Raw genomic sequence first — 115,343 nt, forward strand, 5'->3', positions numbered from 1 at the left:
GCTTTTTCATCAAACAGGATGCTGAAGCCTTCTTTATCCAGATCATCAAACTGTTTGTTGCGAACAGCCCAGAAAAACACCGCCAGACCAATTAGGACAAACAGAATAGCAATTGGGATCAGTACATAAATAACACTCATTATTTGAGCAGCCTTAACGAATTTGATACCACCAGCAACGAGCTGAACGACATACCAATAACAGCGATATAAGGTGAAACAAAACCGGCAACCGCCAGCGGAATAATAATCAGGTTATAACCAACCGACCAGGCCAGATTTTGCCTGATCCCGCGCTGTGCAGCCTTGCTACCCTGCAGTAAGGTGGCTATCAGGCCGATATTATGTTGCAACAATACCACATCGGCCTGATTTTTTGATAAATCTGTCCCCGATTGCATAGCTACAGAAACATGCGCAGCATGAAAGCTCGGGCTGTCGTTTATACCATCACCGAGCATCAGAACTTTATGCCCGGCGCTGACCAGTGCCGTTATTTCTGCCACTTTTTGCTCAGGCGAGCAGCCTTTAATCATCTGATCAAATCCAAGCTGCTGTTGCAGTTTGTCGGCCTGATCGGAACTGTCGCCGGTAAGCATCAGCAGTTTGTATCCTTGTTGTTGCAACTGGCGCACAAGTGCCGGTACCTCAGGGCGCAGGGCATCATGCAAGCTGACTGCAGCAATAAGCTGGTTATCGGCACTAAGGTATACCATTGCTTTCGCTTGCGGTTTTACTGCGCAAAAAGCCGCGCTACCTACTTTAATTTGCATGCCGTTAAACCGTGCACTAATACCACTACCGACAACAATATTTACCTGTTCAAGTGCCAGTTTACCGGTAAGGCTGGAACTAAACGCCCGGCCAATAGGGTGCTCGGAATACGCTTCCAGATTGGCTATCAGGTTTAGTGCCTGAGTTTCGCTGTAATCGCTGTTAAACAGTGTAACGTCCGATATTGAAAACCGTCCTTCGGTAAGGGTGCCGGTTTTGTCAAAAACAATATGCGTCAGCTCGGGCAGCACATCCAGCACCTGAGCATTTTTGATCAGAATACCGTTGCGGTTAAGCCGGGCCAGTGCGCAGGTAATTGCCGTGGGGGTAGCCAGGCTGAGTGCACAGGGGCAGGTTGCTACCAATACTGACAGCGTTACCCAAAACGCACGGTCGGCGTCCAGCCAAAAGTACCAAAGGGCAAAAGTGGCGGCAGCTATAATAAGCAAACGCTCAACAAAGTACTTTGCCAGGCGGTCTGTGCGCTGCAATACCGCAGGTTTCTGGCTTAATGTGCGTTGTTGTAGTGCAATAATCTGCCCCAGCCGGGACGATGCCAGCGGCTGGCTGACATTAACCTGCAACAGGCCATCATGGTTGATACTGCCAGCCATAACCAGATCGCCGGTACTTTTACTTACCGGCGTATATTCACCGGTTAGCATTGACTCATCGGCAGAGCTGTTGCCGCTGATAATCTGGCCGTCTGCGGCGATGGTTTCGCCCGGCTTTACCAAAATGCAGTCACCGCTTTGTAATCGTCTGGCCGATACGGCCTGTTGTTCGCCGTCTTTTAGCAGGGTAGCGGTTACCGGCATAATTTTCAGCAAGTTGCTGGTAGCATCGCGTGCGCGGGAGCGGGCACGGTATTCAAAAAACTTACCCAGCTGCAGCAAAAAGGTAAACATACACACCGACTCAAAATACACCTCACCGGTGCTAAACACGGTGGCATAGGCTGAAGCTAAGAAGGTGTAGTAAATGGCCAGGCTAACCGGTACGTCCATATTCATTTGCCGGGCTTTCACACTACGCCAGGCACTGCTGACAAAGGGCAGGGCAGCATAAAGCACTACCGGCAGCGTTAGTAACAGGCTTATCCAGCGTAAATACCCCTGATGTGATGCATCTATGCCGGTGTATTCACCAAAATACAGTGCCACGGCTAACATCATTACCTGCATGGTCATAATGCCGGAAACGGCCAAACGTTTCAGATAGCGGCTAAGTTCAAGTTTAAATACCTGCTCTTCCTGATCGGCAATAAATGGGCTGGCCTGGTAACCAATACTGGCCAGGCTTTTCAGAATGCCGCTAAGAGGGGTGGTATCTGCGCGCCACAGCAGATGGCAGCGTTGGGTAGTAGAATTAACATTAACCTGATGCACAGCGGGTAACTGGCGCAGTTGTTTTTCAATTAACCAGGCACAGGCGGCACAGCTCATACCGCTGATAGACAGCTCCAGTTCTGTCAACCCGCCTTGTTTGTTGCTGATATCTTCCAGTACCTGTGGTGCGTCAAAGCTGCTAAGTTCAGCTTCAAGTTCTTTGGGTATAGCGTTAGCACGGTTGGCAGGTTCGGTACGAAAGCGGTAGTAGTCTGCCAGATCACTGCTGATGATGGTATCGGCTACCGCCAGACAACCGGCGCAACAGAACTGGCGCTGTTTGGCATCAAACTCAAGCTGAAATGAGGTGCCTGATGGCACAGGCTCATGGCAATGAAAGCAATATACTGCACTCACTTATGCGCCCTGTCAGTAACCAAGCTTAATTTCAGTTTCAACAGGCAGTTCAAGTGTGGCACGCAGTTTCCAGTCTTTGGAGGCGTCAGATACAACTAACTGCCACTTGCCTGTTGGTGTAATAGGTAATTTTGCAACATAAAGCAGCTCACCGCTGCGCTCTGCATCCAGCGCAAAATCACGCTCGGCCAGGGTGGTATGATAAAAATCCAGATGTATGGCACCTTCCAGCACGGTATTTTCAGCAAAGCGTATTATGGCACTGTCGCCGGCAATTAGTATTCTGGCGTCAAGGTTACGCAGTGCTGCTTCACGGTATTTGGCCAGCCGCATATTAATTGCACGGCCTTCTTTGTAGTAGTCGTCTACCACCAGATCAGGAGTATGTTGCTGCATTATATAAACGGAATGCACGGCTTTTAATGCGGTAGCAACAGGAATGGCAATTAAAATCCAGGGCCACAGCTGTTTATACCAGGGTTTAGTGTCTTGCTGCATAGAGATCCTTAACGCTAATAACAATAAGCCCCGAAACGGGGCTTATAAGTACAGAGTAACGAAGTGACTTATTGCTGCTCTGCAGGTTTTTCCGGATTAGCTAAACGGTAGACATAGGCAGTAAGAATATGCACCTTATCTTCGCCTAACGTTTGCTTAAACGCCGGCATAACACCATTACGGCCTTTAGTAAGCGTTTCTTCCACTGCACGGGCTGAACCGCCATACAACCAGATATTATCTGTCAGGTTAGGAGCGCCAAATGGCAGGTTGTGCGCCAGGCTACCTTTACCATCCGGGCCGTGGCAGGCGGCACATAAAGCAAATTTAGCTTTACCTGCTTCAGCATCACGCTCATTTACCGAGCGGCCTGACAGGCTTAACACGTAAGCTGTCATTTCTTTAATGCCTTGCTCACCGAGTGCATCAAGCCAGCCTGGCATTACAGCTTTGCGGCCGTGTAGCAGGGTTTCTTTGATTTTATCCGGAGTACCGCCGTATAACCAGTCGTTGTCAGTCAGGTTAGGAAAGCCATGCTGGCCACGGGCATCAGAGCCGTGACACAGTGAGCAGTTTTGTAAAAATAACCGCTGCCCGATTTTAATTGCATCATCATCATAAGCCAGATCTAACACGTCGCGTTTGGCAAACTGTTGGAATACCGGGCCATATACTTGGTCTGCCCGCACCATCTCGCGATCAAACTCAACATTACGGCCTTCTTCTACCGCTTTTGTTACGGCCAGTTGTGACTCTTCCAGCGACTTGACTCCCTGGTTTGAACTTGTCCAGCCTAAAAAGCCTTTCCAGTTACCCAGGCCAGGGTAGGCCGCCAGATAAAAAACCGACCATACCAGCGTTAAAATGAACATATAAGTCCACCAACGCGGTAACGGGTTGTTTATCTCTTCAATACCGTCAACAACGTGGCCGGTGGTTTCGTCTTCGGGTACGCCGACATAATTTTTCAGGTTCCAGGTCAGCAGTATTGCACAGCCGATCAACACCGGAAGGGTTAACACTATGATCCAAGCACTCCAAAAGCTACTCATGATCTGACTCCTGTTTGTTTTTTTGTTGTGCTTTTTGTTCGTCTTCAAATACCAGATTAGCAGCCTGATCGAAATCAGTTTTGCGTTTCTTGCTGTATGCCCAGATCACGAAGGCAATAAAGGCCACGAACAAAATGACGGTAAAAATACTGTGTATCGTTGCGTATTCCATGGGCATTACTTCAGATGTGTGCCAAGCGACTGCAGATAAGCTATCAGCGCTTGCATTTCAGTTTTACCTTCCACAGCCGCAGCGGCACCTTCAATATCTTCGTCAGTGTATGGCAAGCCAAAGCTACGTAATACCTGCATTTTTTTTGCGGTGTATTTACCGTCCAGCACGTTTTTATCCAGCCATGGAAAAGCTGGCATATTAGATTGTGGTACCACTGAACGTGGGTCCATTAAGTGGGCGTGATGCCAGTCGTCGCTGTAGCGCTCGCCCACACGGGCCAGATCAGGGCCTGTACGCTTAGAGCCCCACAGGAACGGATGATCCCATACACTTTCACCGGCAACAGAGTAGTGGCCATAGCGTTCTACTTCCGCCCTGAACGGGCGGATCATCTGGCTATGGCAACCGACACAACCTTCGCGGATGTATATATCACGGCCTTCTAACTGCAAAGCTGTGTAAGGTGTCATACCGTCTACCGGCTGCGTGGTTTCATCCAGAAAAAATAGCGGCGTAATCAGTACCAGGGTGCCAAAACTGATGGCAACAATGGTTAAGATTGCTAGCAGGCCAACACTTCTTTCAATTTTGTCATGATGATTCTTGTTCGACATGATTTACCTCTTACGCTACTGCTGGCACAGGTTGTAGTGATTCATCTTTAGCGCGCACTGTTTTATAAACGTTGTACGCCATCAGTAACATACCGCTTACTACAAACACACCACCTATAAAACGCATCAGGTAAAATGGCATAGACGCTTCCAGGCTTTGAACAAAGCTGTAAGTCAGGGTGCCGTCAGTGTTTACCGCACGCCACATCATGCCCTGGGTAATACCGGATATCCACATTGCCACTATATACAGCACCACACCGATTGTATGCAGCCAGAAGTGGGTGTTAATCAGAGAAATACTATACATACGGCCCTGGTTATACAGCACCGGGATCAGGTGATAAATTGCACCGATAGAAATCATTGCAACCCAGCCTAAGGCACCGGAGTGTACGTGGCCGATGGTCCAGTCAGTGTAATGCGACAGCGCATTTACTGATTTGATTGCCATCATCGGGCCTTCGAAAGTAGACATACCGTAGAACGACAAAGAAACAATTAAGAAACGCAAAATAGGGTCGGTTTTCAGCTTATGCCAGGCACCTGACAGCGTCATAATACCGTTAATCATGCCGCCCCAGCTTGGTACAAACAACACAACCGACATCACCATACCTAAAGACTGAGTCCAGTCTGGCAGGGCAGTGTAGTGCAAATGGTGCGGGCCGGCCCAGATATACAGCGCAATCAGCGCCCAGAAGTGCACAATAGATAAACGGTAAGAATATACCGGACGACCAGCCTGCTTAGGTACAAAGTAGTACATCATGCCCAGGAAGCCCGCAGTTAACAGGAAACCAACCGCATTGTGACCATACCACCACTGGATCATGGCATCTACTGCACCGGCATATATTGAGTAAGATTTAAACGCGCTTACTGGCATAGCCATGCTGTTTACAATATGCAGCGCAGCAACGGTAAGAATAAAGCCGCCTAAGAACCAGTTTGCGACATAAATGTGGCTGGTTTTACGCTTAACCAAAGTGCCAAAGAACACGATAGCGTAAGACACCCACACCAGGGTGATCAGGATATCAATTGGCCATTCCAGCTCGGCGTACTCTTTGCTGCTGGTTAAGCCCATTGGCAGGGTAATTACCGCCGAAACAATAACGGCTTGCCAGCCCCAAAAGGTAAACATAGCCAGTTTTTCGGCAAACAAACGCACCTGGCAGGTACGCTGCACTATGTAATAACTGGTAGCGAACAGGGCGCTGGTACCAAAAGCGAAAATTACCGCATTGGTGTGTAAAGGACGAAGACGACTATAGGTCAACCAAGGAGTGTCAAAGTTTAATGCCGGCCAATATAATTGGGCCGCGATTAACACGCCCACCGCCATGCCGATAATCCCCCAAAAAACGGTGGTTAGGGCAAAGAGGCGGACAACGCGATAGTTGTAGTCAACATTTAACGATTTGGTCTGGCTCATGTTGAGTTCCGCTGCAGTTAGTGCTGGTTACTGATACAGGCTGTTTGCGCAGCCATTCTTGTTATAGGCAGGGTTAACATCCGGTATTTGCAATGTTTAACCCTACCAATTTGGGGCTGCATCTTAAGGGTTTTACCCCAAAAAAGATAGGTAAAGCAGCCCGTTTTATGATTTAGAACAAAGTTGCTGCTCATTAAATGACCAAGTGTAGCTGCTGTTTGGGGCATTTCATTAAAACAGCGTACAATATGGCAACCCTGAGCATTTATCTGGTTAGTTATGCGTGTATTTTATCTTTTTTTGCTGTTGTTGTGCTGCCTTTGGGGTTGCAGGCCGCCTGATAAAGTGCCCGTCTCATCGCTTACCCTGCTGGAAGAGAACACAATACAACTTAAACTAAGCCCGGGCCATGCGCCGGTTGAAACTCCGCTGTTACTGCAACTGACAGCGGCTGATGTACTTGATGTCAGCGGTGAGCTAACCGGCGTATCTATGTATATGGGAAAAGTGCCGCTGCGGTTTAGGCAGCGCGAGGGAATATGGCAGGCCGAGTTTTTACTCGGTGCCTGCAGTGATCCTGATATGTTGTGGCAATTGCAACTGGAGATCCGGTTTACCGATGGCCAAACGCGCAGCCTGACTAAACAATTTCACACCAGTTGGCGCTAATTAACAGTGCTTAACTATTACGTCAGCCTAATTTAGTGCGTCAGCTTAATTTGCTGCGTGAGCTGAAGTGGCGCGGCATCTTGCAGTTGTAAGCGCGCGGTTTCAACGCAGATAAATTGCAGATAACTATCGTCGGCTAAATCTTTGGTGCTACGGCTTTTATCCTGCCACGGGTTCCAGACAATCGTCGCGTCCTGGCCGCTTTGACCAAGCTCAAGGTGCTGTGTTCCGGTATCTAATTGCAGTATTGCCGCAGGTTGTGCATAGATGCGGTCAACTTCGGCATTGACGGTGGCGACCGGCGTATTGCTGTTCTGATTGCTGGCTGTAACTTTGTCCTGATACTGCAGCGGCAAAGGCTGCACCTGTGTTTGCCCGATATTAGCGACACTAAAATAACTATGCAGTGCTGCCTGCTGCGTTATAGCAGCGTTACACGTTAAGCTGATGGTTAAGCTATCGCTTAATGTTAGTTGTAACTGCAGTGTAGTTTCCTCCGGGTAGTAGGGCAGCGCTGCTACCTTAATGGTTAGTGTTACCGACACACCGCTTGCGCTGATATTTTGTCCGGTTAACTGCCAAAGCTGAGTTCTTACCACACCGTGATTGGCTAAAGATTGCTGCTGCGGATTCAGCCGGGTATCAACCGGACCAAACCAGGGCCAGCATACCGGCACGCCGCCGCGAATAGGCATTTGATCATGCCACTGCGCCAGTGGTGATAGCCATAGCACATCTTTACCCGGTTGCGGCTGATAAGACAGTACCTGAGCGCCGTATAAAGACACCACGGCAGAAGCTTCGCCAAATTGTAAGGCAATGCAGGGCAGATCAGTTAAATGGCCAAAACCAGTTTGCGGGTTAATTGCGGTATTTAGCATGGTATCCTCGGGGTTGTTGCCAGTATGTGGTGCAGTAAAAGTAGCTATAAACAAAACAGCCAGCATAAAGCTGGCTGTTTGCGTATGCAGCGCTTTAAACGTGCTTCATAAACTCAACGGTGTTATCCAGCATACGGTTGCTAAAGCCCCATTCATTGTCGTACCAGCTCATTACTTTTACCAGACGGCCATTAACGCGGGTTTCAGTGGCATCAAAAATAGATGATTTCGGGTTGTGGTTAAAATCAACCGATACCAGCGGTAAGTCGTTTACTGCCAGCACTTCAGCCATAGTGCCCGATGCTGCGGCTTTACGGATAATGTCGTTAACTTCGTCAATAGAAGTATTGCGACCAGCAATAAAAGTTAAATCTACCAGTGACACATTAAGCGTAGGCACCCGCACGGCTAAGCCATCAAACTTACCTACCAGCTCTGGCACAACTAAGCCAACAGCAGCAGCGGCACCGGTTTTGGTTGGGATCATCGACATAGCGGCGGCACGGGCGCGGCGCAGATCAGTGTGATACACATCGCTTAAACGCTGATCGTTGGTGTAAGCGTGGATAGTGGTCATCAGGCCGGATTCAATACCCAGTGCATCGTTTAACGGCTTGGCAATCGGCGCCAAACAGTTAGTGGTACAGGATGCATTAGAAATAATGTTCATTTGCGGCGTTAAAATCTGCTGGTTTACGCCGTATACAATGGTGGCATCAACATCTTTAGCCGGCGCTGAAATAATAACTTTCTTTGCACCTGCTTCTAAATGCGCACCAGCACTTTTACGATCAGTAAACAGGCCGGTACACTCCAGCACTACGTCCACATTCAGTTGTTTCCATGGTAAGTTAGCCGGGTTGCGCTCGCTTAGCGTTAGGATCTCGTCCTGATTAACATAAATAGCTTTGTCGTTGTGCTCAACATTGGCAGCAAAAATGCCATGCGCAGTATCATACTTCAGCAGGTGGGCATTAATAGCTGCATCGCCTAAATCATTAATGGCAACCACTTTAATATCGTAATTTTTGCTGCTTTCATACAAAGCACGCAACACATTGCGGCCAATGCGGCCAAAGCCGTTAATCGCGACACGAATAGTCATATTAACCCCGTTAGATAGATGTTCTGAAATGAGACAAACAAGTTGTGTAGTAAAATTACATTATTTAGTGGATTTTTCAAGTTTAAAACAAGGGTAAAGCGTTTTTTCTGTAATTTAATGACATAAATGAACAATGACTTTAACGGCAATGCCGCCTAGAATGAGCGGTAGCTAACTGACCAGACTAAGGATTTCTCATGGACGCCACCTTACAGGCTGAACTGATTGCATTTTGTGGCATTGAAACCGATTTTAACGATGCCTGGGGAAACCCAAGCACGGTAACTGAACAACATCAACTGCAACTGCTGGCCGCACAAGGCTTTGACATTGAAGATGACGAAACTGCCCGCCTGCAATTACTTGAACGGCAACTGGATTTTTGGCAGCAGCCATTGCAGGCTGTGTCAGTGCAGCACGTTGATGAACCGTTACAACTGCTACTGCAGGTCACGCTTGAACAAGCCAATACGGAGCTTGTTTTTACTCTGACAGCAGAAAATGGCGCTAAGCAGGTATTTAACCTGACGCCGGTAGAAGGTGAGCTGGTGCAGGTAGTGGTACTGGATGAGGTGGAATACCATCAGTATCAGCATGTGCTGCCACAGCAGCTGACAGCCGGTTACCATCAGCTTAGCCTGAATGATACTGCTTTTACACAAAAGTTGATCATTACGCCTGGGCAGTGCTTTGTACCGCAAAGTTTTCAAAACCAAAAGCAATGGGGTATCGCGTTACAACTCTATGGCCTGCGCTCAGAGCGCAATTGGGGTATTGGCGACTTTACCGATCTTAGCAATACCGTTAAATACCTGGCTGGCGTTGGTGCCGATTTTATTGGCCTTAATCCTATTCATGCGTTGTATCCGGCAATGCCACAAAGCGCCAGCCCGTATAGTCCTTCGTCACGGCGCTGGCTTAATGTCAGCTATATAGATGTTACGGCAATGCCGGGTTTTAGCCTGTGTGCCAGCACGCAAAGCCTGGTAACTGCACCGGCTTTTGAACAGCAGCTTAGTGCGCAGCGCAGCAAAGATTTTGTTGATTACAGTGGCGTAATGCAGTTAAAGCTGCCGGTAATGAAAAGCCTGTACCAATGGTTCGCCGGGCAAAAAGATAGTAATAACAATGCTATGAGCAACGCTTTTAAGCAATTTAAAGCCGATGGCGGTACCAGCTTACAGCAACTGGCACTGTATGATGCCTTGCATGCGTATTTGTATCAGCAAGACAGCATGCACTGGGGCTGGCCAAACTGGCCGGAAGAATATCGCGATCCACAATCGGATACTGTGCAGGCGTTTGCCGCTAAACATCAGGCTGAGCTGGATTTTTACTGTTATTTGCAGTTTATTGCTCAGCAGCAATTGGCACAGGCACAACAGCTGGCAAAAGACGCTGGTATGTTGTTGGGGCTGTACCGTGATTTGGCGGTAGGTGTCAGCGAGGCCTCAACCGAAATTTGGGGCAACCCGGATTTATACTGCCGCGATGCCAGTGTCGGGGCGCCGCCGGATCCGCTTGGCCCTGCCGGGCAAAACTGGGGCTTGCCGCCGATGTACCCGTATCAGCTGTATAAGCAGGGATACCAGCCATTTATTGATTTGCTGCGTGCCAATATGCAGCATGCCGGTGCATTGCGTATCGACCATGTTATGGCACTGCTGCGCTTATGGTGGGTGCCCAAAACCGCCGAAAACGCCGGTGGTGGCGCTTATGTGTATTACCCGATAATGGATTTGCTCGGTATATTAGCGCTGGAAAGTCAGCGGAACCAGGCGGTGATTATCGGAGAAGATTTAGGTACCGTGCCTGAGGGGATCCGCGACTTGCTGGCGCAGTACAATGTCTACTCTTACCGGGTGTTCTTTTTTGAAACTGCAGCAGATGGCGGCTATATCTCGCCAACGCATTATCCGGTACAGGCCATGGCCACACTGACAACCCATGATTTACCTACTTTAATTGGCTTTTGGCATTGCGAAGATTTACGCCTGGGTAAAGAGTTGGGCCTGTATAAAGATGAAGCTCAGTTGCAGGGCCTGTACGCACAGCGCCATGCCAATAAACAGCGTATTCTGGATTCATTACACGGCCATCACAGTTTACCCGGCGATTACAGCCGCAGTGCCGAGAATCTGGGGATGGATCAAACGTTAAACTACGCTATGCAGCGCCATCTGGCAGCAACATCCAGCCAGCTTTTATGTTTACAACTGGAAGACGCCCTGCAAATGACGCAACCGGTAAATATTCCCGGTACCAGCAACGAATACCCGAACTGGCGGCGTAAGTTGTCTGAGCCGATAGAGCAGTGGAGCCAAAATCAGCATATCAGACAGTTGTTTACCGATATCAGCAGGCAGCGTAAAGCTGCAAACTAAGCAATGGCGTAAAAAGCCATAGCCTTTATGGCTGTGGCTGTTAAGGTTGAGACAGAAAAACTAAAAAGGACAGGCAATGAGTTTAGCGTTATTACAACAGGTTAACTGTGCAGAACCCTTTTCGTTATTAGGCTGGCAACCGCTGAAGGATAACAGTAGCGCCGGGTTGTTACTGCGGGTATATCTGCCACAGGCAACTGCGGTGAGCGCATACTCTGTTAAAAGTGGTAAGTTACTGGGTGAGCTGGCAGCAAACAGTGATTATCCGGGCGTATTCGAGCTGGTACTGAGCAAAAAGCGCAAAACGGAAGCTTATCGTCTGGCCGTCAAACATGGCGAATATCAGTACCCGTTGTTTGATCCTTACCAGTTTACCGATGAAGCCTTTTACGCTGTGCACTATGTTGCCAATGAGCCGGAAAACCTGTACCGCCAGCTTGGTGCCCAGGTAATTACGCTGGATGTAGCCGGTAAAAGTGTTAATGCCACCCGTTTTGCCGTATTCGCACCCGACGCTTCCAGTGTTAGCCTGATTGGCGATATGAACAGCTGGGACGGCCACGTACACCCGATGCAGCGCACGCAATGCGGCCATTGGGTATTGGTGGTGCCTGAAGTGGCCGCCGGGGTGCGTTATAAATTCGAAATTAAAGACCGCAACGGCCATTTGCTGCCACACAAGGCTGATCCTATGGCATTTTATGCCGAGCAGTATCCGTCGCACGCTTCTTTAGTGTACGACCACAGCCGTTACCAGTGGCAGGACGATAGCTGGCGCAGCCGTAAATTAAGTAACCCGCTTAACAGCCCGATGAGTATTTACGAGCTACAGGCCGGTTCATGGCGCCGTGGTGAAGATAACCAGATGCTGAGTTACCGAGAGCTGGCTGCTCAGCTTATTCCTTATATTCAGGATATGGGCTACACCCATATTGAACTGCTGCCAGTGATGGAGCACCCGTTTGATGGCTCCTGGGGCTATCAGCCGCTGGGGTTATTTGCGCCTACGTCACGCTTTGGCACACCGGATGATTTTAAATACTTTGTTGATGCCTGCCATCAGGCCGGTATTGGCGTTATTTTGGACTGGGTACCGGCGCATTTCCCGGAAGACGGCCACGGTTTAGCCCGGTTCGATGGCAGCCACTTATATGAATATGCCGATCCGCGCCGCGGCTGGCACCCGGACTGGAATTCCTGTATTTACGATTACGGCAAAGATTATGTGCGCCAGTTTCTGGTAGCCAGCGCGTTGTACTGGCTGGAGCATTTTCATATCGACGGTCTGCGCGTTGATGCCGTAGCCTCAATGCTGTACTGGGATTACTCGCGTAAAGAAGGCGAGTGGATCCCCAATATTGATGGCGGTAACCACAACTATGAAGCTATCAGCTTTTTCCGCTGGTTTAACAGCGAAGTGTACCGCAAGTTTCCGCATGCTATGACCATTGCAGAAGAATCTACTTCGTTTGCTATGGTGTCGCGGCCCGTTGATATGGGGGGCCTGGGCTTTGGCTTTAAATGGAATATGGGCTGGATGAACGACAGCCTGCGTTATATCAGCAAAGATCCGGCCTACCGGCGTTACCATCACAACGATCTGACGTTTTCTATGGTGTACGCCTATAACGAAAACTTTATTTTGCCGCTGTCGCACGACGAAGTAGTGCACGGTAAGGGCAGTTTGCTAAATAAAATGCCCGGCGATGAGTGGCAACAGGCAGCAAACCTGCGTGCTTATTACGCTTTTATGTTTGCGCATCCGGGCAAAAAGCTGAATTTTATGGGCAATGAGTTTGCTCAGGGCCGCGAGTGGAGCCATACACAAAGCCTGGACTGGCACCTGCTGGGTTACGATAAACACCGCGGTATGCAGCAATTGCTGCGCGACTTAAACCACACATACCGGCGTTGTACACCGCTGTATGAACTGGATTATGCACATCAAGGTTTTCGCTGGCTGGATCATCAGGATGCCGACAACAGCATCCTGAGTTTTTTACGCCGCGCCAGCAATGGCAATGCAGTATATGTGGTGTGCAACTTTACTCCACTGCCACGGAATAACTTTTTACTGGGGGTAGAGCAAGACGGCGAGTACGAGGTTATTCTGAATACCGACAGCAGCTATTACTGGGGCAGTAACTATACGGTAGGGGCGGCGTTACACAGTACAGCAATGCCGTATCATGGTTTGGCGCAACATATTTGTTTGCAATTGCCGCCACTGGCCACACTGTATTTGCGTAAAAAGGGCCACGGCGGTTAGCATAAAACCGGCTGGCATAAAAAATATTAATACCTGAGCAGAGCAACGCGATGAGTAACCATATTCCTTTGTTAAAGCTGTCATTTGGTACCGCATCGCCACTGGGCGCAACTTACACTACTGATAAAGATGGCGCGGGCAGCTGGAACTTTGCTGTATTTGCCCCTGATGCGACCAGTTTAACATTATGTTTGTATCAGCCAGATACTGAAGAGTTGCTGGGCGAGCTGAATTTTAGCGGCCGCACCGGTGACATCTGGCACATAGCAGTAGCCGGTATTGAGCATGGTACTTTATATGCATTAAAAGCGGATGGCCCACAAAATAGCAACTTGGGATTTGTGTTTGATAAAGACCGCCTGTTGCTTGACCCTTACGTAAAGCAGCTAAACCGTACCTTGAGTTTTAACGAGCGCTTATACCAGGCGAAAAGCCATTATATGCTGGCCAAAGGCGTGCTGGCACAGCAGCAGTTTGACTGGCAGAACAGCGTAAAACCGAAAATTCCGCGGGAAAAAACGGTTATTTATGAAGCCCATGTTAAGGGCATGACTATGTTGCACCCTGAGGTGCCGCAAGAGTTACGCGGCACCTACCTGGGTTTATGTCATCCATCTGTTATCAAGCACTTACAAAAGTTGGGTATTACTACCTTACAGTTATTACCGGTGGCGTCATTTTTAAGCGAACCGCGGTTAAACAAGCTGCAGCTTAGTAATTACTGGGGTTATAACCCGGTAAGTTTTTTTGCCCCAGAGCCCCGTTACCAGTATCAGGATGCTGTAACTGAGTTTAAAACTCTGGTGCGTAGTTACCATCAGGCCGGTATCGAAGTTATTTTAGATGTGGTGTTTAATCACACAGCAGAAGCGGGCGAAGACGGCCCGGTGTTAAGCCTTCGCGGCCTGGCTAATAAACATTACTATCTGTTTGAAAGCCATGCCGATATTACCGATTTTAGCCAGCATTGTAATTACACGGGTTGTGGCAATACGTTAAATGTGGCTCACCCGACAACACAAAAGCTGGTGATGGATGCACTGCGTTACTGGGTTGTTGAGATGCAGGTAGACGGTTTTCGCTTTGACTTAGCCACTACGCTGGCGCGTGAGCATAAGCGTTTTAACCCTTATGCCGCGTTTCTGCAGATTATCGCGCAAGATCCGGTACTGTCGCAGGTTAAACTGATTGCCGAGCCGTGGGATGTTGGCCCAGGCGGTTATCAGTTAGGGCAGTTTCCGGCGCACTGGTCTGAATTAAATGATAAATGCCGGGATACTTTCCGTGCTTTCTGGCGTGGCGATACCGGTGTGCTACCTGAATTTACCACCCGTTTGCTCGGCTCACGCGATATCTTTCAAAAACACCATAAACCGGCCTGTTGCAGTGTTAATTATTTAACCTACCATGATGGTTTTACCCTGCATGATGTCGTTAGCTATAAAGATAAGCATAACTGGCTGAATGGTGAAGAAAACCGCGATGGCCATAACCACAATTTAAGTTGTAATCATGGTGTGGAGGGGCCGAGTAAAGATGCATCGGTGCGTGCCAGCCGCTACTTACACAAGCGTAATCTGGTGGCCACGTTATTGCTGAGCCAGGGCATGATCCACTGGCTCGGTGGTGACGAGCTTAGCCACACTCAGCGGGGCAACAACAATGCTTATTGTCAGGATAACGATATCAGCTGGCTTGACTGGCATCTGGACAGCGATGAAGAAGATTTCCTGCATTTTGTCCAGCAAATGCTGGCATTTCGGCGCAAATTCCGTTGTTTACAGCAGTTATCGCTGCTGGACGATAACTATCAGCTACATGGCGATAAACATCAGATCCAGTGGTATTTGCCGGATGGTAATGAGAAACAACAACAAGACTGGCATGATCCACAGCGTTCCGGTTGTATTTTCCGCATCACGAATAAAGCCAATCAAGCCAGCTTATTGTTTGTTTTTAATGCTGAAGCCGAAGTGCAGCCATTAACCCTGCCCGAACACAGCTGGCAGTTGCTGTTTGACACCAGTGTAGACAAAGGTTTGCTGCAAAACGGCAGTACAAAGCTTACAGAGTACCAGCAGAATGCCCACAGTATCTCAGTGTGGCAGTAGGTTTATCGGCATGTTTTCAGTATAATGCGCGCCGTTTACAAGCAACTGCTGGTGTGCCGGCAGCGCGCAAAAATGAAAAATAATGAAGGAATGTCAGATGACAGACACAGCTGCACTTTGTGATATCGGTTTTGTCGGCGCCGGTGTAATGGGTAAAAACCTGATCCTGAACCTGGCAGATAACGGCTACCGCGTAGCGGCCTTTGATCTGGACCACCAGAAACTGGAAGCCGTGCTGGCGCAGGATAAAGCCGAGCGGGGCGACAAACCGGCCCGCGTTATTGCCTGTAGCTCGTACACCGAATTACTGTCGCGTTTATCGGCACCGCACCTGGTGGTGTTATCTGTACCGGCAGGCAAGCCGGTTGATGATGTCTGCCATAAATTAATCGACGCCGGTATTCAGGCCGACGACATTATTGTTGATACCGGCAACAGCTTGTGGACAGATACCGTAGCGCGGGAGAAAGATTTTGAAGGCAAGTTCATCTTCTTCTCTACCGCCGTATCAGGTGGCGAAGTAGGCGCACGTTTTGGCCCGTCGCTAATGCCAAGTGGCGATCCCTACGCCTGGACCCGCATTAAACCACTGTGGGAAGCCATTGCTGCCAAAGTAGACCCTACCAGCGGTAAGCCGGTAGAGCGCTTTGAACCAGGCAACCCGGTTACCGAAGGTGAACCTTGCGCCACCTATATTGGCCCCAGTGGTTCTGGCCACTATGTAAAAATGGTACATAACGGCATTGAATACGCTGATATGCAGCTGATTTGCGAAGCTTATCAGGTTATGCGCGACATTCTGGGCATGCCGGCTGCAGAAATTGCTGACGTATTCAAAGGCTGGAACGAAGGCAAACTGCATAGCTATTTAATTGGCATCAGTGCCGATGTATTAGCCACCAAAGATTCCGAAACCGGCTTGCCGCTGGTTGATGTGATTATGGATAAAGCCGGACAAAAAGGTACCGGTTTATGGACAGCGGTTAGCAGCCTGCAGCTTGGCAGCCCGTCACCCACTATTGCCGAGGCTGTTTATGCCCGTTCTTTATCTGCATTAAAAAGTGAACGGGTCAAAGCCGCTACAGTATTGGCCGGCCCGGCGCAAAATCTGATCTCGCCAGAGCAAAAAGACGAGATTATTCAGGCCCTGCACGATGCGTTGTACTGCGCCAAAATCTGCGTTTATGCTCAGGGCTTCCATTTAATGAAAACGGCAGCTGATGAACATGGCTGGCAGCTTAAGTTTGCCGAAATAGCCAAAATCTGGCGGGCCGGTTGTATTATCCGTGCGGTATTTTTGCAGTCTATTACTGAAGCGTACGAGCGCAACGACGAGCTTGAAAACCTGCTGCTGGACCCGTTTTTCGCTAAGCAAATTTCGGTTTACCAGCAAAACTGGCGTAAAGCCGTAGCCAATGCCACGCTGGCCGGTATTCCGGTGGCGGCACTTAGCTCGGCATTAAGTTACTACGATTCGTACCGCACTGCGGTATTACCGGCAAACCTGTTACAGGGCCAGCGTGACTATTTTGGTGCTCATACTTTTGAGCGTACCGACAAAGCTAAGGGTAAGATGTTCCATGTTGAATGGAGCAACCCGGCACGGCCAATGGTGAAAATAAAATGACCACTCAACATAACATACAACACATAGGTACGCCGGGCACAGCCAGCAGCACTAAAGTACTGTTATTAGGTGCTGGTGAACTGGGCAAAGAGCTGTGTATTGAACTTAAGCGCTATGGTTGTGAGGTGATAGCCGTAGACCGTTACCCTAACGCACCGGCCATGCAGATAGCCGACAAAGCAGTAGTGATGTCGATGCTGGATAACGCCGCACTGCGCCAACTGGTGATCAGTGAAAAACCAGCCTTAATTGTGCCGGAGCTCGAAGCGATAGCTACCTCAGTATTAATTGAGCTGGAAGACTGTGGTTTTAATGTTGTACCCAGTGCCAAAGCCGTTAACCTGACCATGAACCGCGAAGGTATCCGCCGCTTAGCCGCAGAAGAGCTAAAACTGGCAACCTCGCCATTTCAGTTTGCCAGTGACAAAGACAGCTTTACTGCAGCGGTTAATGCCATTGGTTACCCTTGTGTGGTTAAACCGATCATGTCATCCAGTGGTAAAGGCCAGAGTGTACTGCGTTCAGAGGCAGATCTTAACGCCGCCTGGCTTTATGCTCAGGAAGGTGGCCGTGCCGGTAAGGGCCGGGTAATTGTTGAAGGTTTTATCGACTTCGATTACGAAATTACGCTGCTTACGGTAAATTCGGTGTCCGGTATTCAATATTGTGCTCCTATAGGCCACAGGCAGGAAAAAGGCGATTACCGCGAAAGCTGGCAGCCACAAGCCATGAGTGACAACGCTTTTGAAACAGCAAAAAGCTATGCCAAAGCGGTAGTAGAAGCTTTAGGCGGCCGCGGTTTATTTGGTGTAGAACTGTTTATTAAAGGCGATCAGGTGTGGTTTTCTGAAGTATCACCAAGACCACACGATACCGGCATGGTAACGCTGATTTCACAGCAGCTAAGCGAATTTGCGTTGCACGCCCGTGCTATTTTAGGCTTGCCCATTCCGCATATTAAGCAATATGGCGCTGCTGCATCTGCCGTGCTACTTGTGCCCGGCAATAGCGCTGATATTCAGTACCATGGCCTGGCAGAAGCGTTAGCTGAACCGGATACCGAGCTACGTATTTTCGCCAAGCCCGAAGTACAGGGCGAAAGGCGTATGGGCGTGGCACTGGCGTTAAGCGATACGGTTGAAGCTGCCACGCAAAAAGCGCTGAATGTCATCAGTAAGCTTAGTGTTACGCTTAAGTAAGCGGTTAAGACTACTTAGAAAAAACCACCTGCGGGTGGTTTTTTTATGCCTGTATATTAAATAGGTGACATGTACAAAAATGCCATTAACATTTTGATACCAAATACCGCTACTTGCCTGCTTAGTTTATGCTAACGTTTTAGCGGTAAAATAATTTGAGCAGGAGGTTCATTATGGCCATTGATGCCAGTGGGGTAAAAATAGAAGATCGGCCGTTTGATCAGGTACGGCAAGAAGCAATAGATCAGCTGATTATGAATTACAGCCACGGCATTATATCGGCAGAGGCCTTTGAGCGGCGGCTGGATGTGGCAACTGATGCCAAAAGCCATCAGGAACTAATCGACGTAGTAGCCGATTTAACCTTGCTGCCAGATAATCAGTATCAACAGCAGCGCCAACAAAGCTTTTCTCCACGCTATCAATCCGGCAACGACACCCGCAACGAAAAGATGTTATGCGTATTGTCTTCAAACCAACAGCGCGGCCAGTGGCTGGTGCCTGCTGAGATACAAATCACCAATGTTGTCGGTTCAGTAGAGCTGGATTTCTCGGAAGCTATTTTTCAGCACCAGCATATTGTTATCAATGTAAGAAACTGGCTCGGCAGCCTGACTGTTTTAGTACCACCGCAGGTTAATGTGGTGTCAAATATCACGAATGTGGTAAGTAGCTGCGATAACCAGGCAACATCTTTAGGCGATCGTCAGGCACCACAAATTGTAATAGAAGGCTACTCTATTCTGGGCTCGCTTGAAGTAAACCTGAAACGTACCATGAAAGAAAAATTCAATGATTTTGCCAATCAGTGCCGGGAAATGTTTGGTTTTGATAAAAAGTAAGCTGTGGCCGTTTGCAGTTCGTTTTCATAAACGTGCTGTAGCTATATAGGAAAGCAGTGTGCTTAAAGGATTAAACCATATCACCATTGCTGTTAGTGACTTAGAGCGCTCGCTGACGTTTTATACCGAGTCGCTTGGCATGACGGCGCATGTGCGCTGGGATACCGGAGCCTACCTTAGCCTTGGCGGTGTGTGGTTTTGTTTGTCCTGCGGTAAACCTGCACCAAGCCTGGATTATTCTCATATTGCTTTAGATATTGCAGAGCAGAACTTCGCTGAATTTGTAGCCAAACTGCATAAAGCAGATGTACCAGAGTGGAAGCAAAACAGCAGTGAAGGGCTATCTGTTTATTTTCTCGACCCGGACGGCAATAAGTTGGAAGCGCATTGTGGTGATCTGCAAACGCGGTTAGAGGCATTAAAGCATAAGCCGTATTCAGGCTTGGTATGGTTGTAAGTATAATATGAGCTTTAGTCGCCGGTTTGTTACGACCTTCCATGGAGACATAAATGCTGCATAAGATATTAAAACGCAGTCTTGTTTGTATGTTGATTTGCGGCACGGCGTTATTTTTATTACCTGCGTCAAGTACCGAAATTACCGAAGAAATCGTACCTGCCGAGCTGCGGCACTGGCACCAGCAGGCGGTTACTGATGGCTTTGATGGCTTGGTACTGGTGATGCAGGCTGATAAGCCGCTGTTATTGCAAGCTTATGGTATGGCAGATTATGAAGCCAGCAAAGCCTTTACCATTGAAACCGTATTTGATATTGGGTCACTGACTAAACAGTTTACTGCTGCTGCGATATTAAAACTGCAAGAGCAAGGTAAACTGCAGCTTGACAATACATTGGGCCGGTTTTTCCCTGAAGCTGGTGATGACAAAAAAACTATCACGCTACATCAGTTACTTACTCATACCTCCGGGATAGTTAATAATTTATCTGGTGGCGATTATAGTAAAGTCAGCCGTAGTACCTTTATAAAACGCCTGTTTCGCTCAAAACTTGATACTACACCAGGCAGTGCTTTTTCATACTCTAATGCCGGTTACGCTGTGCTGGGTTTAGTTATTGAACGAGCGTCAGGACAAAGTTACGAGCAATATGTACATCAGCATCTGCTAAAACCAGCTGGAATAGCACACACGGGGTATCGTATTCCCAACTGGAGAAACCTGCCACTGGCAGCGGGTTATGAGCTAAAACCCGACAGTTGGTGGGGCGGTAAGGCTGATGGCAGCAGCCAGCGCTGGGGCACTCCACTGGAAAAGCCATGGGATAAAGATGGCCCCTGGTGGAACCTGCATGCTAATGGTGGCTTTTTATCTACTATTGGCGATCTTTGCCGCTGGCAGCAGGCGTTACAAACCGAAACGGTGCTGAGTAAAGCTTCAACAACACTGCTATTTACACCGCATGTAGCAACTCCGCGCGCAGGTAGCTTTTATGGCTACGGCTGGATAATAGAACCTGCCGGGCAATACGGTAAAGTGGTGCGTCATGGTGGCAGTAATGGTATTTTTACGGCCGACATGCGCTACTATACCGATAAACAGCTGCTGATTATTTTTATGACCAACAACGATAGCCGCTTCTTTCCGGCTTATCGCGATAGCCTTATTACAGCTGTTATGCAAAACCGCTTTGCTACTATTACAGATTAACGTGAGCCGGAGATTAATGTGATCTTACTTAAGCAGAACGGGCCTTATACGGCTAAGCCATATGCGAAGCGGTGCTATGCAATATGGCTGGTTTTGGCGTTGTTGCTGACATTATCTGCGTGCTCGGTAAAACTGATTAGCAGCTATGACGAAAAAACCGATAACGCGGTTACGGCGCTGCAGCAAAATGTTGAAATGTTCTTTGTTAGCGTTGAAAGTCAGGCCGGTTTGCCTGAATGCGCTTATAGTAACCATATTAGCTTTTACCAGCAGTCTAAAGTGGCTGTAAGCTCTATTGCCGTGCGGGCAAGGGCTATTCCTGATAACGACATTACGGTAGAGCAGGTTGAGCTGTTAAAAAGCAGTCTTACTATGCTGGAACAACTGCACCAACTAGGTTGTTTTACACCTGCACAGGTAGAAAATCTGCGTACAAGTTTTAACAGCAGTATTACGGCTATTTTAAAGCTGGAACTGGCTAAACGCCGTGGCAGCTGACGTTTAATGCAAAAGGCTTAGTGTACTTAACTTAAAGGGCAGAGCATGAGCTTAGATGTGGCAGAACTTACAGCAACAATGCTGCAGGCTTTTAAAGGCGAATTGTCTGACAAATGGCCTGCAATAAAAGGCTATGCTGAAACAGAAGCGCAAAAGCTGGCCGAAAACTTTGCCATGATAGAGCGTTTAAGGCTGGCTGGCGATATTACGCCGGAACAGGCCAGGTTGCACCATGAGATCCAGCGTAATGCCTCGCGCACAGTGTTACTTGCTGTTAAAGGCCTGAGCCTGGTAGCGGTAGAGCAAGCAATAAATGCCGCTATGAATGCATTGAAAGACAGCGTAAACGGCGCACTCAATTTTACCTTACTGTAAAAACCAATTTAGTAATGGATCAGGGAACTACTATGTATCAGGGCTCGTGTTTGTGCGGTGAAGTTGTAATTGCAATCAACGGGCCTATCAGTAGTATTATTCACTGCCACTGCTCATTGTGCCGCAAATCAAGCGGAACGGCTTTTGCAACCAATGGTTTTGTGCAAAGTACTGACTTTACTGTAGTAAAAGGTGCCAACCGGCTAAGCCAGTTTGCCTTTAAACCAGGGCGCTTACGGCATTTTTGCAGTAACTGCGGTTCACCGGTTTACAGCAGTAATGAACAAGACCCGGCCCGTGTCCGCATCCGGCTGGGCATTTTAAGCAGCGATATCAGTGAGCGGCCGCTATCGCATAATTTTTATAGCTCTAAAGCTAACTGGGAAGATTTAGATACTAACCTGCCACGTTACGATAGCTTTGAACCAGGAAGGCAATAACCAGCCTGTCTTTGAACCCCTTGTTGCAATGGTATACAAATGCCAGTGCCATTAACCATTCCAGGAAGATATATGCAGTACTCTGTAGTTTTTGCCTTAATTCTTAGTGTCAATGTTGTAGCGGCTGAACATTACTTTCCGCCTGCTGGCCAGTGGCAGCAGGCAACACCACAAAGCCTGGGCGTTAACGCTGAAAAACTGCAACAGGCAGTAGATTATGCCATTGCCAGTGAAAACCCGGCAGCCAGGGATCAGGCCATAGTGCAGGCCACAACCTTTGGCGCGCGTGAACCCTATGATCAGATTATTGGCCCTATGTCAGTGCGTGCCGGGGCGAACGGGCTGATTGTGTACCGCGGCAAAGTGATTGCGCAGTGGGGGGATACCCAAAAAGTGGACATGACACACAGCATCAGCAAAACCTTTCTTACTACGGTTACCGGGCTGGCACTGCAGGATGGTTTAATCCAAAACGTAGATGATGCAGTCTGGCCTTATGTTATGGCAGACAGCAGTTTATTTACGTCTGAGCATAACCGCAAAATAAGCTGGGATCATTTGTTACGCCAAACCAGTGATTGGCAGGGGACATTATGGGGCAAGCCCGATTGGGCCGACCGCCCCGAAGGTGAGCCAAAAGATTGGCCCAACCGGCCTTTACATACACCTGGCAGCAAATACAAATATAATGATGTGCGTATTAATTTGCTGGCACTGGTTACCACCTATGTGTGGCGTAAACCCTTACCTGTGGTACTGAACGAGCGGATTATGCAGCCAATTGGCGCCAGTGCTAACTGGCGCTGGTATGGTTACGACAATAGCTGGATAGAGCTTGATGGCCAAAAAATTCAAAGTGTGTCAGGTGGTGGGCATTGGGGCGGCGGTATGTTTATTAATGCCTGGGACCTGGCCCGCTTTGGTTACCTGTTTTTACGTGATGGGCAGTGGCAGGGGCAGCAACTGGTAAGTCGCGAATTTATTGCTCAGGCTCGCACCGGTAGCGTTGCAAAAGCCGATTACGGCTACGCCAACTGGTTTTTAAATCCGGGCCGTAAAGCTTTACCGGCAGCGCCGGAAACAGCAATAACTTTTCAGGGCGCCGGGCGTAATATTATTTACATTGATCAGCAAAACGATATTTTGCTGGTAGCACGCTGGATAGGTAACGGTGATGAGCTAAACCAACTGGTTGCAAAGGTATTGGCGGCTTTGCCACACTGATCGCATTGCATCGGCCCGATACATATCCAGGCAAAAGTATTTCCCCTTTGCAAGTGCAGAACAGCTCTGCAAAGGGGAGTGGGTTAATAGTTAAACACCACCTTTACCAGTGTTAAGGCAAAAGCGCTTATTACCAATACTGAGAAAATATTTAGCGCAAAACCGGCTTTTACCATATCTGAAATTTTCAACTGGCCTGATGAAAACACAATGGCATTGGGTGGTGTGGCTACCGGCATCATGAAGGCACAGCTGGCTGCAATAGCGGCAGGAATAACCAATGTTAGCGGTGTACCGGACATAGCCATAGCCACCGGCGCCAGCAGCGGTAAAAAGCCTGCAGCAGTGGCCGTGTTGCTGGTAATTTCAGTCAGAAATACAATAATCAGTGTAACGCTGACAATCATTACCCAAAATGGCAGATCACCAAGCAGAATGACCTGGTCGGCGATAAAAGCTGCCAGTCCGCTTTTACTGATCATGGCAGCTAAGCTCAAACCGCCGCCAAACAGCATTAAAATGCCCCAGGGTAATTTTTGTGTATCTTCCCAACTTAACAAACGGGTGTTTTTGCTGTCGATTGGCAGTACAAACATCATTAAGGCGGCAACCATAGCAATAATCGTATCGTCCAGTTCCAGGCCGGTAACTGAGCTAATAACCGGCCGGAAGATCCAGCAAAATGCGGTAAGTAAAAAGATTATCAACACTGCTTTTTCGCCGCGCTGCATTGTGCCCAATTCAGCCAATTGCTGGCGGAACAAGTCTTTCGTGTCTACTGCTGTCAGTATATCTACCTTGTAGCTAACTTTGGTCATCCACAGCCAGCAGAGCAATAGCAGCAGGGTACTGAGTGGTACACCTACCAGCATCCACTGGGCAAAACCAATTTGAATTTGGTAGTTATCGCTTAAAAATGCAGCCATCAGTGCATTAGGCGGGGTGCCGATTAACGTTGCCAGGCCGCCGATAGAGGCAGCATAAGCGATAGATAACAGCAGGGCTTTACTGAACTGGCTGTCAGCCTGATCTTGTTTTAGCATTTGAATAATAGACAGCGCTATTGGCAGCATCATTACTGTAGTAGCGGTATTCGACATCCACATAGATAAAAATGCCGTTACCAGCATAATACCGCCGATCTGCTGGCTAGGTTTGCAGCCTACTAATAACATAGTATGCAGCGCAATACGCCGGTGCAGGGCCCAGCGCTCCATGGCGATAGAAATAATAAAACCACCAAGAAATAAAAAGATCAGTGGGTGAGCATAAGGTTCAGCCACGGCTTTTAAGCTGTTTACACCAAGCAAAGGGGCCACAACTAAGGGCAAAAACGACGTTACCGGAATAGGCACCACTTCGCTTATCCACCAGCTTGCCATCCACAATGTCAGGCCCAGCACCAGCCAGCTGGGCTGGTTCATACCAAACGGTGCCGGTAGCAGTATGCACAGCAGCATAAACGCCGGGCCGAGCAGCAGGGAAAACAACGGTGTTTGCAATTTTTGGGTTGTTGCGCTCATCTGTCAGCTCCTAAAACCGGTACTGCAGGCCAACGGCCACAGAGGTGTCTGCCACAGAAGTGTCAGTCATAGAGCTGTCAGCCTCAGAGCTGTCTGCTGTGATATCAAGATGGGTAACAAAGAAGTAGGCTTTGCTTTGGCTGTTAAATAAGTAATCGATACCTGCCGTATAATGATTAGCCCGGCCTTGCTGGCGCAACTGCGAGGTGTCGCGGCCCAGCTGCAGTTTGGGCTGCCAATCACCCATGGTGTATTGCAGGCTGATATAACCGCCGGTGCCAGAACGCTGTGCATATGTTTCTTTACTGTATTGCAGCAGGGCACCAAGCGTAAAATTTGCCAGTTGTTGCTGCCACATTAACCGGCTGGCGTTTAAACCATTTAAACTGTGTGCCTGAGTTAGTGTAATAAAGTACGGTTGCTGCTTTAGTTTGCTGTCACCGTAGCTGAGGCTTATTGCACCGCCATCTTTGCCGTCTTGCAGTTCGTTGTCCTGGCCCAGTACATAGGTAACCGAGAGTTGCCATTGGTTGTACTGCGGTGAAATATACGTCAGGCTGTCTCCTAGGCGATCCTGGCCTGGCAATATTTGTGCAATATCGGCACTGGTTTCGTTGAATAAATCTATGCCGCCTTCGCTGGTTTTCAACCGGGTGTCGTTGCGCCCGCCAATCAGCTGGCCAAAGTTACCTTTAATACCAATAAAGGTATTACGCGCAGCAAACGGGTTTTGCGTGTTTTGTTCGTCAAAGCCGCGTACGTCAACTTCATAAGTAAAAAATGCGGTGATATGTTCATTCAGTTGCTGTTCGCCACGCAGGCCAAAGCGGCTGAATGGGGTGTCCAGCTGGCTGCCCTGTTCGGTGTAGCGCAGTAAACCTTTATCAGTATGTGCCAGCTGTACTTCGGCTTTACCATAAAAGCTGACAGTGGGTACAGGGACAGAAGCGGTGTTGGCAGCAGCGGCCGGGCATATTAATACGGCACTGGTAATCGCGATTTTAGTTGCCTGTTGCATACAATCCTCGTCATCATTTCTTTATTGTTGGCAACAGCAGATAGCAAGAAGACTGCCATATATTTAATTCTTTAAAAATCAAATATATGACGTATTTTAGGTGTTGAATTTGGGTGGCTTTGGTGACAGCGGCTTAGTGTCATGGGTGGAATTCCGCCCATGACTGCTGCAGTTAGTCGCTAAGGTCGTCGTCGGTAAAGTTGTCGCGGTTAAGGCCATACTTACGCATTTTGTCATACAGGGTTTTACGTGGCAGGTTAAGGGCCGCCATAGTGTGTTTTATACTACCCTTAGTGGCACTGAGGGCATCTTCAATCAGCATTTGCTCGAAAAATGCGACCCGTTCGGCCAGGCCCATGGCACTGCCGACTGTATCAGGCAGAGATAATCCTTGTTGCACAAATGCTGCTTTAGCGCCTAATAATACATAACGCTCGGCCAGATTACGCAGCTCACGCACGTTACCCGGCCAACTGTGTGACTGCAGAATATCCAGCGCCGGTTGTGCCAGCGGTAAATAAGGTTTGTGATAGCGCGAGGCGGCAATAATAGCAAAGTGCTTAAACAGCAGCGGAATATCGCTCAGCCTTTGCCGCAGTGGGGCTATCGCTACTTTTAGCAGGTTAAGCCGGTAGTATAAATCGAGCCGGAAACTGCCTTGCTGGCTCAGCTGTTCCAGATCGGTTTTGCTGGCTGCAATCACTCTGATATTTAACGCAATACTATGATTGGCGCCCAGCGGCGTAACTTTACGCTCTTCTAACACCCGTAGTAAGCGCACCTGTACACTTAACGGTGTGCTTTCAATTTCATCTAAAAACAAGGTGCCGCCATTGGCGAACTCAAATTTACCGATGCGCTTTTTATCAGCGCCGGTATAGGCACCCGCTTCTGTGCCAAACAGCTCGCTTTCAATGAGCTGCTCGGGTATTGCGCCGCAATTAATGGCAACGAAATTGTGATCACTGCGCGCAGAATTATCATGCAGGTAGCGGGCAACCAGCTCTTTGCCGCTGCCGGTTTCACCTTCAATTAATACATCTGCAGGTGCATCGAGCATTAAATCCAGCATGGTGCGCATTTGGTTCATTGCAGGGCTGTCGCCGATAAGTTGTAACCGGCCGTGACGGCTTTGCTTGAGTTGCTCGCTCAGTAAACGATTTTGCAGGCACAAGCGGCGTTGTTCCTGTGCCTGGGCTAGCACTTTTAGCAGTTCAGCATGGTTAACCGGTTTTTCAATAAAGCTGTACGCACCAAGCTGCATAGCTTGCACGGCAATACTGACATCACCATAACCGGTAAGCAGGATCACCGGAATATCGGCATCAATACTTTTTACCGCCTGCAGCAGCGATAAACCATCCATCTCCGGCATGTTCAGATCGCTTAGCACTACACCGGTAAAATTACGGCTGAGCTTCGCCAGCAAAGCTGCGGGGCGATCAAAGGTTGTGCAGCACCAGCCTTCGAGCTGTAAACCCTGCGCCAGTGCGTCCAGTACGCTGGCTTCATCATCTACTATCAGTACTTCACGCTGTGACATTAAGAATGCTCCGCCGCTAGCTTTGGTAAGGTTATCGATACGATAGCACCGCCTTCAGGGTGGTTTTCAATGCTAAGCAGGCCGCTGTAGCTTTGCACAATCTGGCGGGAAATAGATAACCCAAGGCCAAGGCCATTACCTTGTTTGGTGGTAAAAAAAGGTTCAAACAGATGAGCCATATTATGGGGTTGAATACCGGCGCCGTTATCTTTGATCTGCAATATAACAACATCATCCTGTTCACTGATACGAACCTGTAAACAGGGTTCAGTCACATCCTCCATAGCTTGCAGGGCATTACCGAGCAAATTCACCAACACCTGCTCCAGTTGCAGCGGATCAACTTTAACATAGGCTGTACTGTTGTTTAGCAGTTTAACCTTGGCCCGGTGCTGATTAATAGCCGGCTGTACTATACCCAGAGCATTTAACAGGAGTTGTTCCAGCTGCACAGCTTGTGGCTGATTTGGTGCTTTGCGGCTAAAGCTTTTAAATTGTTGCACTATGTGGCTTAAGCGCAGCAATAACTGCGAAATTTTATCCAGGTTATCGGCCAGTTGAGGGTACATGCCTTTACTGAGCATTTTTTGCGAAGTTTGCAAATAACTGTGCATGGCGGTTAGCGGTTGGTTTATTTCGTGGTTAATAGAGGCACTTAGCTGGCCGATCGTAGCCAGTTTAGCTGCCTGTAACAGTTGTTCCTGAGTTTGCCGCAATTCCTGGTTAGAGAGCTGCAGTGATTGGGTCCGTTCTGCTACGGCTTGTTCTAAGCGGGCAAAAATACGTGCTTGCTGGCGTTGTTGCAAACGGCGGTTACGCAGATAAATACCCAGCAATACTAAAACGGCAAACAGCAAGCCAATACTCACAGTAAGTTGCAACGCCTGCAGCCGCAGCGGAGCTGCAGGTTGTAACATTAATAACTGCCACGGCAGTTGCAGGTTGTCTTTTGCCGCTACGGCGTATTCGGTATATTGCGTCGGTTGGCTATGAGGCTCGGCCAGTAGTTGCCATAAATTGTGCTGTTGCCGTACTTTTAGCGCAGTCAGCACTCTGCCTGGGTGCGTGGGTAGCTTTACGTCCTCTGTACCAAAGTGGCTGAGATGCCAGGGTTTGTGATTGCTGGCCAGTACGGTTTTTTGCTGATCCACCAACATAAAAATCAATTTACTTTGGCCGGCAATAGCCTGATAAGCTTGTTCAATTTGTTCCATATTGAGTTTTAATACTAAAACACCAGGCTGGGTTAACTGAGCATCGGTTACTGTGGCGGCAAAGTAGATGCCCCGTTCATTCGAGATCCAACCCAGGCCATAATCAATATAACTGCGTTGCTGTGCTAAGGTTTCAATAAAATAAGGCCTGAAACCAAAGTTATAACCAACAAAGTGCACCGGTTGATCATAGTTACTGCTGCTAAGCACCAGACCAGAATTGTCCATTAAATACACCGATGCGCTGCCGCTGGCCAGATTAAAGTCGGACAGCAAAATGCTGACATCTAGCTTTTGTTGTGGATCAGGTTCTGAAGTTGATAGCAGTCCGCGTAGCTCAGGCCGTTTGGCCAGAGTATCGGTAAGGGTACTGAAGCGCTTAATTTGCTGGTTCAGGTATTGGTTAAATTCATAGCCATGTTGCAGTGCTATCTGTTGGTTATGGCGCAGTAATTGTTGCAAAATTAACTGATAACTCAGTACCGCAAGAACAGAGCATATAAGTAAAATGGTGATAGGGTGACGGTAGGCTGGCCGCATAGCACAGGTGTCTCTGCTATTTTTCTGGGCGCTTATGCTAACTCAAGGCTAAGAGCAGAACCAGCGCAAACAGAATTTAATCAATACCAACTGATATATCCATCAATGATGTAGCCTCAATAGTGTTATCTCAATTTGTGTAATAGCACCATTATATATTACTGCCTGTCGCGCTCTGCTGACATATTCTGTCGGTAGGGCGGGTTATACTTAAAAAGCCCTGAAAAAAATCTGATAAAAACGCTGCTATGGATAAAACTGAACGCTTGTTTCGCTTAATGGATAAATTACGCCATTACCGCCACCCGGTAACAGCTGCGGTACTGGCTACGCAATTAGAGGTGTCGGTACGTACTGTTTATCGTGATATTCAAACACTTATTACCTTAGGTGCCGGAATAGAAGGCGAAGCCGGTATTGGTTATTTACTGCGCAGTGGTTTTTTTCTGCCACCGTTGATGTTTGATGAAGCCGAGCTTGAAGCACTGGCTCTGGGCTTGCGCTGGGTAGAAGTGCAGGGTGATGATGAGCTGGTAAGTGCAGCCCGCAATGTACTGGCAAAAGTTGCCGCCGCAGCACCAACAGATTTGCGTGACCGTATTAATGACATTGGTTTACTGGCTTTTCCTGCCCTTACGGATAAAGGTGCGGCATTTTTACGCCAGGTACGTGAGGCGATTCGCCGCGAACGGCGTTTGCAGATAAGCTATATTCGTGAAGATGGTACCGCCAGTGAGCGTATTGTCTGGCCTATTATGCTGGCATTTTTTGCTAGTAGCCGTATGCTGGTGGCCTGGTGTGAGCTGCGCAATGAGTTTCGCCACTTCCGGCTGGACAGAATTGGCAGCCTGATTGTACCCGGCGATCCTTATCCGCGTCGGCGTATGCAGTTAACCCGTGAATGGCGGCTGGAAATGAAACAACAGCAGCATAAGGAGCAATAATGAAACCAACCGGGCAGTTAACAGAACAACAATGGCGTGAACGCTTAACCGATGAGCAATACCGGGTTACCCGGCTTAAAGGTACGGAATATCCGTTTAGCGGCGAGTTACTGCATAATGAGCAGGCTGGCAGTTATCACTGCGTATGTTGTGGGGCTGAGCTGTTTTCATCAGCAACAAAATTTGATGCCGGTTGTGGCTGGCCCAGCTTTTATCAGGCGCTGGAGGGTAAGGTAAAGTATGAGACAGATACCAGCCATGGCATGATACGTACCGAGATTATGTGTGCTAATTGCGATGCACATTTGGGCCATGTATTTAATGATGGCCCGGCGCCTACCGGTAATCGCTACTGCGTTAACTCAGTGTCTTTAACCTTCAGTGGCAAAGCAGAATAAAATCTTTGTAACTGTTGTCGTAAGCTTTCAACTTCTATTACAATACGCGCCGTTGGAGCAACAGCGGCGCAGACCGTGCTTTGGCATCACCGATTAATTCATCTTACTGAAGTAAAAGGCCTCTACACATGACCCTATCGCACGCAGAGCAGTATCAGAAAAGCTGGCAGGAACGCCAGGAATATGCCGAAAACATGCAACCGATTATCGGCCGCTTATACCGCAATAAAGGTATTGAAGTGGTGGTATATGGTCGCCCGCTGGTAAACGCCACCACTATCGACATTATTAAAGCGCATAAAAGCGTTGAGCGGTTTGAAGGGCAAAAATTGCGTTTACGCGAAAGTTTTCCGCTGCTCGAAGCGATCAGCAAAATGAACCTGGCACCGGGCCGCGTAGATATTGGTAAGCTGGCATACGGCTATATTTACAAAAATGCTGCCAACGGCACTGAGCTGGAACAGTATTTAGAGCGTGAACTGGCCGAGCTGCTGGATCATGAAGATCAGGTAAAGCCGGTTGATGTGGTGCTGTACGGTTTTGGCCGTATTGGCCGCTTGTTAGCCCGCTTAATGCTGGAACGCTCAGGTCCGAGCACGAAATTACGTTTACGTGCCATAGTAGTGCGTGGTGGTAAAAAAGGTGATTTGGAAAAACGCGCCAGCCTGCTACGCCGCGATTCTATCCACGGCCCCTTTAACGGCAGCATCACAGTAGATGAAGAAAACCAGGGTATTAAAGCCAACGGTACCTTTATTAAAGTGATTTATGCTAATTCACCAGAGCTGGTTGACTACACCCAATACGGTATCAGCGATGCGCTGGTGGTAGATAACACCGGTATCTGGAAAGACGACAAAGAGCTGAGCATTCACTTTAGCAGTAAAGGCGCGGCGAAAGTGCTGCTGACAGCACCGGCTAAAGGTGAAGTACCGAATATCGTTTATGGCGTAAACCAGCATATGATTTTGCCGGAGCATAAAATTGTTTCTGCCGCCAGTTGTACCACTAACGCCATAACACCGGTGTTAAAAGCACTGGAAGACGAGTTTGGCATTCGTAACGGCCATGTAGAAACTGTGCACTCGTACACTAACGATCAAAACCTGATTGATAACTTCCACAGTGCTGAGCGCCGTGGCCGTGCCGCTCCGCTGAATATGGTATTAACCTCTACCGGCGCTGCCAGTGCTGTGGCCAAGGCATTGCCGCAGTTAAAAGGTAAGTTAACCGGTAATGCTATCCGTGTACCTACACCTAATGTGTCTATGGCTATTTTATCGCTGAATTTAACGCGTGAAACCAGCCGTGACGAGATGAACGGCTTTTTGCAGCGCACATCACTGTTTTCTGAGCTACAGGATCAGATTGACTTTACCGCCTCTACCGAAATTGTATCGTCAGATTTGGTCGGCTCACGTTACGCCGGTGTAGTAGACTCGCAGGCTACTATCGTTGATGGTGACCGCTGTGTGTTGTACGTGTGGTATGACAACGAGTTTGGTTACAGCACGCAGGTTATCCGGGTAATGAACGAGATGGCTGGCATTAAGTATCCAACCTTGCCAGTAGCGCGTTAATCTGTGTCTTTATCGAAAAGCCGCTTTTTAGCGGCTTTTTCTTTGTGCTTAACCTGTTAGAATCTTTTACACTGTAGCTCAGGGCAGTTGCGTCAGGCAGCACCTGTGTTAGTCTTTCACCCTTTACGCCTACGGACCCGATTTATGAAAATTACCAGCAATTTTGACAGCGGTAACATCGAAGTATTACAAGCTGATTCTCCCGATAATATTCAGCTGGCCATTCGCAAAGACAATCAGTCAGATTTTTACCAGTGGTTTCACTTTCGTTTAAGCACTGAACATGCAGAGCTGCATACGCTTACCATTACTAATGCCGGTGATTCTGCCTACCCCGATGGCTGGAAGGATTATCAGGCGGTAGCCTCGTATGACAGACAAACTTGGTTTCGGGTAGACACCGAATATGACGGCAAAGCGCTCACCATTAAACACTTCCCGGAAGCACAGTCAGTGTATTTTGCCTATTTTGCGCCGTACAGCTACGAGCGCCATATGGATTTACTGCATCAGGCACAATCTGATTACAACTGCCAGTTGGTTGAACTGGGCGAAACACTTGACGGCCGTGATATGAGCCTGCTGATTGTCGGTGAGCCGGAAGAAGGCAAAAAGAAAATCTGGATCACCGCACGCCAGCATCCGGGCGAAACCATGGCTGAGTGGCTGATTGAAGGCCTGCTTGATCGCTTACTGGATGAAGATGACGGCGTAGCAAGAGCATTGCTGAGCAAAGCGGTGTTTTATATAGTGCCGAATATGAACCCGGATGGCTCGGTACGTGGCCATTTACGCACCAATGCGGCCGGTATGAACTTAAACCGAGAGTGGCTGAATCCGTCAATGGAAAAAAGCCCGGAAGTGTATCTGGTACGGCAAAAAATGCTGGAAACCGGTGTCGATTTATTCCTTGATATGCACGGCGATGAAAACCTGCCGTATAACTTTGTTGCCGGTAGTGAAGGTGTGCCGTCGTACAATGCGCGGATAAAAAATCTGGAACAATTGTTTAAACAGACCTTGCTGGCGGTAACTCCTGAGTTTCAAACCGAGTTTGGCTATGATCTGGACGAGCCGGGTAAAGCCAATATGACCGTTGCTACTGCCTGGGTAGGCGAGCAGTTTAACTGCCTGGCGTATACCGTAGAAATGCCGTTTAAAGATAACGCCAACCTGCCGGATGAAGCCTATGGCTGGTCTGACATACGTTCAATGAAGCTGGGGCAGGATATGTTGCCGGCTATTCTGGCTGTTGCCGATAAGCTGCGTTAAGTTTGCCTATGTCCTTATTAGTTAAACCTGTGCTGCTAACGTCAGTTTTGCTGACGCTGAGCAGCTGTATGACTGTGCATCAGCCTGTAGTACCGGCATCGGCGTTACATAGCCAAAGTGCAGCGCAACTTGCTGCACTTACTCAGGCTAATGCACTTAACCAGAGCAATACACTGGGCCAGCTGGATATACAGTGGCCGGAAACAACCAGCCAGCGGGCCTGGGTAAATAACCGGCGCAGTTTTATCGGTTATCAGGGCCAGGGTGAATTACTGCTGGAGCTGGGTACCACCACAGCACTAACGCTTGGTGTTAACGGAAAAATATTACATTTGCGGCCCGATGCCAGCCTGGGGCAACATCTGGTTTTAGATATCAGTTCAGTTACGCGTAATGGTTTGAATCAACTGGAACTTATTGATATAGAACCACTTGGTGCTAAAGTGCGTTTGGTAATGCCTTACCCTGTATTGCAAGATAATACTGCTAAGGCTGCGCATAATGCCGGGTTTTCAGCCGCCGGTCTGGACGAGCTGGACCAGCTTATTCAGCGCGAAGTGGAACAGGGGTTCCCCGGAGCAGTATTACTGATCGCCAAAGATGGCAAAATTATTAAAGAAACGGCCTATGGTTATGCCAGCCGCTATGCCAGTGATGGCACTGAGCTGAGCCAGCCGGAGCCGATGCAAACCGATACGGTATTTGATCTGGCCTCTAATACCAAAATGTACGCCACCAATTACGCTATTATGCAACTGGTCAGTGCAGGCAAACTGGATATTAATTTACCGCTGCAACATTACCTTACAGAGTATCAGGGTAACGGCCGTGAGCAGCGTTTGGTAAGTGATTTGCTGTATCACAGCGCAGGTTATGCACCAGAAGTACATTTTCACCGGCCGGACAACCGCCATGGGCCGGCATTTTACTCGCTGGACAGGGCACGCAGTATGCAGCTGATTGCCAGCGAAGTGCCGTTTGAGCGCGAGCGAGGCGGTAAAGCGGTATACAGTGATATTGATTATATGCTGCTTGGCCTGCTGATAGAGCGTATTACCGGCCAGACACAGGATGAATACCTTGAGCAGCAACTGTACCGGCCAATGGGGTTAAACAGCACCGTATTTAACCCGTTGCGTAAAGGTATAGCGCAAAGCCGGATAGCGGCGACCGAACTTGATGGAAACAGCCGTGGCGGTCGGGTAATGTTTCCGGCAGATAAACGCGGTGTGGTGCGTGGTAATGTTCATGACGAAAAAGCCCGTTATGCTTTTGATGGCGTAGCGGGGCATGCCGGTTTGTTTTCCACTGCGCGCGAAACTGCAACGCTGGCAATGCTGGCGCTGCATGGCGGCTATGGTTTAACACCGGTATTCAGCCAGGCTGTTATCCAGCAATTTGTCCGGCCGTCAGTAACAGATCATACCGTTGGTCTGGGTTGGCGCACAGCAGTAGGGGGCGATTTAAACTGGCACTTTGGCCCTTATGCCAGTGCTTATGCGTTTGGTCACACCGGCTGGACCGGAACCGCTACGCTGGTTGATCCTCATTACGGGTTGGTGGTGGTACTGCTGACAAATAAAAAACATAGCCCGGTGCTGGCCGAAGGTGAAAATAGTTATTATTTTGCCGGTGATCGGTTTGAAACTGGTATGTATGGCAGCATCATGAGTAAAATATACCAGGCAATGCAGTAGGCGGTATCGGGCCGTCCGAATTAAGGTGGGAGTGTTATGGCTATTATTTCCTGTCCGTTTTGTGGGCACAAAATTTCTGACAAAAGTGCGCAGTGTAATAAATGTAAAGGCGATATTGCCGGATTAACCCCGGAAAAACGCGAATCTCTTGAGCGCAGCAAAGCGCTGGATCAGGCGCAAAGCCTGGTTAATCATTCAATGTTTGCACTGGTATTATTTCTGGCCGGTTTTGGCCTGATGTACTGGTGGGACCCACAGGCCGGCAGCCCGCAGCAATATATTGCCGGTGCTGCTATCGGCTTGGGCTTTTGCTGGTATATTATCAGCCGCGCCCGTATCATGTTTATGAAGAGAAAGCGTAAATAAGATGAATTTCAATGCTTTAGTGCAGGCTATGACGCCAGACACTTACGAAAAGCTCTCAGAAGCTGTTGCTACCGGCCGCTGGGCAGACGGCAACCCAATGAGCGAAGCACAACGGGCGCACAGTTTACAGCTGGTTATGGCATATCAGGCGCAGGTATTAAAGTCAGATGAGCTTTTTACCATAGGTGCAGATGGCCAGATGGTATATAAATCTAAAGCCGAACTAAAAAAACAATTCGAAACTCAGCCGTCTATTGCAAGGTTCTCGCACGATGATCTTTAAACGTTTTTTTAAACCCAAATGGCAACACCCGGATGCTGCCGTGCGCCAACAGGCAATTACCGAACTTAACCACGAAGATCAAGCGCATAAAAGCGTGTTACATGAACTGGCGTTTAACGATGGTGCTGAAGCCGTGCGCAAAGCGGCGTTAACCAAACTGAACGATTTCTCGCTGTGGTGGCAAGCCAGTAAACATGACAGCGCCGAGCGTTTACAGCAACTGGCCGAGCAAACGCTAATCAGCCAGTTGCTGCAAAACCAGGTTGAGCCGAAGTTAAAACAACAATTTATTGCCCAGTGCAACCGTAGCAGTATTCTGGAACAACTGGCACAAACTGAAACAGACGCCGGTATTAAGTTTGGCCTGTTACAGCGCTTAAATAAAACCGAGCTTAACCTCAAAGCTTTGCAGGACCCGGTATTGCTACCGGCGCAAAAGCAGCAACTGCTGGCGCAAATTAACGATGAAAAAACACTGGAAAAGCTCAACAAGCAGCTAACCGGTGACATGCTGGTTCAGGTTCAGCAAAAATTGGCCTGGCTTAATGAACAAAAGCAAAAGCCTTTACTGCTACGCAAACAGCTTACGCTGATGCTGGCAAAATTAAATGCCGCGCGCGATCGCAGCAGTGTAGAAGCCTTGCCGGCATTATTAGCCGATTATCAGGCGCAGTGGCAGCAACTGGAAGGCGAGCTGGAGTGTCTGGGCGATGAGGCTGCAGAGTTCCGCGCAAAATATCAAAAAATCAGCAGCCAGCTTCAGCAGTGGTTAGCCCCACGTTTAGAAGAGCTGAGTAAACTGCAAGCCGAACAGGCACTACTTGATGCCCGAGCAGAAAGAACAAACACATTACAGCAACAGCTTAATCAGTTAGAACAAGCGTTGCAGCAGGCGTTGTTAACTACTGATATCAGTGCAGCGCAGCAACTGGAGCAGCAAATAACGGCGCTGAGTGGCTCCCTGGTAAACGCGGATATTACCGATAAAGCCGGGTTAACTAAACGCCTGGGCCAGTTACAACAACAGCTAAACCGGTTACCGGAACTGGCCGAGCAACTAACCCGGTTAACCCGTATTGTGGCTGATTGGGCAAGCCAGCCGCTGCCAGATAATGCAACCGGCTACCAGCAGGTATCTGCTCAGCTAAAGCAGTGGCAACAGGCTTTCCGTGAGATCAGTAAAGCTATGCATATTGGTGTGCCTGCAAGCTTGCTGGAGGCGAAAAATGCCCTGCAACAGCAGTGGCAGGAGCTGGGCAAAAGTTTTACCGCACAAAGTGATAAAAGCCAAAGGCAATGTCGCAGCAAGCTGGCGCAGTATCGTCGTCTGTACAGTGCCGGTAAGTACAAAGTACTATTTGGCCTGTTTAAAGGTATAGAGCAGGATTATCAGCAGTTAAGCACAGAGCAGCAGTTACAACTGGCAAAAGATTACGAATTTGCCCGCGATAAACTGGCTGAACTGGCCGACTGGCAGGAATATATTGCCACGCCACGCAAACAACAGTTGCTGCAACACATGCAGCAACTTGATAGCATAGTGCCGGATAACCTGATGCGCCAGCGTGCCGACGAAGTAAAACAAGCCCGGGCACAATGGAACAGCCTGGGTAAAGCAGATCCGGCGCAGGAAGAGCAGCTCAACGCCGCTTTTGATCTGGCATGCGAGCAGGCGTTTGCACCTTGCCGTGTATATTTTGCTGCACAGGATGCATTGCGTGCTGAACATACAATACAGCGCGAGCAGATCATTGCTCAAGCGCTTGAGTTCACAACCGGTGATGCCAAAGCGCTGGATACCGCTCTGCAGCAGCTGAAGCAAGCCTGGCAGCAGGCCGGGGCGGTTGATAAACAACAGTTTGCCGCGTTAAATGAACGCTTCAATCAGGCGCTTATGCCACTGCGCGAACAGTTAAAAGCCATCCAGCAGCAAGCCGCGGATGCCAAGCAGCAACTGATTGACAAAGCGCAGGCTGCATTGGGTTTAGCTGATACCAACCTGACGGCAAAAGTGCTAAAGGAATGCCAGCAGCAATGGAAAAATACAGGCAATGCCGCGCGTAAGCAGGATCAGGCGTTGTGGCTGCAGTTTCGTGCGCTGTGTGATGGTTTCTTTAATGCGCGCTCTGAGCAGTTTGAACAGCAAAAGCAAGCTGAGCAGGCAGAGCTGAAGCAGTTTGAAGTTCAATTGACTGAACTGGCCGCACAGTTAGATGCTGCAACAGAGCTTGTAGTACTAAATGAGCTACAACAGCAACTGCAGATATTACAGCCACAAAGCAGCGCGGCGCAGCACGCGGTACGCCAGTTACAGGACAAACTGAAGCAAAAGCAGCAACAGTGGCAACAGCACCAGCAGAAACGCGAATTCAGTCAGATGTTTGAGCTGCTGGCTAAGTCGGATGTGAGTGCAGAGCAGTTACCTGCCGGTTATCGTGACTGCTTTAACAAGCAGCAAGAGCAACAGCTAAGCCGTGCGCAGCTGACACTGGCACTGGAATTGATAGCCGATGCGCCATCACCGCAAAGTGAACAAAGTGCGCGCCAGCAGGTGCAGCTGCTGCTGTTATCAGATAAGCATAATCAGGGTAGTACGCTGGATAAACACAGCCTGCTTAAACGTTGGTTACAGTTTGGTGCGCCAAGCGAAGCTGAATTGCCCTTACTGGCAAGGGTTAAAGCGCTGTTTTAACCTGTCATCTGTTAGAACCGGCTTAAAATTAAGCCGGTTCTTGTGTTAAAAGCCTTAGCCTGCGGTTAATTCGCCGCGTAAATCCTGCTGCATTTGCTGGCGGATTTGTTCTGCATTAAGTGGCTTACTGAGCAAATAGTGCAGTTTGGTCAGTGCAGCTTCCAGTGTCATATCGTAACCGCTTATTACACCACTTTGTTGTAACGCATTGCCTGTGGCGTAACCTTGCATATTTACTGTGCCTTTGAAGCACTGGGTGCAATTAACAATAATTAATCCACGTTCGCTGGCGTCCCGCAGGATCTGCAGTAACTCTGGCCGCTGCGGTGCATTACCCACACCAAAAGATTTAATAATCAATGCCCGCACCGGTGCCGCTGTCATGTTGCGGATCACATCGGTGCTGATCCCCGGATAAAGCGTTACCACACTGATAGGTTGCGGCACAACAGAGGCCAGCGTCAGCGGCGCTGCTACCTGGTTTTGGCTCAAACGACCGGCAACCAGATTAATATGGATACCGGCTTCAAGCAGTGGCGGAAAATTGGGTGAAGCAAAAGCATTAAAGCCATTGGCATCGGCTTTAGTCGCCCGGTTACCGCGAAACAGCTGATTATTAAAAAACAGCGCTACTTCAGCAATGGGGTAATTTGCAGCCAGATAAAGCGCATTAAGCAGGTTAACCTGGCCGTCTGAGCGCATTTGCGCCAACGGAATTTGTGATCCGGTAATAATCACCGGTTTTTGCAGGTTCTCCAGCATAAATGACAAGGCTGACGCCGTGTAAGCCATGGTATCAGTGCCGTGTAACACGACAAAACCGTCATAGTTGTGATATTGCTGCTGTATATCTTCAGCAATATGCCGCCAGTGATCGGGTGTCATATCTGAGGAATCTATTACCGGGTGATACTCGTGAATATCAAATTCCGGCATTTCTGCGCGGTAAAACTCCGGCATGCGCTTTACCGTGTCGGTTAAAAAGCCCGGCACCGGCACATAACCCTGTGCAGAATGTTGCATACCAATAGTGCCGCCGGTGTAGGCTACATAAATACGTTTTCTGTTCATAAGCTTCAAATAAAAATGCCCGGTAATAACCGGGCATTGTAATAGACTTAGCTAGTGCTGTCAGTTAATGCTGCAACTGACACAGTACGAATAAACACCGTTTGGATCATTAAACTGGTTTAGCAGCACAAAATCTTGCTTCAGCTGTTTTGTCAGTTTTCCCAACAGCTTTTGTTCAGCACTTACACTGCCTTGTGGCAACCAGCCTTGGGTTTTGGCTTCACCCAACAGATCTTTTATCATCTGCTCGCTTGGTGTCAGCTCCTGTTTAACCACTTTTACATCATACTGGCTAAGGCCTGCTTTATCCGCAGCGGCTTTAATAGCATCGTTAATGTTGCCCAGTTTATCTACCAGCCCAAGCTCCAGTGCTTTGCTGCCTGTCCATACCCGGCCCTGGGCGACACTATCTACTTCTGTTGTGGTCATATTACGGTTTTCACCTACCATGGTTAAAAACTCTGTATAGCCACGTTCAATCAGTAACTGGAATAAGTCTTTGGCTTTTGGATCCAAGCCTTTGAACAGTGGCAGACCGGCAGATAGCCCGGCAAGTTCTGTTGTGCCGACACCATCGACATTTAATCCCAGTTTTGGCATGGCTTCTTCAGCGGTGTGTAACAAACCGAAAATACCAATAGAGCCGGTGATGGTGGTAGGTGCAGCCCAGATTTCATTGGCAGGAGCGGCAATCCAGTAGCCGCCTGAAGCTGCAACCGAGCCCATAGAGGCAATAACCGGTTTACCTGCTTCACGCAGTAAGCGGATTTCCTGGCCGATAATTTCCGATGCATAAGCACTACCACCAGGGCTGTCTATACGCAGTACCACTGCTTTCACTTTATCGTCGTGCCGTGCTTGGCGTAACAGAGCTGCAGTTGAGTCGCCACCGATGGTACCGGCTTTGGCACTGCCATCAACAATAACACCACGGGCAACTACTATGGCAACTTTGTCGGTTAATGGGTTATCAAATTGTTTTGCCGGGATCACTAACTTAGCGTAGTCACCAAAGGTAACATGGTTGTAGGTATGGTCGTCATTTTCGCCAACAATAGCGATGAGATCACGGCGGAATGCTTCGCGGGTTTTAATGTTATCTACCAGGCCGGCATTTACTGCATACTGGCTTAAATCACCTTCGGCGGCCTGCAGTTTTTCCAGCAGGGCGGCATAGGTTTCATCAAAGTTATCAGCAGCAAAACCACGGCGTGCAGCAACCTGTTGCTTGTAGTCAGACCATAGCTCGTTCAGCCAGGCAACGTTGGCTTCTTTAGCTTCGTCTGACATGTCGTTACGCAGAAAAGGTTCTACTGCTGATTTATAAGTACCAACACGGAACACATGAGTATTAATGTTGAGTTTTTCCAATGCATTTTTATAATACATCGGATAGCTGCCATAACCTTCCAGAATAACTGCGCCCATCGGGCTTAAGCTGATTTCGTCAGCGTAGCTGGCCAGGTAATATTGGTTTTGGCCATAGTAACCGCCAAAAGCCAGTACTTTTTTACCGCTGGCTTTAAATTCTTCAATGGCTGCACCAATCAGTTGCATTTTATCCAGTGAACCACCGCCCAGCATAGATAAATCCAGCACCAGAGCCTGAATGCGGTTATCGCTGGTAGCGTTTTTAATTACGCTAACAACGTCGCTTACCAGCACTTCGGGAGCATCTTCCTGGCCACCTATGCTTTCGTTTATTGCTGTGGCGATAGGATCTGTCCAGCGTTTTTCCTCTACCAGATCACCGGTAAGATTCAGCACCAATGCGGCAGTTGGCGGTACGTTAATTTTATCGTCGCCGCCAAAAATCGACACTGCAATCAGCGCTACAAAACATATAAACAACAAGTTAAGAATTACCGAGCGAAAGCCACGGTAAACCCGCGCAATGGCGCCGAACAACCGGCGGATAAGGCCGGGTTTTTTATCTGTCATGGAAGTATCCTGTTTTATATCAGAGTGTATGCATGTTGATATGCTAACCAATTTAGCTGCAAAGGCTAAGTGGAATTTGTAAGTAAATGTGTAACACTTGCTGGCATTATCGGCTTGGCTTGCTATCAACAAATAAAGCAGCTAAAGTCTGCCAAGAGCAACAGGTACGACCAGAGAGGATGATGTGGCATACCAAAAATTATTACAACCACTGGATTTAGGTTTCACTACGCTTAGAAACCGCGTGATTATGGGTTCGATGCATACCGGGTTGGAAGAAGAAAAACACGGTTTTGCCAAGCTGGCCGCCTTTTATGCTGAACGGGCCAAAGGGGGCGTGGGATTAATTATTACCGGCGGTATCAGCCCTAATTTTCGTGGCAATCTGGTGCCTTTTGGCAGCCAGCTGAGTTTCTGGTGGCAAACTGGCAAGCATAAACAGGTAACAGCAGCAGTGCATCAACACGGTGCTAAGATCTGCTTACAGTTATTACATGCCGGCCGCTATGGTTATCATCCATTCAGTGTGGCACCGAGTAAGATTAAATCGCCTATTACGCCGTTTAAACCGGCAAAAATGTCAGAGCGTCAGGTACGGGGCACAATTAAAGATTTTGCTCATTCCGCTAAACTGGCAAAAAACGCCGGTTATGACGGTGTTGAAGTAATGGGCTCAGAAGGCTACTTAATAAATCAGTTTATTTGCTCGCGTACTAACCAGCGCACTGATGAATGGGGCGGTAGTTTTGAAAATCGCTGCCGTTTTGCCATTGAAACGGTAAAAGCAGTGCGCCGGGTTTGTGGGGATGATTTTATCATTATCTACCGCTTGTCGATGTTGGATCTGGTGGAAAACGGCAACAGCTATGATGAAGTGGTTGCACTGGCGCAAGAGATTGCCGCCGCTGGGGCAACATTGCTCAATACCGGTATTGGCTGGCATGAAGCGCGGGTGCCAACTATCAGCACTATGGTGCCACGGGCCGCTTTTAGCTGGATCACAGAGCGGGTTAGGGCGCAGGTGAATATTCCGGTTATTGCTACTAACCGTATTAATGATCCGCAAGTAGCAGAAGATATTCTTGCTAATGGTCAGGCCGATATGGTGTGCATGGCCCGGCCATTTTTGGCTGATGCTGACTTTGTTAACAAAGCGGCGGCGAATAAAGCTGAGCTGATTAATACCTGCATCGCCTGTAATCAAGCCTGCCTTGATCATGTGTTTCAGAATAAACGTGCCAGTTGTTTGGTAAACCCGCGCGCCTGTTATGAAACAGAATTAAATTTTACCCCGGCAGCAAAGCGGAAAAAAATTGCAGTAATAGGTGCAGGCCCAGCTGGTTTAGCTTTTAGTGTTTATGCCGCACAGCGCGGCCATGATGTACATCTGTTTGATAAATTGCATCAAATTGGTGGCCAGTTTAACTATGCCAAGCAAATTCCCGGCAAAGAAGAGTTTCATGAAACCTTGCGCTATTTTGGTCGTATGCTGGAATTACATGCAGTAAAACTGTTTTTAAATAGTGAGCAAACCGCAGACAGCCTTCACGCTGCAGGCTTTGATGAAGTGGTGCTGGCAACCGGAATAGTGCCGCGCGATATTGGCCTTGTTGGTAGCGATCATACCAAAGTGCTGAGTTATTTAGATGTACTGCGTGATCATAAAGCAGTTGGTAAACATGTTGCTATTATTGGCGCTGGTGGCATAGGGTTTGATGTTGCAGAGTATCTGACCGAGCCCCATTCATTAACGCTGCAGCCTGAAGCCTGGTTAAAAGACTGGGGCATTGATAAAAGCTATCAGGCCCGCGGTGCGTTATTGCCTGATGAACTGCCACAACCGGCAGAGCGAAAAGTGTATTTACTGCAGCGTAAAACCAGCAAAGTTGGGGCAGGTCTGGGTAAAACTACAGGCTGGATCCACCGTTCTTCACTGAAGAAAAAAGGCGTTGAAATGATAGCTGGTGTTAATTACCTCAAGGTAGATGACAATGGCCTCTGGGTTGAAATAGCCGGTGAAGAGCGCTGCCTGAATGTAGATAACGTGGTGATTTGTGCCGGACAGGAGCCACAACGTGCACTGCAGGCCGGTTTAGCACAGCACGGTATAGTGTCTCACCTGATTGGCGGTGCTGATGTTGCTGCAGAGCTGGATGCTAAACGTGCTATCCGCCAGGGGGCAGAGCTGGCCGCTGTTATCTGAAGCTTTTTAAACGCAGGCACCTATCTGGTGCTGGTATTGCACTTTATTAGTACCCCTTGTTAACAAAGGCACCATTTTGGTGCCTTTGGCCTGTTGAATACATTTACTGGTTTTATCTTGTGCTGGCGCAAAGTGTTATGCATATTGACTGCTAGCCTTTTTATTATGCAGGCTGCTATTCTGGTATCAGCTTTGCAAATTGCATAAAAAGCACACACAGCAAGCACAACAGGGAGTTTCTATGTCCGGGGTATTAACCATGATTCTGGCTGGCGGTGAAGGTACACGTTTGGCACCTTTAACCGGCATCAGAGCAAAACCAGCAGTGCCGTTTGGCGGTAATTACCGCATTATTGATTTTGTGATGAATAACTTTGTTAACTCAGATTTATTGCAAATTTTTGTTATTACGCAGTTTAAGTCTCATTCTCTGATGAAACATTTAAGCCGGGCCTGGCGCGTAACCGGCCTGACCAACCGCTTCATTGATCCCATACCTGCACAAATGCAGACCGGTAAGCACTGGTATCTGGGTACAGCAGATGCTATTTATCAAAACCTGCACTTAATTCACGGGCTGGACCCTGAACACGTTTGTGTGTTTGGCGGCGACCATATTTATAAAATGGATGTGCGCCAGATGCTGGACTACCACCGTCATCATAACGCTAAGCTTACCGTGGCAGCCATTCCGGTGCCGGTAGAGCAGGCGCATGAGTTTGGTGTCATAGAGGTAGACGCCAACGGCCGGATGATTGGCTTTGAAGAAAAACCTAAAACGAATCCTAAAACTATTCCGGGCAAGCCAGGGTTTGTACTGGCGTCTATGGGCAATTACATTTTTGAAGCCAAAACGCTGGTAAATGTACTGGAAGAAGATGCAAAGCAGGCAGATTCGAAGCATGATTTTGGCCATAACATTATTCCTGGCCTTTATCCGTCTGGTGATGTTTATGTGTATGACTTCTCCTCTAATGCTATTAGGGGCGAAAGCCAGAGCAGCAGTGGATACTGGCGTGATGTGGGTACTATAGATTCATACTACGAAGCCAATATGGATCTTATCTCAGTAGAGCCACCATTTGACTTATACAACAAGTACTGGCCACTACGTGGCTACACACCACCGGTGCCACCGGCGAAGTTTGTGCATGATGAAGCAAACCGTACCGGCCAGGCGATAAGCTCTATGGTGGCGTCAGGTTGTATTGTCAGTGGCTCTATCGTGTATCAGTCTATTTTGGGGTACAACGTGCATGTGCATAGCCATAGCTATATTGAAAAATGTGTGCTGATGGGCAATAACGATATTGGCCGTGGCTGCCGTATTCGTCGCGCTATTATTGATAAAGATGTGAAAATTGCGCCCGGTACCATTATTGGCGAAGATCCTGTACTGGATAAACAACGCTTTCATGTCTCTGCAAGTGGCGTTATTGTGATCCCTAAAGGCGCAATGATTGGTTTTGATTAAAGCTGGGTAAGGATAAGTAGTGCGGATACTGTTTATATGTAGTGAGTATGAAGGCCTGATTAAAACGGGTGGCCTGGCTGATGCCTGTCGTGGTCTGGCACAAAGCCTGGTTACGCAAGGGCATCAGGTAACAGTGATATTACCGCGTTATGGTGTTTTATATCAGCAACCTACTGTTGAACCGCAACCGGTTTACTTTCAACTGGCGGGACGGGATTTTGGTTGTGCTGTGCATCAGCTTACGCTGGATAACGTCAGTATTGCTCTGGTTGAGCATCATGATTTTTTCCGGCGTGAGCGGCCTTATGATGACGGTGATCACGGCTATACGGATAACCCGTTGCGGTTTGCTTTTTTGTGTAAAGCCGCACTGGAATGGGTGTTGCAAAGCGGACAACAGTTTGACCTTATTCACGGCCACGACTGGCAAAGCGCAGCGGCGGCTTATTATCTGAAACAACATTATACGGCAACTGAACTGGCACAGTTGCCGTTTATTTTTAGTATTCATAACGGTGCGTATCAGGAAAAGTGTGCAGTACACTGGCGCCGGGAGCTGGACATTGAACCCCACCGCCATAATGAACTTAATTTTCTGGCTACTGCACTACAGTATGCCAACAAATTAAACACCGTAAGCCGTGGTTACCGTGATGAGTTAATGCATGAACCGGAGGCTGCCGGTTTGTCGGCCTTGTATCAGCAGCGTGCTGCGGATTTTATCGGCATTTTAAATGGCTGTGATTACAATATCTGGCATCCGGCTACAGATGTACATTTACCCGCTAATTATGACGCCGACAACCTTAGTGGCAAAGCACAGTGTAAAGCTGTCCTTCGCGCTCAACTGGAGCTGTCACCCAGCAAAGCCCCTTTATTTGTTGCAGTAAGCCGTTTAACCGGGCAAAAAGGTTACGATTATTTAATTCCCGCACTTAAACACTGGCTTAACACAACACAGGCACAGGTGGTTGTGATGGGCACCGGCGAGGGCCGTTATTGCCGGGCATTGGCACAACTGCAACAGCAGTACCCTGAGCAGTTTCGTTTTGTGCAGGGATTTAGTGATGCTATGGCGCATCAGCTTGAGGCAGCCGGAGACTTTTTCCTGATGCCATCGCTGTTTGAGCCTTGTGGGTTAAACCAGCTCTACAGCTTGCGCTACGGCACCGTGCCATTGGTGCGTTTAACCGGTGGCTTAAAAGATACGGTAAAACCCTGGCCTACCCGTGGTGCAACCGGCATAGGTTTTGCCGAACCTGATATTGCCTCAATGGAAGCGGCGTTAAAGCAAGCCGAACAGCTGTTTGTTAAAACGGTCAGTTATAAAAGGGTGCAGCAAAATGGTATGGCACAAAACTTTAGCTGGCAGCTGGCTGCACAGCAATATCAGGCGTTGTACCAACAAGCCTTATGGGCAAAAGCGCATTAAAAATCAGCAAACTGGTTGAAAGCCGGTCACATGGGTATAACCTTGCCATAATCTGATGTAAAGGTTACTGTTAATTTGCTAGGCTGCTCACAGCTAATACCATCGGGGTTTTTTATGGATGCATTAACATTACTCACCAGCCGTTTTTCTTCAGCCCGTTTAACCGAACCTGCACCCGCAGGTGAGGTACTGGAAAATATTAAACGTGCAGCACTGCAGGTACCGGATCACGGTAATTTACGCCCTTGGAGGTTTGTCATTGCTGAGGGGCGCCAGGCGTTGTCGCGCTTAGGTGATATTTTCGCCGAAGCCGCTGTGGAGGATGATCCCGCCATTGCAAACGAATTGTTAGAACGTGCCCGGCAATTACCTTTACGGGCGCCTATGGTAGTGGTGTGTATCGCCAAAGCAGTTGCTCATGCCAAAGTGCCGTTAGCTGAGCAACAGCAATCAGCGGCTTGCGCAGTAATGGCCATGCAGCAAGCTGCATTTGCTCAGGGTTTTGGTGGGATATGGCGCACAGGTGCTTATGCCCAGCTTGATTTTGTGAAGCAAGCACTGGAATTGGGAGAGGACGACGAAATAGTGGGCTTTTTGTATCTCGGTACACCCAGTGGGGAGCCTGCCAAACGGCATACGCCCGATCCGGCAGAGTATTTTTCTTACCTTTGAGCTGATTATGGTTGCACGAATTCGGGGAATAGAGCGATCTGGAGAGTCTGGCAGTCAATGATGACTGCCATTCGTTTGATAGATTACCTGATTAGTTCATTTCACTGTTTTTCTTACACTGCACAGTATCTTTACACTCACCGTACAGATATAAGCTGTGATGTGTCAGCTTAATACCATTCTTTTCTGCGATTTCAAGCTGTTTGGCTTCAATTACGTCGTCTTCAAACTCTATGACTTTGCCGCATTTTAAGCAAACTAAGTGATCGTGATGGCTACCGCCGGTTAACTCAAATACTGATTTACCGCCTTCAAAGTGGTGGCGGGTTAAAATGCCGGCATCGTCAAACTGGTTAAGCACCCGGTAAACTGTAGCCAGGCCAATATCTTCACCCAGTTCCAGCAGCAATTTATATACGTCTTCCGCACTGATATGCTGATGCTTGGGATCTTGCAGGATCTCGAGAATTTTTACCCGTGGCAGGGTAACTTTCAGGCCGGCTTTACGTAATTCGCTATTGTGATCTGACATAAGAACTCTAACTCTGGCTTATATATGCAAAGGATTATAAAGACATTAGCCCGAGAATGAAATGGCAATATTCCGCTGTTGTTGTTAAAGCAAAGCTTGTGCTTGGTAAATCGCTAAGTACAATGGGGTAAACAGGTCATACCAGAGTGAATGTATTATGAAATGGGCATTTAATCCGGCCGTGATGCGCCGCTTACTGAATTTTTGGCCACCTTTTTTATTTCCGGGTATTAAGGTTGTAGCGCTAAGCAGCGATTATCGCTACTGCCGTGTTGAGTTAAAATGGCGGCCATGGACACGAAATATTAATAATACCCAATTTGGCGGCACGATGTTTGCGATGACAGATCCTATTTATCCGCTGATGCTGATGGGGGCCTTGGGCAAACAGTATCTGGTATGGGATAAACAAGCCGACATCAACTTTATTACACCGGGCAAGGGCAGGTTGACAGCGGAATTCTGGCTATCGGACGACACGGTTAATGCAATTAAGGCTGCAACTGAAGAGGGTGACAAGCATTTCCCCCAGTTTATTGTGCATATTAAAGATAGCCAGAATAACATAGTGGCTGAGGTAAATCGTACCGTATATGTACGTAAGAAAGCCAAATACCGTGCAGCTTAAATTTTAGCCATAAAAAAACCGGCAGTAACGCCGGTTTTGCTGGGTTGTTTACAGACCTTCGAACTCTTTTAAGCTCATTTCGTCATAAATTTGCTTACACCACTGCTTAACACGTGTTTCCGTCAGCTCTGGCTGGCGATCTTCGTCTATACCCAGGCCAACAAAGTGGTTACTATCAACCAAAGCTTTTGAGGCAACAAAGTTATAACCGGCAGTTGGCCAGTGCCCAACGATAATTGCGCCTTTAGGTTCAATAATATCGCGCAGCGTGCCCATAGCATCAAGGAAGTATTCTGCATAATCTTCCTGATCGCCACAGCCAAAAATAGCTACCAGCTTGTTGTTGAAATCGATGTTTTCCAGTTCGGGGAAAAAATCATCCCAGTCGCACTGGGCCTCACCGTAATACCAGGTTGGAATACCCAGTAACAACAAATCAAAGGCTGCAATGTCTTCTTTGCTGCTTTTGGCGATATCGCGTACATCAAACAAGTTTTTGCCCAGCTCTTTCTGGATCATCTTGGCGATATGTTCAGTGTTACCGGTATCGCTACCGAAAAAAATGCCTACAGTTGCCATTAATCTAACCTTCTTACCTGGTTAACGCTTGTGTCAAAATATGTTCGATATAAGCACTGCGTGTCATCTCAGCTTGATCCGCTTGCTGGCTCAGCGCTGCGTACAGCTGATCAGACACTTTAAATTCAATGCGTTTTAAACCTTTACTGCGATCACGTTTGATTTGATTACGTTTGTTTAGTTTCAGCTGTTCTTCCCGTGGCAGCGGATTAGTTTTCGGCCGGCCTGGGCGCTTTTCCTGGGCAAATAAATCAATCGTGGTGCGATCAGTGGCTATCTTCGCCATTAATCCTAACCTTACTACTCGATAAAATATGGCACTATGCTTTTGATGATAAATACTGCCGGTGACAGAAACAGTACCAGCCAGACAAAAAACTGCCCGAGCTTTGGTGCGTTACTCTTTTTCAGCACATCACGTATTGCAAGCACAATAAACAGGTACAAAATACCCAGCCCAAGCCATAAACCTATTGCTTCAAACTGCTCTATAGCCATAGCACGTTACCTGACCTGCAAAAAAGTGCGCGCACTATAGCATAACTTCACTAAAATTTAGTGCGTTAGCTCAATAAAAAGTCCTTTACCAGCTTGGTAAAGGCCGCAGGTTTTTCAGCATGCAGCCAATGCCCGGTACCTTGGATAATTTTCGCCTGCGCTGCCGGAAACATTTTTGTAATAGCGTCTTTGTGTTCTGGCAGAATGTAATCAGAATCACCACCTTTAATAAAGAGCACCGGCCCGCTGAATACGCCACTGTCGATTGGCTTGCCAATTAACTCAGTATAATTGCTGTAGAGGGCGTTTAAGTTAAAGCGCCACTCAAATTTATCGTCGTCTTTTACCAGGCTTTTTAGCAAAAACTGGCGCACGCCACTTTCTTTTACGTGCTGAGCCAGTTGCTTGTCGGCATCGGCCCGGTTTTCAATTTCTGTTAAATCTACCGAGTTCAGGCCTGTAAAGATGCTGTTATGCCGGGGCGGATAACCTACTGGCGCGATATCGGCCAAAATAAGTTTGGACACGCGCTCAGGGTAGGTAACGGCGTAAGCCATGGCAAGCTTGCCTCCCATGGAATGCCCGAGTATTGCCGATTTTTTAACGTTAAGGGAATCCAGCGTTTGTGCAAGATCTTCAGCCATTAGCTGATAATTCATCTCTGCGCTGTGATCCGAGCGGCCATGGTTGCGCACATCCACATTAATCACCTGATATTGATCACTTAAACTGCGTTCAATAACGCCCAGATTCTCATAACTGCCAAATAAGCCATGAATAAGCACTACCGGCGCTGTGCTGCTGTTTTGCTGGCCGCTGATATGGGTATGTAAAAGCATAGAAAGCTCATTTGGTTAACGGGCAGGCTAGTCTAGCAAATCATGCCGCTGGCGTCAGTCGATAAGGCTTTATATAATGAGGACACTTTTAGCGCGCGGAATAAATATATGAAAACCATCGAAATAGATGACGAGCTATACCAGTACATTGCCGGTCAGACCCAAAAAATTGGTGAGAGTGCGTCTGAGATCTTACGTCGCTTATTACTTGGTGATGCTGCTGCAAACCCGGTGCAGGCGGCAGAGCCCGCGGTATCAACACCGGCAGCTCCAATCAGCAGTAGTATTTTTGACTTAATAAATAAGCAGGATTTACCGGCAGAGTCGAGCGTAGTTGGCCGCTTTTTGTTTATTCTGTCAGCGCTGGCCCGGGCGCACAAAAAGCAGTTTAACAAAGTGCTGGAAATTAAAGGCCGTAACCGGCTGTATTTTGGCCGCAGTGCCGAAGAGTTGTCAGAGGCTGGCAGCAGCACCAACCCAAAACAAATTCCTAATACTGAATTTTGGGTGATCACTAACTCCAATACCACCCGCAAAAAAATGATGCTGACTGAGACAGCCATCAAACTCGGCTATAGTGAACAGGATGCAGAACGTATTCGCGATTTGTTATAAAAGGAAATGTTATGTCTTTACACCCACTGGCCGGGCAGCAGGTGCCGGTATCGTTAGTGCCGAATATAAGCCGTCTGATGACGGCATACTATGTGCTGGAGCCCGACGTACATACGCAGCCTGAGCATAAAGTCAGTTTTGGCACTTCGGGTCATCGTGGCAGCGCACTGCATTGCTCGTTTAATGAACCGCACGTGCTGGCAATTTGCCAGGCAGTGGCTGATTATCGTAAAAAAAACGCGATTACCGGGCCATTATTTCTCGGTAAAGACACCCATGCTTTATCTGAAGCTGCCTTTGCTACCGCGCTTGAGGTGCTGATTGCCAATAAAATTCAGGTATGCATCCAGAAAGATCTTGGCTATACGCCAACGCCGGTCATTTCACACGCTATTCTGACCCAAAATAAAGGTGCAACCAGCCAGTTGGCAGACGGTATTGTAATTACGCCATCACATAATCCGCCACAGGATGGTGGCATTAAGTACAACCCGCCACACGGTGGCCCGGCAGATACCGATGTCACTAACTGGATAGAGCAACGCGCCAATGAGTTGCTGGCCAAAGACCTGGAAGGCGTAAAAATGATGCCTTATGCCCTGGCGCTGCAATCTGGCTACTGCCAGCATATTGATTATATTCAGCATTATGTTGACGATTTAGAAAACGTTATCGATATGGCCGCGATAGCCAAAGCAGGCATTAAAATTGGCGTTGACCCGCTGGGCGGTTCTGGTATTGCGTACTGGCCACGTATTGCTGAGCGCTACGGCCTGAACATTACAGTGGTAAATGACAAGGTTGACCCTGCGTTTGCTTTTATGCCATTGGATAAGGACGGCCAAATTCGTATGGATTGCTCCTCGGCTTATGCTATGGCTAATCTGATCCAGCTAAAAGATCAGTTTGATATTGCTATAGGTAATGACCCGGATTTCGACCGCCACGGTATAGTTACCCGTAGTGGTGGCCTGATGAACCCCAATCACTATCTGGCTGTAGTGATTAATTATTTACTTGCTAACCGGCCAGACTGGGCTGCTGAACTGGCAATTGGTAAAACACTGGTATCCAGTGCATTAATTGACAGAGTTATTGCCGCACGCGGGCGTAATTTACTGGAAGTGCCGGTAGGTTTTAAGTGGTTTGTCGAGGGATTGCATAACGGTAGCGTTGCTTTTGGCGGCGAAGAAAGTGCCGGGGCGAGTTTTTTACGCTTTGATGGCAGCGCCTGGTCTACCGATAAAGACGGTATTATTTTAGGGTTATTAGCAGCTGAAATGCTGGCAAAAACCGGTGTAGACCCTTATCAGCAGTATCAGGCACTTACGCGGGAGCTTGGTTCGCCGTTGTATCGCCGTTTAGATGCGCCGGCCAGCAGTGAGCAAAAAGCAGCGCTGAAAAAACTCGACGTAAAAAGTGTTAAACAAACCACCCTGGCTGGCGATGACATTTTAGCCGTGCTAACCAAAGCTCCGGGAAATAATGCCGATATTGGTGGGGTAAAAGTGGTCACCCGTAATGGTTGGTTTGCTGCCCGGCCGTCAGGGACGGAAAACTCTTATAAGATTTATCTGGAGAGCTTTGTTGATCAGGGCCACCTGTTACAACTGGAACACGATGCTAAGACGTTTGTTGAATACGTATTCAGTCAGATATAAGGCGCTGAAAAGGCTATGATCTACATTGTAATTAAATTACATTTATAGCCTTCGATTTTGCCTTGAGCACTGTGATAGGGTATTTTTTTGTAATAATTCTACGCTTGGCGATATTATGTCGCTATCACAGGCAGAAAACTATCAGGATTTGTAATGAAAAAACATACCTCAACTGCCAGTACTGGTGTAACACAAATTAACACCGAACAGCTGAAAGATCAGATCATCCGCCATCTGCATTCCACTTTAGGTACCGACGTAAATAAAGCCAGCCCGCAGGCTTGGTGGCGGGCTACCTGTGCAGCGGTAAACGAGCAGGTATACGATGGCCTGCGTAATACTCAGCGCACGCACTATGAAAACAACACCCGCGCCTTGCATTATTTTAGCCTTGAGTACCTGATGGGCCGTTTGTTCAGCAACAACCTGCATAACCTGGGACTGTATGAACAAGCCAAACAGGCACTGTCAGAACTGGGGTTTAATATTGCAGATCTGGAAGATCAGGAAGAAGACATGGCGCTGGGCAATGGTGGCCTGGGGCGTTTAGCTGCGTGTTTTATTGATTCTCTTGCCACCCTGAATTATCCGGCTATAGGCTATGGCATTCATTATGAGCACGGCTTGTTTCAGCAAAGTTTTCAGGATGGCCGTCAGATAGAGCGGCCAGACAGCTGGCGCGAGTATGGCAATCCGTGGGAAATTTGCCGACCTGAATCAGTACAGGAAATTTCTGTGTATGGTTATGTCGAAACAGTATATGACCTGCAAGGAAAAATGAAAAAAGTGTGGCACCCAGGCCGTATTATCAAAGGAGTGCCCTGGGATATTCCGGTAGTAGGCTACAATGGCAGTTCAGTAAATGTGCTGCGGTTATGGGAAAGCCGGGCCAGTGACTTCTTTAACTGGGACGTATTTAACTCAGGCGGTTATATCGATGCTTCACGCGAGAATATTGAAGCAGAAACTATCTCTAAAGTGCTGTACCCGAATGATGAAACCGATGCTGGTAAAGAGCTGCGGTTGATCCAGCAGTACTTTTTTGTGTCCTGTTCATTAAAAGACATCATTCGCCGTTATAAGCGGGCTCATGGCGACGACTGGAGTGACTTTGCCAGACAGGTTGTTATTCAATTAAATGATACACACCCGGCAGTATCTATTCCTGAACTGATGCGTATTCTGGTTGACCGTGCTGAAATGCAGTGGGATCACGCCTGGAATATTTGCCAGCAGGTTTTTGCTTACACTAACCATACTTTATTACCTGAAGCACTGGAAAAATGGCCTGTACGCTTATTTGAAAAAGTATTACCACGCCACCTGGAAATTATCTACGAAATTAACCGCCGCTTTCTGGTAGAACAGGTTGATGTGTTATGGCCGGGCGACAACGATAAAAAGCGTAAATTGTCTATTATCGAAGATGGCCACGACCCTATGGTGCGGATGGGGCATTTATCAGTAGTAGGGTCTTTCCGGGTTAATGGCGTAGCAGAAATTCACTCAAAACTGGTTAAGTCAGATTTATTCCCGGAAATGGTAGCACTGTGGCCGGATAAATTTACTAATGTCACCAATGGTGTTACACCAAGACGCTGGTTAAAAGCTTGTAACCCGAAACTGGCGAAATTGCTGGATGATAATATTGGCACTGAATGGCCAACTGACTTAAAGCAATTGTCTAAATTTGCGGCCTTTGCAGATGATGCCAAAATTCAGGACGCCTTTATGGCGATTAAGCAGCAGAATAAAGCAGATCTGGCAACAGTAGTGAAGAAGCTGACTCATATTGATATTGATCCGCATGCCATTTTTGATATTCAGATTAAGCGGTTGCATGAGTATAAGCGCCAGCATTTGAACCTGTTGCATATACTGGCGTTATACCGCCGTATTCTGCAGGAACCGGATTACGATATGGTGCCACGTGTATTTCTGTTTGGTGCCAAAGCCGCACCTGGCTATAAATTAGCCAAAGAAATTATTTATGCCATTAATAAAGTCGCTGAGAAAATTAACCATGATAAGCGCGTAAAAAACCGCTTAAAAGTGGTATTTATGCCCAACTACCGGGTAACACTGGCAGAAAAAATGATACCGGCCGCTGACGTATCTGAACAAATTTCTACTGCAGGTAAGGAAGCTTCAGGTACTGGCAATATGAAGCTGGCACTTAACGGCGCTATTACGGTAGGAACGTTAGATGGAGCCAATATCGAAATTGCTGAGGAAGTGGGCGACGACAATATCGCTATCTTTGGTTTAACGGTAGATGAAGTAAAAGCTTTACATGCCAAGGGTTATAACAGTATGGATTACTACTATGCTAATCCGGAAATTAAAGCCATTCTTGATTGGCTGGAAACAGATTACTTCACACCCGGTAAACCAGGCGAGTTAGCCGCAATTAAGCGTAGCTTGCTGGAAGGTGGCGATCCTTATCTGGTACTGGCAGATTTTGAAAGTTACGTTAAAGCTCAGCTGAAAGTAGATCAATGGTATCGCGATAAATCGCTGTGGGCTAAAAAGGCCATACTCAATACAGCCTCGGTAGGTAAGTTTACCTCTGACCGTTCTATTGAGGACTATGTCAGCCGGGTATGGCAGTTAGAGAAGTGCCATATCAGACGCGATTAAATTGCTGCCCAAAAGCCTGTCACTGACAGGCTTTTTTATAGTTCTGATATAGGCTTGCCAGCAAACGCTGCAACGCCTTATAGTAAGGAAAAAAATATCAAGGACGTTATTTTGCAAACAGGCAGTTTAGTTTGTGTTGGCACCGGTATGACACTGGGCTCACATATCAGCCCGCTTTCCCGCAGTTATATTGAACAGGCCGACGTGGTGTTTGTGCTGGTGGCCGATGGCATTACCGAAAAGTGGATAGAGCAGATGAATGCCGATGTGCGTTCACTGCAGCCTTACTATCTGGAAGGCAAATCGCGCATGCTCACTTATCGTGAAATGGTAGCCGCTATGTTGGTTGAAGTTAAAGCGGGGAAAAAGGTGGTAGGTGCGTTTTACGGCCATCCCGGAGTATTTGCCTGGGTGCCGCATAATGCCATTAAGCAAGCCCGTGAACTGGGCTTTAGCGCCCATATGGAACCGGGTATTTCAGCAGAAGATTGTTTGTATGCCGATTTAGGTATCGACCCCGGCACTTATGGCTGTCAGCACTATGAAGCCAGCCAGTTTATGTTTTATAAACGCAATATTGATACCGCTGCTTACCTGATTTTATGGCAGGTAGGTGTAGCGGGTGATAGATCGTTGGCGAAATTCAGCACCGACAGTGAGTATCGCAAAGTGTTGGTAAAATTGCTGACAGAGTATTATCCATCGGAGCATGAAGTGATTTTATATGAGGCGGCGACTTTACCTATTCAGCCAATCCGTATTGACTTGATGCCATTGGTAATTTTGCCTGACGCTGTCATGGATTTGAAAACAACACTTATCATCCCGCCCACTAATAAAGCTGAGCTTAACACGGTACTTTTAGCAGAACTTGAGGGGCTTAATGCAAAAAAAAATATGTAAGCTGTTAGTTGACCCCACACCTCTATCACATAGGTTTTAGCTGGAAGTTACACTGATGATTTTTTTTGCCAAAATGTGGGAACTATGCCGATAATTGAATTCTCTCTTTAGTTGAGTGCAGGCAAAATAATTTAGGTAGAAAGTGAATGACTATACTTGTTTTTGCATCAAAGTTTAATTTTAAAACTACTCGCTTACAGATTCAGCCGCTGTGTCCCGACGATAAAGCGCTGTACATAAAGCTCTACACGGATGAACGGGTCATGCGGTTTATTATGCCAGCTTTAACGGAAGAACAAGCTGAGATAAGTTTCCAGAATGCTCTAAAACTCAATGCAAATTTAAACACCGATCGGCTGTTTCTTACGGTGAGGCTCTTGGAAGAGCTGAAACCATCTGCACTGTGTTGTATTAGTCACTTAGACAGGAAAAACGGTATTGCAGAAATAGGTAATATAGTGCTGCCTGAAGCTCATGGAAAGCAGATTGCACAGGATGCCACTAAAGCTTTAATTGAACAGATTCAACAAATGCTTGCTATAAGCCATTTTGTTATGGATATTAACAAAAACAATCTGGCTGCAATTCGTGGTGCGAAGCTATTGGGCTTTGCGCAAGAGAGTGAGTCTTCAAATCAGTACCATAAGCATCTTTAATTTTTACAGAAGAACTCTGTCTTTAAAGATTGCCAAATAAAGAGGGGGCTAGCAAGTTCCGGGCTGCGTAAAAACTCACTTGTACAGAGCTGATTAAACGCCTTAATATCATTACTGTAAGCACCGTTCTAAATTGTTCGCTGGCAAAAAAAAACAGATTGACGTATAAAGCGTGTTTAAGCTCATGTTCGTAAAACAGAGCAATTTACTGTAGGTGAGGTTACGTTATGGGAAATATTATAAATTTTATGGAAAAACTCGGTTCCAGCGCAGAGCTGCAAGAATTGTCAGAAAGTGACGTAGTGGCAATGCTTAAAGCACAGAACTTAACTCCTATCGGGCAAACTACGCTATTGGCCGCAGTAGAAAATCTTTTGGAACCGAGAAAAAATTTAATATGTGGTGTTATGCCAGCAGAAGAACCTGATGAGACACCTCAGCCAGAGGATGAGCCTGAGCAACCGACACCTAAACAATAGAATTTACTTAAATGTTGCGATGGTCAAAGCTAATTTATGCGTGTTGTAAAACAAGCTTGCTAATTGCTGGCTTGCTCTATTCCCATTTTATTGCTGCCCAACAAACAGATATATCTAAGCTGTTGGAGGCGGCTGATGAACTAAGAGCCAGTGATTTTAAAAAATTTGATGAAATCATTGGCTTACTTAGCCAAGAAACAGCTCAATTATCCCCAGAGCAGCGGGAACACTATATATTTCTCAAAGCCTATCACCTCAACTTCAAGGGGCAACGCCAGCAATCTATTGATATGTTAAAAGGGTTGGTTGATAATTCACAATCAGAATACATTAAATTTAAGTCATTGAGTGTATTAATTAATATTTTAATGATTTCAAAAAACTATAATGAAGTTTTTTCTTACATGGAAGTATATGACGTTCTACTACAAAATATGGTAGAAAAAGATGCTCGAAACCATGGTCTAGGTATCATGTCTTTTGTATTTAATCAAGTAGAGCAATTTGATATCGGTTTATATTATGCTGAAAAGCTGATAAGAGAGTCTGGAGGTGGGCGCTATGCTTGTTTTGGCTGGCAATTTAAGCTTGAAGCTCTATTCAGGTCGGGAGATTTTGAAAGATTTGAACAATTTTTTCTGCCGGGATTAACAGCTTGTTTAGAGGCAAAGCAACCTATTTATTCTAATATTATTCGTAGTTATAAAATAGAATCATTAATAGTAAATGATCCGCCGAAAGCAATAATTGAGATTAATGAAAATAGACAAGAAGTGTTGGATACATCTTATAATATATTGATAGTTGCTTATGATGCCTTGCTCAGCTCAGCCTATATGAATAATGGACAAATGGAGCTGGCTTATAGTGTAGGTATGCAGGCACTCAGTAAGATTGACTCTCAGAGCATTAACCCCTCCGTAATTATGTTGTATGATACACTTTATCGGTTAAGTAAAGTAAGGGGCGATATACCTAGCGCACTGGAGTATCATGAAATACTTACAGCAAAAAAACAAACTTATAGTAATGAAAAAACAGCCGGATTAATTGCGTATAATCTTGCAAAAGCCGATAGTGCAATTAAAAATCAAAGAATCGCATTGTTGGACAAAGATAATGAAGTTCTATCTTTACAAAAAAATTTATATCAACAAGAAGTTAAACAGAATAAACTAGTGATGCTTGTATTGTCTTCCATACTTGTTCTTTCGACGGTACTAGCTTATCGTGCTGTAATAGGGCGTAAACGCTTTAAAAAGATTGCAGAGTATGATCAGCTAACCGGGATAAGTAACCGTTACCACTTTAACAATCAGGCTAAGGTGGCATTGGATTACTGTGAGCTGGATGCAAAACCTGCGGCACTGATTTTGTTCGACCTGGATTATTTTAAAAATATAAATGATCAGTATGGGCATGCCGCAGGTGATTGGGCATTGCAGCAAGTGGTAAAAACCTGTCGTAACTTTATGCGTAATAATGATGTGTTTGGTCGTATTGGTGGGGAAGAGTTTGCTGTAGTGTTGCCAGGTTGCCATGCTGATAAAGCTGCATTAATGGCCGAAATATGCCGCGATGCTATTGCCACTATAGACACAAAAGATAGCGGCTACACATTCCCGCTGAGTGCAAGTTTTGGTGTCAGCTCTTCGGATACGTCTGGCTATCAGCTTAAACAATTGTTAGCCGATGCAGATCTGGCAATGTACAAAGCTAAGCAGTCTGGGCGGGATCAGGTATCAATGTACGCAGAAAATCTGAGCTGATTTAGCGTCCGGTTTGGCTGAGTGCAGTAACTGCGGTAGAATCAGCACATTACAACAATCCGGAGCTGGCGCATGGCGCACTTATCTACCCAACACGCCCAACTGCTGCAACATGGCGATTTTCTACAACTGACTCTTTCAAATCCTGATGGCATCCAGCCATCGCACTTCACATTAAATAACAATACTAAGGTTAGTATCTGGGATACCGGCGTAATATGCTTTGAGCCTGAGCTTTGCCAAAGCGGTACCAAAGATATCGTTTTGTCTTGTGGTGTGCACGGCAATGAAACTGCACCAATAGAAATTTGCGCTGAGCTGGTAAAAGAGCTGCTGCTGGGTAAATTATTGCTCAAACACCGCTTGCTTGTATTATTTGGTAATCCACCTGCAATCAACGCCGGTACACGTGAAATTACAGAAAACCTTAACCGACTGTTTTCTGGCCATCACAGTAACGGCAGTGGTTTAGTTAATGCTGAACGTAAGCGTGCTAGAGCTTTGGAAGATTATGTCAGTCGTTTTTATAATGAGGTACGCGTAACCAATTCGGTTCCGCGTAACCGATTTTTATATGATTTACATACTGCTATCCGTGGCTCACACTATGAAAAATTTGCAGTGTATCCTTTCTTGCACGGCAAACCCTGGCAAAAAGCTGAATTTGAATTTTTACAGGCCTGTGATGTAACTACTGTGCTGCTAATGCAAACTCCGGCTTCTACTTTCAGTTATTACGCTTCTAATACGCATGGTGCCAATGCTTTTACAATAGAGTTAGGTAAGGTCAGGCCTTTTGGCCAGAACGATATACAACGTTTTGCCAAAGTAAGCGTTGCATTGCGTCAGCTTATCAGTGAAGACAATGTTAGTACTGTACCTTTTGACGAACAACAGTTTCAGTTGTATCAGGTGTACCGCACCATCAATAAACACACTACTGCCTTTAAATTGCATTTTGCCGATGATGTAGAAAACTTTACCAGCTATCCGGTAGGCACGGTACTGGCCAGCGATGCTGGTGTTGAATACAAGGTAGAACAGGAAGGTGAAGCACTTATATTTCCTAATCCTAAGGTGGCAATTGGCCAGCGCGCAATGCTAATGGTGGTGCCTGCTACAGTGGTGCACAATCTGGCCTGAGCTAAACAAATCTTGTAAAGAGTAAATTTAAGCTGACAGTCATTGCTGCCTGGCACCTGTCAGAGCGGATACCTCGGTTGCAATGCAGTTTACGTAAAGGTAAAGTTGCCGCCGATAATAATCAGAATACACCGGTGCATGCTTATGTCAGGCACAAAACGGGGAGAGCGGTTAAAGCCGCTATACTGGACAGTAAAAGTTAAGCGCTGCCAGCCTGAAACCAAGGCCGGGCAGGTAGTGCTGCCAACTGTCTGACACGTATAACAAACAAGAGACACCCTATGACTAACCCAAATAACGCCACCATAACCACGGTGCACACTGCGGAGTTTACCGCCGGTGATGCGTTAAAAATTCCTACATTACGCATTTTACGTGACGACGGTAGCCTGTACGAAGGCGCTGTAGCGCCGGAACTGGATAAAGCCACTGCGCTTAAAATGTACGATACCATGGTGTTTATCCGTGTGCTGGATGAGCGCATGTTGGCAGCTCAGCGCCAGGGCCGCATCAGCTTTTATATGCAATGTTTAGGCGAAGAGGCTACTACGGTAGGTAGTGCTGCGGCATTAGCCGAGCAGGATATGATCATGGCGCAGTACCGTGAACAGGGCGCACTGCGTTATCGTGGTTTTACGCTGGAGCAGTTTATGAACCAGCTGTTCTCCAATGAAAAGGATTTAGGTAAAGGCCGCCAGATGCCGGTGCATTACGGCAGTAAAGATATTTATTACATGACGATATCGTCACCGCTGGGCACACAAATCCCGCAAGCCAGTGGTTATGCCTACGCACAAAAGCTGCGTGGTTTAGCTAATACCACCATTTGTTATTTTGGTGAAGGTGCCGCCTCAGAAGGCGATTTCCATGCTGGCTTAAATATGGCAGCGGTACACAAGGCACCGGTGATTTTTTTCTGTCGTAACAATGGTTATGCCATTTCAACGCCGGCCAGTGAGCAGTTTGTTGGCGACGGTATTGCCTGCCGTGCGGTTGGTTACGGCATGAAAGCGTTACGGGTAGATGGTGCGGATATTTTAGCCGTGTACCAGGCCACTAAAATGGCACGTGACCATGCACTGAAACATAACGAACCGGTATTAATTGAATCTATCGCTTATCGGCTGGGCGCGCATTCCTCGTCTGACGATCCAAGCGGTTACCGCTCAAAAGAAGAAGAAGAAAAGTGGCGCCAGAATGATCCCATCGCTCGTTTCCGTTTATGGTTGGTTGAAAAAGGCTGGCTGAACGAAGCTGACGATAAAGCTACTATTGAAGCACTGCGTACCGAAATTCTTGATGCGTTAAAAGTGGCTGAAAAAGTGGCGAAGCCTGGTATTGAGCACCTTATTTCTGATGTATACGCTGAACCGATCCCGGCATTACAACAACAATTAGATGAATTAAAAGCGCATATCCGTAAATACCCGGATGCGTATCCGGTAACGGCGGGGAGATTAGACTAATGGCAAAGATGAACATGTTGCAGGCCATTAATAATGCGCTTGATTTAGCCATGGCTAAAGACGACGGCGTGGTGTGCTTTGGTGAAGACGTTGGCCATTTTGGCGGCGTGTTTCGCGCCACAAGCAAACTGCAGGAAAAATACGGCAAAGCACGCTGTTTTAATACGCCATTAACCGAGCAGGGCATTGCCGGTTTTGCCAATGGTATGGCGGCGCAGGGCATGAAGCCGGTAGCTGAAATTCAGTTTGCCGATTATATCTTCCCGGCTTTTGATCAGATCGTTAACGAAACCGCCAAGTTCCGCTACCGCTCAGGTAATGAATTTAATGTCGGTGGTATAGTGTTCAGAAGCCCGTACGGCGGCGGTATTGCCGGCGGCCACTATCACAGCCAGTCACCTGAGGCCTATTTTGCTCATACGCCGGGTTTAAAAGTGGTGATCCCACGCGACCCTTATCAGGCTAAAGGCTTGTTGTTAGCCTCTATAGCCTGCCCGGATCCGGTTATTTTCTTTGAACCGAAAAAGCTGTACCGCGCCTCCATTGGGGAAGTGCCGGAAGAGTACTATGAAATTGAACTGGGCAAAGCCGAGGTAACGCAGCAGGGTAAGGATATTACCATCCTGGCTTGGGGCGCGCAGATGGATATTGTGCAAAAAGCCGTTGAGATGGCTGAAAAAGATGGCATTTCCTGTGAAGTGATTGACCTGCGCAGCATATTGCCGTGGGATGCCGATACGGTAGCGGCGTCAGTTAAGAAAACTGGTCGTTTACTGATCAACCATGAAGCGCCGTTAACCGGCGGCTTTGCCGGTGAAATAGCCGCAACCATCCAGAAAATGTGTTTTCTGCACCTGGAAAGCCCGATTGAGCGGGTGTGCGGTATGGATACACCATATCCGCTGGCACTGGAAAAAGAATACGTGGCGGATCACTTAAAAACCTATGAAGCGATAAAACGCTCAGTTAACTTTTAACGGAGGCAGCAATGAAAAAAGATTTTATTCTGCCGGATATCGGTGAAGGTATTGTTGAGTGTGAAATTGTTGACTGGCTGGTGGCTGAAGGTGACACCATCAGCGAAGATCAACCCGTGTGTGATGTGATGACCGACAAAGCGCTGGTGCAAATTCCTGCCGTGCATAATGGCGTGGTGTCAAAGCTGTACTACGCCAAAGGCGATATTGCCAAAGTGCATGCGCCGTTGTTTGAAATGCAACTGGCAGGCACAGATAGCCCGATGGATGCCGCGCAGTCGGAAACTGTTGCTACGCCTACAGCGGTAGCTTCTGCCGGTAGCGAAGATTTTATTTTGCCTGATATTGGCGAAGGCATTGTCGAGTGCGAAATTGTCGACTGGTTAGTTAAAGAAGGCGATGATATTGCCGAAGATCAGCCGGTATGTGATGTGATGACCGACAAAGCTTTGGTGCAAATTCCGGCTAAGTATTCAGGTAAAGTAACCAAGTTGTATTACGCCAAGGGCGAAATTGCCAAAGTGCATGCGCCATTGTTTGCTATGCAACATGCTGGCATGGCATCAGAACCGCAAGCGGCAGCCACTGTTAGTGCCACGACAACTGCCGCACCGGCAAAGGCTGCCTGTGCAATGCAACAAAAAACAGACGGTGCCGGTAATGGTAAAGCACTGGCCAGCCCGGCGGTTCGCCGTTTAGCCCGTGAGCTGAGTATTGATATCAGCAAGGTGCCAGGCAGCGGTGATAAAGGCCGTGTATATAAAGACGATGTGCGTGCTTTTGCTGACGGTAAAGTACACACTGCGCCAACGCAGAATGCACCAGCCAATCTGGCAACAAAAGCCGTAACCACAGTAACAAGCAGTGGTGGTAGCCGCACTGAGCCAATTAAAGGTATTAAAGCGGCAATGGCGCGCCAGATGGTAGAGTCGGTTTCAACCATTCCGCACTTTACCTACTGTGAAGAGATTGATTTAACCGAGCTGATAGCGCTTCGTGGCAGCTTAAAAGATCAGTACGCCAAACAGGGCGTTAAGCTGACTATGATGCCGTTCTTCATTAAAGCGTTGTCGCTGGCAATTAATCAGTTCCCGGTGATGAATGCACAAGTTAACAAAGACTGCACAGAGCTAACCTATTTTGACGATCATAATATCGGCATAGCAGTAGATTCAAAAGTTGGTTTACTGGTGCCTAATATCAAAGGCTGTCAGCGTAAATCTATTATCGATATTGCTAATGATTTAACCCGTTTAACAGAGCTGGCCCGTGAAGGGCGCGTCAGCCCGGCCGATTTAAAAGGCGGTACTATCAGTATTTCCAATATCGGTGCTATCGGCGGCACGGTCGCTACGCCCATTATTAATAAGCCGGAACTGGCGATAGTGGCGTTGGGTAAAGTGCAAACTTTGCCTCGTTTTAATGCCATAGGTGAAGTGGAAGCACGCCAACTGATGCAAATCAGCTGGTCGGGCGATCATCGGGTTATAGACGGTGGTACCATAGCGCGCTTTACCAACCTGTGGAAGCAGTATCTGGAGCAGCCGTCAGCTATGCTGGTAGCAATGCGCTAATAAGTTAAGTCAGGCTTGGTTTTAACCGGGCTTTCTGCTAAAACCCACTCATTGTAGTGGGTTTTTTTACGTGATAAGGCTGCAGATGACACAAGTACAGTATAAAAACCAGCTGCGTAATTTCTATATTCCCGAAGAGCAGTCGGTTTATCTGTTAAATACCAATGATGCTAAAAAGCTGAAAGATTGGGTGGCATTGTGCATTTCTGAGCTGGAAAAACTTGGCTACTGCGACATAGAGTTAATTGGAAAAGGCGCCTACGGTTTTGCGTTTGCCGGGCTGGATGTCAACAGTCAGGCCTGTGTGTTTAAGTTTTCCCGTATTAATCTGCCGCAACATATTCAGGAGCGGCTGGCTGACGAAGCTTATATGTTGTCGCAGGTACTGCACCCGAACGTACCGCGCTACATCACCTATCAGGTGGTGAAAAAGCAAGGTATCCTGATGATGCAGCGCGGCAAAGGTATAGATTTAGAGCATTACAGCTTAAAGCATGGCCGTTTAAGCGCACGGTTGTTAATTGACATAGCCTGCCAGCTGGCAGATGTATTGCAGGCGCTACGCAGCCATAGCAAAGAGGGTGAACTACAACCAATAGTACATGGCGACATTAAGCCCTCCAATCTGGTGTTTGATGCACAAAGTGGTCTGGTGAGTTTAATTGACTGGGGCTCGTCGGTGTTTGCTCAGTTAGATGCCAACGGCCAGTACTTGTCGAATAATGTGATGCAATTGATGTCGGCAGATTTACAAACCTCTAATGCCCGCATGGGCGATGTGTATTTTATTGGCCCGGAACAACGCACCGGCGCTTTGTCCAGCCCCAGATTTGACGAGCAGGGTGTTGCCAGCACCTTGTATGCACTGGCATCTGGCCAGTCTTGCCGTTTCGGTAGCAAAGCCATACCTGCACGCAGCCTCGGCTTACCGGTTGAGTTTGCCACCATGCTTGACAGCATGTTGTCTGATGACGCTCAGTTACGTGCTCAGGCCGGTGATTATTTTTTACAGCATATGCCACGGTTAAAGCATTTGGTGTTACCAGAACTGCCTTTGTTTGCAGATATTGCGCAACTGCCGGTTTGGGTCAGTCCGCAGGTGCGGGAGCTGGATACGGTAGTATATTCGTCACGTAAGTCGTTTTTACGTGAACACAGCGAAGAAGAAGGTATTGCGTATGTTGATGACGTGCAACTGGAGCGCTACTACAAAAATTATCTGGCCGGTATGGGGGAAACAGAAAAAGCCTTTGTTGCAGCAGTAAGCCGACTGGCGCGCTTTCCTGTGGTTGGCGGCCTGGCTATTCACTGGCAGGCCAGCGGTATTTATATTGATTCCAGCCTGAATTTATACGATACCGGCCTGGCAGAATCTTTTGCTTTATCAGTAAATAATGTCGTGACTTTAGCGCGTGCTATTGCCAAAGTCGGTATTTTTAAAGCCTGTCTGTTTAATGCCCGCAATACCATCCATATCAGCCGTAATAGTACTGCTGAGCCATTTATTGCCGCCAGCGATGCTCACATCCCTTACCAGTTGGCTCCGGTACTAAGTACTGAAGATGCCAGCAAGCAACATTCCTATTTTGAAGATGGCAGAGATCCTGACGAGCAGTTAGTGTTACCTGATGCCATTATGGACGACATCGCCCGGCTTAATTTAATCCGCCACACTGGCTGTATTATATTTGAGGTTAGTGCCTTATATATGAAAATCCACAGCTATTATCGTTTACTGGACCCGGCAGCTGAGCTCGAATTTAACCGCTTATTACAAAATATTCTGGCTAAGGTTTCACTAATTAGCGGTGAAGGGGTTGGCGGCTTTATGAAGTTGCCATACAAAGATACGCGTTTTTTCAGCCATCAGGCGCAACAACCTGTGTGTTATTATCCGTCAAACCCTCATAAAATAACCGACTGACAGCCGGTGAGCTGTACAAATCTCAGCCAAACAGGCTCAGTTCAGCATTAAAACAGGCTGGCCGGGGAAATCTTTGTCCTGAAGTGGTTTAAATTTTCAGGCAAAACGAGTAATGTACGGGTTTTGAGCATTAGTCAGAAACCTATATTTCATGTCTACCGATAAAACCGCGTTGTACCGTTTGCTAAACCAGCAAGCGCAGGCGTTGATCGACGGCGAAACCGATCTGATTGCCAATATGGCTAACCTCAGTGCATTGTTGTTTAATCAGCTACCAGATTTAAATTGGGCTGGCTTTTATATTATGCGTGCAGATGAATTGGTGTTAGGGCCTTTTCAAGGGCTGGTAGCCTGCGTGCGTATTGCCGTAGGAAAGGGCGTTTGCGGTACGGCTGTTGCTACCGGGCAAGTGCAACTGGTAAAAGATGTGCACGAATTCCCCGGTCACATTGCCTGCGATGCCGCCAGTAATTCAGAAATTGTGCTGCCACTGCGCCACAACGGTGAAATTATTGCTGTGCTGGATATAGACAGCCCCAGCCTGGCACGGTTTGATGCAGATGATCAAGCCGGCCTTGAACAGCTGATTGCGTTGTTTGAACAGCATTTGGCTGCAGTATTATGAAAGATACAATTTCTATTCACGATTATTTGTTTGATCAGGCAGATATCGGCGACTGGGAAGGTGAAGAAGAACTGGTAACCGATAAGATAAATGCTGTTTATCATGCTGTATGGCAAAGTTTACCGGAAGATATCAGCAGCGCTCAGGTTGAGCACTTATTGCCCGCTATCTGGGATGAATTGCGTGGTGGCACAGTGCTGCTGGAAGCTGATGAAGATGAACTAATAGATTGGGCGTTGGCTTATGTTCGCCAACAGCTGGAAGAAGGCAAGCCGGATGCGGATGCCGCAGATGAAGAAGAGTGAAGCGTTAATGACCACCCCAACTGAACAAAATGTAAAAGCGGCAACAGTAAAAGATGTACTGGCCTATCTGGCAACCCAGTTCCCGGCATGTTTTAGCCTAACTGGTGAAGCCAAGCCACTGAAAATCGGTATTTTTCAGGATTTAGCCGAGCGTTTGCAAAATGATATCACCGTCAGTAAAACACAGTTACGCCAGGCACTGAGAATTTATACCTCCAGTTGGCGGTATTTAGAAGCAACCAAGGAAGGCGTAGCCCGGATAGATTTAGATGGTGTTGCCGGCGAGCCTATTGATGCTTCTCAGGCAGAGCATGCCAGTAAATTATTAGATGAAAGTAAGGCTAAAGCTGCTGAAAAACGCAAAGCTAAACTGGCTGAAGCAAAGGCAAAAAATCCGCAGCCAGCCACGCCAGACAAACCTGCTTACAAAAAAACACCGAACAAAAAAGCAATTCTTCCCTCTAAAAGCACTAAGGTTAACCAGAAACCTGTTTCTCAATCACAGCCAGAAAAAGCTCCTGCGCCAGCTGTTGCCTTGCAGCCAGTTGCGACAGGCCAGGTGATAGTTGGCGGTAAAGTGCTGATTAAACTTGGGCAAAATCCCATGCCTGCAACGGTACTGGAAGTGCATAAAGACGATGTGACTGTGCAATTGGGTTCTGGTATGGTTGTGAAAACACGTCAGGACAGCTTGTTTATAGCCTGAACAACACAGAGTAGCTTATGAAAAAACATTCAGCACTAGCAATAGCACTTCTTGTCGCCTTTGGTCTTCATGCCGCTCCTGAGGCGGTAAAAGAACCTCTGGTACTGCCTACTGTGGCACAGGATGCACAACACGCCACGGCCAGTAAACGCATCGCCGCACTGTTTACCCGGGGGCATTACACCAATGTGCAATTGGATGATGCACTGTCTTCCAGAATGTTTGATACCTATCTTAAAAACCTCGACTATTATCGTAATGTATTAACTAAAGCCGATGTTGAAGGCTTTGAGAAGTACCGTGATCAGTTCGATGATGGTATCAACAAAGGCAATCTGAGTTTTGCGTTTGATATGTTTAACCTGACACTTAAGCGGCGTTCTGAGCGTTTTGATTATGCTCTGCAACTGCTTGATAAAGGTTTTGACTTTAACGTTGAAGATCAGTACTCCTATGATCGGGAAAATGCTGCATGGCCTGCTGATACTGCAGAGCTGAATGAAATTTGGCGGCAAAGAGTTAAGTTCGATGCGCTAAACCTGAAACTTGCAGGCAAAGAAACTAAAGAGATTCATGACATCTTAGCCAAGCGTTACCGCAACACGCAAAAGCGTCTGGCCCAAACGGAAAGCGAAGATGTGTTTCAGTTGGTAATGAATTCTTTTGCCCGTAGCATTGAAGCCCATACCTCTTATTTATCACCCCGAAATGCTGATCGCTTTCAGCAAGAGATGAACCTGTCGCTTGAAGGGATCGGTGCTGTGCTGCGTGCAGACGAAGACTACACCGTAATACAAAGTCTGGTGCCAGGCGGGCCGGCTGACTTAACGCAAAAGTTAAAGCCGAAAGATAAAATTATTGGCGTAGCGCAGGATAAAACCGAGTTTGTTGATGTTATCGGCTGGCGACTGGATGACGTGGTAGACCTGATTAAGGGCCCTAAAGGTAGCACTGTTCGGCTGCAGGTTGTTGGTGCAAATGATATCGGCACCAGCCAGGCTCAGGTTATTACTATAGTGCGTGATAAAATTCGTTTGGAAGACCGGGCGGCAAAAGCAGAAGTGTTTAAGCCGGTATTATCTGAACTGGACCAGAAAATCGGCGTGATTAGCATTCCAGGTTTCTATAATAATCTTGCCGACGATGTTAAAAAGCTGCTGGCTGACTTAAAAACAGAAAAAGTTGACGGCATCATTGTTGATTTACGCGGTAACGGTGGAGGGTCCTTACAGGAAGCCACCTTACTGACCGGTTTGTTTATTGACCGTGGTCCGGTGGTACAAATCCGTGAAGGTGACGGTAAGGTATCTGTATCGCAAGACAACGACGGCGTCAGCTACTACGATGGCCCGTTAACGGTAATGGTAGATCGTTACAGCGCTTCAGCATCAGAGATTTTTGCTGCCGCTATGCAGGACTATGGCCGGGCTTTAATTGTCGGCGAGCAGACTTTTGGTAAAGGCACCGTGCAGCAACACCGTGGTCTGGGCCGTATTTACGACATGTTTGAAAGCCCTCTGGGCAGCGTGCAGTATACTATAGCCAAGTTCTACCGTATTAACGGCGGCAGTACACAGCACAAAGGTGTGATCCCTGATATACAATTCCCTACGGCCATAGATCCGGCAGAGTGGGGTGAGAGTAAAGAACAATATGCTTTACCGTGGGATTCAATTAATGCAGCAAATTACACTACATTAAATGATCTTTCCCAGTTTTTGCCTGCATTGCAGCAAAAACACCAGGCCCGCATTAGTAAAGAAGTTGAGTTTCAATACCTGATGCAGGACATTGCTGATTATAAGCAGCAGATCAGCGATAAAACGGTATCTTTGCGTGAGGCAAACCGCGTTGCTGAACGTGATGAAAATAAAGCAAAGCAGTTGGTACGCACTAACGAGCGGTTAAAGCGTCTGGGTTTACCTGAAGTTACGTCACTTGATGACGTGCCGGAGCAGGTAGAAAAAATAGATGCCTTTTTGGAAGAGGCTGCCAATATTACAGCTGATCTGAAAGCCGTAACGCGGCTGGCTAAGAAATAGTTTTAAGCTATAAACACACCCTATAAGGCGGTATTAATTACCGCTTTTTGTTAATTGAAAAACATAATAATTATAAAGGTTTAACTATGAGTGCACGCGGTGAGTTTTCATCGAGGATCGGCTTTGTTCTGGCGGCATCAGGATCAGCAGTCGGATTGGGGAATATATGGGGTTTTCCGTCTCAGGTTGCCAGTAATGGCGGTGCCGCTTTTGTATTAATGTATCTGATCCTGGCTTTTTTGTTGGCCTATCCGGTGTTAATGGCCGAGTTATTAATTGGTCGTGCAACCAAGTCTAATGTGGTTGATGCGCTCGGGCAGATATCCAAAGGCAGATCCGGGCGTATTGTCGGTATTTGCGGCCTTATTACCGTTTCACTGATCCTGGCTTTTTATGGCATCGTCGGGGGCTGGATGCTGGCTTATGCCGTGGAAGCTCTTGCTACTCTCGCGGGCCTTAATAATTTTGCAGATTGGCTTGTTTCATTTTCACTAAGCCGCAATACCATTTTTTGCGCACTGTTTATGTTGCTTACGGTGGGTATTGTCAGCGGTGGAGTGGTTAACGGCATTGAGCGTTGGTCTGTCAGGCTGATGCCAACCTTATTTATTATTTTGGTGCTGCTGTTTGCCTATGTAATGACTCAACAAGGTGCAATGGAAGGGCTTAAGGTTTATCTTCTGCCTGATTTTGCAGAAGCACTCAACCCTGATTTACTGATTAGTGCGATGGGCCAGGCGTTTTTCTCCATGTCACTTGGCGTTGGTACTATGCTAATTTATGGCTCCTATGTTAGCCATACAGAAAACCTGCCCAAGCTAGGTGCCGCGGTATCTTTGGTTGATATTGGTGTGGCCGTGTTAGCGGGTTTGCTGATTATTCCGGCAATGTATGTTGCTTTGCACAACGGCGTGCAAATTTTCGGTGAAAGCGGGCAGTTATTAGCCGAAGATACGCTTATCTTTACCGTACTACCGTCATTGTTTAGTACCATGGGTATGGTTGGCTTGCTGATAGCCCTGGCTTTTTTTCTGCTTATGTCTATTGCCGCTCTTACTTCGTCTATCTCAATGCTGGAAGTTCCGGTGTCGTATATGGTGGAGCACCGTAATGTTGCCAGACAAAAGGCTGTTTGGTTAGTTGCTGCCGTCATTTTTGCTGCCAGCCTTGCTATTATTTTCAATTTCGATAGCTTGTTTGGCTTTGTTATTACATTAACAACCCGTTACAGCCAGCCTTTACTTGGTTTAATGCTGTGTATATTTGCTGGCTGGGTCTGGAATCGTAATGCCATTTTGCAAGAATTGAAAAAGGGCGATTCACAGGCGGAGTTCAGTTGGTTCTGGCGGATTTGGCCATGGTACGTTAAGTTTGTCTGTCCACTGATTATAGCCATCATGTTCTACCGGTCTTTGTAAACAACAACGAATATAAGCATAACAATAATAAAGGTGTCAGGCGCTGCAGGCGCCTTTTACCAATGGGAGCCATAATCCATGTCTGAAAAACAACCCAGTTTTCTCGATGCCGCTATTCCCTTGCTGGTGTTGATAATTCTTTTGTCTGCATCAGTGTATTTATTTGGCGACAATTCATCTTACGGGCCTAATCAGATAGCCTTATTTATGGCAACGGCTGTAGCGGTTGTTGTAGGCCTTAAAAATGGTTATCGCTGGTCGGTGATAGAGAAAGCCATGGTGAAGGGGATTTCGCTGTCTTTAGGGGCGGTGTTGATCCTGTTATCAGTAGGAGCGTTAATTGGTACCTGGATGTTGTCCGGTACCGTGCCAACGCTGATTTACTATGGTTTACAAATTTTAAGCCCAAGCTGGTTTTATGCCGCAAGCTGTTTATTGTGCGGCATTGTAGCAATGAGTATTGGTAGTTCCTGGACTACTGCAGCCACAATAGGTGTAGCTTTAATTGGCGTTGCCGGCGGCCTTGGGCTGTCTCCGGCGATTACAGCCGGTGCCATAGTATCAGGTGCATACTTTGGTGATAAGTTATCGCCACTGAGTGAAACAACCAATCTGGCACCTGCTGTTGCCGGTGCTGACTTGTTCGGCCATATCAGGCATATGCTCTGGACTACCATTCCCAGTTTTGTACTGGCTTTGCTCTTGTTTACTATTATCGGGTTTAACTCTGATGTCAGCTCTGATTTGATGCGCATTGAGCAAATCAGCGATGTGTTAAAACAAAACTTTTCTATCAGTATTGTATCGCTGGTGCCGTTATTTGTTCTGCTGGCTATGGCTATAAAGAAGGTTCCGGCTTTCCCAACGGTATTTATCGGGGCTTTGCTGGGAGCATTGTGGGCGGTGTTCTTTCAGTCAGAATTATTAAGCCGCCTGGTTGAGCAGGATATACCCGCAGCCTTAGGTATTACCAAGTTGGTTTGGCATACCCTGCATGCTGGTTTTAGCATTGATACCGGCAACGACAGCCTGAATGATTTGCTCAGCGGGGGAGGCATGTCCAGCATGCTTAACACCGTGTGGTTGGTTTTTACTGCCATGATGTTTGGCGCTACCATTGAAAAAATAGGTCTGCTGCGTAAATTTGTTACGTCAATTTTGCATTTCGCCCGTAGTACCGGCTCGTTAATTACCAGCACTATTGCTACCTGCTTTGTCACTAATGTACTAACGGCCGATCAATATATGTCGATTGTTATGCCCGGCCGAATGTTTAAAGAAGAGTATGAGCGCCGGGGGCTGGCACCAGTGAATTTATCACGCACTTTGGAAGACGGCGGTACTATTACTAGCCCACTGATACCGTGGAATACCTGTGGTGCTTATATGCACAGCGTGCTGCAGGTTAGCCCGCTGGATTATGCGTTTTATGCCTTCTTTAATCTTATCAATCCGCTGTTAGCTATTATTTATGCCTACTGCGGTATTAAAATACTACGCCTGACCCCTCCTGACTCCGTCAGGCCTCAAGCTGCTAAAGTTTAGTTGGAAAAAGCCTGAGTTGTTCAGGCTTTTTCGTCATTATACTTAGCTGTATCGTTTTCATTTTACCGGAAGCCTGTTTATGTCGCAGAATAATTTACCGCGCACGGCCAAGCGCCTTGCAGATTACACAGCGCCTGCTTTTAGCATTAGCCATGTCGATTTGTGTTGTGAACTGGATGCAGAAGCCACCCGGGTTACTTCTGTATTACAAATTAAGCGCAATCTGGCGGATGTAGCGCTGAAGCTTGACGGACAGCAGTTGACGCTGATCAGCGTGGCAATTGACGGACGGCTGCTGGGCGCGGCAGATTACCAGCTTGATGCAGAAAGCCTGACCATATTTACTGTTGCGCAACAGTGTGAGCTGACCATTATTTGTGATATTGCGCCGCAGCATAATACTGCGCTTGAAGGTTTGTACATGGCTGGTGACACTTACTGCACACAATGCGAGGCAGAGGGCTTTCGCCGTATCAGTTATTTTCCGGACCGGCCAGATGTATTGGCAGAATATAAAGTCACTATTAAAGCCGATGCCAAACGTTATCCGTATTTATTATCTAATGGTAATAAGATATCTGAACATATTGACGATCAAGGCTTAAGGGTAGTGCAGTGGCATGATCCATTTCCAAAGCCGTGCTATTTGTTTGCTTTGGTTGCCGGAGATTTTGATGTTCTGACCGATGAGTTTGTTACTCAATCTGGCCGTAAAGTAAGCTTGCAGCTGTTTGTTGATAAAGGTGCGATAACCAAAGGCAGCTTTGCTCTTGAGTCGTTAAAGCGCGCGATGCAATGGGACGAGCAACGTTACGGCCTGGAATATGATTTGGATATTTACATGGTAGTCGCGGTTGACTTCTTTAACATGGGAGCCATGGAAAACAAAGGCCTGAATATTTTTAATAGCAAGTATGTGTTAGCTGACGCTGCCAGTGCAACTGACCGTGATTATTTTAATATAGAGTCAATTATTGGCCATGAATACTTTCATAACTGGACCGGCAACCGTGTTACCTGCCGTGACTGGTTTCAGCTTAGCCTGAAAGAAGGTTTAACAGTTTTTCGCGATCAGGAATTCAGTGCCGATATGGGCTCTGCCACATTATGCCGTATAGATGCAGTTAAGCTGATACGCACAGCTCAGTTTGCTGAGGATGCCAGCCCGATGGCACATCCGATAAGGCCAGAGCAAGTGCTGGAGATGAACAACTTCTACACAGTGACAGTATACGATAAAGGCGCCGAAGTGATCCGCATGCTGCAAACCTTGCTGGGGCGCGATACTTTTGCCAAGGGGCTGGCGCTGTACCTGCAGCGCCATGATGGCCAGGCTGCAACCTGTGATGATTTTTTGCAGGCCATGCAGGATGTTGCGGCACAGGATTTATCACAGTTTCGTTTATGGTACAGCCAGTCTGGTACACCACTTTTAACGGCAACCCAGCACTATGATGCAACACGTTCACAGTTAGTAGTGTCGCTAACTCAGCAAACACCCCCGACAACTGAACAGACAGACAAACAACCATTACTGATACCGGTGCAAATTGAATTGCTGTATAAGGGCAAAGCGTCACAGCGGCATTTATTATTGCTGAATGAGATTGAACAGCAATATTTGTTTGAGGGCATAACAGAAGCCCCCGTTGTGGTATGGCTGGAGCATTTTTCTGCCCCGGTGAAATTATCTGCGCAATACACTGATGACGACTTATTATTTATAGCCAGTCAGGCTACTGACGGCGTCGCGCGCTGGGATGCCATGCAGCAGTTCTGGAGCCGCAAGATAGCGCAGCAAGTTGCAGAAGGTGCTACCGGGGTTGTATTACCGCCAGCGCTATTTAAACTACTGCAACACTGGCTGGAGCAGCCCGGCTCAGACAAGGCGATGACTGCAGAATTACTGACACTACCGGATTTTGATACGCTGGCAGAGCAATATCAGCTGATCCCGGTAGATAGCCTGCTAAGTTGCCTCAATCAGTTTAAACAGCTGCTGGCAGAGCAACTGGCCGCATCGTTCAGCAATTGTTATAACGCACTCAAAATCGGGCCTTATCAATATCAGGACCAGGATGTTGGCGTGCGCAGATTGCGTGCAGTGTGTCTGAATTATCTGGCACAACTCAATAACTATCAATCACTGCTGCATGCGCACTATGCCAACTCAGATAATATGACCGATACAATGGCGGCTTTAACCGCTGCCCAGCAATCAGAAAACGAAGTATTTAGTCAATTGATTAATGACTTTGGCAAGCGTTGGCAACACGATGCCTTAGTGATGGACAAATGTTTTGCGCTGGTGGCATCGCAATCCGGCGAGCAAGTGTTTGAAGAGATAGATACCATGCTGATGCATCCGTTATTTAGCTGGAAAAACCCTAACCGGGTGCGGGCCTTGTTTTCGGCCTTTAGTTTGCGTAATCCACAGCAATTTCACCGTGCTGATGGCAAAGGATATCAACTACTCGCTGACACCGTATTGCGGCTCGATCCACTTAACCCACAGGTGGCAGCCAGGTTGGTTACGCCTTTATTAAGCTGGCGGCGGTTTGACACCGATCGCCAACAGCAGATGCGTGCCGCACTGCAGCAGATTGCAGGGCAAAGTAATATCAGCAATGATGTGTATGAAAAGGTTAGCCGAAGTCTGAATTGATGCGCAGATATTTTTTTAATGCCAGCCTCAGCGCTGAACAGTGCTATGGTTATTATCGCGGAGATATTAAATACGTGATAGTTACCACAGACAATGGCGAGCGCGTTCAGCTACAGTTTAGGCATTTTCAGCGTTATGTTGATATGAACGGTTTGCGTGGGCGTTTTCGTTTAACGTTGGCAGAGAACGATAGTTTTATTGCGTTGGAAAAAATTAATTAGAGTATGTACTTTAAACGGTGAATTAAAACAATAGCTTGCAGTTATTGCTGGTTTGACCTTTAATTTCATTAGCTTATAGCTGCTTGTTAGGCTCGGTACTGAAAAGGTTAAACCAGAGCATGGTAAAAAAGCTTAAAACATAGCCGTTTTTGAAAAAAACTGAATAAAAATCAACAGATTTACGTAACGGCAAGCCTTGCTTGCAGCTTGAAATGATGTAATTATTTTAATGAAGTAAGCTGAGCTCTGATCAGTTGGCTTGACAATATAACTAAAAAGACACTTATAAAAACCTGCGGGACAGGGGGAGATAATCAGATGAATAAAAGGTCAATAACCTTTGCTAAGAATCCCTTAGCCTTAGGTGTTGCATCGGCGCTGTTTGCCTTGTCAATGGCACCGGTGCATGCAGCATCCTGGAGTTTGGGTGATGTAAATATCACTTTCGACTCCACTTTCTCTTACGGCGGTAGCTGGCGTGCTGAGGACAGAAATTGGGATACAATCAGTAAAGTGAATCACCCCCGTTTCGATTGGGACGGATACAACGCCGCAACGAACAATATCTATTTACCATCGCAAATCTGGCAGGAACCGGGAGCTTACTCAAGTAATGGTGACGCCGGTAACCTGAACTATGACAAGGGCGATATGTTCAGCAGCCTGTTTAAAGGTTTGCATGAGCTTTCTGTTACCAAAGACAATATCGGTTTGTTTACCCGCTTTATGTATTTTTACGACTTTGCACTGATGGACAAAGACGGGGCTTATACCAACCCGGTATCTGGTCAGAAAGTTGATCCTTGTGCCGACAAAGATGCAAGGGATTTAACCTGTCGTGATATCCGCCTGCTGGATGCCTATGTCTACGGTAATTTCAGTTTTAACAACGGTATGAACCCGGTTACCGTGAAAGTAGGACAACAGGTATTAAGCTGGGGTGAAAGTACCCTGATCCAGCACGGTATTAATATTACCCCTATTGATGTTGGTGTAGCGCGTGCGCCAGGTGCTGAGTTAAAAGAAGCGTATATTCCGGTTGGTATGGCAACCATCAGCATTGGTTTAACTGACAATCTGTCAACCGAGTTGTTTTACCAATACCAGTGGGTAAACAGTTATCTGCCAGTGCCGGGCACTTATTTTTCTACCAATGACTTTGCCGGAGAAGGTGGTTATTTACAGAACGTACAGTTAGGCTTTGCCGGTAACCCGGATATTGACCTTGCTCATGTGCTGGCCAGTCTGAATACGCTGGGCTCTGCTGTTGCCGGTGGTGTGCTTGATCCGGCGCTGGCTGCGCAGGCTTACCTGGCTTACCCAACGAAAGTAACTTTGCGCCCTTACGGCAGTGCCGGTGAAGTAGAGCCTAAAGACGGTGGTGAGTACGGTATTAAATTTGAATATTTCGCGCCGAACCTCAATGACACAGAATTTGCTGTGTATTACATGAACTATCATAGCCGTGTACCGGTTATTTCAGGTATTGCCTCAGATTTTTCACAGATTTCAGCGGATATTGGCCGCTTGGCAACTATGGCTGCAACCGGTGGTGTAACTAAAGACAACATTACCAGCCTGGCAGCGTTTTCAAAGGCGCTCATTGAATATCCTGAAGATATTCAGCTTTATGGTTTTAGTTTTAACACCACTCTAGGTAATACCTCTGTAGCCGGTGAATTAGCCTACCGTCAGGATGAACCTTTACAAATTGACGATGTGGAAATTTTGTATGCCGGTATGCCGGAGCAACTTGCTAATGCTGGCTTACGCCCTGATTTAGCGGGTATTTCTCAAATTGGCCGTGATATTGGTGTTAAGGTACAGCCTGGCCAGAAAGCTAACGGCTTTATCTTAAGAGACACTATTCAGGCTCAGATGACATTTACGCACTTATTTGGCCCGTCACTGGGCGCTGATAATTTGTCAATGCTGGCTGAGGTTGGCGGTATCCGCATTCAGGATATGCCGGATCAGAGCGTTTTACGTTTGAATGGTCCGAACACTGATCGTAGCGGTGGACCATTGTTAGGCTGGGATGCGAATGGCAATCTGGTAAACAAAGATGGTTTGCATACAGGTTTGTCAAACGGCGCTGAAACAAACCCGTTCCCAACGGCATCGGCCTGGGGTTACCGTTTATTGGCTAAAGCCGATTACAACAATGTGTTTGCCGGGGTAAACCTGTCGCAACGTATTGTGTTCTCGCATGATGTTAACGGTATTACACCTGATCCGTTATTTTTGTTTGTCGAAGATCGCAAGTCGCTCGCGTATGCCATCAGCTTTGATTATCTGAATAAGTGGTCAGGCGAAGTGTCATACAACATGTTTTGGGGCGGTCAAGGCACAACAAATAACGTAGAAGACCGTGACTTTATCTCTTTTAACATTAAGTACTCTATTTAAGGGACGAGCACTAATTATGAAGAAACTCACCCTAATTTCGTCAGCCATGGCTCTGGTGTTAAGTTGCTCTGTTGCAGCAAAAATTACGCCTGAGCAGGCCGCCAGACTGGGCAATGATTTAACACCGCTTGGAGCAGAAAAAGCCGGTAATGCCGACGGTTCTATTCCTGCATGGAATGGCGGCATTACCGCTGCGCCTGCCGGTTATACTCCTGGTATGCATCATCCTAACCCCTTTGCCGATGATAAGATTATATTAACCATCGACAAATCAAATCTGGATCAGCATAAAAATTTGTTAAGCCCAGGCCAGATTAAGCTGTTTGAAATTTATCCTGATACATACAAGATGAATATCTATCAAACACGCCGCACGGCATCCTATCCACAGTATGTTTACGATGCGACAAAAAATATTGCCACCAAAGCCGAGCTGATTGAAGGCGGTAACGGCATTATTAACGCGGCTATCGGTATTCCATTTCCGATCCCGGCAAATGGACTGGAAGCAGTATGGAACCACCTGCTGCGTTATCGCGGTGTAGCAGCAAGCCGTAATGGTGGCCAGGCTGCACCTACAGCGGCGGGCGCTTATACGATCATCGGTTTTGATGAACAGATAATGTTTAAGTACTCAGAGCCTACTGCAACAGCTGAAGCACTGACTGCCGAAAATATACTGTTCCGCTTTAAGCAGGGAGTAACGTCACCGGCCCGTTTGGCAGGCACTGCATTGTTAGTGCATGAAACCATGGACCAGGTAAAAACTCCACGTCAGGCCTGGACATATAATACAGGCCAACGCCGTGTGCGCCGTGCACCCAATGTTGCTTATGATGCACCGGGTACGGCGTCTGATGGTCTGCGTACCACAGATGATTTTGATATGTTTAACGGCTCGCCTGATCGTTACAACTGGACGTTGAAAGGCAAGCAGGAAATGTATATTGCTTACAACGACTACAAGCTGCACAGTAATGAGGTTAAATATGCTGACTTATTGATGCCCGGTCATATTAACCCTGAATATATTCGCTGGGAAAAACACCGGGTCTGGGTAGTTGAAGCAGTATTAAAAGAGAATACCCGTCATGTCTACGGCAAACGAGTGTTTTATATTGATGAAGACAGCTGGCAAATCCATGTTGCGGATCTGTATGACAACCGTAATGAATTATACCGTGTCGCAGTGGCTCATGGCCTGAACTACTATGAAGTGCCAACGCACTGGAGTACGTTAGAGGTTTATCACGATCTTAATTCACGGCGTTATATCGCTTTGGGTCTGGATAACGAAGATAAAATGTATAACTTCTCTGTTAATTTGACAGATGCTGATTTCACACCAGCTGCGCTGCGTCGTGAAGGTACACGTTAAAGTAAAGTGTTAGCCCGGTTACGGTTGGCTTAGTGCCAACCGTTTTTATTTAGAAAGTTTAATAGAGTAAATGCTCAGATTATGTTGAATAAATTCATCTGGTTACTGGCAGCAACTGCTGTAGCTACCGTTACACCATTTATCACACAAGCGCAGCAGAGCGAGCCTCAGGCCGCATATCAGATGCCGCATGCAAGCAAGGCACTACTGACAGATCTTGTAAAGGTAAATGGGCAGCTATTAGTTGCTGTAGGCGAACGTGGGCATATTCTGCTTAGCCAGGACGGCCAGAGCTGGACTCAGGCACAAGTGCCGGTACAGTCGAATTTGAACAGTGTGTATTTTATTAATCCACAGCAGGGCTGGGCAGTTGGCCATGACGCCACTATTCTGGTAACTGAAGACGGTGGTGCAAGCTGGCAGCTACAGCACTATGCACCAGAAACCGACAAGCCGTTGTTTGATATTTATTTTGCTGATGCCAAAAAAGGTATTGCCGTAGGAGCCTACGGTATCTTTTATCGTACAGATGATGGCGGTAACAGCTGGCATAAGCATTTTCATGAAGAACTGTTGCTTGAAGAAGAGCGCGAATATTTAGCTGAGCTTAAAGAGACAGATCCAGAGAGTTACCAAATTGAAACAGAGGCTTTGTTACCGCATTTTAACCGGCTTTATGCTGACGATGACGCGTTATACATGATTGGTGAGGCGGGGTTTGCCGCAAAAAGTGTGAATTTTGGTGATAGCTGGCAAAGGCTTGATGCGTTTTACAACGGTTCTTTATTTGACATAACACGCACAGCACAAATGGCACTACTGGCGGTTGGTTTACGCGGGCATGCGTTTATCAGCCAGGACCAAGGCATGCACTGGCAGCAAATAGCGCTCAGCCGGCATGCAACATTAAACAGTGCATTTTCCGATGACAATGGTGCAGTTTATCTGGTTGGTAATGCTGGTACTTTATTGATCAGTCGTGATGGTGCCGCAAGTTTTAAAGATTACTCCCAGGCTGATGGTAAAGCCATAATCAACGGCCTGGTATGGCATAACCTGTTAGTACTGGTGACAGAAACCGGTGTCAGAACGATCAACCTGAGTGAACTGAAATAAGATGAGTTTAAATCGTTTGGTTAATAAGTTTGAGTATACGCTGTTTCGTCAGCGTGCTCTGGTCATTGTCGCATTTTTGCTGGCAACGCTATTTTTACTGTTTAAAGCCACCAGCATTAAGCTGGATGCTGCTTTTACAAAAAATATCCCGCTAAAACATGAATATATGCAGACTTATTTGCGTCATGCTCAAGACTTTGGTGGCGCGAATAATATTCTGATTTCATTATGTGATGAAAGCGGCAATATTTTTAATGCTGGCTTCTTTAACACCTTACGCCAGGCTCACGATGAGTTGCTGTACACTCCGGGTGTTGACCGGGTGCAGGTAAAATCATTATTCAGCCCAAGTACCCGTTTTGTTGAAGTTGTTGAAGATGGTTTTGCCGGTGGGCCTGTGATCCCAGCCGATTTTGTTGCCAATGCAGCAGGCCTTGCCAAAGTTAAAGAAAATACCGAGAAAGCAGGCGTAGTAGGCCGTATGGTGGCTGATGATTACAGCTGTGCCATGATTTCTGCCCAATTGCTTGAAGTTAATCCTGATACCGGCGAAAAGCTGGATACTATTAATTTTGCTTCAGTGCTGGAGCAAAATATCCGCGGGAAATACCAAAGCGATAGCATCAGTGTACATATTATCGGTTTTGCCAAGATGGTTGGCGATGTGGCTGATGGCGCCAAAGGCGTGCTGGTATTTTTTGCCATCGCTATTGCTATAACCTCGGTGATGGTGCTGTTTTTCTGCCGCTCACTGATGCTGACTATATTACCTATTGCCTGTTCGCTGATTGCCGTGATCTGGCAAATGGGTTTGCTATCGGTACTGGGTTTTGGCATTGATCCGATGTCAATTCTGGTGCCATTTCTGGTATTTGCCATTGGTGTCAGCCATGGCGTACAGATGATTAACTCTACCGGCAAGCGGGTTGCCGCCGGGATGAACGCTAAAACAGCGGCTCAGGCCAGCTTCAGAAAACTACTTGTTCCAGGCGGCGTGGCGCTGTTATCTGATACCGTAGGCTTTTTAACCCTGCTTATTATTGAAATTGGCGTGATTCGCGAACTGGCAATTACCGCCAGCTTAGGTGTGGCAGTCATTATTCTGACTAACCTGATATTGCTGCCGGTACTGATGTCTTTTGTTAAGTTCAGTAAGCGTTATCAGGAACGTGCAGCTGCACCTACACCTAAAACAGATAAAATCTGGTTTGCGCTGTCGGCTTTTGCTACCCGCAAATATGCAGCCGTTATTTTGCTGGTTACTGCCGCGTTATTTGTTTTTGGTTATATGCAGAGCCAGTCCCTTAAAATTGGTGACTTACATGCAGGTGCACCGGCATTACATGAAGATTCACGCTATAACCAGGATACATTTTTAATCACAGATCGTTATGCCATCTCAGTTGATTATCTGAATGTGATGGTTGAGACGATTTCCAGTGCCTGTACTGAGCATGACATTATGGACAAAATCGACCGCTTCCAGTGGCTAATGGAGAATGTTGAGGGCGTGCAATCTGCAGTGTCACTGGCGTCTGTATCAAAGTCGATTAATGCTGCGTTTAACGAAGGCAATCTGAAATGGCGGGTGTTACCCCGTAATACACAGAGTCTGGTTCAGGCTTCATCCAGGGTGGAAACCAGTACTGGCTTGCTCAATGCAGACTGTTCTGTTATGCCGGTGATACTGTTTTTACATGACCATAAGGCAGAAACTATTGAGCGGGTGATATCAGCGGCTAAAAAATATGGCGCTGAACTGGGCGACGGGCAAACGCGCTTTATGTTGGCATCTGGCCCGGCAGGGGTAATGGCAGCAACTAACGAGGCGGTATCAGAAGCCCAGCAGCCTATGATGTGGTATGTCTACGGCGCTGTGATCCTCTTATGCTTGCTGAGTTTCCGTTCATTGCGTGCAACTATTTCGGTAATCTTACCCTTGTATGTGGTATCGGTATTGGCTACTGCATTAATGACAAAACTGCAGATTGGTTTGACAGTGTCAACTTTACCGGTTATTGCACTGGGCGTAGGTATTGGTGTTGATTATGGTATCTATATCCTGTCAAATATGACACAAATGCTGCGTGACGGTATGCCAGTACGTCAGGCCTACTTTGAAGCACTAAAAGAGCGGGGTAGTGCTGTACTGTTTACCGGCATTACCTTAGCTATAGGTGTAAGTACCTGGGTGTTTTCAGCGCTGAAGTTTCAGGTAGATATGGGTATTCTGCTCACCTTTATGTTTATCGTTAATATGCTCGGCGCCATTTTAGTGCTACCGGCCTTGGCTGCATTTTTATGGCGCAATAAGGCGAAATAATTTTTGCATGAATAAACAAGAAAATGGCCGAAAGGCCATTTTCTATTTAAAGAGGGTGAATAAGTTGTCAGAGCCTTTAAAAATCACTGGTTTAACCAGCACAAAAGCCCCAAATAGTACTCGAAAAGCGCTACAATTGGCACTACACTGCGCAGCTGACACGATCCGGTATGTTCGGTACATCCTGCTGCTAAAGCGGTGACTGCAAAAAGGATAAAAAAATGGCACTGATAGACGGTCAACCCTCTGTTCTACTACAAAACGTTAGCAAACTGATTAAACAAAGAGTGAAGGACCAGGTGAGCCTGGTTGAAAAATTCGCTTACACCTTATACGGCAACATGTCGAATGAAGACTTAGTGGGCCGTAATGACAGCGATTTATACGGCGCGGCGCTGAGTTTATGGCAGACTTTTAATGGTCATGCCGAACCTGCGTCGATGATCCGGGTATTTAACCCGGAAATTGCCAAGCATGGCTGGGAGTCTAAACACACTATCGTAGAAATAGTGGTTAAAGACATGCCATTTTTGGTGGACTCAGTGCGCATGGCATTAAACCGCCAGTCGATTGCTGCGCATTTGTTGCTGCACTATCCATTACAAACTGAACGTGACAGCAAAGGTCAAATTACTGATTTCTTTAAACTGGGCGGCAAAGCTAAAGCCAGCACCCAGCAAACGGTATTTCATATTGAAATTGACCGCCTGACAGGCAAAGCCGCGATTGACAGCTTAACCGATGAACTGCACTCGGTAATGGAAGATGTTTCGCTGGCCGTTCAAGACTGGCAACCAGCGCGGGACAAACTGCAGCAGGTCATTAAAGCGTTGCCTAAGCAATCAGGTAAAGCTTCTGCTGAAGATATTAAAGAGGTTACCGAGTTTTTAAACTGGCTGGCCAAAGATAACTTTACGTTGTTGGGCTACCGCGAATACACCATTGGCCCGGTAAAGGGTGACTATAAGATCAGTGGCATTGATGATACGTCACTGGGTTTAATGCGCCGTTCTGCAGCACGCGATCTGATGTTGTCGGAACTGCCGGAAACCGGCCGTAAGCAAGCTATCAGTAACAGCTTGCTGATCCTGACCAAAACCAATAATAAATCCCGTGTACATCGCCCGGCGTACATTGATTACATCGGTGTGAAAAAGTTTGATAAAGATGGCAAGGTAATTGGCGAGGACCGCTTTATCGGTTTGTACTCGTCATCGTTGTACAACAACAGTGCTGCAGATATTCCACTGCTGAAAAACAAGCTTGCCGCCGTGATGCAAAAATCTGAGTTTGCCGCAGGTACTCATGCATATAAAGCACTGCTGAATATTCTGGAAACCTATCCGCGTGATGAGCTTATTCAGGCAACCGCAGATGAGTTGCTGCATGTCGCTATGGGTGTGCTGCAAATGCAAGAGCGCGATATGACGCGCCTGTTTATGCGCAAAGACAGCTTCGGCCGCTTTGTTACTGCCATGGTGTATGTGCCGCGCGAGCGTTACAACACCCAGTTGCGTAAAGAAACCCAGGCCATATTACAACAAGCGCTCGGAAGCGCAGAACCGGTTGAGTTTACAACTTATTTCTCTGAATCTGTGTTGGCACGCACCCATTATCTGGTGCGGATCAACGATAGCCATGTCGAGTATAAAGTGAAAGAAATTGAGCGTAATTTAGTTGAAGCGGCCCGCACCTGGGAAGATAAATTAGAAAGCGCCTTACTGGGTGTATATGGTGAAGCCCGTGGCCGTGAACTGATTGGCAAGTACGTTAATGCCTTCCCGCGTAGCTACAAAGAAGAAATGCTGCCAAATGACGCGCTGGTTGATATCGGCAAGCTTGAAGCATTAAATGATGATCACAAACTGGAAATGCTGTTTTACCGGCCACAGGAAGAAAAAGCCGACAGCAAAGCGGTAAGGCTGAACCTGTTCCATAAAGACCATCCTATTCATTTATCTGATGTATTGCCGATGCTGGAAAACTTTGGCCTGCGTGTAATTGGTGAAACGCCATACGCGGTTAAATGTGCTGATGGCAGCGTCAGCTGGATTTTAAACTTCGCTATGGAGTTAAACTGCGCGATACCGGCCGATTTTGAAGCTGCCCAGCAGTCATTCCAGGATTCTTTTGCCAAAGTATGGGCTGGCCAGTTGGAAGATGACGGTTTTAACCGTTTGATCCTTGGTGCTGGTTTAACCGGCCGCGAAGCGTCATTATTACGTGCCCTGGCTAAGTATAAGCGGCAAATAGGTGGTACTTTCAGTCAGTCTTATGTTGAAAGCACTTTTGCCCGTTATGCCGAACTGGCTAATTTACTGGTTCAGCTGTTTAACAACAAATTTGATCCTAAATCCAAAGCCAGCAGCAAGGTAGCCGACAAACTGGAAGAGCAGATCGCTTCTCAGTTGGAAAACGTGGCTAACCTTGACGATGACCGTATCGTGCGCCGTTTTGTCGATATGATTAAGGCGATACTGCGTACCAACTATTTCCAGAAGAGTGCCGAGGGTAACGATAAACCCTATATCTCTTTTAAAATTAAGTCTGGTTTAATTCCGGATATGCCACTGCCAACACCAATGTTTGAAATTTTCGTATACTCGCCAAGAGTAGAAGGTGTGCATCTGCGCTTTGGTAAAGTCGCTCGCGGTGGTTTGCGCTGGTCTGATCGGCGTGAAGATTTCCGCACCGAAGTGCTGGGCCTGGTAAAAGCACAAACGGTTAAAAATACGGTAATTGTACCTACCGGTTCTAAAGGGGGCTTTGTTTGTAAAAAGCTGCCGGAAACCGGTGGCCGCGAAGCTTTCCTCAATGAAGGCAAAGACTGCTACCGCACTTTTATCCGTGGTTTGCTGGATGTCACAGATAACATCGTACAAGGTGCCATAGTGCCGCCCAAAGACGTGGTGCGCCATGACGAAGATGATCCGTACCTGGTAGTCGCGGCAGACAAAGGTACAGCTACGTTCTCAGATATCTCTAACGGTATTTCGGAAGAATATGGCTTCTGGCTGGGCGATGCTTTTGCCTCCGGCGGTTCTAACGGTTATGACCACAAGAAAATGGGTATTACCGCGCGCGGTGGCTGGGAGTCGGTTAAACGCCACTTCCGTGAAATTGGCATTGACTGCCAAACAACAGATTTTACCTGTGTCGGCATAGGTGATATGGCCGGTGACGTATTCGGTAATGGTATGTTGCTGTCAAAACACATCCGTTTGCAGGTAGCGTTTAACCATATGCATATTTTTGTTGATCCGAATCCTGATTCAGCAAAAAGCTGGGAAGAACGTAACCGCATGTTTAATCTGCCAACCTCAACCTGGGATGACTACGATAAGTCATTAATTTCAGAAGGTGGTGGTATTTTCCTGCGCAGTGCCAAAGCGATTAAACTTTCAGCGCAAATGAAAGAAATGCTCGGCACCACTAAAGCCAGCATGACACCGAACGAGCTGATCCGTGAGGCATTAATGATGCCGGTTGACTTGATCTGGAACGGCGGTATCGGTACTTACGTTAAAGCCACCAGCGAGAGCCATGCAGAAGTAGGTGATCGGGGGTCAGAGCCGCTGCGGGTAAATGGTAAGGAGCTTAAAGCAAAAATTTTCGGTGAAGGTGGTAACTTAGGTTGCACTCAGCGTGGCCGTATCGAATTTGCCATGAATGGCGGCCAGATCAATACCGACTTCGTTGACAACGTTGGTGGTGTAACCTGCTCGGATAACGAAGTAAACATCAAAATTTTGCTGAACACGCTGGTAGCCGGCGGCGATTTAACACTGAAACAGCGCAACAAAATACTGTTTGATATGACAGATGATGTCGCAGCTATTGTTATTAAAGATTGTTACCGTCAAACCCAGAGTATCAGTGTATCGTCATTACTTGGTGCAGAGCAGTTAAAAGAATATACCCGCTTTATTCATGTGCTGGAAAAAGAAGGTAAGTTAAACCGCGAGCTGGAGTTTTTACCATCAGACGATGAACTGGCAGACCGTATGGCAAAAGGCCAGGGTTTGACCCGGCCTGAACTGTCTATTCTGACAGCTTACGGCAAGATGGTGTTAAAAGAGCGCCTGGTACTGCCGGAGATCTATGAAAACAACTACTTTAAGCGTCAGTTGTTTGCTGCCTTCCCGCAAATGCTGCAGGATAAATATGCTGCAGAAATGGAAACCCACCCACTGAAAGCCGAAATTATTGCCACTAAACTGGCCAATATGATGGTGAATGAAATGGGGCCGAATTTTGCCCAGCGTATGCTGGAAGAAACCGGTGCCGGTGTTGGTGAAGTAACACTGTGCTACGCCATTGCCCGTGATCTGTTTGATGTGTCAGCCATGTGGCGCAAGATTGAGCAACTGGACAATATTATTGCAGCGCCACTGCAAAGCAAGTTGTTCCATCAATTGCGCCGCACCATGCGCCGGGCTACCCGCTGGTTCCTGCGTCACCGTAATAAGGCGTTGGACATTCAGCAGACGCTGGATTTCTTCAAACCGGCTTATCAGCAGCTGAATAAAGAGCTGGGTAATTATCTGGCACAAACTGAAGTTGAGCAGTTACAGCAAAAACAAGCTGTGCTGACAGAGCAGGGCGTACCGGAAGATATTGCGCAATATCTGGCACAACTGAGCACGGTGTTCTCGGTAATGGATATTGCTCAGGTGGTTGATGCCGAGAAAGTACCACTGGCTATGGCGGCAGAAATATACTTTAAGCTGGGCGATAAGCTGGATCTGCACTGGTTCCTGGAGCAAATCACCAACCAGCCGGTGGCTAACCACTGGCAGGCATTGGCGCGCGCTTCCTACCGTGAAGAGCTGGACTGGCAGCAACGTGCATTATCTGCCGTAGTGGTGCGCAGTTGTGGTAAGGCTTGTGCTGCTGATGAAGTTATTAACAGCTGGCTGACTGAGCATGAAGCGCTGCTTGAGCGCTGGCGCCTGATGCTGGCTGAGTTTAAAACCACGAAAAACCACGAGTTTGCTAAGTTCTCAGTAGCATTACGTGAATTAATGTTGTTAAGTCACCACTGTGACCCTGTAAAATAACAACCTTACTGGCTACAATACCCCGGCTTGTCCGGGGTATTTTTTTGTTTTTATAAGGCCGTTTATGTTTTATCCGATAGCACAGAAATTGATGTTCGCCTGTGACGCTGAATGGTCACACAATTTTGCCCTTGGCGGCTTAAAGCGCCTGGCTCATACGCCTGTTGCAGCGTTATGGCGGCAAGCCTTGCCATTAAAGCCGGTTACCGTAGCGGGTATGCACTTTGACAACCCGCTGGGTTTAGCTGCCGGGCTGGATAAAAATGCCGAATGTATTGATGCTTTTGGCCAGATGGGCTTTGGTTTTATTGAAGTAGGTACTGTAACGCCAAAACCACAACAGGGTAATGACAAGCCGCGGATTTTCCGTCTGCCTCAGTCTCAGGCCATTATTAACCGCATGGGCTTTAACAACAAAGGCGTCGATTATCTGGTAGAGAATGTAAAAAAAGCCAGTTACAAGGGCGTACTGGGTATTAATATCGGCAAGAACAAAGATACACCGAACGAGCAGGGCAAAGATGACTATGTGCACTGTATGCGTAAAGTGTATGCCCATGCCAGCTATATTACTGTGAATATTTCATCGCCCAACACGCCGGGTTTACGCGATCTGCAGTTTGGTGATGCTTTGTACGATTTGCTGCAAAGTGTGAAAAATGAACAACTGGATTTGCAGGTGCAGCATGATAAATATGTGCCGGTGTTTGTAAAAATTGCACCGGATATGGATCTGGTAGCAGTAAATCAGGTTGCCGAAACCCTGCTTAAAAGCAAAATGGACGGGGTTATTGCTACCAATACCACGCTGGACAGAAGCCTGGTGCAAGGCCAGCGTTACGCCGCCGAAGCAGGTGGCTTGAGCGGGTTACCGGTAAGAGATAAAAGCACTGAAGTGCTGCGCCAGCTGCGTGCCGCTGTAGGTAGCGCTATGCCGATTATTGGCGTGGGGGGTATTAGCGATGCCCAATCGGCACAGGACAAACTCAATGCCGGGGCCAATTTATTGCAGGTTTATACCGGCTTTATTTATAAAGGCCCGCCACTGCTAAAACAGATCGTAACCAGCTTATAAGGATCAGTAGCTGATCTTGTGATGTTAGAACAAAACAGTCTTTAACTTCTTGATCAGCTTAGTGTATTTCTATAACTATTTGATAAATAGTCTACTTAACATATCACAGGGAAACCTATGCTCAGGCCATCGGAACGCTGGTTTTGGACTTACTGTTCATCTAAAGACCGCTTATTGCTGGATATCAGCGATGAGGCACAGTTCTGTTCGCCTTTTACTTCCAGCCAGTTAATACAACAGCCACAGCAGCAGCCATTGTCTATGGCTGAAGCTGAAACCTTCTGGGCTATAGATGAGAGTCTGCAACAACTGGATATACCCGCTGCTGTGCGGCTGGAGTTATGTCTTACGGCACTGTGTGCGCCATTTTTACAGCAATTGGCGCATAAAAGCTGGTATTTTCAGCAGGGCAGTCAATGCAATGCTGCTCAGCATGATGTGGTTATACTGCGCGGATTAACGAACCAATATGCCTTGGTGCTGGCTGCTGAACCTGATTGTGTAACCTGTTTATTGCTGGGTGAAATCAATACACTGGCCGGTAAAGCATTGCCACGTTTGCAGGTAATACGTGTGCTGCGCAACCGTGTCACTGCATTGGATGTGGCATTGCCTTATCGCTATAGCGCCTGATTTTTACCGGCGTTCTTTCTCTTTAGTACAGATCCGACTACACTAGCGGCAATTTTGTTGTCGCGGAACCCCGTATGCCTGTTATTGAAAAAACTTCGGCCGAACTTGAGCCTTTTTTTGCCCGGCTTAGCAGTGCTATTGCAGCAAAACAGCTGCATAAACTGGTGCTGAGTAAATATCAGGGTACAGAGCCATTAAAACAATTACAGATAAGACCGGTAGAGCTGAAACAACAATGGCAGCTTAGTTTTACCTATAAATATCAAACTAACGACGTAACGCATAACTATACGGCTGAACAGGCAATCAACGAAATTAAGGTGCTGTTAGGTGTGCAGTTTTATGCGGCTAATTTATTTACTGCTGATGCTGAAGCGCAGCTTAGCATTAGTAAAAAGGGTAAAGTGCTGTATCAAAACAAGCGCTTAGCTCAGCCGGTAGCTGTGCAGCAAGCTGGTCATAACCGCGAAAAACATCGTTACCTGACATTGGACAGACCATTTTTGCAGGAATTGGGGGTTACCGATGCCCGCCAGCAACTGATACCGGCAATGTCGCGTAAGTGGAAGCAAATTAATAAATTCATTGAGATTTTCTCCGGTGCTGTACAAGACACTGGCCTGAGTACACAAAAACAGCTGCATGTGGCTGATTTTGGCTCAGGTAAAGCCTATTTAACCTTTGCTATGCACGATTATCTTACCGGTACCCTGGGGCTGGATGCCAAAGTTACCGGGGTTGAGCTCAGGCAGAATCTGGTTGATTTGTGTAATAGCACTGCAGCGAAGCTGAACCTTGAAGGCATAGCGTTTGAGCAGGGCGACGTGAAGCATTTTAAAGCCCGCGGTATTAACGTGATGATAGCGTTGCATGCCTGCGATATTGCCACTGATTACGCCATTCATATGGGTATTGCTACTGGTGCAGATATTATTATGTGCTCGCCATGCTGCCATAAACAGATCCGGCCACAGATGAAAATGCCGACAGTACTGGCACCAATGTTAATACATGGTATCCATTTAGGCCAGGAAGCCGAAATGGTAACCGACAGTCTGCGTGCCTTATTACTTGAGGCATCCGGCTATACTACCAAGGTGTTTGAGTTTGTATCGCTGGAACATACCAGTAAGAATAAGATGATTTTGGCTACAAAAAACAAGCAAAAATATAACCGAGAGAATATGCTGAAGCAAGTTTCTGAAATAAAACAGTTTTATGGTATAGAGCAACACTATCTTGAACGCCTGCTGAATATCACGCATGAAATTTCATAACGCGTTAATCACAAAAACTTCACCTATACAAAATTGACTTCGAACTTCGCTAGCCTGTAGTCTGCCCTGAACGCTTAACCCTGTTAAGCATTAATCAGTAAATTGTTACTGTCAGAAACAGGATGCTCAGGCTATGAAAACTGTCACACCACCCACTGATCTTCGTCGTGCTAAAATCACCAAAGCAGTGATCCCTGTAGCCGGTTTAGGTACTAGGATGTTGCCAGCAACCAAGGCTATTCCGAAAGAAATGCTACCGGTGCTGGACAAACCGTTAATTCAGCATGTGGTGCAGGAGGCGGTCGCTGCAGGCATGACAGAAATAGTGCTGGTAACCCATTCTTCAAAAAACAGCATTGAAAACCATTTTGATACCAGCTTTGAGCTTGAGGCTACGCTGGAGAAGCGGGTAAAGCGGCAACTGCTGGACGAAGTGCGTAGCATAGTGCCAAAGAATGTCACGCTGATTTCTGTGCGCCAGCCGGTTGCGCTGGGGCTGGGCAACGCCATTATGTGCGCGTATCCGGTAGTGGGACACAACCCTTTCGCTATTTTGTTGCCGGATGTGCTGATTGATCAGCATCAGAGCGATCTGAAAGTAGATAACCTGGCAGCAATGATGGCGCGCTATAGTGAAACCGGAGCCAGCCAGATTATGGTAGAACCGGTGCCGCGCAACATGGTCGATCAATATGGTGTGGTAGATCTGCAGGACGCCAGTTTACGTGCCGGTACCAGCGCAGTGATCAGCGATATGGTAGAAAAACCGGCAGTTGATGCAGCACCAAGCAACTTTGCTATTACCGGCCGTTATGTATTGTCAGAGCATATCTGGGATTTACTGGCGCATATTGCACCGGGGGCCGGCGACGAAATTCAGCTGACTGACGCCATTTACCAGTTATGCCTGCGTGAAACGATAGAAGCTTATCATATTGTCGGCAAAAGCCATGACTGCGGCACCAAGCTGGGTTTAATTCAGGCTAATCTTGAATATGCATTGCAGCATGACTTATACGCCAAGCCTTTGCGCGCCACAATTGAACGTATCTTTGCGGATCTGAACAAAGATAAAAAACATCTGAAACTGCTAAAAACGGTGTAAAGGTGGCTACCATGACGCAACACTCCTTCCTGATCAAAAAAAGCCAGCCGGTAGCCGGGCTGCGTTTTTGCCTGCTGGCGCAAAACGAGATAGTGCAAAGCCTTAAACAGGTAACGCCGCCACATGAACCACTGCGCTTAGTGGTGACAACCAATGTTGACCATATGGTAACCATGCGTCGCCAGCATGAATTTAAACACGCCTGCACCAATGCCTGGCTGGTAACGGCAGATGGCTTTCCGGTTGTGCGCTTGCTTAAGTCTCTTGGCATTGCTACACCGGGGCGTATTACCGGTGCAGATCTGTTTCCGGCAATTTTAGCGGCGTTAACACTGGGCCAGCATGCACCATTTTTTGTCTGTGCCAATGAAGCTACCGCCGATTATTTGCGGCAATGGTTGGCACAGCAAGGCTACAGCACTCCCGGGGAACGCGTGCTGGTGCCAAAATTTGGTTTTGAAAAAGACAGCGTGTACAGCAATGAGATGCTGAAAAAAATAACCGCTATGGGTACTACGCACCTGTTTTTTGGCGTAGGTGCGCCTAAGTCTGAATTGTGGATGCAGCGGTACCGGGAGCAACTGTCTGGTATGTACGGTTTTGGTTTTGGGGCCGGACTGGATTTTTTTGCCGGTACCGCAAAGCGGGCTCCGCAGTGGGTGCAGCGTGTCAGCCTGGAATGGTTATGGCGGTTATTATCAGATCCACGCCGCCTGGCACGGCGCTATTTAATTGATTCATGGGCTTTTGTGCGCATAGCTTTAACAGAGTACCGCCATATTGCAAAGGAGAGCCGCTGATGTCTGCGCCTGAAATGTCGCTACCAGACGCGATTATTGACTGCTCTCACCTGGGGCGTAAAACCACCGGTATCGAGCGTATTACCGAAGAGCTGTTTTCTGACGAAGCTTTGGGTGGTTGTCAGGTTGTGCGGTTAAAAGCCAGCAGCATTGGTGGCATGTTATTCCAGCAGTGGTTCGGTATTTTGTATGCAGCGCTTAAGTACCCGAAAAGTTTGATTATTACACCCGGTTTTCCGCCGTCTATTCTGGCTACATTGTTATTGAAAAAACGTTTGGTGCCCTATATCCATGACGTGTTTTTGCTCACCCGCCAGCAGGAGCTTAACTCGCGTGCCCGTTACTATATGCGACCGTCATTTGCTTTTGCGGTAAAGCGGCTTGATAGTTTTTTTGTCAATTCACTAAAAACCAAACAGGATTTACAGCAGTTCTGCCAGAGTGATGCGCGCATAATTATGCTCAGGCCGCAGGTGCGTAATGTTTTTGCGTTGCCGCACAACAGCGGGCGTTATAACAGTGTTGATTTGAGCAAGCTTAAAATTGTGATGCTGGGCACGGTTGAGCCACGCAAAAACTACTCTGCTGCGATCGCTATTTTTAACGCGCTTAAACAGCGCCTTGGCGACAGCATAGAGTTACATATTGTTGGCCGGCTTGGCTGGGGCCCGGATGCCAGTTTGCTACAAAATACCGCAGGTATATTTTGCCGCGGCTATTTGTCAGCTGATGAGATAAAAACACTGCTCGACAGCGCGACATTTTACCTGTCTACCTCGCATGACGAAGGGCTGGGCCTGCCGTTGCTGGAGCTGCAGTACAGCGGTATTGCCGTGGTGGCAGCAAAAATTCCGGTGTTTGCTGAAGTGCTGGGTGAGTCGGGTTTGCTGGTCGATGTCAGCGATGCTGAACAGGCAGCAGCACAAATTATTACTTTTTGTAGCGATACGGTGCAAATACAACAGCAAAGTGAGCTTGCCCAGCAAAATATTCAGCGCTGGAATGCCTTAGCCGCTGCTGATAAACAAGCAGCCAGTGTGCTTTTCAGGGAGTAGGAGCGGCAGTGTTTTATCACGGTATTAATAATTTTCGGGCGTTGTCTATTTTTCTGATCGTGTTTGGTCATTGCTTCTGGATCTCAAACTGGTACCCGGAGCAAACCTGGCAAAAAGTGTATTTGTATATGATACCCGGCGGCACCTTCTTTTTTGCCTTTATCAGTGGTTTTTTGTTTGCTCACCTTAATGTGAGTACATTTCGGTACGCAGATTTTATTGCCAGGAAATGGCGTAATATTGCCTCACCTTATATATGGATATCGGTGCCGGTGATCTGTTTTGCGGTAGTGGTGCAATATCCTGGCTACTTTGTGGATGACAGAGACGGTTTTTATTATCAGTACCTGCTGCCGTTCTTTAAGTATTTGCTAACCGGCCGCGTATTTACCGGTTATTGGTATATCCCGTTTATTTTGCTGGTGTTTGCTGTTTCACCACTGTTGGTAAGGTTTTATTACCTGAGCAGCAGGGTGCAGCTGATTATGGTTACGGCCTTATTGCTGCTGGCAATGTTTGTGCACCGGGCCGAGGATAATCTTAACCCGTTGCAGAGTTTTGTCTATTTTTTGCCGGTGTTTATGTTTGGCATGGTGTTTAACCGCCATTTTGATTTGCTGCGTGAACGCTATTTATGGTTGCCGTGGTGTTTGCTGCTGGCATCAATACTGTTATCGGTGTATCAGAGCGCTTATCTGGGCATTGCTCACAATGCACATAAATACTTTTTTACTTATGCTGGCATCGATTTAAAAGTTATTGAGAAAATCATGCAGGCGGTGGCTATTTTGTTGCTGTTTGAGCGGCACTGGCAACAGCGCCACCGGTTAGTCGATTTGGTTGCCTCAGCCAGCTTTGCCATATTCTTTTTACACCCGATTGTGATAGCTGTTTTTAAGAGATTGTTAAATAATACATTTTCTGGTTTTTTGTACTGGCACATTCTTACCCTGGCAGTATTTTCTGCCACCTTACTGCTGGCCTGGAGCATAAAAAAAGTGCTGGGCTCATACAGCAGGCGGGTTATTGGTTGGTAACGCATTTTGTTAAAGGAGTTATTATGTTTACACCTGTAATTATGGCCGGAGGCTCCGGAACCCGTTTATGGCCGTTGTCCCGTGGTAATTTCCCCAAGCAGTTTCTGCCACTTACCGGTGATCACACCATGTTGCAGCAAACAGTATTGCGCCTAAAGGGGCTAGAACACGGTGCGCCGTTGTTTATCTGCAACGAAGATCACCGTTTTATTGCTGCTGAGCAGGTGCGCCAGCTCGGGCTGAAAAAAGCCGATATTATGCTGGAGCCGGTTGGCCGCAACACAGCACCGGCCATTGCGCTGGCTGCGATGCGTGCCCGTCAGCAAAATAATGCTGATACCGTGCTGCTGGTACTGGCGGCAGATCATGTAATTACCGATACCAAAGCCTTTCAGCAGGCAACAGAGCAAGCTTTGCCGCTGGCACAAGACGGTAAGTTGGTTACTTTTGGCATAGTGCCAGCCAGTGCAGAAACCGGCTATGGGTATATCAAGCGTGGTGCACAAGTAGCTAATGCCTTTGCAGTGCAGCGTTTTGTGGAAAAACCAGATCTGCCAACTGCTGAACAATACCTGCAAAGCGGCGAATATTACTGGAACAGCGGTATGTTTATGTTCCGTGCCGATGTGTATTTACAGCAGTTACAACAGTTCCGCCCGGATATCTATGCCGCCTGTGAAGCGGCAATGGCAGAGCAAACCCCCGATTTAGAGTTTGTGCGTGTGGATAAAGCTGCCTTTGCGGCTTGCCCGGCAGACTCGATTGATTATGCCGTAATGGAGCGCACAGAGCATGCCGTAGTGCTGCCACTGGACGCTGGCTGGAATGATGTCGGTGGCTTTGCAGCCCTGTGGCAGGTGTCTGAGAAAGATGCCGGGGATAATGTGCTAAATGGTGATGTGCTGGCACTGGATAGCCGTGGCACTTACATCCACAGTGACGACAAACTGGTGGCAGCAATAGGTGTTGAAGATTTAATTGTGATCAGCACCAAAGATGCGGTGTTGGTAGCACACAAAGATAAGGCGCAGCAGGTAAAACAGATTGTTAACCAACTGGCTGAAGCTGGCCGTAGTGAGGCAATATTTCACCGCGAAGTATACCGGCCCTGGGGTAAGTATGACTCTGTTGATAACGGCGAGCGTTTTCAGGTGAAACGTATTACGGTAAAACCCGGCGCCAAGCTATCGGTGCAAATGCACCATCACCGTGCTGAGCACTGGATAGTGGTATCGGGCACGGCCAGAGTCACAATTGACGATAAAGAGCAGTTTGTTACTGAGAACCAGTCAGTTTATATCCCGATCACGGCAGTACATGCGCTGGAAAACCCCGGCAAAGTGCCATTGGAACTGATTGAAGTACAGTCTGGCTCTTATCTTGGCGAAGATGATATTGTGCGCTTTGCTGATCGCTATGGGAGGGCTTAAGGCAATGCAAAAAATAACCTGTTTTAAAGCGTATGATATTCGCGGCAAGTTGGGTGAACAACTAAATAACGATGTGGCTTATCGCATCGGCCGCGCTTTTGGCGACTACCTTAAACCACGTCAGGTTGTATTAGGCGCAGATGTACGTGCTACATCAGAAGACTTGAAGCTGGCACTGGCTGAAGGTCTGATGGACGCTGGCTGTGATGTTATCGATATCGGTATGACCGGTACCGAAGAAGTATACTTTGCCACTTTTCATCTAAAGGTAGATGGCGGTATTGAAGTTACCGCCAGCCATAACCCGATTGATTATAACGGTATGAAGCTGGTGCAAAGCGGTGCCCGGCCAATTAGTGGCGACAGTGGTTTATTTGCTATTCAGCAACTGGCAGAGCAGGGCGAGTTTCAGCAAGTGGCTAAAAAGGGCACTTATACCAAACAATCGGTGCTTGATGCCTACATTGAACATTTGCTTGGTTATATCGATTTAGCCAATATTAAACCACTGCGTATCGTGGCTAACTCCGGTAACGGCGCGGCTGGTCATGTTGTGGATGCGCTGGAGCAGGCCTTTAACCGGCTTAAGGTGCCGGTGAGTTTTATTAAGGTTCATCATCAACCGGACGCAACGTTCCCGAACGGTATTCCTAACCCGCTGCTGGTAGAAAACCGCGCGGATACCCGTGCGGCGGTGCTGGAGCATAAAGCCGACTTTGGTATAGCCTGGGACGGCGACTTTGACCGCTGCTTCCTGTTTGACGAGCGTGGCCAGTTTATCGAAGGCTACTATATTGTTGGTTTACTGGCCGAAGCTTTTTTGCAAAAGCACGCCGGTGCCAGTGTAATCCACGACCCACGGTTAACCTGGAATACCATTGATCTGGCCATTCAGGCTGGCGGCAAACCTATCCAGTCAAAAACCGGCCATGCCTTTATAAAAGAGCGGATGCGCCTGGAAGATGCGGTGTATGGCGGTGAAATGAGTGCGCACCATTACTTCCGTGATTTTGCCTATTGCGACAGCGGTATGATCCCCTGGTTACTGGTAGCCGAGCTGATTTGCCTTAAAGCGCAGCCTTTATCACAACTCGTGAATGAGCGCATTGCGGCATTTCCGTCGTCAGGCGAAATTAACTTTACGCTTAACGATCCCAAAGCTGCTATTGAGCGGGTACTGCAACACTACATGGCCGATGCTTTGGTCGTTGATCGCACCGACGGTATCAGCCTTGAGTTTGCCGAATGGCGTTTTAATCTGCGTAGCTCAAATACTGAACCGGTAGTGCGGTTAAACGTGGAAAGCCGCGCCGATGTTGCATTAATGAGTTATTACACAGAGCAAATCAGTACCTTGCTGGTGGCGTCATGAAAATCCTGATAAATCATTTGCTGGAGCCATCCAACCGTATTTCCGGCATCAGCAAGTATTTATTCTCGTTACTGGCCGAGTTATTGAAATCAGAGCAGCATCAGTATGTGCTGCTTACCTCCTGGTCAGAGGAATGTTTGCCGGTGGCGCTGCGCAACCCGGGGTTAACGGTGGTATCGGTACCTTATATTGAGTCTACGCCACGTAACTTGTTGCGCCAGCTTTGGTTAGTGCCGCAGCAGATGAAACAGCACCAGGCCGATGCCGAGTTTAACTGCAACCCCTTAGGTGGTTTTATCGGCAGCTGGCCCAAAGTTAGCGTAACACATGACCTGTATTTCAATATCTCACCGGCCTCTTACAAGCGGCATCATCGCTTATGGTGGCAGTTGTTTTATCCGTTAACGTGTCGTAGCGCCAACAAAATTATCTGTGTCTCACAAAATACCCGTAACGATGTGGCACGGTACTACCCACAATTTGCCGTTAAAACGGTCGTTATTGGTGAAGGGCCTTGTCTGACAATACCGGAAAATATCGACAGCGATGTACAAAAACGCCACAGCTTTGGCCTTTTTGTGGCTAATGTTTCGCCTAATAAAGGGGCTGATACTCTGGTAAGGGCGCTGGGGCTGTTGCGCCATAGTGGTCGCAGTATTGAGGTTAAGCATGTTGGGGCAGATACTCAGGGTAACTTTGCCCGTTTTGTCGCAGCCATACCACATGGCACTGCACCTGTTTCACTGGGTTACTTAAGCGATGGCCAGCTTAGTGAGCTATACAGCCGGGCGCGGTTTTTGGCATTTCCGTCCCGTTATGAAGGCTTTGGTTTACCGGTTGTTGAAGCCCAGGCTCACGGTACACCTGTAATTGCCGCAGATATTCCGGTACTGCGCGAAGTCGCCGGTGATGGTGCGCTGTTTTTCGACCCTGAAGATGCAGCGGCTCTGGCTGAACATATGTATGCACTGTTACATGATGATGCGTTATTCAGTGCGCTGTCAGTTAAAGCCCTGCAGAATCAGCAGCGTTTTAACTGGCCTGAAGCTGCCCGCCAAACCGAACAGGTATTTGAGCAGCTCGGTTATGACAATCTGGCTGCGCAAAGCCAGTTAAACTAACTTAAGGTGCAATTATGACTGACAAAACCACTTTTTTTTCTGTGCACCCTATAGACCCTTTTGGCAGTAAAGTAGGTGGCATTGAAACCCATGTCCGGCAATTGCTGAAATATTGCCCGTCCGGTATGCGGCTGATCCTGATAGGGGTAGACGACAGCGGTAAACGTAAACTGGGTGAGCTGACCGAAGTTGAAATGTTCGGTGGCCGCTTTTTGTTTATGCCAATACTGCATTGTCATCAGGGCGAAGTTAATGCGGCGGCCAAATCACTGTTTCAATCTACAACGCTAAGATTTTTCGTTAATTTTATCCGTTTTAGCTCGCGTATTAAGACACTGGCAAAAGAGATGCCAAGCAGCTTTGATATTCAGCGTTACGAGTTTGCCTGGCTGTGTCGTTTATATGGCTTTGACTATGTGTTAACTACGCACGGTGATGCAAACCCCAATCAGCCGATGGACTCTTTACTCAGCCGTTACTGGTTTTTGCACAAGTTTAATGAAAAACATGCTGTGCGCAGTGCCCGCCATGTGTATTCAGTTAATCAGCAGCAAACGGACCGTATCCGCCGGGATTACCCGGAAGTCGCAACAAAAACCGACTTTATGACAGTAAGTGTGGATGATCAGTTGTTTAAACCCACCGCTTACCAGAACCTGCAAGGGCCGTTAAAAATTGCCTTTGTTGGCCGGCTCGACACCTTTAAACGCCCGGCCATGATGTTTAAGGTTATCGCCGAGCTGGCAAAGCAAACCAATAACCAGGTTGAATTTCACTATGTCGGTGCTGCCAAGCCGCAAAGCTTTGCCGAGTTTGCTGCTATAGAGCAGCTATCTGTTTGTCATGGTTTTAAAACATCGGCACAGGTTGCACAGCTTTGGCAGGGCTGGCATATGGGCATTGTTACCTCGGTATTTGAAGGTATGCCGGTATATGTACTTGAAGCCTTGTGTGCGGGGCGCCCGGTTTGCTCGGTTAACCTGCCGCAATTATCACTGGTAATAGATAACCATATTAATGGTGTGCTATTGGAACAAAATAACGATTCCGCCGAACTGGTGCAGCAATTGACACAGCAGATGCTGGCCACCTGGCAAAGTATGCGTAGCGGCCGGATACAGCCAGAGCAGGTTAGCCAGATGGTTGCGCCTTATAAAGCCAGTAATCAAATGAGAGTGCTGTTTGATAAGCATGCCCAGTTACAAAGCCGCTCAGATGATCTGGTGACACAAAGCTAAGCACAAATCCGCTATATAAACCGTTACAGGAATATTGTTATGTTATCGCGCAGACAGTTTGTACAGAGCCTGCTTGGGCTTGGTGTGGTGGCAGCAATGCCAGCCTGCCTGGCAAAGCCTGCAACAACACTGCCAGGCAACAGCACCGCCGCAGCATTACCGCAAGGTAAAGAGGTTACTTCGCTCAACCAGATTGCCCGTGCCGCCGGACGCTTGTTTGGCAGCGCTTTTGATATGGCTTCCATTAACGACCCGCAATACGGCAGCTTGCTTAAACACCATTGCGGTATTCTGACTACCGATTATCAGTTTAAGTTTGGTACCTTAAGATGGCGCGAAAGTGAGATCAGCTACAGCAAAGCCGATCAGCTAATGGCCTTTGCCCGTGAGGCTGCTATACCGGTGCGGGGCCATACGCTTATTTGGAACGAATGGAACCCGGATTGGCTGAAGCAGGCATCTGACAGCAGGGTTGCATACTGGCTCGACCGGCATATTGAAGAGGTAGTTGGCCGTTATGCCGGGCAATTTCACTCCTGGGACGTGGTAAACGAGCCCATGTGGCCGGGGCATAATCGCGAATCCGGCTTGCGGGCCGGCCCCTGGTTACGTGCAATGGGGCCGGATTATATAAAACGGGCTTTTGATGTTACTGCGCGCACTGATCCTGCGGCAAAACGGGTATTAAATGAAGCCTGGCTTGATCGTGCCGATCATTGGGGCCGCGGGCTGCGCTCAGCTTTTTTACCCTTGCTGGATAAATTACTTGATCAGGGTACACCTATTGATGCTATTGGCTTGCAGTGCCATCTGGCACCGGGCAACCTGGATATGGACGCATTTTTGCAGTTAGTTGAGCAGCTACAGCAACGCCGGTTACCGGTGTACATTACTGAGCTTGATGTTAATGATCAGAGCTTTGTGGATGATGAAGTTCAGCGGGATCAGCAGGTTGCCGCTACCTACCGGGATTTTTTACAGGAAGTGCTGCAAAACCCCATAATAGAAATGGTACAAACCTGGCAATTAAGTGACAAATACTCGTTTTATCAGGGCAGGCAGGAGCGGCTGGTAAGAGTATTACCGTTTGACCGTGATATGCGTGCCAAACCGGCGTATCAGGCGCTGGCCACTACTTTAGCTATACCACGCCATGGCTGAAATGCCTGCTAAACCTTTGGCAAAGCCGCATTACCCGCATATTGCACTGGCCCGTGGCCTTAGCATAGTGCTGGTAGCGTTTGGTCATAGTGCTCTGGCTGATATGCATACCGCCGCAGATGCGTTGGGTGTGGTCAGAATGCCGTTTTTCTTTTTGCTGGCCGGGCTGTTTTTCAGCCCGCAACACGATGTACTGCATTACAGCAAACAAAAAAGTATTGCGCTTTTAACACCGTACTTTTTTGTTTTAACGGCTATAGGCGTTAAACAGTGGCTGTCAGGTGGTGATTTTGCTGGTTATATGGCCGGTGTGCTGTATGGCAACGGTCAAACCATTGCCTGGACACCGCTGTGGTTTTTACCGCATTTGTTTTTACTCTACACTTCGGCGGCACTGCTGTTGCGCCCGGATGGCTTTATTGCATTAAGGCGCACTGTACAGTTTAGTCTGATTTTATTGTGGTTAATGCTGTTTGGCACAGTGCTGGCCTATTTGCAGCCACAGTTTTCGCAAGCAGCATCATGGTTATTACGCAGTGGCCTGCCGTGGGGCATAGATTTTTTACCGTTGTCGCTGGGCTATTTTACGCTCGGCTATCTGTTAAAGCAGCAGTTCACCCAGGCCCGCTTTAATCCGTTGCTGCTGTTAGGGCTGGCGGTTTTATTTGCTGTACTGGTATTTGCATTCAGCGCCGCTGTCGATTTTAACCTGCGTTTATATACGCCACCACTCTGGCTGCCGTTTATTGTGGTTAGCGGCTGTTTTATGTTGCTGCAGGGTTCTTTGTTACTCAGTAAGCTGCCGCTGCTAAGCGATGCCTTTATGCTGTGCGGCCGTTACAGCCTGTATATTCTGATTTTTCACGTGTTTTTGCAGCAAGTATTGCAGCGCCTGGCGGGCCAGGGCGGGGTATTACTGCAGCTGATTATTTTACTGGGCAGCATAGTGCTGTCGATTGCTGCGGGCTGGTTGATCCGCCGCGTGGTGTTATTACGCTACTGTTTTGAACCCGGTATCGCCCGTGTTAAGGCTATCAGATAATGTTGCTGTCCAATACGCTTAAATATTTGCCATCGCAGGTGTTGGCGCCGCTATCGCAATTTCTGTCTATTATTCTGTGGACATACTTTGGTGATGAAAAACTCATTGGCTACATCACGTTAATCACAGCGTTTCAGGAGCTGGCGATGGCGATGTTTGTCAATTGGTGGATGCACTACGCCATGCGCGAGTACGGCACCTTTAAGCAGCAAAATAACCTGTCGGCATTCTGGCAAAGTTCGCGTAGCGTTATCGCACTTTCGTCTGTACTGATGGTTATAGCAGCACTTACCAACCTGTTGTTGTTTATTGATCAGGCCGCCAGCCTGACAACCTGCATATTAGTGGCGCTTTATGCCATGTTCAGAGCCAGCAATAATTTTAACGCTGCTATTGCTTCGCTGGAACAGCAAATAGTGCGCTATTCCATTCTTACCACTGTCGGGCCTTTTGTCGGGCTTTTTATCGGTGTAGCGTTGTTGCAACAATTTGGCGCCGATCCACTTTATCCGCTGCTGGGGTATGTACTGGGCGAAATGCTGGCCAGCATGCTGGCGTACCGGCGCAACAGCGCAAGCTTGCGGCATTGGTCAGTTAGCCGTGCCACTGTGCTGCAGGCATTGCATTACGGCTTTCCAATGATAGGCTCGGCGCTGTTTGCCTGGCTTATTCTGCAATACCCACGTTACTTTATCGCCAGCAGCCTGAGCCTGGAACAAGCCGGTTTGTACGCCGTTGGCGTAGGGCTTGGCCTGCGCATTGCCTCTTTAATCACCATGATGGTAACGCCGGCAGCACTACCGCTACTGTTTAAACTGGTGCATGAAAAAGGTGAACTGGCAGCAGTGGCGCAGCTCCGGCAAAATCTGTTGTTATTGCTGTTGGTGTTATTGCCCGGCTTAGTGGGCTTGTACGCTGTAATGCCGGTGCTTATTCCACTGTTGGTTGAGCAGCGGTTTGTTGATGCAACCTTACTGGTTATGCCATGGGCATTACTGGCCGGAGGTATTGAGGCGCTGAAAAACGGCTATTTAAACCATTACTTTTTTATTCGTAAACGTACCGGCGTCATTATGGGCTACGATGCGGTAATGGCATTGATGGCTGTGGTGCTAAGCTACTTTTGGGTCAGCGCTGTTGGTATTAAAGGTGGTGCTGTGGCCAGTGCTATGGCGCTGGCATTGGGTATAACAGTTGTTGGCTTGTGGCTGCTGCTTAGCAAACGTTTAACGCTGCCTTACCTGAGTATTGTAAAAATGCTGCTGGCGGTAGGTGTCATGTATCTGCTGGTGCACAAAGTGGATGCGGCACAACCGCTAACCTCGTTGGTGCTGAAAATCGGCGTTGGGGCAGTATCTTATATTGCCGTGATGTTGTTGTTATTTCGTACAGACGTTGCCGGATTTATCCACCAGCGCAAGGCAGGAACCGGTTGATGATGCAAAGACAAATGCCGGCACTGAGTTTTATACTGCTGTTGCTTGCGATAGCAGCGCTGTTTAGTTTATCGGGTAATGTGTTGTATCAGGCCGGTATTTTTTATGACTCGCCGGGCGGTAATCCGCTGCACAAAATTCACCCGTCGTTTTATCTGCTGTTATTGTCGCTGGCCAGCTGGACGCTGTATCAGGGCGGGGTGGCGCAACTGTACTATTTGTTTACCGTGCGCAGCCATTTTCTGCTTTTGGCGGCGGCACTGTGCTTATTGCTGCATGATGTTGCGTTGGGGCGGCCATTATCGTCGGCTATTGTAAGTTATGTCAGTGCAGCATTATTTCTTTCACTGCTAAAGGCGCTTAACCCGGGCCGGCTGCTGCAACTTAAATCGCTGTTATTGTTGTTGTTGTCAGCTAATGCACTGGTAGGCATGTATGAATATGCCAGTGGCGGTTTAATTGCGCCTTTGGTGTTAACTGACGCTTCCAGCGGTGAAGTGATTGACACCTCAGAGTGGGGGCAAATCCGTTCTGCCGGTTTACTTGGCCACCCGTTAATCAGCACCATGCTAAGCGGCTTTTATCTGGTGTGTTATGTCGCCAGAGCGCTATATGCCAAAGTAAGTTTAAGTGAAAGTATCACCGCCTTGCTGCTGTTAACGGCTTTACCATTATTTGGCGGGCGCGGTTCTATTCTGGCTGCGGTGATTGTTGTTGTGCTTGTGCTGGCGCTTAAAGCTTTGCAAAGTATGCAGCGGCGCCAACTGACACAGCGGGCACTGTTGTATTTGTTGTCGTCATTGCTGTTATTGCCGCTGCTGTTTTATCTGGCATACAGTATCGGTTTGCTTGAACCGGTGCTTAGCAGGCTGGAGGATGATCAGGGCAGCGCATCCACCCGGCTGATTGCCATTGAACTGATGCTGGATACATCCTGGCTGAACTTGCTGTTGGGCGATGTTGACCGCAGTTTGTCGGGCAAAGTGCTGTTGTTTGGTTCGCGCTATGGTATCGAAATTGGCTGGATTGCGTTATTGCTGACCTACGGCGCAGTGCTATCGGCGTTATTAATCTATGCCTTGTATTGCTGCCTGCAGCAGTTATACCAGCGGTTGTCACCGTTGCTGCTGTTTCCCTGGCTATATGCTGTTATTGCCTGGAGCTCGGGTACCGGCATATCAGGCAAAACCATTATGCTCAGTGCGGCACTCATCATAACAGTGCTGTCGTTTTGTGATCTTAGCTCTGAAACACCCGCCAAAAGCTGAACAAGTAGCATGCTTTAGCTGAATCAAAAGTGAATCAATTCATTAATAAAGCATTAATTATGGGTGATTTTTTTTAACTTAACGGGTTATAAATGTTCGTTTGTAACAGGCCGCGCAGACGCAGTAGTTTAGTAACAGTAGCAAAGTAAATGGCTAGTTGTACCGCCCTGGTTACTTTAGCTTTGTACAACAGCAAATGCGGAGCACCAGAGATGACTAATTCAATCTTACGTTATGAGCAACCGGGCTCATCAGTGGTATACCGTTTTATTGATCTGATGATTTTATGCGGCGTGTTTCTCGCCAGTATGCATCTGTATGGCGTGCCACTTGATAAAGATTATCTGATATTGCTCAGCGTTTCGCTGGCAATATATTCTTACTTGGCAGAGTCAGTGCAGCTGTACCGCTCGTGGCGGGCAGGCCGGTTTTCCCAGATGCTAATCCATGTTGCCGCTATTCATACGGTGTCCTTCTTATTAATTGTTGCCGGTTTGTTCTTGTTAAAAGAAGCCGAGACTTTTTCGCGCCTGGCATTGGTTAGTTGGTATCTGGGCGGCTTAATGGTGCTGTTGTTATGGCGGGTTTCTGCCAGAGCGATGAAAACCTGGCGCCGTAAGCGTGGTTTGAGCCTGCAACAGGTAGCCATTATTGGTTTAACGCCGTCTGGCGTAGCCCTGCATAACGAAATAGCACAACATTTTGAGCTGGGTTTTAACTGTATCGGCTTTTTTGATGACCGCGTACCCGATCGTCTGGACGGCCTGCCAACAGAGTCGCTGCTGGGCAGCGTAGAAGATGCGGTGCAAATGGCCCGTACAGGCAAACTGGTAAAAATTTATATCTGTTTGCCGATGATGGCCGAAAAACGCATTGCAGACATTATCAGCCGCTTAGGTGATACCACTGCGGATGTCTTGATAGTACCAGATTTCCTGTTTAAAAATCTGATGCATGCCCGTATTGGTAACGTCGGCAGTATTGACACCATCAGTGTGTTTGAATCACCAATGTTTGGTTTTCAGAGCTTTTACAAACGCAGCTTCGATGTACTGTTCAGCGGTACTGTGCTGCTACTTATTTCGCCGCTGCTGCTGATGATTGCCGCCGCTATTAAGCTCACGTCCAAAGGGCCGGTATTGTTTCGTCAGGACCGTTATGGCCTGGATGGTAAAAGAATTGGCGTGTACAAATTCCGCTCAATGAAAGTGATGGAAAATGGCGGCGCAGTAACGCAGGCCAAACGCAACGACAGCCGGGTTACTGCCGTAGGTGCTTTTTTACGCCGTACCTCGCTAGATGAGCTGCCACAGTTTTTCAACGTACTGCTGGGTGAAATGTCGGTTGTCGGGCCAAGGCCTCATGCGGTGGCACATAACGAAGAGTACCGTAAGCAGGTTGCTTATTACATGCTGCGGCACAAGGTGCGCCCCGGGATTACCGGCTGGGCGCAGATCAACGGCTGGCGCGGTGAAACCGACACCCTGGAAAAAATGGAGATGCGGGTAAAGTATGATCTGGATTATATCCGCAACTGGTCGCTGTTTTTTGATGTGCGAATCGTATTTAAAACAGTGTTTAAAGGCTTTGTTGATAAAAATGCGTACTAACAGGAAGACAGATGTATTGTAATGTGATCTTGTGTCGGTCGGTGCTGGCGGTGTTGTTGTTTGGCAGTATAGATTTATCTGCACAGGAACTGGTACGCAATGCCATCAGAACTGAGTCTGGTATTGATTTTATTCCGGAGCTGCGTTTTGAGCTGCGCCACGATGACAACATTGCTAATGCGCCTGAAGCTGAGCGCAGTAGCTGGATTTCGTTGTTAACGCCTAAGCTTACTGCGCAGTTATTATCTGGCCCTAACGAGTATCAGGCGGCACTGGAGCTGGCATCCGGCAGTTATCTTAGCAGCAGTGATGACAGCTACCTGGATTGGAATTTTAGTACCGCAGCGTTAGTGGAATTGTCGCACCGGCACCGGTTTGATATTAAAGGCCGCTACGCTGCCGCACATGAGGCCAGAGGTACCGGTATTACTGAAGGCCAGGGAAATAACCTTACTGAACCTGCCGACTTGCGCTTATTTAGTGTGCAGGGTGCCTACGAATATGGTGCTAAAAACAGCCGGACCCGGTTGCGTTTACTCACCGCATATTACGATAAAGATTATCGTAACTACGAAGCACTAACACAGTTTCGTACTTACCACAGCATCAAACTGGGTACTGAACTGTATTACAACACCGGCGCTAACACCCGGCTGATCACGGAAATCAGCCGCTTACACACCCGTTATGATAATACCGATATCAGTGGCAGCCGGGATAGCGACACTATGAATTACCGCCTGGGCGGCCGCTGGCAACCCAGTGAGCTAACCTCAGCAGAGCTGCGGTTTGGTTACCAGAACCGCCAGTTTGACAACCCGCAGCGGCAGGATTTCTCCGGCCTGGCCTGGGAGACTGCAGTGCAGTGGGCACCGCTGAGTTATTCCCGTTTTAATCTCAGTACCGGCCGTCAATCAAAAGAACCTGATACACAAGGTGATTTTGTTAAAGAAACCCATTACAGCCTGTTCTGGCATCACCAATGGCAGCCGCTGTTCAGCAGCAGTTTGGGTGTGAAAAGAGTAAATGACGACTACACCGGTTTTGACCGGCGCGACAGGCTGACCAGTTACCAGCTAAGTGGTAAATACTCGCTGTTACCGCAGCTGTTGTTAAATGCCGGTGTGCGGCTACACCGTAACAATTCTTCGCAGGCAAACATTGAATTCGATAAAAATGAAGTCTTTGTTGCTGTGCAGTTCGCGTTATGAGGATCAAGATGTCAAATCGTGTTATAGCCGCCGTACTCTTCTGTTTGTTTATTGGCTGGCCGTTAAGTGCGCAAGAGCAATATGTACTGGGCCCCGGTGATCTTATCGTGATTAAAGTATACGGGCAGGACGATCTGGAGCTGCAAACCCGGTTGACAGACAGTGGCACGATAAATTATCCGTTTCTGGGTAAGTTGCAACTGAGCGGAAAAAGCATCAAACAGGTTGAGGCATTAATTTATCAGGGCCTTAAAGGCGACTATCTGGTTGAGCCTAACGTATTTGTTGGCATGGTAGAGTACCGGCCGTTTTATATTCATGGTGAAGTAAAACAACCTGGTGCTTACCCATATCAGCCTGGCATGACGGTAAACCAGGCTATTGCGCTGGCTGGCGGCATGACAGAGCGCGCATCCAGAGAAAAAATCCGCATTTCCCGCGAAGGTGACAAAAACCAGAATGAAAACGGCAGCCTCAGCAGCCGTATTCTGGCTGGTGATACTATTACTATCGAACAGAGATTTTTCTGATTATGGCTGTGTATTCGAGTGAAAAACCGCTGGCATCAGGTGAGCAACTGGTTGATGTCAGCAAGTTGTTTGGCGTAATTGGCCGTTTTAAATGGCGCATATTAATACTGGCCTTTAGCAGTGCCATTTTAGCTGCCAGTATTGCGCAAAATATGACACCAATATACCGCTCTACTGCTACCTTGCTGATTGAGGCACAGCAGGCCAGAGCAATTAAAATTGACGAAGTGTATGGTTTTAATTCAGCACAGCAGGAATATTACCTGACACAGTTTGAAATTTTAAAATCACGCTCTGTTGCCGAACGGGTGTTCGACGAGCTGTCACTGGCAGGGCATCCGGCCCTGCAGGGCAAACCTTCATTAAGCAGCAAAGCTAAAGCGTATGTTAAATCACTGCTGAGCCCGCCGACATCGGCATCAGTTGACTCTGAGCTAAGCAGTGCTTTAACGCATAAGCGCAGGCTGGACAAATTTAGCAGCGGCATTCAGGTAAATCCGGTACGCAAAACCCAATTGGTAAACCTGAGTTATCAGTCGTCTGATCCACGTCTGGCACAGGCAGTAGCCAATGCTATTGGCGAGGCTTATATCTCCAGCCAGCTTGACGCCAGATTAGGTATCACGCAAAAAGCCAGCAGTTGGCTGGGGGGCCGTATTGGCGAGTTGCGTGAGCGTTTGGAGCAATCAGAGGCCCGGCTTGAAGCGTTTCGTGCACAACATAATCTGGTTGATGTAGAAGGCGTAACCGCGCTGGATGCCCGCGAGTTAGAACGACTAAACGAAGAGCTGACAGATGCGCGCTCGAAAAAAGCTAAAGCCGAAGGTTTTTTAGCACTGGTGCGTCAGTTTGATCAACACGATGTATCGGGGCTGGAGAGCCTGCCTGAAATTACCTCACATCCGTCGGTACAAAATGTTAAACGTGAGGTTATGGCAGTAGAGCGCAAGTATTCTGAGCTTAACAAGGTATACGGGCCTAAACACCCGAAAATGATTGCCGTGCAAGCCGAATTGCTAGCGGTAAATAATAGCCTGCGTCAGCAAATAAACCGCCTGATAGAAGGGATTGAAAAAGAAGCCCAAAGTGCAGAAAGGCGGTTGGCTTCGCTGGAGCAGCAATTTAGCCGCACTAAAACGGCATTTTCCAGCCTGGGATCAGTTGAATCAGATTACCGCCGGTTACAGCGCGAAGTAGAAACCAACCAGTTGTTATTTGAAAGCTTTTTTGCCCGGCAGAAAGAAACTGAAGTAACCGGCGATTTTGATGCTCCTATCGCCCGTTTTACTGACCGTGCTGTATTGCCATCAGAGCCGGTTAAACCGAATAAAAAGCTGATTGTTATACTGACGTTTATGTCAACCTTGTTGCTGGGTGCCATCATTGCCTTGCTGCAGGATATGCTTAACGATACCGTTAAAAATACTGCTGATATAGAGCAGGTACTGGCCCAGTGTGCACTGGGTTATTTACCTAAAGGCCAGAAAAAGAAAAATGAGCAGCAGCGCAGCCTGGCGTATTTTGATCCGAAACAGCGCCGTTACAGCGAGTCGGTGCGTAATATCCGCACAGCGTTATCATTAATGGCGCTGGATAAACCACTGCAGGTTATCGAAATTACCTCATCGCAGCCACAGGAAGGTAAAACCACGGTAAGTATCAATCTGGCGTTTGCTTTTGCGGCGCTTGAGCGCGTGCTGTTAATTGATGCCGATTTGCGTAAACCTTCAGTGGGCTCACGGTTTAATTTGCCAGCGTACCAAAGTGGTTTAGCCAATATATTGTCGCGCACTGCAACACTGGACGAATGTATTGTTAAAGATGTGCAGGAAGGGGTTGATGTTATGCCTGCCGGTGCTATACCGTTAAACCCGATGGAGCTGCTGGCAGGTAATGGCCTGCAAAGCTTACTGGCTGAGCTAAAAGGGCGCTATGACAAAATTATTATTGATACCGCGCCGGTACAGGCGGTGAGTGATCCTTTGCTGATAGCACCGCACGCTGATGCCGTGGTGCTGGTTGTTAAAGCGGATCACACCCGTATCCCGCTGGTGCAACACACACTAGGACAATTACATCAGGCCCATGCCCGGGTGTATGGCGTGGTACTTAACCAGATGAAAATGAACAAAACCGAGCCTTATTATGCCAATTACGGTGTGTAAACCGGTTACCGGCAGACAGCATAATGATGTTTGACCTGCATAACCATATATTGCCCGGCGTAGATGATGGCGCCAGAGATATGGCCGAAGCGCTGGCTTTGCTGCAACTGGCACAGCAGCAGGGTATCAGCCATATGCTGGCAACACCGCACCTGCATGCCGGGCGTTATAACAACAGTGCAGCCTCTATAACTGAAGCCATAACTGCGCTGCAACAGGCAGCAAGTGCTGCAGGTATTGACATAACCCTGGCCGCAGCTGCCGAGGTGCGTATCGGCGCAGAAATATTGCCATTGATTGAACAGCAACAACTGCCCTTTATTGGCCGTTATCAGGGTAATAAGGTGTTGTTGCTTGAATTGCCACATAGCCATATTCCGGCAGGTAGCGATAAGCTGCTGGCTTGGCTGGCACGGCACGATATTACCGTAATGCTGGCGCACCCGGAGCGAAACCGCGATTTTTTGGCCATGCCGGATAAAATTAAGCCGTTTATTAAAGCCGGTTGTTTGTTTCAGCTAACGGCTGCAGCGCTTGACGGTGATATGGGATTGGATGTTAAAACCTTAGCGCAGCACTGGTTAAAGCAGGGGCTTTACCATGTTATTGCCAGCGATGCGCATTCTGTTAAACGCCGCCCGCCTAAACTACAACTGGCATACCAACACTGTTGTCAGTTGGTGGGTGAAGAGCAAGCCAAGCAATTATGTGTACTTAACCCGGCACAACTGGCCGGGCCGGTATTTAGCGCCGGTATACTGTTAAATTAGATACTTTTCAGATTAAAAACAGGTATCCAGGTTTTGCAGCAGGTTGTAATTATCGTCAGCCAGCCACAGGCTGCGCCATTTATCAAATGTCAGACAGGGGTGTGAAGTCCCCAGCAACACCATGTCACCGATCTGTGGTTCAATGCTATTGTCGTAACGCCAGAAAGCATGCTGATCCATCACTTTGCTGGTTTCACACTGGCTGAGCTTATCACTTAGCAATTGGCCATTACGGTAAATAGCCATGGCCTGGGGCAGGCCGGCATCAAAGGCGGCATCACGTTTACCAAACCCCAGCACCGCCAGCCCGGGTTCCGGCAATGATTGCACATAAGCTGCCAACTCAAGCGCGTTTTGTAAGTCTTCGCCTAAACGGCAAGCGGTATTGCTGCGGGCCAGAACCTGCTGTTGGGCCTGCTGGTAAATACCAACATCATGGCTGATATAGCAGCCCGGCCGCAGCACTATCTGCATACTGTCGGGTAAGGTAGCTTTTTTTAGCTCTGCCGCCACTATGTCATACCAGGCCGAGCCAGCACCGCTGATCAGTGCTGTGGGGTATTGCAGCAATTGTTGTCTGAACAGCGCTTTTGCCAGTGCAGCGGTCTGTTGCACAAACTGGCGCACACTGCGTGCGGTATCTGCACTTTTAATTACGCCTTCATAAAACTCTACACCTGCAAGGCTAAGCCCGGGTAAGGTTACCAGTTGCTGTGCCAGTTCAACGGCCTGCTGATTAGTGCGGCAACCACAACGTCCGCCGGGTACGCCCAGCTCTATCAGCACCGGCAAACATAAGCCTTCTGCGCTGAAAAAAGCCGATAAAGCGCTGGCATTATCAATATTGTCGATGCAGACATAAATCTCGTTACCGCTGGCCAGCAGTGTGGCAATCACTGCCATATTCGCTTTACCTACCAGTTGATTCGCCAGGATCAACCGTTTGGCGCCAGCCTGCACGGCTACCTGCGCCTGATAGGGCGTGGCTACGGTAATACCCCAGGCACCGGCCGCAAGTTGCTGTTGAAATAACCAGGGCGTCATGCTGGTTTTACCGTGTGGCGCCAGTAACACACCGCTGGCATCAGCAAAGTTCTGCATCCATTGCAGGTTATGTTGTAGTGCACTGTGTTTCAGAACAACTGCAGGCAGGCAGATATCCTGTTGCAGCAAGTTTAACTGCTGTTGGTTAGCCAGGGGGCTTGCAGATTTTTGCTGTATATTTTGGTACTTCATAACATCATGCTCTTGGCTTGTTAATGTTTATATCGCTTTAATTTTGGTAAATTGCTGTAATAAAGCCATATTGATATTTACTTTTATGTTGCTTTGGTACAAAGTACCGTTCTGCTTCAGTTAAATGTTACTTTAGCAAAGGTTACTGAGTAACACCATAAGCAAATGGATAAAACGATGAGTTATGAAATAGATGTGCTGTCGCGTATCTCAGAGCGCTTTGTTGAAATGAGTGAATCTGAGCAAAGAGTGGCTCAGGTAATACTGGATAATGTGAAAGCAGCGAGTGAAATGAGTATTGCCAGGCTATCGGAAAGTGCTGGTGTCAGCCAGGCCACCGTTACCCGTTTTGCCCGCACGGTAGATTGTAAAGATGTACGGCAGCTTAAAGTTAAGCTGGCGCAATCGTTAGCGGTAGGGCAGCGCTTTGTGGAAGAAACGCCTGATCTGGACGGTATTCAGGGTGTGTATGAAGCGATTAAAAATACGCTGGATCTAAGCCGCAAGTTATTGGTCGAGGCCGATATAAAACTGGCGGTCAGCTATTTACAAAATGCACGGATGATCTTTTGCATTGGCATGGGTGGCGGCTCATCTATTGGTTCGCAGGAACTGCAATACCGTTTGTTTCGCTTTGGCATGCCGGTATGCAGTTATCAGGATGGCTTACTAACACGCATGGTAGCTGCTGCCGTTGAACCGCAAGACGTTGTGGTCGCTATTTCATTAACCGGTAACACCGGTGAAATTATCGATTCTGCGGCTATTGCCCGCCAGTATGGCGCCAAAGTTATTGCTATTACCAAGCCGGGTTCACAGCTTGCCGCCAATGCTGACATTGTGCTGGGGTTACAGGCACCGGAAACTGACTTTATCTACAAACCTTCAGCGTCACGTTATGCCATGCTGGCCATTATTGATGTGCTGGCAACTGAAGTAGCCAAGCTGAATAAACGTAAATCGCGTGACAAATTGCGCCGGGTAAAACTGTCGCTCGACAGCCATCGCGGCGGTGATGATCGTCAGCCACTGGGAGATTAATCAGCAATGACTATAAAACGTTATGGTGTGGACGAAAGCACCGGCACCGGCGGGCAAAAATTACCCTTTGCCAAAGCGGTGGAAGCCGCAGGCTGGCTGTATGTGTCTGGCCAGACACCGATGCGTAATGGCGAGGTGGTAGAAGGCGGCATTGTGGAGCAATCTGAGCTGGCCCTGAAAAACTGCCTGGATATTATGCAACAGGCGGGCTACAGCCTGGCTGATGTGGTGCATGTAAAGGTGTACCTTACCGATGCACGCTATTTCAGCAGTTTTAATCAGGTGTTTCGCCGGATATTCAGCGAGGCACCACCGGCACGGATCTGTGCAGTGGCTGATTTGGTGGTTGACTGCAAAGTAGAAGTTGACCTGACATGCTATCGCGCCGACAGAGCCTGAGATGAGCAGCAGCCTGTTTTTGCTGGGGTTTGGCCTGTATCTGTTGCTGATGATAGCAATAAGTTATCTGGTATCACGCAAACAGCATAGCAGTGAAGACTTTTTGCTGGCCGGGCGTAATGTGTCTGGCGGCCTGACATTTGGTACGACTGTCGCCACCATGATTGGTACCGGCACCAGTATGGGGGCAGTAGGCTACGCCTATCAGCACGGTTGGGGTGGTATGTTGTATGGCATCGGCGGAGCCATCGGCATTTTATTAACTGCCTGGTTATTTGCCCCGCTCAGGCGTATGCGTTTTATGACGATGAGCGAAGAGCTGAGTTATTACGCCGGAGCTAACCTTTGGGTTAAGCATTGCAGTGCGGTGATGATTTTTCTGGCGTCACTGGGCTGGATGGGCGCACATATTATCGGTGGTGCGTTGTATTTGTCCTGGGCTACCGGGTTGGAGCTTTTTTACAGCAAGCTGTTAATTGCTATGGCATTTACCCTGTATGTGATGATAGGCGGTTATCGTGCAGTAGTTTGGACAGACAGCCTGATGGCACTGATTTTATTTGCCGGCTTTTTGCTGATGAGCTATGCCGCTGTGCAATCTGCAGGTGGTGTGATGGCGCTGGGTACGGCTGTTGCCTCAGCCAGACAACAGGGCATGATGCAGCAACTGCCGCTGCTGCCTGCTATTTCACTGGCGGCAGTCGTTAGTGTGGGAGTGCTGGCAACACCTTCGTTTCGCCAGCGTATCTATGCTGCGCGCAGTATTGGCACCGTGCGGCGGTCTTTTGTTTTTTCCGGTGTATTGTATCTGCTGTTTGCTGCACTACCGGCAGCAATTGGTATTGCTGCGTTTTCACTGGCACCACAACTTGAAAACCACCAGTTTGCTTTTACTACTATAGCGGTGTTGGTATTACCCGCCACGCTGGCGATGTTGGTGTTGCTTGCCGGGCTGTCTGCTACGCTATCGTCGGCCAGCTCTGATGCTATTGCGGCGGTGTCGGTACTGATCCGTGATTTTTATCAGGCAATCAGCGGCGCTATGCCGCCGCCGGATAAAGCCATTTTATATGCCCGTCTGTCGGTGCTGCTGGTGTCTGGTATAGCTTTGCTACTGGCGTTGTTGTCCGATGATTTGATCCGCTATATCAGCAATATGATTGCAACGCTGATGTCCGGCATGTT

Annotated in this window: 95 protein-coding genes (2 of these 95 cut by a window edge); 74 read left to right on the forward strand and 21 right to left on the reverse strand. The window is 47.7% G+C overall.

Going from position 1 to position 115,343, the window contains the following annotated elements:
- The 7 genes from ccoS to ccoN all read right to left on the reverse strand — a co-directional run.
- Window positions 1-140, reverse strand: the 5' portion of a protein-coding gene (ccoS, locus tag M2404_RS11000) for a cbb3-type cytochrome oxidase assembly protein CcoS (RefSeq protein WP_259239775.1). 40 nt of this gene lie to the left of the window's left edge; only the first 140 of its 180 coding nucleotides appear in the window; its start codon is at window positions 138-140; its stop codon lies beyond the left edge, outside the window.
- Complete coding sequence (locus M2404_RS11005) at window positions 140-2,518, reverse strand: heavy metal translocating P-type ATPase (RefSeq protein WP_259239776.1); 2,379 nt, start codon at window positions 2,516-2,518, stop codon at window positions 140-142. The genes ccoS and M2404_RS11005 overlap by 1 nt, the downstream gene beginning before the upstream one ends.
- Window positions 2,519-2,530: 12 nt before the next feature.
- On the reverse strand, window positions 2,531-3,016 hold the full coding sequence (locus M2404_RS11010; protein WP_259239777.1) for a FixH family protein: 486 nt from the start codon (window positions 3,014-3,016) through the stop codon (window positions 2,531-2,533).
- Window positions 3,017-3,084: 68 nt separating this feature from the next.
- On the reverse strand, window positions 3,085-4,068 hold the full coding sequence (gene ccoP / locus M2404_RS11015) for a cytochrome-c oxidase, cbb3-type subunit III (RefSeq protein ID WP_259239779.1): 984 nt from the start codon (window positions 4,066-4,068) through the stop codon (window positions 3,085-3,087).
- Entirely contained in the window at window positions 4,061-4,240 is a 180-nt protein-coding gene (locus tag M2404_RS11020; RefSeq protein ID WP_259239780.1) for a cbb3-type cytochrome oxidase subunit 3, read from the reverse strand. The genes ccoP and M2404_RS11020 overlap by 8 nt, the downstream gene beginning before the upstream one ends.
- 5 nt (window positions 4,241-4,245) lie before the next feature.
- Entirely contained in the window at window positions 4,246-4,857 is a 612-nt protein-coding gene (gene ccoO / locus M2404_RS11025; protein ID WP_215397520.1) for a cytochrome-c oxidase, cbb3-type subunit II, read from the reverse strand.
- A 10-nt stretch (window positions 4,858-4,867) separates the two neighbouring features.
- The gene (gene ccoN / locus M2404_RS11030; RefSeq protein ID WP_259239781.1) at window positions 4,868-6,295 is read right to left on the reverse strand and encodes a cytochrome-c oxidase, cbb3-type subunit I; all 1,428 of its coding nucleotides are present in this window, start codon (window positions 6,293-6,295) and stop codon (window positions 4,868-4,870) included.
- A 345-nt stretch (window positions 6,296-6,640) separates the two neighbouring features.
- Between ccoN and M2404_RS11035 the strand changes: the two genes are divergently transcribed.
- Complete coding sequence (locus M2404_RS11035; protein ID WP_259239782.1) at window positions 6,641-6,964, forward strand: hypothetical protein; 324 nt, start codon at window positions 6,641-6,643, stop codon at window positions 6,962-6,964.
- A gap of 32 nt (window positions 6,965-6,996) precedes the next feature.
- Here M2404_RS11035 and M2404_RS11040 read toward each other — a convergent pair whose 3' ends face one another.
- Both M2404_RS11040 and gap read right to left on the reverse strand, forming a co-directional pair.
- Window positions 6,997-7,845 carry a D-hexose-6-phosphate mutarotase gene (locus M2404_RS11040; protein ID WP_259239783.1) on the reverse strand — a complete coding sequence of 283 codons (849 nt, stop codon included), beginning with the start codon at window positions 7,843-7,845 and terminating at the stop codon, window positions 6,997-6,999.
- Between the two features lie 94 nt (window positions 7,846-7,939).
- Window positions 7,940-8,950 (reverse strand): type I glyceraldehyde-3-phosphate dehydrogenase, encoded by a 1,011-nt coding sequence (gene gap / locus M2404_RS11045; protein ID WP_259239784.1) that lies wholly within the window; start codon window positions 8,948-8,950, stop codon window positions 7,940-7,942.
- Between the two features lie 197 nt (window positions 8,951-9,147).
- On the opposite strand from gap, the gene malQ reads away from it, so the two are divergent.
- The 12 genes from malQ to M2404_RS11105 all read left to right on the forward strand — a co-directional run bounded on the left by malQ (window position 9,148) and on the right by M2404_RS11105 (window position 23,587).
- Window positions 9,148-11,334 (forward strand): 4-alpha-glucanotransferase, encoded by a 2,187-nt coding sequence (malQ, locus tag M2404_RS11050; RefSeq protein WP_259239786.1) that lies wholly within the window; start codon window positions 9,148-9,150, stop codon window positions 11,332-11,334.
- A 76-nt stretch (window positions 11,335-11,410) separates the two neighbouring features.
- Window positions 11,411-13,603, forward strand: a complete 2,193-nt coding sequence (gene glgB, locus M2404_RS11055) for a 1,4-alpha-glucan branching protein GlgB (RefSeq protein ID WP_259239787.1) — start codon at window positions 11,411-11,413, stop codon at window positions 13,601-13,603.
- A 50-nt stretch (window positions 13,604-13,653) separates the two neighbouring features.
- The gene (gene glgX / locus M2404_RS11060; protein ID WP_259239788.1) at window positions 13,654-15,714 is read left to right on the forward strand and encodes a glycogen debranching protein GlgX; all 2,061 of its coding nucleotides are present in this window, start codon (window positions 13,654-13,656) and stop codon (window positions 15,712-15,714) included.
- Between the two features lie 97 nt (window positions 15,715-15,811).
- Window positions 15,812-17,341, forward strand: coding sequence for an NADP-dependent phosphogluconate dehydrogenase (gndA, locus tag M2404_RS11065; protein ID WP_259239789.1), 1,530 nt, complete (start codon window positions 15,812-15,814; stop codon window positions 17,339-17,341).
- Window positions 17,338-18,540: a formate-dependent phosphoribosylglycinamide formyltransferase gene (gene purT / locus M2404_RS11070; RefSeq protein ID WP_259239790.1), complete on the forward strand. Its 1,203-nt coding sequence runs from the start codon at window positions 17,338-17,340 to the stop codon at window positions 18,538-18,540. Before gndA ends, purT begins: the two co-directional genes overlap by 4 nt.
- Before the next feature lie 173 nt (window positions 18,541-18,713).
- Window positions 18,714-19,382 carry a DUF1707 SHOCT-like domain-containing protein gene (locus M2404_RS11075; RefSeq protein WP_259239791.1) on the forward strand — a complete coding sequence of 223 codons (669 nt, stop codon included), beginning with the start codon at window positions 18,714-18,716 and terminating at the stop codon, window positions 19,380-19,382.
- A 58-nt stretch (window positions 19,383-19,440) separates the two neighbouring features.
- Window positions 19,441-19,839 carry a fosfomycin resistance glutathione transferase gene (gene fos, locus M2404_RS11080; protein ID WP_259239792.1) on the forward strand — a complete coding sequence of 133 codons (399 nt, stop codon included), beginning with the start codon at window positions 19,441-19,443 and terminating at the stop codon, window positions 19,837-19,839.
- Window positions 19,840-19,892: 53 nt separating this feature from the next.
- Window positions 19,893-21,050 (forward strand): serine hydrolase domain-containing protein, encoded by a 1,158-nt coding sequence (locus M2404_RS11085; RefSeq protein WP_259239793.1) that lies wholly within the window; start codon window positions 19,893-19,895, stop codon window positions 21,048-21,050.
- 18 nt (window positions 21,051-21,068) lie between these two features.
- Window positions 21,069-21,548, forward strand: coding sequence for a hypothetical protein (locus M2404_RS11090; RefSeq protein WP_259239794.1), 480 nt, complete (start codon window positions 21,069-21,071; stop codon window positions 21,546-21,548).
- A gap of 45 nt (window positions 21,549-21,593) precedes the next feature.
- Window positions 21,594-21,923, forward strand: coding sequence for a hypothetical protein (locus tag M2404_RS11095; protein WP_259239795.1), 330 nt, complete (start codon window positions 21,594-21,596; stop codon window positions 21,921-21,923).
- 32 nt (window positions 21,924-21,955) lie between these two features.
- Window positions 21,956-22,363: a GFA family protein gene (locus M2404_RS11100; RefSeq protein WP_259239796.1), complete on the forward strand. Its 408-nt coding sequence runs from the start codon at window positions 21,956-21,958 to the stop codon at window positions 22,361-22,363.
- Between the two features lie 72 nt (window positions 22,364-22,435).
- The gene (locus tag M2404_RS11105) at window positions 22,436-23,587 is read left to right on the forward strand and encodes a serine hydrolase domain-containing protein (RefSeq protein WP_259239797.1); all 1,152 of its coding nucleotides are present in this window, start codon (window positions 22,436-22,438) and stop codon (window positions 23,585-23,587) included.
- Between the two features lie 83 nt (window positions 23,588-23,670).
- On the opposite strand, the gene M2404_RS11110 is transcribed toward M2404_RS11105, so the two are convergent.
- The 4 genes from M2404_RS11110 to M2404_RS11125 all read right to left on the reverse strand — a co-directional run bounded on the left by M2404_RS11110 (window position 23,671) and on the right by M2404_RS11125 (window position 29,425).
- Window positions 23,671-25,110: an SLC13 family permease gene (locus tag M2404_RS11110; protein ID WP_259239799.1), complete on the reverse strand. Its 1,440-nt coding sequence runs from the start codon at window positions 25,108-25,110 to the stop codon at window positions 23,671-23,673.
- A gap of 10 nt (window positions 25,111-25,120) precedes the next feature.
- Window positions 25,121-26,128 carry a porin gene (locus M2404_RS11115; RefSeq protein WP_259239800.1) on the reverse strand — a complete coding sequence of 336 codons (1,008 nt, stop codon included), beginning with the start codon at window positions 26,126-26,128 and terminating at the stop codon, window positions 25,121-25,123.
- A gap of 172 nt (window positions 26,129-26,300) precedes the next feature.
- Window positions 26,301-27,671, reverse strand: a complete 1,371-nt coding sequence (locus M2404_RS11120; RefSeq protein ID WP_259239801.1) for a sigma-54-dependent transcriptional regulator — start codon at window positions 27,669-27,671, stop codon at window positions 26,301-26,303.
- Complete coding sequence (locus M2404_RS11125) at window positions 27,671-29,425, reverse strand: sensor histidine kinase (protein WP_259239802.1); 1,755 nt, start codon at window positions 29,423-29,425, stop codon at window positions 27,671-27,673. Before M2404_RS11125 ends, M2404_RS11120 begins: the two co-directional genes overlap by 1 nt.
- 248 nt (window positions 29,426-29,673) lie before the next feature.
- Between M2404_RS11125 and M2404_RS11130 the strand changes: the two genes are divergently transcribed.
- The 8 genes from M2404_RS11130 (at window position 29,674) to M2404_RS11165 (ending at window position 38,657) form a co-directional block, all read left to right on the forward strand.
- Window positions 29,674-30,369, forward strand: coding sequence for a helix-turn-helix transcriptional regulator (locus tag M2404_RS11130; protein ID WP_259239803.1), 696 nt, complete (start codon window positions 29,674-29,676; stop codon window positions 30,367-30,369).
- Window positions 30,369-30,767 carry a peptide-methionine (R)-S-oxide reductase MsrB gene (gene msrB / locus M2404_RS11135; RefSeq protein WP_259239804.1) on the forward strand — a complete coding sequence of 133 codons (399 nt, stop codon included), beginning with the start codon at window positions 30,369-30,371 and terminating at the stop codon, window positions 30,765-30,767. The genes M2404_RS11130 and msrB overlap by 1 nt, the downstream gene beginning before the upstream one ends.
- A 128-nt stretch (window positions 30,768-30,895) precedes the next feature.
- Window positions 30,896-32,347 carry a glyceraldehyde-3-phosphate dehydrogenase gene (locus M2404_RS11140; RefSeq protein ID WP_259239805.1) on the forward strand — a complete coding sequence of 484 codons (1,452 nt, stop codon included), beginning with the start codon at window positions 30,896-30,898 and terminating at the stop codon, window positions 32,345-32,347.
- A gap of 144 nt (window positions 32,348-32,491) precedes the next feature.
- Window positions 32,492-33,619, forward strand: a complete 1,128-nt coding sequence (locus M2404_RS11145) for a M14 family metallopeptidase (protein WP_259239806.1) — start codon at window positions 32,492-32,494, stop codon at window positions 33,617-33,619.
- A gap of 68 nt (window positions 33,620-33,687) precedes the next feature.
- Window positions 33,688-35,316, forward strand: coding sequence for a penicillin binding protein PBP4B (gene pbp4b / locus M2404_RS11150; RefSeq protein ID WP_259239807.1), 1,629 nt, complete (start codon window positions 33,688-33,690; stop codon window positions 35,314-35,316).
- Window positions 35,317-35,352: 36 nt separating this feature from the next.
- Window positions 35,353-35,682 (forward strand): zinc ribbon domain-containing protein, encoded by a 330-nt coding sequence (locus M2404_RS11155; protein WP_259239808.1) that lies wholly within the window; start codon window positions 35,353-35,355, stop codon window positions 35,680-35,682.
- A 1-nt stretch (window position 35,683) separates the two neighbouring features.
- Window positions 35,684-35,965 carry a YeaC family protein gene (locus M2404_RS11160; RefSeq protein WP_259239809.1) on the forward strand — a complete coding sequence of 94 codons (282 nt, stop codon included), beginning with the start codon at window positions 35,684-35,686 and terminating at the stop codon, window positions 35,963-35,965.
- On the forward strand, window positions 35,955-38,657 hold the full coding sequence (locus M2404_RS11165; RefSeq protein ID WP_259239810.1) for a DUF349 domain-containing protein: 2,703 nt from the start codon (window positions 35,955-35,957) through the stop codon (window positions 38,655-38,657). Before M2404_RS11160 ends, M2404_RS11165 begins: the two co-directional genes overlap by 11 nt.
- A gap of 54 nt (window positions 38,658-38,711) precedes the next feature.
- Here the strand turns inward: M2404_RS11165 and ansA are convergent, their stop codons facing one another.
- Together ansA and sppA are read right to left on the reverse strand one after the other, a co-directional pair.
- Window positions 38,712-39,728: an asparaginase gene (gene ansA / locus M2404_RS11170; RefSeq protein ID WP_259239811.1), complete on the reverse strand. Its 1,017-nt coding sequence runs from the start codon at window positions 39,726-39,728 to the stop codon at window positions 38,712-38,714.
- Window positions 39,729-39,788: 60 nt separating this feature from the next.
- On the reverse strand, window positions 39,789-41,669 hold the full coding sequence (gene sppA / locus M2404_RS11175) for a signal peptide peptidase SppA (RefSeq protein WP_259239813.1): 1,881 nt from the start codon (window positions 41,667-41,669) through the stop codon (window positions 39,789-39,791).
- 184 nt (window positions 41,670-41,853) lie between these two features.
- On the opposite strand from sppA, the gene M2404_RS11180 reads away from it, so the two are divergent.
- From M2404_RS11180 to M2404_RS11195, 4 genes are all read left to right on the forward strand, one after another.
- Complete coding sequence (locus M2404_RS11180) at window positions 41,854-43,872, forward strand: NADPH-dependent 2,4-dienoyl-CoA reductase (RefSeq protein WP_259239814.1); 2,019 nt, start codon at window positions 41,854-41,856, stop codon at window positions 43,870-43,872.
- Window positions 43,873-44,071: 199 nt separating this feature from the next.
- Entirely contained in the window at window positions 44,072-45,346 is a 1,275-nt protein-coding gene (gene glgC / locus M2404_RS11185; protein ID WP_259239815.1) for a glucose-1-phosphate adenylyltransferase, read from the forward strand.
- A gap of 19 nt (window positions 45,347-45,365) precedes the next feature.
- Window positions 45,366-46,778 (forward strand): glycogen synthase, encoded by a 1,413-nt coding sequence (locus M2404_RS11190; protein ID WP_259239816.1) that lies wholly within the window; start codon window positions 45,366-45,368, stop codon window positions 46,776-46,778.
- 114 nt (window positions 46,779-46,892) lie between these two features.
- The gene (locus M2404_RS11195; RefSeq protein WP_259239817.1) at window positions 46,893-47,450 is read left to right on the forward strand and encodes an NAD(P)H nitroreductase; all 558 of its coding nucleotides are present in this window, start codon (window positions 46,893-46,895) and stop codon (window positions 47,448-47,450) included.
- A gap of 91 nt (window positions 47,451-47,541) precedes the next feature.
- Here the strand turns inward: M2404_RS11195 and fur are convergent, their stop codons facing one another.
- Window positions 47,542-47,982 (reverse strand): ferric iron uptake transcriptional regulator, encoded by a 441-nt coding sequence (gene fur / locus M2404_RS11200; protein WP_259239818.1) that lies wholly within the window; start codon window positions 47,980-47,982, stop codon window positions 47,542-47,544.
- 157 nt (window positions 47,983-48,139) lie between these two features.
- Between fur and M2404_RS11205 the strand changes: the two genes are divergently transcribed.
- On the forward strand, window positions 48,140-48,610 hold the full coding sequence (locus M2404_RS11205) for a DUF4442 domain-containing protein (protein WP_259239819.1): 471 nt from the start codon (window positions 48,140-48,142) through the stop codon (window positions 48,608-48,610).
- 48 nt (window positions 48,611-48,658) lie between these two features.
- Here M2404_RS11205 and fldA read toward each other — a convergent pair whose 3' ends face one another.
- From fldA to M2404_RS11225, 4 genes are all read right to left on the reverse strand, one after another.
- The gene (gene fldA / locus M2404_RS11210) at window positions 48,659-49,189 is read right to left on the reverse strand and encodes a flavodoxin FldA (protein ID WP_259239820.1); all 531 of its coding nucleotides are present in this window, start codon (window positions 49,187-49,189) and stop codon (window positions 48,659-48,661) included.
- Between the two features lie 13 nt (window positions 49,190-49,202).
- Window positions 49,203-49,475: a LexA regulated protein gene (gene ybfE, locus M2404_RS11215; protein WP_068231876.1), complete on the reverse strand. Its 273-nt coding sequence runs from the start codon at window positions 49,473-49,475 to the stop codon at window positions 49,203-49,205.
- A gap of 14 nt (window positions 49,476-49,489) precedes the next feature.
- On the reverse strand, window positions 49,490-49,687 hold the full coding sequence (locus M2404_RS11220) for a DUF2788 domain-containing protein (protein ID WP_215397555.1): 198 nt from the start codon (window positions 49,685-49,687) through the stop codon (window positions 49,490-49,492).
- A gap of 65 nt (window positions 49,688-49,752) precedes the next feature.
- Complete coding sequence (locus M2404_RS11225; protein ID WP_259239822.1) at window positions 49,753-50,526, reverse strand: alpha/beta fold hydrolase; 774 nt, start codon at window positions 50,524-50,526, stop codon at window positions 49,753-49,755.
- A 108-nt stretch (window positions 50,527-50,634) separates the two neighbouring features.
- Here M2404_RS11225 and seqA point away from each other — a divergent pair, with 108 nt between their 5' ends.
- The 45 genes from seqA to M2404_RS11450 all read left to right on the forward strand — a co-directional run bounded on the left by seqA (window position 50,635) and on the right by M2404_RS11450 (window position 111,482).
- Window positions 50,635-51,141 (forward strand): replication initiation negative regulator SeqA, encoded by a 507-nt coding sequence (seqA, locus tag M2404_RS11230; RefSeq protein ID WP_259239824.1) that lies wholly within the window; start codon window positions 50,635-50,637, stop codon window positions 51,139-51,141.
- Window positions 51,142-51,152: 11 nt separating this feature from the next.
- A complete protein-coding gene (gene pgm / locus M2404_RS11235) occupies window positions 51,153-52,802 on the forward strand; it encodes a phosphoglucomutase (alpha-D-glucose-1,6-bisphosphate-dependent) (protein WP_259239825.1) in 1,650 nt (549 codons plus the stop codon).
- A gap of 153 nt (window positions 52,803-52,955) precedes the next feature.
- Window positions 52,956-55,442, forward strand: a complete 2,487-nt coding sequence (locus tag M2404_RS11240; protein ID WP_259239826.1) for a glycogen/starch/alpha-glucan phosphorylase — start codon at window positions 52,956-52,958, stop codon at window positions 55,440-55,442.
- Window positions 55,443-55,553: 111 nt separating this feature from the next.
- Window positions 55,554-56,345 (forward strand): SAM-dependent methyltransferase, encoded by a 792-nt coding sequence (locus M2404_RS11245; RefSeq protein WP_259239827.1) that lies wholly within the window; start codon window positions 55,554-55,556, stop codon window positions 56,343-56,345.
- Between the two features lie 146 nt (window positions 56,346-56,491).
- Window positions 56,492-57,001 (forward strand): GNAT family N-acetyltransferase, encoded by a 510-nt coding sequence (locus M2404_RS11250; protein ID WP_259239829.1) that lies wholly within the window; start codon window positions 56,492-56,494, stop codon window positions 56,999-57,001.
- A gap of 227 nt (window positions 57,002-57,228) precedes the next feature.
- A complete protein-coding gene (locus M2404_RS11255; protein WP_259239830.1) occupies window positions 57,229-57,480 on the forward strand; it encodes a hypothetical protein in 252 nt (83 codons plus the stop codon).
- Between the two features lie 11 nt (window positions 57,481-57,491).
- Window positions 57,492-59,249 (forward strand): GGDEF domain-containing protein, encoded by a 1,758-nt coding sequence (locus M2404_RS11260; RefSeq protein WP_259239831.1) that lies wholly within the window; start codon window positions 57,492-57,494, stop codon window positions 59,247-59,249.
- A 72-nt stretch (window positions 59,250-59,321) separates the two neighbouring features.
- Entirely contained in the window at window positions 59,322-60,392 is a 1,071-nt protein-coding gene (astE, locus tag M2404_RS11265) for a succinylglutamate desuccinylase (RefSeq protein WP_259239832.1), read from the forward strand.
- 281 nt (window positions 60,393-60,673) lie between these two features.
- Window positions 60,674-61,858: a thiamine pyrophosphate-dependent dehydrogenase E1 component subunit alpha gene (locus M2404_RS11270; protein ID WP_259239833.1), complete on the forward strand. Its 1,185-nt coding sequence runs from the start codon at window positions 60,674-60,676 to the stop codon at window positions 61,856-61,858.
- The gene (locus M2404_RS11275; protein ID WP_259239834.1) at window positions 61,858-62,835 is read left to right on the forward strand and encodes an alpha-ketoacid dehydrogenase subunit beta; all 978 of its coding nucleotides are present in this window, start codon (window positions 61,858-61,860) and stop codon (window positions 62,833-62,835) included. Before M2404_RS11270 ends, M2404_RS11275 begins: the two co-directional genes overlap by 1 nt.
- An 11-nt stretch (window positions 62,836-62,846) precedes the next feature.
- A complete protein-coding gene (locus M2404_RS11280; RefSeq protein ID WP_259239835.1) occupies window positions 62,847-64,409 on the forward strand; it encodes a dihydrolipoyllysine-residue acetyltransferase in 1,563 nt (520 codons plus the stop codon).
- Between the two features lie 85 nt (window positions 64,410-64,494).
- Complete coding sequence (locus M2404_RS11285; protein ID WP_259239836.1) at window positions 64,495-66,333, forward strand: protein kinase domain-containing protein; 1,839 nt, start codon at window positions 64,495-64,497, stop codon at window positions 66,331-66,333.
- Window positions 66,334-66,484: 151 nt separating this feature from the next.
- Window positions 66,485-66,958, forward strand: a complete 474-nt coding sequence (locus M2404_RS11290; RefSeq protein ID WP_259239837.1) for a GAF domain-containing protein — start codon at window positions 66,485-66,487, stop codon at window positions 66,956-66,958.
- Window positions 66,955-67,263 carry a hypothetical protein gene (locus M2404_RS11295; protein ID WP_259239838.1) on the forward strand — a complete coding sequence of 103 codons (309 nt, stop codon included), beginning with the start codon at window positions 66,955-66,957 and terminating at the stop codon, window positions 67,261-67,263. Before M2404_RS11290 ends, M2404_RS11295 begins: the two co-directional genes overlap by 4 nt.
- Complete coding sequence (proQ, locus tag M2404_RS11300; RefSeq protein ID WP_259239839.1) at window positions 67,250-67,969, forward strand: RNA chaperone ProQ; 720 nt, start codon at window positions 67,250-67,252, stop codon at window positions 67,967-67,969. Before M2404_RS11295 ends, proQ begins: the two co-directional genes overlap by 14 nt.
- Window positions 67,970-67,986: 17 nt before the next feature.
- Window positions 67,987-70,011, forward strand: coding sequence for a carboxy terminal-processing peptidase (prc, locus tag M2404_RS11305; protein ID WP_259239840.1), 2,025 nt, complete (start codon window positions 67,987-67,989; stop codon window positions 70,009-70,011).
- Window positions 70,012-70,097: 86 nt separating this feature from the next.
- Window positions 70,098-71,429, forward strand: a complete 1,332-nt coding sequence (locus M2404_RS11310; RefSeq protein WP_259239842.1) for a sodium-dependent transporter — start codon at window positions 70,098-70,100, stop codon at window positions 71,427-71,429.
- Window positions 71,430-71,507: 78 nt separating this feature from the next.
- Complete coding sequence (gene nhaC / locus M2404_RS11315) at window positions 71,508-72,974, forward strand: Na+/H+ antiporter NhaC (protein WP_259239843.1); 1,467 nt, start codon at window positions 71,508-71,510, stop codon at window positions 72,972-72,974.
- Between the two features lie 79 nt (window positions 72,975-73,053).
- Complete coding sequence (gene pepN / locus M2404_RS11320; protein WP_259239844.1) at window positions 73,054-75,639, forward strand: aminopeptidase N; 2,586 nt, start codon at window positions 73,054-73,056, stop codon at window positions 75,637-75,639.
- Entirely contained in the window at window positions 75,639-75,860 is a 222-nt protein-coding gene (locus M2404_RS11325) for a DUF2835 family protein (RefSeq protein WP_259239845.1), read from the forward strand. The genes pepN and M2404_RS11325 overlap by 1 nt, the downstream gene beginning before the upstream one ends.
- Window positions 75,861-76,178: 318 nt before the next feature.
- Window positions 76,179-78,269, forward strand: coding sequence for a DUF1302 domain-containing protein (locus M2404_RS11330; RefSeq protein ID WP_259239846.1), 2,091 nt, complete (start codon window positions 76,179-76,181; stop codon window positions 78,267-78,269).
- Between the two features lie 16 nt (window positions 78,270-78,285).
- Window positions 78,286-79,647: a DUF1329 domain-containing protein gene (locus M2404_RS11335; protein ID WP_259239847.1), complete on the forward strand. Its 1,362-nt coding sequence runs from the start codon at window positions 78,286-78,288 to the stop codon at window positions 79,645-79,647.
- A gap of 81 nt (window positions 79,648-79,728) precedes the next feature.
- A complete protein-coding gene (locus tag M2404_RS11340) occupies window positions 79,729-80,763 on the forward strand; it encodes a WD40/YVTN/BNR-like repeat-containing protein (protein WP_259239848.1) in 1,035 nt (344 codons plus the stop codon).
- A 1-nt stretch (window position 80,764) separates the two neighbouring features.
- A complete protein-coding gene (locus M2404_RS11345) occupies window positions 80,765-83,086 on the forward strand; it encodes an efflux RND transporter permease subunit (RefSeq protein WP_259239849.1) in 2,322 nt (773 codons plus the stop codon).
- A 221-nt stretch (window positions 83,087-83,307) separates the two neighbouring features.
- Window positions 83,308-88,146 carry an NAD-glutamate dehydrogenase gene (locus M2404_RS11350; protein ID WP_259239850.1) on the forward strand — a complete coding sequence of 1,613 codons (4,839 nt, stop codon included), beginning with the start codon at window positions 83,308-83,310 and terminating at the stop codon, window positions 88,144-88,146.
- 64 nt (window positions 88,147-88,210) lie between these two features.
- A complete protein-coding gene (gene pyrD / locus M2404_RS11355; RefSeq protein ID WP_259239851.1) occupies window positions 88,211-89,221 on the forward strand; it encodes a quinone-dependent dihydroorotate dehydrogenase in 1,011 nt (336 codons plus the stop codon).
- Window positions 89,222-89,338: 117 nt separating this feature from the next.
- The gene (locus M2404_RS11360; protein ID WP_259239852.1) at window positions 89,339-89,854 is read left to right on the forward strand and encodes a cell division protein ZapC domain-containing protein; all 516 of its coding nucleotides are present in this window, start codon (window positions 89,339-89,341) and stop codon (window positions 89,852-89,854) included.
- A 74-nt stretch (window positions 89,855-89,928) separates the two neighbouring features.
- On the forward strand, window positions 89,929-91,131 hold the full coding sequence (locus M2404_RS11365) for a class I SAM-dependent methyltransferase (protein WP_259239853.1): 1,203 nt from the start codon (window positions 89,929-89,931) through the stop codon (window positions 91,129-91,131).
- A 133-nt stretch (window positions 91,132-91,264) separates the two neighbouring features.
- Window positions 91,265-92,236, forward strand: coding sequence for a UTP--glucose-1-phosphate uridylyltransferase GalU (galU, locus tag M2404_RS11370; RefSeq protein WP_259239854.1), 972 nt, complete (start codon window positions 91,265-91,267; stop codon window positions 92,234-92,236).
- 11 nt (window positions 92,237-92,247) lie between these two features.
- A complete protein-coding gene (locus tag M2404_RS11375; RefSeq protein ID WP_259239855.1) occupies window positions 92,248-93,036 on the forward strand; it encodes a WecB/TagA/CpsF family glycosyltransferase in 789 nt (262 codons plus the stop codon).
- Complete coding sequence (locus tag M2404_RS11380) at window positions 93,036-94,091, forward strand: glycosyltransferase (RefSeq protein WP_259239856.1); 1,056 nt, start codon at window positions 93,036-93,038, stop codon at window positions 94,089-94,091. Before M2404_RS11375 ends, M2404_RS11380 begins: the two co-directional genes overlap by 1 nt.
- A gap of 8 nt (window positions 94,092-94,099) precedes the next feature.
- Entirely contained in the window at window positions 94,100-95,128 is a 1,029-nt protein-coding gene (locus M2404_RS11385; RefSeq protein WP_259239857.1) for an acyltransferase family protein, read from the forward strand.
- 23 nt (window positions 95,129-95,151) lie between these two features.
- A complete protein-coding gene (locus tag M2404_RS11390; RefSeq protein WP_259239858.1) occupies window positions 95,152-96,558 on the forward strand; it encodes a mannose-1-phosphate guanylyltransferase/mannose-6-phosphate isomerase in 1,407 nt (468 codons plus the stop codon).
- A 4-nt stretch (window positions 96,559-96,562) separates the two neighbouring features.
- Window positions 96,563-97,930 carry a phosphohexomutase domain-containing protein gene (locus tag M2404_RS11395; protein ID WP_259239859.1) on the forward strand — a complete coding sequence of 456 codons (1,368 nt, stop codon included), beginning with the start codon at window positions 96,563-96,565 and terminating at the stop codon, window positions 97,928-97,930.
- Window positions 97,927-99,051, forward strand: a complete 1,125-nt coding sequence (locus tag M2404_RS11400; RefSeq protein WP_259239860.1) for a glycosyltransferase family 4 protein — start codon at window positions 97,927-97,929, stop codon at window positions 99,049-99,051. The genes M2404_RS11395 and M2404_RS11400 overlap by 4 nt, the downstream gene beginning before the upstream one ends.
- A gap of 14 nt (window positions 99,052-99,065) precedes the next feature.
- Complete coding sequence (locus M2404_RS11405; RefSeq protein WP_259239861.1) at window positions 99,066-100,289, forward strand: glycosyltransferase family 4 protein; 1,224 nt, start codon at window positions 99,066-99,068, stop codon at window positions 100,287-100,289.
- Window positions 100,290-100,328: 39 nt separating this feature from the next.
- Window positions 100,329-101,450, forward strand: a complete 1,122-nt coding sequence (locus M2404_RS11410; protein WP_259239862.1) for an endo-1,4-beta-xylanase — start codon at window positions 100,329-100,331, stop codon at window positions 101,448-101,450.
- On the forward strand, window positions 101,443-102,492 hold the full coding sequence (locus M2404_RS11415) for an acyltransferase (RefSeq protein WP_259239863.1): 1,050 nt from the start codon (window positions 101,443-101,445) through the stop codon (window positions 102,490-102,492). The genes M2404_RS11410 and M2404_RS11415 overlap by 8 nt, the downstream gene beginning before the upstream one ends.
- Complete coding sequence (locus M2404_RS11420; RefSeq protein ID WP_259239864.1) at window positions 102,492-103,928, forward strand: lipopolysaccharide biosynthesis protein; 1,437 nt, start codon at window positions 102,492-102,494, stop codon at window positions 103,926-103,928. The genes M2404_RS11415 and M2404_RS11420 overlap by 1 nt, the downstream gene beginning before the upstream one ends.
- Complete coding sequence (locus M2404_RS11425) at window positions 103,928-105,196, forward strand: VpsF family polysaccharide biosynthesis protein (RefSeq protein WP_259239865.1); 1,269 nt, start codon at window positions 103,928-103,930, stop codon at window positions 105,194-105,196. The genes M2404_RS11420 and M2404_RS11425 overlap by 1 nt, the downstream gene beginning before the upstream one ends.
- Window positions 105,197-105,408: 212 nt before the next feature.
- A complete protein-coding gene (locus tag M2404_RS11430; RefSeq protein ID WP_259239866.1) occupies window positions 105,409-106,806 on the forward strand; it encodes an undecaprenyl-phosphate glucose phosphotransferase in 1,398 nt (465 codons plus the stop codon).
- Between the two features lie 11 nt (window positions 106,807-106,817).
- Window positions 106,818-108,017, forward strand: coding sequence for an outer membrane beta-barrel protein (locus tag M2404_RS11435; RefSeq protein WP_259239867.1), 1,200 nt, complete (start codon window positions 106,818-106,820; stop codon window positions 108,015-108,017).
- Between the two features lie 8 nt (window positions 108,018-108,025).
- Window positions 108,026-108,547, forward strand: coding sequence for a polysaccharide biosynthesis/export family protein (locus M2404_RS11440; RefSeq protein WP_259239868.1), 522 nt, complete (start codon window positions 108,026-108,028; stop codon window positions 108,545-108,547).
- Between the two features lie 2 nt (window positions 108,548-108,549).
- Window positions 108,550-110,712, forward strand: coding sequence for a GumC family protein (locus tag M2404_RS11445; protein WP_259239869.1), 2,163 nt, complete (start codon window positions 108,550-108,552; stop codon window positions 110,710-110,712).
- Window positions 110,713-110,735: 23 nt separating this feature from the next.
- Window positions 110,736-111,482, forward strand: a complete 747-nt coding sequence (locus tag M2404_RS11450) for a tyrosine-protein phosphatase (protein ID WP_259239870.1) — start codon at window positions 110,736-110,738, stop codon at window positions 111,480-111,482.
- A gap of 12 nt (window positions 111,483-111,494) precedes the next feature.
- On the opposite strand, the gene M2404_RS11455 is transcribed toward M2404_RS11450, so the two are convergent.
- Window positions 111,495-112,718, reverse strand: coding sequence for an amino acid deaminase (locus M2404_RS11455; RefSeq protein WP_259239871.1), 1,224 nt, complete (start codon window positions 112,716-112,718; stop codon window positions 111,495-111,497).
- Window positions 112,719-112,895: 177 nt separating this feature from the next.
- Here M2404_RS11455 and M2404_RS11460 point away from each other — a divergent pair, with 177 nt between their 5' ends.
- The 3 genes in view from M2404_RS11460 to M2404_RS11470 are tightly spaced (at most 6 nt apart) and all read left to right on the forward strand, a layout consistent with a single transcriptional unit that may run on beyond the window.
- Window positions 112,896-113,759: a MurR/RpiR family transcriptional regulator gene (locus tag M2404_RS11460; RefSeq protein ID WP_068232005.1), complete on the forward strand. Its 864-nt coding sequence runs from the start codon at window positions 112,896-112,898 to the stop codon at window positions 113,757-113,759.
- A gap of 6 nt (window positions 113,760-113,765) precedes the next feature.
- Window positions 113,766-114,158, forward strand: a complete 393-nt coding sequence (locus M2404_RS11465; protein WP_259239872.1) for a RidA family protein — start codon at window positions 113,766-113,768, stop codon at window positions 114,156-114,158.
- 1 nt (window position 114,159) lies between these two features.
- Window positions 114,160-115,343, forward strand: the 5' portion of a protein-coding gene (locus tag M2404_RS11470; protein ID WP_259239873.1) for a sodium:solute symporter family protein. It continues 304 nt past the right edge of the window; the window shows 1,184 of its 1,488 coding nt (coding positions 1-1,184); its start codon is at window positions 114,160-114,162; its stop codon lies off the right edge, out of view.

Origin of the sequence: Rheinheimera pacifica (genome assembly GCF_024809855.1) — a bacterium.
GTDB lineage: Bacteria > Pseudomonadota > Gammaproteobacteria > Enterobacterales > Alteromonadaceae > Alishewanella > Alishewanella pacifica_A.

What these genes read in the sequence shown, in the direction of transcription:
- ccoP (WP_259239779.1), bottom strand. Translation starts at nt 4,068, where the DNA reads ATGAGTAGCTTTTGGAGTGCTTGGATCATAGTGTTAACCCTTCCGGTG.
- seqA (WP_259239824.1), top strand. Translation starts at nt 50,635, where the DNA reads ATGAAAACCATCGAAATAGATGACGAGCTATACCAGTACATTGCCGGT.
- proQ (WP_259239839.1), top strand. Translation starts at nt 67,250, where the DNA reads ATGAAGAAGAGTGAAGCGTTAATGACCACCCCAACTGAACAAAATGTA.
- M2404_RS11040 (WP_259239783.1), bottom strand. Translation starts at nt 7,845, where the DNA reads ATGCTAAATACCGCAATTAACCCGCAAACTGGTTTTGGCCATTTAACT.
- M2404_RS11430 (WP_259239866.1), top strand. Translation starts at nt 105,409, where the DNA reads ATGACTAATTCAATCTTACGTTATGAGCAACCGGGCTCATCAGTGGTA.
- M2404_RS11160 (WP_259239809.1), top strand. Translation starts at nt 35,684, where the DNA reads ATGAATTTCAATGCTTTAGTGCAGGCTATGACGCCAGACACTTACGAA.
- pyrD (WP_259239851.1), top strand. Translation starts at nt 88,211, where the DNA reads ATGTTTTATCCGATAGCACAGAAATTGATGTTCGCCTGTGACGCTGAA.
- M2404_RS11250 (WP_259239829.1), top strand. Translation starts at nt 56,492, where the DNA reads ATGACTATACTTGTTTTTGCATCAAAGTTTAATTTTAAAACTACTCGC.
- M2404_RS11085 (WP_259239793.1), top strand. Translation starts at nt 19,893, where the DNA reads ATGCTGCATAAGATATTAAAACGCAGTCTTGTTTGTATGTTGATTTGC.
- nhaC (WP_259239843.1), top strand. Translation starts at nt 71,508, where the DNA reads ATGTCTGAAAAACAACCCAGTTTTCTCGATGCCGCTATTCCCTTGCTG.
- M2404_RS11280 (WP_259239835.1), top strand. Translation starts at nt 62,847, where the DNA reads ATGAAAAAAGATTTTATTCTGCCGGATATCGGTGAAGGTATTGTTGAG.
- M2404_RS11440 (WP_259239868.1), top strand. Translation starts at nt 108,026, where the DNA reads ATGTCAAATCGTGTTATAGCCGCCGTACTCTTCTGTTTGTTTATTGGC.
- M2404_RS11350 (WP_259239850.1), top strand. Translation starts at nt 83,308, where the DNA reads ATGGCACTGATAGACGGTCAACCCTCTGTTCTACTACAAAACGTTAGC.
- M2404_RS11110 (WP_259239799.1), bottom strand. Translation starts at nt 25,110, where the DNA reads ATGAGCGCAACAACCCAAAAATTGCAAACACCGTTGTTTTCCCTGCTG.
- M2404_RS11140 (WP_259239805.1), top strand. Translation starts at nt 30,896, where the DNA reads ATGACCCTATCGCACGCAGAGCAGTATCAGAAAAGCTGGCAGGAACGC.
- M2404_RS11335 (WP_259239847.1), top strand. Translation starts at nt 78,286, where the DNA reads ATGAAGAAACTCACCCTAATTTCGTCAGCCATGGCTCTGGTGTTAAGT.
- M2404_RS11295 (WP_259239838.1), top strand. Translation starts at nt 66,955, where the DNA reads ATGAAAGATACAATTTCTATTCACGATTATTTGTTTGATCAGGCAGAT.
- galU (WP_259239854.1), top strand. Translation starts at nt 91,265, where the DNA reads ATGAAAACTGTCACACCACCCACTGATCTTCGTCGTGCTAAAATCACC.
- M2404_RS11130 (WP_259239803.1), top strand. Translation starts at nt 29,674, where the DNA reads ATGGATAAAACTGAACGCTTGTTTCGCTTAATGGATAAATTACGCCAT.
- M2404_RS11205 (WP_259239819.1), top strand. Translation starts at nt 48,140, where the DNA reads ATGAAATGGGCATTTAATCCGGCCGTGATGCGCCGCTTACTGAATTTT.
- M2404_RS11380 (WP_259239856.1), top strand. Translation starts at nt 93,036, where the DNA reads ATGTCTGCGCCTGAAATGTCGCTACCAGACGCGATTATTGACTGCTCT.
- pgm (WP_259239825.1), top strand. Translation starts at nt 51,153, where the DNA reads ATGTCTTTACACCCACTGGCCGGGCAGCAGGTGCCGGTATCGTTAGTG.
- M2404_RS11195 (WP_259239817.1), top strand. Translation starts at nt 46,893, where the DNA reads ATGGATGCATTAACATTACTCACCAGCCGTTTTTCTTCAGCCCGTTTA.
- sppA (WP_259239813.1), bottom strand. Translation starts at nt 41,669, where the DNA reads ATGACAGATAAAAAACCCGGCCTTATCCGCCGGTTGTTCGGCGCCATT.
- ccoO (WP_215397520.1), bottom strand. Translation starts at nt 4,857, where the DNA reads ATGTCGAACAAGAATCATCATGACAAAATTGAAAGAAGTGTTGGCCTG.
- M2404_RS11275 (WP_259239834.1), top strand. Translation starts at nt 61,858, where the DNA reads ATGGCAAAGATGAACATGTTGCAGGCCATTAATAATGCGCTTGATTTA.
- pbp4b (WP_259239807.1), top strand. Translation starts at nt 33,688, where the DNA reads ATGACTGTGCATCAGCCTGTAGTACCGGCATCGGCGTTACATAGCCAA.
- M2404_RS11415 (WP_259239863.1), top strand. Translation starts at nt 101,443, where the DNA reads ATGGCTGAAATGCCTGCTAAACCTTTGGCAAAGCCGCATTACCCGCAT.
- M2404_RS11345 (WP_259239849.1), top strand. Translation starts at nt 80,765, where the DNA reads ATGAGTTTAAATCGTTTGGTTAATAAGTTTGAGTATACGCTGTTTCGT.
- M2404_RS11375 (WP_259239855.1), top strand. Translation starts at nt 92,248, where the DNA reads ATGACGCAACACTCCTTCCTGATCAAAAAAAGCCAGCCGGTAGCCGGG.
- M2404_RS11325 (WP_259239845.1), top strand. Translation starts at nt 75,639, where the DNA reads ATGCGCAGATATTTTTTTAATGCCAGCCTCAGCGCTGAACAGTGCTAT.
- M2404_RS11120 (WP_259239801.1), bottom strand. Translation starts at nt 27,671, where the DNA reads ATGTCACAGCGTGAAGTACTGATAGTAGATGATGAAGCCAGCGTACTG.
- prc (WP_259239840.1), top strand. Translation starts at nt 67,987, where the DNA reads ATGAAAAAACATTCAGCACTAGCAATAGCACTTCTTGTCGCCTTTGGT.
- fldA (WP_259239820.1), bottom strand. Translation starts at nt 49,189, where the DNA reads ATGGCAACTGTAGGCATTTTTTTCGGTAGCGATACCGGTAACACTGAA.
- M2404_RS11165 (WP_259239810.1), top strand. Translation starts at nt 35,955, where the DNA reads ATGATCTTTAAACGTTTTTTTAAACCCAAATGGCAACACCCGGATGCT.
- M2404_RS11285 (WP_259239836.1), top strand. Translation starts at nt 64,495, where the DNA reads ATGACACAAGTACAGTATAAAAACCAGCTGCGTAATTTCTATATTCCC.
- M2404_RS11155 (WP_259239808.1), top strand. Translation starts at nt 35,353, where the DNA reads ATGGCTATTATTTCCTGTCCGTTTTGTGGGCACAAAATTTCTGACAAA.
- M2404_RS11020 (WP_259239780.1), bottom strand. Translation starts at nt 4,240, where the DNA reads ATGGAATACGCAACGATACACAGTATTTTTACCGTCATTTTGTTCGTG.
- M2404_RS11260 (WP_259239831.1), top strand. Translation starts at nt 57,492, where the DNA reads ATGTTGCGATGGTCAAAGCTAATTTATGCGTGTTGTAAAACAAGCTTG.
- gndA (WP_259239789.1), top strand. Translation starts at nt 15,812, where the DNA reads ATGACAGACACAGCTGCACTTTGTGATATCGGTTTTGTCGGCGCCGGT.
- M2404_RS11100 (WP_259239796.1), top strand. Translation starts at nt 21,956, where the DNA reads ATGTATCAGGGCTCGTGTTTGTGCGGTGAAGTTGTAATTGCAATCAAC.
- purT (WP_259239790.1), top strand. Translation starts at nt 17,338, where the DNA reads ATGACCACTCAACATAACATACAACACATAGGTACGCCGGGCACAGCC.
- M2404_RS11340 (WP_259239848.1), top strand. Translation starts at nt 79,729, where the DNA reads ATGTTGAATAAATTCATCTGGTTACTGGCAGCAACTGCTGTAGCTACC.
- M2404_RS11145 (WP_259239806.1), top strand. Translation starts at nt 32,492, where the DNA reads ATGAAAATTACCAGCAATTTTGACAGCGGTAACATCGAAGTATTACAA.
- M2404_RS11435 (WP_259239867.1), top strand. Translation starts at nt 106,818, where the DNA reads ATGTATTGTAATGTGATCTTGTGTCGGTCGGTGCTGGCGGTGTTGTTG.
- malQ (WP_259239786.1), top strand. Translation starts at nt 9,148, where the DNA reads ATGGACGCCACCTTACAGGCTGAACTGATTGCATTTTGTGGCATTGAA.
- M2404_RS11450 (WP_259239870.1), top strand. Translation starts at nt 110,736, where the DNA reads ATGATGTTTGACCTGCATAACCATATATTGCCCGGCGTAGATGATGGC.
- M2404_RS11075 (WP_259239791.1), top strand. Translation starts at nt 18,714, where the DNA reads ATGGCCATTGATGCCAGTGGGGTAAAAATAGAAGATCGGCCGTTTGAT.
- M2404_RS11330 (WP_259239846.1), top strand. Translation starts at nt 76,179, where the DNA reads ATGAATAAAAGGTCAATAACCTTTGCTAAGAATCCCTTAGCCTTAGGT.
- M2404_RS11125 (WP_259239802.1), bottom strand. Translation starts at nt 29,425, where the DNA reads ATGCGGCCAGCCTACCGTCACCCTATCACCATTTTACTTATATGCTCT.
- M2404_RS11290 (WP_259239837.1), top strand. Translation starts at nt 66,485, where the DNA reads ATGTCTACCGATAAAACCGCGTTGTACCGTTTGCTAAACCAGCAAGCG.
- pepN (WP_259239844.1), top strand. Translation starts at nt 73,054, where the DNA reads ATGTCGCAGAATAATTTACCGCGCACGGCCAAGCGCCTTGCAGATTAC.
- M2404_RS11255 (WP_259239830.1), top strand. Translation starts at nt 57,229, where the DNA reads ATGGGAAATATTATAAATTTTATGGAAAAACTCGGTTCCAGCGCAGAG.
- M2404_RS11455 (WP_259239871.1), bottom strand. Translation starts at nt 112,718, where the DNA reads ATGAAGTACCAAAATATACAGCAAAAATCTGCAAGCCCCCTGGCTAAC.
- fur (WP_259239818.1), bottom strand. Translation starts at nt 47,982, where the DNA reads ATGTCAGATCACAATAGCGAATTACGTAAAGCCGGCCTGAAAGTTACC.
- M2404_RS11310 (WP_259239842.1), top strand. Translation starts at nt 70,098, where the DNA reads ATGAGTGCACGCGGTGAGTTTTCATCGAGGATCGGCTTTGTTCTGGCG.
- glgX (WP_259239788.1), top strand. Translation starts at nt 13,654, where the DNA reads ATGAGTAACCATATTCCTTTGTTAAAGCTGTCATTTGGTACCGCATCG.
- ccoN (WP_259239781.1), bottom strand. Translation starts at nt 6,295, where the DNA reads ATGAGCCAGACCAAATCGTTAAATGTTGACTACAACTATCGCGTTGTC.
- M2404_RS11425 (WP_259239865.1), top strand. Translation starts at nt 103,928, where the DNA reads ATGATGCAAAGACAAATGCCGGCACTGAGTTTTATACTGCTGTTGCTT.
- M2404_RS11360 (WP_259239852.1), top strand. Translation starts at nt 89,339, where the DNA reads ATGCTCAGGCCATCGGAACGCTGGTTTTGGACTTACTGTTCATCTAAA.
- M2404_RS11225 (WP_259239822.1), bottom strand. Translation starts at nt 50,526, where the DNA reads ATGCTTTTACATACCCATATCAGCGGCCAGCAAAACAGCAGCACAGCG.
- M2404_RS11420 (WP_259239864.1), top strand. Translation starts at nt 102,492, where the DNA reads ATGTTGCTGTCCAATACGCTTAAATATTTGCCATCGCAGGTGTTGGCG.
- M2404_RS11115 (WP_259239800.1), bottom strand. Translation starts at nt 26,128, where the DNA reads ATGCAACAGGCAACTAAAATCGCGATTACCAGTGCCGTATTAATATGC.
- msrB (WP_259239804.1), top strand. Translation starts at nt 30,369, where the DNA reads ATGAAACCAACCGGGCAGTTAACAGAACAACAATGGCGTGAACGCTTA.
- M2404_RS11405 (WP_259239861.1), top strand. Translation starts at nt 99,066, where the DNA reads ATGACTGACAAAACCACTTTTTTTTCTGTGCACCCTATAGACCCTTTT.
- M2404_RS11365 (WP_259239853.1), top strand. Translation starts at nt 89,929, where the DNA reads ATGCCTGTTATTGAAAAAACTTCGGCCGAACTTGAGCCTTTTTTTGCC.
- M2404_RS11400 (WP_259239860.1), top strand. Translation starts at nt 97,927, where the DNA reads ATGAAAATCCTGATAAATCATTTGCTGGAGCCATCCAACCGTATTTCC.
- M2404_RS11465 (WP_259239872.1), top strand. Translation starts at nt 113,766, where the DNA reads ATGACTATAAAACGTTATGGTGTGGACGAAAGCACCGGCACCGGCGGG.
- M2404_RS11240 (WP_259239826.1), top strand. Translation starts at nt 52,956, where the DNA reads ATGAAAAAACATACCTCAACTGCCAGTACTGGTGTAACACAAATTAAC.
- M2404_RS11395 (WP_259239859.1), top strand. Translation starts at nt 96,563, where the DNA reads ATGCAAAAAATAACCTGTTTTAAAGCGTATGATATTCGCGGCAAGTTG.
- M2404_RS11270 (WP_259239833.1), top strand. Translation starts at nt 60,674, where the DNA reads ATGACTAACCCAAATAACGCCACCATAACCACGGTGCACACTGCGGAG.
- M2404_RS11390 (WP_259239858.1), top strand. Translation starts at nt 95,152, where the DNA reads ATGTTTACACCTGTAATTATGGCCGGAGGCTCCGGAACCCGTTTATGG.
- ybfE (WP_068231876.1), bottom strand. Translation starts at nt 49,475, where the DNA reads ATGGCGAAGATAGCCACTGATCGCACCACGATTGATTTATTTGCCCAG.
- M2404_RS11220 (WP_215397555.1), bottom strand. Translation starts at nt 49,687, where the DNA reads ATGGCTATAGAGCAGTTTGAAGCAATAGGTTTATGGCTTGGGCTGGGT.
- M2404_RS11445 (WP_259239869.1), top strand. Translation starts at nt 108,550, where the DNA reads ATGGCTGTGTATTCGAGTGAAAAACCGCTGGCATCAGGTGAGCAACTG.
- glgB (WP_259239787.1), top strand. Translation starts at nt 11,411, where the DNA reads ATGAGTTTAGCGTTATTACAACAGGTTAACTGTGCAGAACCCTTTTCG.
- M2404_RS11095 (WP_259239795.1), top strand. Translation starts at nt 21,594, where the DNA reads ATGAGCTTAGATGTGGCAGAACTTACAGCAACAATGCTGCAGGCTTTT.
- gap (WP_259239784.1), bottom strand. Translation starts at nt 8,950, where the DNA reads ATGACTATTCGTGTCGCGATTAACGGCTTTGGCCGCATTGGCCGCAAT.
- M2404_RS11410 (WP_259239862.1), top strand. Translation starts at nt 100,329, where the DNA reads ATGTTATCGCGCAGACAGTTTGTACAGAGCCTGCTTGGGCTTGGTGTG.
- M2404_RS11460 (WP_068232005.1), top strand. Translation starts at nt 112,896, where the DNA reads ATGAGTTATGAAATAGATGTGCTGTCGCGTATCTCAGAGCGCTTTGTT.
- M2404_RS11010 (WP_259239777.1), bottom strand. Translation starts at nt 3,016, where the DNA reads ATGCAGCAAGACACTAAACCCTGGTATAAACAGCTGTGGCCCTGGATT.
- M2404_RS11105 (WP_259239797.1), top strand. Translation starts at nt 22,436, where the DNA reads ATGCAGTACTCTGTAGTTTTTGCCTTAATTCTTAGTGTCAATGTTGTA.
- astE (WP_259239832.1), top strand. Translation starts at nt 59,322, where the DNA reads ATGGCGCACTTATCTACCCAACACGCCCAACTGCTGCAACATGGCGAT.
- ansA (WP_259239811.1), bottom strand. Translation starts at nt 39,728, where the DNA reads ATGAACAGAAAACGTATTTATGTAGCCTACACCGGCGGCACTATTGGT.